The sequence below is a fragment of the Listeria costaricensis genome (assembly GCF_900183385.1).
Classification (GTDB): domain Bacteria; phylum Bacillota; class Bacilli; order Lactobacillales; family Listeriaceae; genus Listeria; species Listeria costaricensis.
In genome coordinates, this window is the sequence record NZ_FXUT01000001.1 from 402996 (window position 1) to 518338 (window position 115343).

Annotated in this window: 118 protein-coding genes and 1 tRNA gene (2 of these 119 cut by a window edge); 20 read left to right on the forward strand and 99 right to left on the reverse strand. The window is 43.6% G+C overall.

Annotated features, from left to right (window positions below; genetic code table 11):
• From CS921_RS02000 to yneA, 6 genes are all read right to left on the reverse strand, one after another.
• A protein-coding gene (locus tag CS921_RS02000) for an ABC transporter ATP-binding protein (protein WP_099221360.1) crosses the window boundary here: on the reverse strand, window positions 1-435 show its 5' portion. 1326 nt of this gene lie to the left of the window's left edge; only the first 435 of its 1761 coding nucleotides appear in the window; it begins with the start codon at window positions 433-435; its stop codon lies beyond the left edge, outside the window.
• A 503-nt stretch (window positions 436-938) separates the two neighbouring features.
• Window positions 939-1178, reverse strand: a complete 240-nt coding sequence (locus CS921_RS02005; RefSeq protein ID WP_099221361.1) for a YneF family protein — start codon at window positions 1176-1178, stop codon at window positions 939-941.
• Between the two features lie 188 nt (window positions 1179-1366).
• Window positions 1367-3361, reverse strand: a complete 1995-nt coding sequence (gene tkt, locus CS921_RS02010; RefSeq protein ID WP_099221362.1) for a transketolase — start codon at window positions 3359-3361, stop codon at window positions 1367-1369.
• A gap of 150 nt (window positions 3362-3511) precedes the next feature.
• Window positions 3512-3739, reverse strand: coding sequence for a DUF896 domain-containing protein (locus CS921_RS02015; RefSeq protein ID WP_099221363.1), 228 nt, complete (start codon window positions 3737-3739; stop codon window positions 3512-3514).
• Between the two features lie 73 nt (window positions 3740-3812).
• Window positions 3813-4268: a large conductance mechanosensitive channel protein MscL gene (mscL, locus tag CS921_RS02020; RefSeq protein WP_099221364.1), complete on the reverse strand. Its 456-nt coding sequence runs from the start codon at window positions 4266-4268 to the stop codon at window positions 3813-3815.
• Between the two features lie 60 nt (window positions 4269-4328).
• Entirely contained in the window at window positions 4329-4658 is a 330-nt protein-coding gene (yneA, locus tag CS921_RS02025; RefSeq protein WP_099221365.1) for a cell division suppressor protein YneA, read from the reverse strand.
• A 159-nt stretch (window positions 4659-4817) separates the two neighbouring features.
• Here yneA and lexA point away from each other — a divergent pair, with 159 nt between their 5' ends.
• Both lexA and CS921_RS02035 read left to right on the forward strand, forming a co-directional pair.
• Entirely contained in the window at window positions 4818-5432 is a 615-nt protein-coding gene (lexA, locus tag CS921_RS02030; RefSeq protein WP_099221366.1) for a transcriptional repressor LexA, read from the forward strand.
• A 77-nt stretch (window positions 5433-5509) separates the two neighbouring features.
• The gene (locus CS921_RS02035; RefSeq protein ID WP_099221367.1) at window positions 5510-6052 is read left to right on the forward strand and encodes a GNAT family N-acetyltransferase; all 543 of its coding nucleotides are present in this window, start codon (window positions 5510-5512) and stop codon (window positions 6050-6052) included.
• Window positions 6053-6080: 28 nt separating this feature from the next.
• Here CS921_RS02035 and glnA read toward each other — a convergent pair whose 3' ends face one another.
• The 6 genes from glnA to CS921_RS02065 form a co-directional block, all read right to left on the reverse strand.
• Complete coding sequence (gene glnA, locus CS921_RS02040; protein ID WP_099221368.1) at window positions 6081-7415, reverse strand: type I glutamate--ammonia ligase; 1335 nt, start codon at window positions 7413-7415, stop codon at window positions 6081-6083.
• 53 nt (window positions 7416-7468) lie between these two features.
• Entirely contained in the window at window positions 7469-7837 is a 369-nt protein-coding gene (locus tag CS921_RS02045) for a MerR family transcriptional regulator (protein ID WP_099221369.1), read from the reverse strand.
• Between the two features lie 163 nt (window positions 7838-8000).
• Complete coding sequence (locus tag CS921_RS02050) at window positions 8001-9284, reverse strand: methionine gamma-lyase family protein (RefSeq protein WP_099221370.1); 1284 nt, start codon at window positions 9282-9284, stop codon at window positions 8001-8003.
• A gap of 67 nt (window positions 9285-9351) precedes the next feature.
• Window positions 9352-9579, reverse strand: coding sequence for an RNA chaperone Hfq (gene hfq, locus CS921_RS02055; RefSeq protein WP_099221371.1), 228 nt, complete (start codon window positions 9577-9579; stop codon window positions 9352-9354).
• A 103-nt stretch (window positions 9580-9682) separates the two neighbouring features.
• Window positions 9683-10615: a tRNA (adenosine(37)-N6)-dimethylallyltransferase MiaA gene (miaA, locus tag CS921_RS02060; RefSeq protein ID WP_099221372.1), complete on the reverse strand. Its 933-nt coding sequence runs from the start codon at window positions 10613-10615 to the stop codon at window positions 9683-9685.
• Window positions 10616-10780: 165 nt separating this feature from the next.
• A complete protein-coding gene (locus CS921_RS02065) occupies window positions 10781-12457 on the reverse strand; it encodes a glycerol-3-phosphate dehydrogenase/oxidase (RefSeq protein WP_099221373.1) in 1677 nt (558 codons plus the stop codon).
• 391 nt (window positions 12458-12848) lie between these two features.
• Here CS921_RS02065 and CS921_RS02070 point away from each other — a divergent pair, with 391 nt between their 5' ends.
• On the forward strand, window positions 12849-14744 hold the full coding sequence (locus CS921_RS02070; RefSeq protein ID WP_099221374.1) for an acyltransferase family protein: 1896 nt from the start codon (window positions 12849-12851) through the stop codon (window positions 14742-14744).
• 56 nt (window positions 14745-14800) lie between these two features.
• Here the strand turns inward: CS921_RS02070 and CS921_RS02075 are convergent, their stop codons facing one another.
• From CS921_RS02075 to CS921_RS02095, 5 genes are all read right to left on the reverse strand, one after another.
• Complete coding sequence (locus CS921_RS02075) at window positions 14801-15265, reverse strand: S-ribosylhomocysteine lyase (RefSeq protein ID WP_099221375.1); 465 nt, start codon at window positions 15263-15265, stop codon at window positions 14801-14803.
• 81 nt (window positions 15266-15346) lie between these two features.
• Entirely contained in the window at window positions 15347-17809 is a 2463-nt protein-coding gene (gene parC / locus CS921_RS02080) for a DNA topoisomerase IV subunit A (protein WP_099221376.1), read from the reverse strand.
• Window positions 17806-19770, reverse strand: coding sequence for a DNA topoisomerase IV subunit B (gene parE, locus CS921_RS02085; protein ID WP_099221377.1), 1965 nt, complete (start codon window positions 19768-19770; stop codon window positions 17806-17808). Before parE ends, parC begins: the two co-directional genes overlap by 4 nt.
• A 608-nt stretch (window positions 19771-20378) precedes the next feature.
• Window positions 20379-20792, reverse strand: coding sequence for a CoA-binding protein (locus tag CS921_RS02090; protein ID WP_099221378.1), 414 nt, complete (start codon window positions 20790-20792; stop codon window positions 20379-20381).
• 4 nt (window positions 20793-20796) lie between these two features.
• Window positions 20797-22092 (reverse strand): purine/pyrimidine permease, encoded by a 1296-nt coding sequence (locus tag CS921_RS02095; protein ID WP_099221379.1) that lies wholly within the window; start codon window positions 22090-22092, stop codon window positions 20797-20799.
• 151 nt (window positions 22093-22243) lie between these two features.
• Here CS921_RS02095 and plsY point away from each other — a divergent pair, with 151 nt between their 5' ends.
• Window positions 22244-22840, forward strand: coding sequence for a glycerol-3-phosphate 1-O-acyltransferase PlsY (plsY, locus tag CS921_RS02100; RefSeq protein WP_099221380.1), 597 nt, complete (start codon window positions 22244-22246; stop codon window positions 22838-22840).
• A gap of 40 nt (window positions 22841-22880) precedes the next feature.
• On the opposite strand, the gene CS921_RS02105 is transcribed toward plsY, so the two are convergent.
• From CS921_RS02105 to CS921_RS02195, 19 genes are all read right to left on the reverse strand, one after another.
• Window positions 22881-23753, reverse strand: coding sequence for an aldose 1-epimerase family protein (locus CS921_RS02105; protein WP_099221381.1), 873 nt, complete (start codon window positions 23751-23753; stop codon window positions 22881-22883).
• Window positions 23734-24066 (reverse strand): hypothetical protein, encoded by a 333-nt coding sequence (locus CS921_RS02110; RefSeq protein ID WP_099221382.1) that lies wholly within the window; start codon window positions 24064-24066, stop codon window positions 23734-23736. Before CS921_RS02110 ends, CS921_RS02105 begins: the two co-directional genes overlap by 20 nt.
• Window positions 24066-24497 (reverse strand): acyl-CoA thioesterase, encoded by a 432-nt coding sequence (locus CS921_RS02115; protein ID WP_099221383.1) that lies wholly within the window; start codon window positions 24495-24497, stop codon window positions 24066-24068. Before CS921_RS02115 ends, CS921_RS02110 begins: the two co-directional genes overlap by 1 nt.
• A 129-nt stretch (window positions 24498-24626) precedes the next feature.
• Window positions 24627-25406, reverse strand: a complete 780-nt coding sequence (codY, locus tag CS921_RS02120) for a GTP-sensing pleiotropic transcriptional regulator CodY (protein ID WP_099221384.1) — start codon at window positions 25404-25406, stop codon at window positions 24627-24629.
• Window positions 25407-25425: 19 nt separating this feature from the next.
• On the reverse strand, window positions 25426-26814 hold the full coding sequence (hslU, locus tag CS921_RS02125; RefSeq protein WP_099221512.1) for an ATP-dependent protease ATPase subunit HslU: 1389 nt from the start codon (window positions 26812-26814) through the stop codon (window positions 25426-25428).
• Between the two features lie 35 nt (window positions 26815-26849).
• Window positions 26850-27389, reverse strand: a complete 540-nt coding sequence (gene hslV / locus CS921_RS02130; RefSeq protein ID WP_099221385.1) for an ATP-dependent protease subunit HslV — start codon at window positions 27387-27389, stop codon at window positions 26850-26852.
• A 24-nt stretch (window positions 27390-27413) separates the two neighbouring features.
• Window positions 27414-28340, reverse strand: coding sequence for a tyrosine recombinase XerC (gene xerC / locus CS921_RS02135; RefSeq protein WP_420843731.1), 927 nt, complete (start codon window positions 28338-28340; stop codon window positions 27414-27416).
• 254 nt (window positions 28341-28594) lie between these two features.
• On the reverse strand, window positions 28595-29899 hold the full coding sequence (gene trmFO / locus CS921_RS02140) for an FADH(2)-oxidizing methylenetetrahydrofolate--tRNA-(uracil(54)-C(5))-methyltransferase TrmFO (RefSeq protein ID WP_099221387.1): 1305 nt from the start codon (window positions 29897-29899) through the stop codon (window positions 28595-28597).
• A 64-nt stretch (window positions 29900-29963) separates the two neighbouring features.
• A complete protein-coding gene (topA, locus tag CS921_RS02145; protein ID WP_099221388.1) occupies window positions 29964-32042 on the reverse strand; it encodes a type I DNA topoisomerase in 2079 nt (692 codons plus the stop codon).
• Window positions 32043-32293: 251 nt separating this feature from the next.
• Window positions 32294-33109 (reverse strand): DNA-processing protein DprA, encoded by an 816-nt coding sequence (gene dprA, locus CS921_RS02150; protein WP_162921662.1) that lies wholly within the window; start codon window positions 33107-33109, stop codon window positions 32294-32296.
• 133 nt (window positions 33110-33242) lie between these two features.
• Window positions 33243-34013 (reverse strand): ribonuclease HII, encoded by a 771-nt coding sequence (locus CS921_RS02155; protein ID WP_099221390.1) that lies wholly within the window; start codon window positions 34011-34013, stop codon window positions 33243-33245.
• A complete protein-coding gene (ylqF, locus tag CS921_RS02160; RefSeq protein ID WP_099221391.1) occupies window positions 33988-34875 on the reverse strand; it encodes a ribosome biogenesis GTPase YlqF in 888 nt (295 codons plus the stop codon). Before ylqF ends, CS921_RS02155 begins: the two co-directional genes overlap by 26 nt.
• Before the next feature lie 12 nt (window positions 34876-34887).
• Window positions 34888-35427 (reverse strand): type I signal peptidase SipZ, encoded by a 540-nt coding sequence (gene sipZ, locus CS921_RS02165; protein ID WP_099221392.1) that lies wholly within the window; start codon window positions 35425-35427, stop codon window positions 34888-34890.
• Window positions 35428-35520: 93 nt separating this feature from the next.
• A complete protein-coding gene (gene sipY, locus CS921_RS02170) occupies window positions 35521-36081 on the reverse strand; it encodes a type I signal peptidase SipY (protein WP_099221393.1) in 561 nt (186 codons plus the stop codon).
• Between the two features lie 108 nt (window positions 36082-36189).
• Entirely contained in the window at window positions 36190-36747 is a 558-nt protein-coding gene (gene sipX, locus CS921_RS02175; protein ID WP_420843732.1) for a type I signal peptidase SipX, read from the reverse strand.
• Between the two features lie 104 nt (window positions 36748-36851).
• Window positions 36852-37217 carry a GntR family transcriptional regulator gene (locus CS921_RS02180; RefSeq protein WP_205527750.1) on the reverse strand — a complete coding sequence of 122 codons (366 nt, stop codon included), beginning with the start codon at window positions 37215-37217 and terminating at the stop codon, window positions 36852-36854.
• Window positions 37218-37329: 112 nt separating this feature from the next.
• The gene (clpX, locus tag CS921_RS02185) at window positions 37330-38592 is read right to left on the reverse strand and encodes an ATP-dependent protease ATP-binding subunit ClpX (RefSeq protein WP_099221394.1); all 1263 of its coding nucleotides are present in this window, start codon (window positions 38590-38592) and stop codon (window positions 37330-37332) included.
• 166 nt (window positions 38593-38758) lie between these two features.
• Window positions 38759-40045 carry a trigger factor gene (tig, locus tag CS921_RS02190; protein WP_099221395.1) on the reverse strand — a complete coding sequence of 429 codons (1287 nt, stop codon included), beginning with the start codon at window positions 40043-40045 and terminating at the stop codon, window positions 38759-38761.
• A 114-nt stretch (window positions 40046-40159) separates the two neighbouring features.
• A complete protein-coding gene (locus CS921_RS02195) occupies window positions 40160-41095 on the reverse strand; it encodes a hypothetical protein (protein WP_099221396.1) in 936 nt (311 codons plus the stop codon).
• 379 nt (window positions 41096-41474) lie between these two features.
• Between CS921_RS02195 and CS921_RS02200 the strand changes: the two genes are divergently transcribed.
• Genes CS921_RS02200 through CS921_RS02215 form a run of 4 tightly spaced genes read left to right on the forward strand, consistent with a single transcriptional unit; the run spans window position 41475 to window position 44889 of the window.
• Entirely contained in the window at window positions 41475-41693 is a 219-nt protein-coding gene (locus CS921_RS02200) for a helix-turn-helix transcriptional regulator (RefSeq protein ID WP_099221397.1), read from the forward strand.
• A 32-nt stretch (window positions 41694-41725) separates the two neighbouring features.
• Window positions 41726-43048, forward strand: a complete 1323-nt coding sequence (locus CS921_RS02205; RefSeq protein ID WP_099221398.1) for an SNF2-related protein — start codon at window positions 41726-41728, stop codon at window positions 43046-43048.
• On the forward strand, window positions 43030-44346 hold the full coding sequence (locus CS921_RS02210; protein WP_099221399.1) for a DUF3440 domain-containing protein: 1317 nt from the start codon (window positions 43030-43032) through the stop codon (window positions 44344-44346). Before CS921_RS02205 ends, CS921_RS02210 begins: the two co-directional genes overlap by 19 nt.
• Window positions 44347-44355: 9 nt before the next feature.
• The gene (locus tag CS921_RS02215) at window positions 44356-44889 is read left to right on the forward strand and encodes an IbrB-like domain-containing protein (RefSeq protein ID WP_099221400.1); all 534 of its coding nucleotides are present in this window, start codon (window positions 44356-44358) and stop codon (window positions 44887-44889) included.
• A gap of 408 nt (window positions 44890-45297) precedes the next feature.
• Here CS921_RS02215 and CS921_RS02220 read toward each other — a convergent pair whose 3' ends face one another.
• Entirely contained in the window at window positions 45298-45519 is a 222-nt protein-coding gene (locus CS921_RS02220) for a helix-turn-helix domain-containing protein (protein ID WP_099221401.1), read from the reverse strand.
• 241 nt (window positions 45520-45760) lie between these two features.
• Here CS921_RS02220 and CS921_RS02225 point away from each other — a divergent pair, with 241 nt between their 5' ends.
• The 5 genes from CS921_RS02225 to CS921_RS02245 all read left to right on the forward strand — a co-directional run bounded on the left by CS921_RS02225 (window position 45761) and on the right by CS921_RS02245 (window position 50104).
• Window positions 45761-46165, forward strand: a complete 405-nt coding sequence (locus CS921_RS02225; protein ID WP_099221402.1) for a helix-turn-helix domain-containing protein — start codon at window positions 45761-45763, stop codon at window positions 46163-46165.
• A 9-nt stretch (window positions 46166-46174) separates the two neighbouring features.
• Window positions 46175-46597 (forward strand): helix-turn-helix domain-containing protein, encoded by a 423-nt coding sequence (locus CS921_RS02230; RefSeq protein ID WP_099221403.1) that lies wholly within the window; start codon window positions 46175-46177, stop codon window positions 46595-46597.
• A 123-nt stretch (window positions 46598-46720) separates the two neighbouring features.
• Window positions 46721-47905, forward strand: coding sequence for a PrsW family glutamic-type intramembrane protease (locus CS921_RS02235; RefSeq protein ID WP_099221404.1), 1185 nt, complete (start codon window positions 46721-46723; stop codon window positions 47903-47905).
• A 125-nt stretch (window positions 47906-48030) separates the two neighbouring features.
• Window positions 48031-48864: a glutamate 5-kinase gene (gene proB / locus CS921_RS02240; protein ID WP_099221405.1), complete on the forward strand. Its 834-nt coding sequence runs from the start codon at window positions 48031-48033 to the stop codon at window positions 48862-48864.
• Window positions 48857-50104, forward strand: a complete 1248-nt coding sequence (locus CS921_RS02245) for a glutamate-5-semialdehyde dehydrogenase (protein ID WP_099221406.1) — start codon at window positions 48857-48859, stop codon at window positions 50102-50104. Before proB ends, CS921_RS02245 begins: the two co-directional genes overlap by 8 nt.
• Before the next feature lie 60 nt (window positions 50105-50164).
• Here the strand turns inward: CS921_RS02245 and CS921_RS02250 are convergent, their stop codons facing one another.
• On the reverse strand, window positions 50165-51082 hold the full coding sequence (locus CS921_RS02250; protein WP_099221407.1) for an alpha/beta hydrolase: 918 nt from the start codon (window positions 51080-51082) through the stop codon (window positions 50165-50167).
• A gap of 189 nt (window positions 51083-51271) precedes the next feature.
• Between CS921_RS02250 and CS921_RS02255 the strand changes: the two genes are divergently transcribed.
• Complete coding sequence (locus tag CS921_RS02255; protein ID WP_099221408.1) at window positions 51272-51736, forward strand: hypothetical protein; 465 nt, start codon at window positions 51272-51274, stop codon at window positions 51734-51736.
• Between the two features lie 58 nt (window positions 51737-51794).
• Here the strand turns inward: CS921_RS02255 and CS921_RS02260 are convergent, their stop codons facing one another.
• Complete coding sequence (locus tag CS921_RS02260) at window positions 51795-52268, reverse strand: NUDIX hydrolase (RefSeq protein WP_099221409.1); 474 nt, start codon at window positions 52266-52268, stop codon at window positions 51795-51797.
• A 116-nt stretch (window positions 52269-52384) separates the two neighbouring features.
• Between CS921_RS02260 and CS921_RS15490 the strand changes: the two genes are divergently transcribed.
• From CS921_RS15490 to CS921_RS02270, 3 genes are all read left to right on the forward strand, one after another.
• The gene (locus CS921_RS15490; protein WP_162921663.1) at window positions 52385-52525 is read left to right on the forward strand and encodes a hypothetical protein; all 141 of its coding nucleotides are present in this window, start codon (window positions 52385-52387) and stop codon (window positions 52523-52525) included.
• A 311-nt stretch (window positions 52526-52836) separates the two neighbouring features.
• Window positions 52837-53685 (forward strand): YitT family protein, encoded by an 849-nt coding sequence (locus CS921_RS02265; RefSeq protein WP_099221410.1) that lies wholly within the window; start codon window positions 52837-52839, stop codon window positions 53683-53685.
• Between the two features lie 77 nt (window positions 53686-53762).
• Entirely contained in the window at window positions 53763-53963 is a 201-nt protein-coding gene (locus CS921_RS02270; RefSeq protein WP_099221411.1) for a hypothetical protein, read from the forward strand.
• A gap of 275 nt (window positions 53964-54238) precedes the next feature.
• Here the strand turns inward: CS921_RS02270 and CS921_RS02275 are convergent, their stop codons facing one another.
• The 10 genes from CS921_RS02275 to racE all read right to left on the reverse strand — a co-directional run bounded on the left by CS921_RS02275 (window position 54239) and on the right by racE (window position 61979).
• On the reverse strand, window positions 54239-55069 hold the full coding sequence (locus CS921_RS02275) for a sialate O-acetylesterase (RefSeq protein WP_099221412.1): 831 nt from the start codon (window positions 55067-55069) through the stop codon (window positions 54239-54241).
• A gap of 233 nt (window positions 55070-55302) precedes the next feature.
• Complete coding sequence (locus CS921_RS02280; protein ID WP_099221413.1) at window positions 55303-55782, reverse strand: NUDIX hydrolase; 480 nt, start codon at window positions 55780-55782, stop codon at window positions 55303-55305.
• A gap of 15 nt (window positions 55783-55797) precedes the next feature.
• The gene (locus CS921_RS02285) at window positions 55798-56031 is read right to left on the reverse strand and encodes a hypothetical protein (protein WP_099221414.1); all 234 of its coding nucleotides are present in this window, start codon (window positions 56029-56031) and stop codon (window positions 55798-55800) included.
• Between the two features lie 125 nt (window positions 56032-56156).
• Window positions 56157-57440, reverse strand: a complete 1284-nt coding sequence (locus CS921_RS02290; protein WP_162921664.1) for a Y-family DNA polymerase — start codon at window positions 57438-57440, stop codon at window positions 56157-56159.
• Between the two features lie 177 nt (window positions 57441-57617).
• Entirely contained in the window at window positions 57618-58448 is an 831-nt protein-coding gene (locus tag CS921_RS02295) for a hypothetical protein (protein WP_162921665.1), read from the reverse strand.
• A 633-nt stretch (window positions 58449-59081) separates the two neighbouring features.
• Window positions 59082-59155 (reverse strand) — tRNA-Arg (locus CS921_RS02300).
• 92 nt (window positions 59156-59247) lie between these two features.
• Window positions 59248-59769, reverse strand: a complete 522-nt coding sequence (locus tag CS921_RS02305; RefSeq protein WP_099221417.1) for a metallophosphoesterase — start codon at window positions 59767-59769, stop codon at window positions 59248-59250.
• Between the two features lie 41 nt (window positions 59770-59810).
• A complete protein-coding gene (locus CS921_RS02310; protein ID WP_099221418.1) occupies window positions 59811-60422 on the reverse strand; it encodes an XTP/dITP diphosphatase in 612 nt (203 codons plus the stop codon).
• A 1-nt stretch (window position 60423) separates the two neighbouring features.
• A complete protein-coding gene (gene rph, locus CS921_RS02315; protein ID WP_099221419.1) occupies window positions 60424-61173 on the reverse strand; it encodes a ribonuclease PH in 750 nt (249 codons plus the stop codon).
• On the reverse strand, window positions 61173-61979 hold the full coding sequence (gene racE / locus CS921_RS02320; RefSeq protein WP_099221420.1) for a glutamate racemase: 807 nt from the start codon (window positions 61977-61979) through the stop codon (window positions 61173-61175). Before racE ends, rph begins: the two co-directional genes overlap by 1 nt.
• Before the next feature lie 183 nt (window positions 61980-62162).
• Between racE and CS921_RS02325 the strand changes: the two genes are divergently transcribed.
• Window positions 62163-62642, forward strand: coding sequence for a YslB family protein (locus CS921_RS02325; RefSeq protein ID WP_099221421.1), 480 nt, complete (start codon window positions 62163-62165; stop codon window positions 62640-62642).
• Window positions 62643-62698: 56 nt separating this feature from the next.
• Here the strand turns inward: CS921_RS02325 and CS921_RS02330 are convergent, their stop codons facing one another.
• From CS921_RS02330 to zapA, 7 genes are all read right to left on the reverse strand, one after another.
• Window positions 62699-63913, reverse strand: a complete 1215-nt coding sequence (locus tag CS921_RS02330) for an aspartate kinase (protein ID WP_099221422.1) — start codon at window positions 63911-63913, stop codon at window positions 62699-62701.
• Between the two features lie 2 nt (window positions 63914-63915).
• Entirely contained in the window at window positions 63916-65730 is a 1815-nt protein-coding gene (gene uvrC, locus CS921_RS02335) for an excinuclease ABC subunit UvrC (RefSeq protein WP_099221423.1), read from the reverse strand.
• A gap of 141 nt (window positions 65731-65871) precedes the next feature.
• Window positions 65872-66186 carry a thioredoxin gene (gene trxA / locus CS921_RS02340; RefSeq protein WP_240422284.1) on the reverse strand — a complete coding sequence of 105 codons (315 nt, stop codon included), beginning with the start codon at window positions 66184-66186 and terminating at the stop codon, window positions 65872-65874.
• Between the two features lie 81 nt (window positions 66187-66267).
• On the reverse strand, window positions 66268-68622 hold the full coding sequence (locus CS921_RS02345; protein WP_099221425.1) for an endonuclease MutS2: 2355 nt from the start codon (window positions 68620-68622) through the stop codon (window positions 66268-66270).
• 10 nt (window positions 68623-68632) lie between these two features.
• Window positions 68633-70345, reverse strand: coding sequence for a DNA polymerase/3'-5' exonuclease PolX (gene polX / locus CS921_RS02350; RefSeq protein WP_099221426.1), 1713 nt, complete (start codon window positions 70343-70345; stop codon window positions 68633-68635).
• A 57-nt stretch (window positions 70346-70402) separates the two neighbouring features.
• On the reverse strand, window positions 70403-70945 hold the full coding sequence (locus tag CS921_RS02355; protein WP_099221427.1) for a CvpA family protein: 543 nt from the start codon (window positions 70943-70945) through the stop codon (window positions 70403-70405).
• Window positions 70942-71232, reverse strand: coding sequence for a cell division protein ZapA (gene zapA / locus CS921_RS02360; protein ID WP_099221428.1), 291 nt, complete (start codon window positions 71230-71232; stop codon window positions 70942-70944). Before zapA ends, CS921_RS02355 begins: the two co-directional genes overlap by 4 nt.
• A gap of 166 nt (window positions 71233-71398) precedes the next feature.
• Between zapA and rnhC the strand changes: the two genes are divergently transcribed.
• Entirely contained in the window at window positions 71399-72331 is a 933-nt protein-coding gene (gene rnhC / locus CS921_RS02365) for a ribonuclease HIII (RefSeq protein ID WP_099221429.1), read from the forward strand.
• A gap of 81 nt (window positions 72332-72412) precedes the next feature.
• Here rnhC and CS921_RS02370 read toward each other — a convergent pair whose 3' ends face one another.
• From CS921_RS02370 to CS921_RS02430, 13 genes are all read right to left on the reverse strand, one after another.
• Window positions 72413-73123: a hypothetical protein gene (locus CS921_RS02370; protein ID WP_099221430.1), complete on the reverse strand. Its 711-nt coding sequence runs from the start codon at window positions 73121-73123 to the stop codon at window positions 72413-72415.
• Window positions 73124-73137: 14 nt separating this feature from the next.
• Window positions 73138-73812: a uracil-DNA glycosylase gene (locus tag CS921_RS02375; RefSeq protein WP_099221431.1), complete on the reverse strand. Its 675-nt coding sequence runs from the start codon at window positions 73810-73812 to the stop codon at window positions 73138-73140.
• A 139-nt stretch (window positions 73813-73951) separates the two neighbouring features.
• Window positions 73952-77176, reverse strand: a complete 3225-nt coding sequence (locus tag CS921_RS02380) for an MMPL family transporter (RefSeq protein ID WP_099221432.1) — start codon at window positions 77174-77176, stop codon at window positions 73952-73954.
• Between the two features lies 1 nt (window position 77177).
• Window positions 77178-77630 carry a MarR family winged helix-turn-helix transcriptional regulator gene (locus tag CS921_RS02385; RefSeq protein ID WP_099221433.1) on the reverse strand — a complete coding sequence of 151 codons (453 nt, stop codon included), beginning with the start codon at window positions 77628-77630 and terminating at the stop codon, window positions 77178-77180.
• A gap of 112 nt (window positions 77631-77742) precedes the next feature.
• Window positions 77743-78294, reverse strand: coding sequence for an ECF transporter S component (locus CS921_RS02390; protein WP_099221434.1), 552 nt, complete (start codon window positions 78292-78294; stop codon window positions 77743-77745).
• On the reverse strand, window positions 78284-78676 hold the full coding sequence (locus CS921_RS02395) for a DUF4430 domain-containing protein (protein ID WP_099221435.1): 393 nt from the start codon (window positions 78674-78676) through the stop codon (window positions 78284-78286). The genes CS921_RS02390 and CS921_RS02395 overlap by 11 nt, the downstream gene beginning before the upstream one ends.
• Before the next feature lie 126 nt (window positions 78677-78802).
• Entirely contained in the window at window positions 78803-82237 is a 3435-nt protein-coding gene (locus CS921_RS02400) for an FtsX-like permease family protein (RefSeq protein WP_205527751.1), read from the reverse strand.
• 13 nt (window positions 82238-82250) lie between these two features.
• Complete coding sequence (locus CS921_RS02405; RefSeq protein ID WP_099221437.1) at window positions 82251-82952, reverse strand: ABC transporter ATP-binding protein; 702 nt, start codon at window positions 82950-82952, stop codon at window positions 82251-82253.
• A 127-nt stretch (window positions 82953-83079) separates the two neighbouring features.
• Window positions 83080-85488 carry a phenylalanine--tRNA ligase subunit beta gene (gene pheT / locus CS921_RS02410; protein ID WP_099221438.1) on the reverse strand — a complete coding sequence of 803 codons (2409 nt, stop codon included), beginning with the start codon at window positions 85486-85488 and terminating at the stop codon, window positions 83080-83082.
• 1 nt (window position 85489) lies between these two features.
• Window positions 85490-86542, reverse strand: coding sequence for a phenylalanine--tRNA ligase subunit alpha (gene pheS / locus CS921_RS02415; RefSeq protein ID WP_099221439.1), 1053 nt, complete (start codon window positions 86540-86542; stop codon window positions 85490-85492).
• A gap of 354 nt (window positions 86543-86896) precedes the next feature.
• Complete coding sequence (locus CS921_RS15620; RefSeq protein WP_205527752.1) at window positions 86897-87049, reverse strand: hypothetical protein; 153 nt, start codon at window positions 87047-87049, stop codon at window positions 86897-86899.
• The gene (locus CS921_RS02420) at window positions 87050-87412 is read right to left on the reverse strand and encodes a hypothetical protein (protein ID WP_099221440.1); all 363 of its coding nucleotides are present in this window, start codon (window positions 87410-87412) and stop codon (window positions 87050-87052) included.
• A gap of 622 nt (window positions 87413-88034) precedes the next feature.
• The gene (locus CS921_RS02430; RefSeq protein WP_099221442.1) at window positions 88035-88367 is read right to left on the reverse strand and encodes a winged helix-turn-helix transcriptional regulator; all 333 of its coding nucleotides are present in this window, start codon (window positions 88365-88367) and stop codon (window positions 88035-88037) included.
• Between the two features lie 151 nt (window positions 88368-88518).
• Here CS921_RS02430 and CS921_RS02435 point away from each other — a divergent pair, with 151 nt between their 5' ends.
• Window positions 88519-88872, forward strand: a complete 354-nt coding sequence (locus CS921_RS02435) for a DUF6054 family protein (RefSeq protein WP_099221443.1) — start codon at window positions 88519-88521, stop codon at window positions 88870-88872.
• 95 nt (window positions 88873-88967) lie between these two features.
• On the opposite strand, the gene CS921_RS02440 is transcribed toward CS921_RS02435, so the two are convergent.
• From CS921_RS02440 to prdA, 30 genes are all read right to left on the reverse strand, one after another.
• Window positions 88968-89738, reverse strand: a complete 771-nt coding sequence (locus tag CS921_RS02440; RefSeq protein ID WP_099221444.1) for a TrmH family RNA methyltransferase — start codon at window positions 89736-89738, stop codon at window positions 88968-88970.
• Between the two features lie 79 nt (window positions 89739-89817).
• On the reverse strand, window positions 89818-90786 hold the full coding sequence (locus CS921_RS02445; RefSeq protein ID WP_099221445.1) for an NAD-dependent epimerase/dehydratase family protein: 969 nt from the start codon (window positions 90784-90786) through the stop codon (window positions 89818-89820).
• Window positions 90787-91005: 219 nt separating this feature from the next.
• A complete protein-coding gene (locus tag CS921_RS02450) occupies window positions 91006-92088 on the reverse strand; it encodes a M42 family metallopeptidase (RefSeq protein WP_099221446.1) in 1083 nt (360 codons plus the stop codon).
• A 145-nt stretch (window positions 92089-92233) separates the two neighbouring features.
• Window positions 92234-93244, reverse strand: a complete 1011-nt coding sequence (locus tag CS921_RS02455) for a glucosaminidase domain-containing protein (protein ID WP_099221447.1) — start codon at window positions 93242-93244, stop codon at window positions 92234-92236.
• A 259-nt stretch (window positions 93245-93503) separates the two neighbouring features.
• Complete coding sequence (locus CS921_RS02460) at window positions 93504-94370, reverse strand: glucosaminidase domain-containing protein (protein ID WP_476738459.1); 867 nt, start codon at window positions 94368-94370, stop codon at window positions 93504-93506.
• Between the two features lie 181 nt (window positions 94371-94551).
• Entirely contained in the window at window positions 94552-95190 is a 639-nt protein-coding gene (locus CS921_RS02465) for an NAD(P)-dependent oxidoreductase (protein ID WP_099221449.1), read from the reverse strand.
• Between the two features lie 66 nt (window positions 95191-95256).
• A complete protein-coding gene (locus CS921_RS02470) occupies window positions 95257-95682 on the reverse strand; it encodes an Rrf2 family transcriptional regulator (protein ID WP_099221450.1) in 426 nt (141 codons plus the stop codon).
• Window positions 95683-95772: 90 nt separating this feature from the next.
• The gene (locus CS921_RS02475; protein ID WP_099221451.1) at window positions 95773-96774 is read right to left on the reverse strand and encodes a glycosyltransferase family 2 protein; all 1002 of its coding nucleotides are present in this window, start codon (window positions 96772-96774) and stop codon (window positions 95773-95775) included.
• A 12-nt stretch (window positions 96775-96786) separates the two neighbouring features.
• Window positions 96787-97770, reverse strand: a complete 984-nt coding sequence (locus tag CS921_RS02480; RefSeq protein ID WP_099221452.1) for a glycosyltransferase family 2 protein — start codon at window positions 97768-97770, stop codon at window positions 96787-96789.
• A gap of 114 nt (window positions 97771-97884) precedes the next feature.
• Window positions 97885-99063, reverse strand: a complete 1179-nt coding sequence (locus CS921_RS02485) for an RtcB family protein (RefSeq protein ID WP_099221453.1) — start codon at window positions 99061-99063, stop codon at window positions 97885-97887.
• Between the two features lie 232 nt (window positions 99064-99295).
• Window positions 99296-99928 carry a GyrI-like domain-containing protein gene (locus CS921_RS02490; RefSeq protein ID WP_099221454.1) on the reverse strand — a complete coding sequence of 211 codons (633 nt, stop codon included), beginning with the start codon at window positions 99926-99928 and terminating at the stop codon, window positions 99296-99298.
• A 96-nt stretch (window positions 99929-100024) separates the two neighbouring features.
• Entirely contained in the window at window positions 100025-100243 is a 219-nt protein-coding gene (locus tag CS921_RS02495; protein WP_099221455.1) for a hypothetical protein, read from the reverse strand.
• 88 nt (window positions 100244-100331) lie between these two features.
• Window positions 100332-100802, reverse strand: a complete 471-nt coding sequence (locus CS921_RS02500) for a threonine/serine exporter family protein (protein ID WP_099221456.1) — start codon at window positions 100800-100802, stop codon at window positions 100332-100334.
• Window positions 100803-100814: 12 nt separating this feature from the next.
• Entirely contained in the window at window positions 100815-101612 is a 798-nt protein-coding gene (locus CS921_RS02505) for a threonine/serine exporter family protein (RefSeq protein WP_240422285.1), read from the reverse strand.
• A 110-nt stretch (window positions 101613-101722) separates the two neighbouring features.
• Complete coding sequence (locus tag CS921_RS02510) at window positions 101723-102283, reverse strand: helix-turn-helix domain-containing protein (protein WP_099221457.1); 561 nt, start codon at window positions 102281-102283, stop codon at window positions 101723-101725.
• A 130-nt stretch (window positions 102284-102413) separates the two neighbouring features.
• Window positions 102414-103016 (reverse strand): hypothetical protein, encoded by a 603-nt coding sequence (locus CS921_RS02515; protein WP_099221458.1) that lies wholly within the window; start codon window positions 103014-103016, stop codon window positions 102414-102416.
• 1 nt (window position 103017) lies between these two features.
• On the reverse strand, window positions 103018-104412 hold the full coding sequence (selA, locus tag CS921_RS02520) for an L-seryl-tRNA(Sec) selenium transferase (protein ID WP_099221459.1): 1395 nt from the start codon (window positions 104410-104412) through the stop codon (window positions 103018-103020).
• On the reverse strand, window positions 104409-105578 hold the full coding sequence (locus tag CS921_RS02525) for an aminotransferase class V-fold PLP-dependent enzyme (RefSeq protein ID WP_099221460.1): 1170 nt from the start codon (window positions 105576-105578) through the stop codon (window positions 104409-104411). The genes selA and CS921_RS02525 overlap by 4 nt, the downstream gene beginning before the upstream one ends.
• A gap of 12 nt (window positions 105579-105590) precedes the next feature.
• A complete protein-coding gene (selB, locus tag CS921_RS02530; protein WP_099221461.1) occupies window positions 105591-107471 on the reverse strand; it encodes a selenocysteine-specific translation elongation factor in 1881 nt (626 codons plus the stop codon).
• 13 nt (window positions 107472-107484) lie between these two features.
• Window positions 107485-107721 (reverse strand): putative Se/S carrier protein, encoded by a 237-nt coding sequence (locus CS921_RS02535; RefSeq protein WP_099221462.1) that lies wholly within the window; start codon window positions 107719-107721, stop codon window positions 107485-107487.
• Between the two features lie 12 nt (window positions 107722-107733).
• Complete coding sequence (gene yedF / locus CS921_RS02540) at window positions 107734-108327, reverse strand: sulfurtransferase-like selenium metabolism protein YedF (RefSeq protein WP_099221463.1); 594 nt, start codon at window positions 108325-108327, stop codon at window positions 107734-107736.
• A gap of 13 nt (window positions 108328-108340) precedes the next feature.
• Window positions 108341-109357, reverse strand: a complete 1017-nt coding sequence (gene selD / locus CS921_RS02545; protein WP_162921666.1) for a selenide, water dikinase SelD — start codon at window positions 109355-109357, stop codon at window positions 108341-108343.
• Between the two features lie 225 nt (window positions 109358-109582).
• Window positions 109583-110473 (reverse strand): sulfite exporter TauE/SafE family protein, encoded by an 891-nt coding sequence (locus tag CS921_RS02550; RefSeq protein WP_099221464.1) that lies wholly within the window; start codon window positions 110471-110473, stop codon window positions 109583-109585.
• A 38-nt stretch (window positions 110474-110511) separates the two neighbouring features.
• Window positions 110512-111531: a proline racemase family protein gene (locus CS921_RS02555; RefSeq protein WP_099221465.1), complete on the reverse strand. Its 1020-nt coding sequence runs from the start codon at window positions 111529-111531 to the stop codon at window positions 110512-110514.
• Window positions 111532-111563: 32 nt separating this feature from the next.
• Window positions 111564-112040 carry a glycine/sarcosine/betaine reductase component B subunit gene (locus CS921_RS02560; RefSeq protein WP_099221466.1) on the reverse strand — a complete coding sequence of 159 codons (477 nt, stop codon included), beginning with the start codon at window positions 112038-112040 and terminating at the stop codon, window positions 111564-111566.
• Window positions 112041-112139: 99 nt separating this feature from the next.
• Entirely contained in the window at window positions 112140-112880 is a 741-nt protein-coding gene (gene prdD, locus CS921_RS02565) for a proline reductase cluster protein PrdD (RefSeq protein WP_099221467.1), read from the reverse strand.
• 20 nt (window positions 112881-112900) lie between these two features.
• Complete coding sequence (locus CS921_RS15930) at window positions 112901-113146, reverse strand: hypothetical protein (protein ID WP_205527753.1); 246 nt, start codon at window positions 113144-113146, stop codon at window positions 112901-112903.
• 27 nt (window positions 113147-113173) lie between these two features.
• Window positions 113174-113626, reverse strand: coding sequence for a glycine/sarcosine/betaine reductase selenoprotein B family protein (locus CS921_RS15935; RefSeq protein WP_205527754.1), 453 nt, complete (start codon window positions 113624-113626; stop codon window positions 113174-113176).
• A complete protein-coding gene (locus CS921_RS02575; RefSeq protein ID WP_099221469.1) occupies window positions 113627-113929 on the reverse strand; it encodes a CBO2463/CBO2479 domain-containing protein in 303 nt (100 codons plus the stop codon). It abuts the gene before it with no gap.
• 22 nt (window positions 113930-113951) lie between these two features.
• Window positions 113952-115343, reverse strand: the 3' portion of a protein-coding gene (prdA, locus tag CS921_RS02580; protein WP_099221470.1) for a D-proline reductase (dithiol) proprotein PrdA. 513 nt of this gene lie beyond the right edge of the window; 1392 of the gene's 1905 nt are visible here — the last part of the coding sequence; the start codon falls outside the window, past its right edge; the stop codon is at window positions 113952-113954.

Consider the following 115343-nt stretch of genomic DNA (forward strand, 5'->3'; position numbering starts at 1 on the left):
CCCTGTCAAAAAGGAATCCGCCAGAGTCAAAATCCCAATCCCTGCCACCTGCTGAATCGCCGTAATATCATTTGTCGCATGCGCCATCAGGTCCCCAGTCCGGTAGCGCTGAAAGAAAAATGGCGACATCTTGGTAAAATGTTCAAATAACCGCAGTCTAAGTTTTCGTTGCAGTTTATTATCCGAACCAAAAATCATCATCCGCCACACATAGCGTCCCAAGTATGTGACAATCGCTACTCCGACTAAAAGCAGCATCCACTCAATCAGCTTCGTTTTCGTGAGTGTATCACTAGAAATCGCATCCACAACTTTCCCGATATAAAGCGGCGGAATAAGTTGCAGTAAGGCAATCAAAAACAAAATCGATACACCAAATAAATAATAGATTTTCTGTTCTTTAAAAAACCAACCAAGTGATCTAAAAATTTTCAATCCGAAATCCCCTCCCTTTTTTAAATTTAGGCAACAAAAAATAATGGTCCCATAACTGGTCCATTATTGCTAACACGTCTATTTGTCACCATTCGATTGCATACAAAACCTTGAACTAAAAGGGAGCTCCGTTAAAAAATGCCAACACCTTTATTCCTGGAGATACATGAAGATGCAAATACATGGACAGAAAGCAATAATGTTATTTGATTATCTTTTTCGCTTCGTACAATGGCTGTTTTCATCATTCATTACCTCCTTTTCTCGTTTTATGCAACGATATCATTTTACCTGATAAGGAAAATTATTACAACTGATAATTAGAAATTAATTAAAATTTTTTAATTTGTTATTTTTCCGACATTTAAGCAGTCCATATAAAAACGCCTTTTCAGCTGGTTTTACCACAACTGAAAAGACGTTATTTATGAATGGAAGCCACTAACTACAGGTTTCCTGAATTTCTTTGAACAACTTTTTAGACTGCCTAGTGAAGCACAATCTTATTTTTTCTTTTTGTTTTTTATTTCTTTTTCTTGTTGTTTACCCATTGCGCTCATCATTTGATTGATTTTTTTCTGAGAAGGCTTCATGCCCATTTGCGCCATCATCATTTGCAACATTTGCTCGTTGATTGGCGGATTATTTTTCAGATAACTCATCATGTAGCGTCTCGCAATGAAAAAACCAGCAGCCAGCCCAGCAACTAAGCAAATCAGACCGACAAGAATGTAAATCCACATATTAACTTTCTCCTCCTTGAACGAATATACCTCTTTTATTGTACTTGATTTAAGTTGAACAAACAATAACTTTTTTCATTTCCCTTTTAAGTCCTTGTTTTTCAAATGACAACCGTTTCATTATAGCATTATTTTTTAATTTTAGCCAAAAGAAAAAGCGGAAGTGAAGACACCTCCGCTCGAAAATTTTAAAGGGATTGAACTGTTTCAACGACATTTTCTACAGTGAAACCATAGTTCTTGATAATCGTCTCACCCGGCGCCGAAGCACCAAAACGATCGATTCCAATAATTTTGCCATCAAGTCCTACATAGCGATCCCAACCAAATGAAGCGGCCATTTCGATTGCCACCCGTTTTCTAACAGCATTTGGCAATACACTTTCTTTATAAGCAGCCGATTGTTTTTCAAATAAATCAAACGAAGGAACACTTACAACGGAAGCATCTGTCCCCGCTTTTTTCAATTCCGTTTGCGCTTGAACGGCCAAATTCACTTCTGAACCGCTAGCAAGAAGAATGACATCTGGCGTTGATTTTTCAGAAGGCGATACCACATAGGCGCCTTTTGCCACACCTTGTTCAGCAAGTTCAGCAGATTTCGGTAATGTCGGTAATCCTTGACGTGTCAATACCAGTGCATGTGGTGTATCAGTAGATGCAATCGCCAATTTCCAAGCAGCCGTTACTTCATTCCCATCTGCTGGTCGAATAACTGACAAACCTGGCATTGCACGCAGAGAAGCCAACTGTTCAACTGGTTCATGCGTCGGACCATCTTCCCCTACCGCGATACTATCGTGAGTTAAGACATATGTGACAGGCAAATGCTGAATCGCCGAAAGTCGAATCGCCGCCCGCAAGTAATCAGAGAAAACAAAGAACGTTCCGCCATAAACTTTTAATCCACCATGAAGAGCCATACCGTTAAGCGCTGCACCCATAGCAAATTCGCGCACACCAAACCAAATATTGCGCTCTGCTGGCGTTTCTTTCGTAAATTCGCCATCTGTTTTGATATTCGTATTATTTGAACCAGCTAAATCTGCCGAACCACCGAATAATTGAGGCAATTTAGCAGCCAGTGCATTGATTGTCTCACCGCTAGACGCTCGACTCGCTAACGCTTGATCATCGCCATAAACTGGCAACTCGTCCGCCCAACCATTCGGCAGCTCATCCGCCAAACTATCCGTTAACTGCTTAGCCAGTTCTGGATACTTCGCTTGGTATTCCTCAAAGAGTTCATTCCAAAGAGCCTCTTTTTTAGCTCCACGAGTTTGAATCGTTTCTTTAAAGCGATCATAAACTTCTTGAGGGACAAAGAACGGCTCCTCATATTCCCAACCGTATGCAGCTTTTGCCGCCTTGATTCCTTCATCACCAAGCGGAGCACCATGAACTTTGCTAGTGCCAGCGTTTGGCGCACCAAAACCAATAACAGTTTTTACTTCAATCATTGTTGGTTGTGAGGTATTTTGTTTTGCTTTTTCGATTGCTGCCAAAATTTCTGCCGTATCATTTCCATCTTTCACTAATAGATGTTCCCATCCGTAACTTTCAAATCGCGCTTTGACATCTTCAGAGAAAGATTTGTCTAAATCACCATCTAGAGAAATATCATTGGAATCATATAAAAGGATCAAACGCCCCAATTGTTGATGTCCAGCCAGGGAAGCTGCTTCAGAAGCAACACCTTCCATCAAATCACCATCGCCACATAGAGCATATGTATAATGGTCCACAATGTTAAAGTCCTCTTTATTGTACATGCCTTCTAAATGACGTTCAGCCATTGCCATCCCAACAGCCATCGCAATCCCTTGCCCAAGAGGCCCTGTTGTTGCATCTACTCCATCAGTATGACGATATTCTGGGTGGCCAGGCGTTTTGCTATCCCATTGTCTGAAATTTTTCAATTCCTCCATACTTAAATCAAAACCACTTAAATGAAGCAAACTATATAGAAGCATTGATCCATGTCCCGCTGATAGAACAAAACGATCACGATTGAACCAATTAGAATGCGCTGGATTGGTATTTAAAACCTTCGACCACAAGGTATAAGCCATTGGAGCAGCCCCCATCGGCAAACCTGGATGACCGGAATTTGCTTTTTGGATTGCATCCATCGATAGTGTCCGAATCGAATTAATTGCTAACTGATCTGTGTTATCAAACAAATGAAACATCCTCTCTTTATTATGATTATTACTACCCTTATCTTAAGCCTTCTGATCAAAATATACAACAAAAAACGCAAAAATGATCATTATTTTTGCGCGTTTGTTCATTTTTGCGCGTTTGGTTATAGAAACTACTATTACCTTCGCTTACTGATGCTTTTTGCGGGCACGTTTAATTTTATCCGGTGTTACATCTCGTCCATTCGGATCCAAAATTGTTGTCCGTTCAATCGTATTTTTCATATGGGAGCGAAATGACTTCAAATATTCTTTACGAAGTTTTTCTTGTTCGATCTTTTCATCAGCACTCAAAGTCCCCGCTTTTTTCTTTCTTGATAATTCATTAATTCGATCAATTTTTTCTTTTTCCAGCATCATCGTTCACCCTTTGTCTAGATTTCTTTATAAAAGAAGAAAGTATCTATCTCGATACTTTCTAATTATACCATTAACTTTGACTGATGACCTCTTCAGCTGGTAAATCTGATGTACAGTGAGGACATTTCGTTGCTTTTTCTGGGACTGAAGATTGACAATACGGACATGTTTTAGTTGGAGCTGCTTTTTGTTCCAAATTAAGGACGTATCGACTGACAAGTTTAACAATTAAAAATATAGCAAAAGCAATAATCAAAAAGCTAATGATGTTATTGATAAAAAGACCATAATTAATGGTTGGTGCCCCTGCATCTTGTGCTGCTTTTAATGTACTATAAGACTTCCCATCCAGACTTAAAAAGAGATTACTGAAATCAACATTCCCAATTAGCATCCCAAGCGGCGGCATAATAATATCATCCACCAGCGAATTCACGATTGTCGTAAATGCACCCCCGATAATAATCCCAATGGCCATGCTCAACGCGTTCCCTTTTGCAATAAACGTTTTAAAATCTTTTAACATTTACATCATCCCTTCTTGAAATAGTTTACCTAATTCAAGAAAGAAAATAAAGCATATTGTTTATTGATCGGCCAACTGCAAATCCGTCTGTTTGTTCACTTGTTTTTCTTTAACAGGAATAATCAAAGAATCTCCTGCTTTTATTTGTCCGTCAGCTAAATGATTCTCTTTCTCCACCCATTGGACAAATTCCTCCTGATTCATATGGCTTTCATCTGAGTAGTCTGCTGCAAGCGCCCAAACTGAGTCCCCTTCACTGACATCAATCTTTGAGTAATTATCCGTATCTGTCCCTGCTAAAAATAACATCAAAATAATTCCCATTGCTACACAACCAACTAATACAATCACCGTTGCATAATGTTTATCCCAAATCGCTTTTAAAGACATCTTTATCCCTCCAAAAGAATGTATGTTCGCTTTTTATTCATTATAGAACACTCGTTCGTTTATGTCAACAAAAAAACGAACTCTTGTTTGCATTTTTATTTACTATTTGATATACTGAATTTATTAAAGAAGTATGATTATTTTTGACGGGGTGAAACCATGAAATTGTCGAAGCGGCAACAAGATATTTATGAATTTATTAAATCAGAAGTGAAAGCAAAAGGATATCCGCCTTCTGTTCGCGAAATTGGAGAAGCAGTCGGACTTGCTTCTAGTTCCACTGTTCATGGACATCTTGCACGCCTTGAAGGAAAAGGACTCATTCGAAGAGACCCGACGAAACCGCGTGCAATTGAAATTTTAGGACTTGAAAATGAACCGCCTACCCCAAGTGTTGTATCAGTGCCGATTATCGGAAAAGTAACGGCTGGCCTGCCTATTGAAGCAATTGAAAACATTGATGACTATTTTCCACTTCCTGAGTATCTCGCTGCTGGCGAAAAAGATATTTTCATGCTGGAAATTGATGGAGAAAGTATGATCAATGCCGGCATCTTAGATGGTGATAAGGTCATTGTTCGTAAACAAAGCAATGCAAACAATGGTGAGATTGTTGTTGCAATGACGGATGACAATGAGGCTACATGCAAGCGTTTCTACAAGGAAAGCGATCATTTCCGGTTACAGCCTGAGAATGATTCGATGGAACCGATCATCTTGAACAATGTTTCTGTTCTTGGAAAAGTGATTGGCCTATTCCGAGATATTCATTAATTTTTAACTCACGACAAAAAACCGAATGCGTCAAACATTCGGTTTTTTTATGTCCTATTAGAAAGGAGCTCCAACAAATGCTAACAACAGAACGACTTTTATTACGCCCTTTTGTTTATCAAGACAAAAAATCCTTCGCCCGATTGAATCAAAACCCTGAAACCATGCGTTACTTTCCAAAACCTCTAACGGAAGTGGAATCAAATCTTTTTTTATCTTCAATTATCGAGGAATATCAAATACTTCCCATAGGCCTTTTAGCCGTCATTCATCAGGAAAGCGGTCATTTTATTGGCTTTATCGGTCTGCATCAAGCTTCCTTTGAGAGCACATTTACCCCCTGCATCGAAATCGCCTGGCGCTTCGACGCTCCGTATTGGCATCAAGGCTACGCGACTGAAGCAGGAGCTGCCATCATTGAATTCGCGCGAGAATCTACTGAGATACAAGAGGTTTTTAGCTTTACCGCAAGAATTAACGAACCCTCCATTCGATTAATGAAACGACTAAATATGCAATTTCAACAAGTTTTTGATCATCCAAAAATTTCGTCAGATTCTCCTTTATGCCAACATGTTTTGTATAAGATAAACACATCCTCCTCTAAAAAAAGCCCTTGAACACTAATCGTTCAAGGGCTTTCTTTTTTTAATAGATTTCCAAATATTGATCGCGTTCCCACGGATGGACCGCTGTTCTGAACATATCACATTCAATCGCTTTCGCTTCCAAGAAATGCTCGAAAATATGCTCTCCTAGGCCATCACGAATCACATCATCTTTTTCAAGCTCGACAAGTGCATGACCAAGGCTTTCCGGCAGATCATAAATACCATGTTCATGGCGCTCCTGTTCATCCATACCATAAATATTGCGGTCAACTGGGGCTGGAGGTGTCAATTCATTTTTGATTCCGTCAAGGCCGGCTTTTAGCAGAACAGCCATTGCCAGATAAGGATTCGCTGATGGATCTACACTACGAAGCTCAAGTCGTGTGCTAAGCCCGCGAGAACTTGGAACACGTACAAGTGGGCTCCGATTTTTACCGCTCCAAGCAATGTAACATGGCGCTTCATATCCAGGAACCAAACGTTTATAGGAGTTGATCGTCGGATTGGTAACCGCTGTATAAGCTCGTGCATGTTTCAGCATCCCAGCAAGGAATTTATATGCCGTATCACTTAATTGCTGTTCCCCTTTTTCATCAAAGAAAGCATTTCCTTCTTCTGTAAATAGGGACATATTAAAGTGCATTCCTGAACCATTTACACCAAATAGCGGTTTCGGCATGAACGTTGCGTGTAGACCATGTTTCCGGGCAATCGTCTTCACAACCAGTTTGAATGTTTGGATATTATCACAAGCTGTAATCGCATCTTCATACTTGAAATCAATTTCATGCTGTCCGGGAGCAACTTCATGGTGACTTGCTTCTATTTCAAAGCCCATTTCTTCCAGCTCAAGCACGATATCACGACGACAGTTTTCGCCTAGGTCTGTTGGTGCGAGGTCAAAATAACCACCAGAATCATTCAATTCTAACGTCGGTTTACGATTTTCATCCAGTTTGAAGAGGAAGAATTCAGGTTCTGGTCCCAAGTTAAAATCCGTAAAGCCAAGCTCTTCCATTTCTTGAAGCACACGTTTTAAATTGGCACGAGGATCCCCTAAAAATGGCGTCATATCAGGATTATAAATATCACAAATCATCCGTGCTACCTTGCCTTTTTCTGCTGTCCAAGGGAAAACTACCCAAGTGTCCAGATCCGGGAATAGGTACATATCAGACTCTTCAATCCGAACAAAACCTTCAATCGAAGAACCGTCAAACATAATTTTGTTATCGAGTGCTTTCTTCAATTGACTGATTGGGATTTCAACATTCTTGATGATCCCCAAAATATCCGTGAATTGCAACCGGATAAATTTCACATTTTGTTCATCTGCGAAGCGAAAAATATCTTCTTTTGTATAATTTGCCATCTTAACTCCTCCTAAATAATGATTATATCAACTTCAAAAAGTAAATACCTTGATTATAGCCGCGGCAACTGTCCTTTTGCGGTGTGGTCTCTTTTCACAAACCTGCCCGCTTGTTCCATTTCACTACGGAGAATCTTGCGCACATCATCATCTGTTAATGGAACCTTTTGTTCTTTTTCTTGCATCTGATACATTTTCTTAATTCCCGCAATATTCAGACCATCATTTAAATAGTCTTTGATTTCAAGCAATGTATCGATGTCCTGCAATGAGTACAAACGATGATTACCTTGATTACGTGCAGGATGGATTAAACCTTGATCTTCATAGTAACGAATTTGTCTTGCTGTCAAATCTGTTAACTTCATAACGGGGCCAATTGGGAAAAGAGGCATCGATCGACGAATTTCTTTTTCACTCACGGCATTTCCCCCTCATCATTTTTTTATGATAGTTGCATTATAATGTACGTAAGTTCTTTTGTCAAATTTATGTAAGATAATCTAACATCACATAAAAACCCTTATATATCAATGCTTTTAGCAACAAAAAAGCGAGTCTCATTGACCCGCCTAAAAAATTTTTTCATTTTTTTCGCAATTCTATGTTAGTGGAAGATTTAATCAATCCTTTTTCAAATAGAGCTTGTAGCGCCTGTGAGATGGCAATCTTCACATGTTCATATGTTAAACCGCCTTGGACATAAAGCTCATACGGCGGACGGATTGGGCCATCTGCAGTCAATTCCAAACTCGCTCCCTGAATAAATGTGCCTGCTGCCATAATGACGTCATCCTCATAGCCCGGCATATAGTTACCGATTGGCAGTACGTGCGCATTTACTGGTGAAGCCGCTTGAATGGCCTGGGCAAAGGCAACCATTTTCTCTTCATCTTCAAACGAAACACTTTGGATCAAATCGGTTCGCACTGCTTGCCAGCTTGGATTGGTTTTTACACCAATTTGTTCCAACATAGCTGCCGTGAATCTTGCCCCCTTTACGGCCTGAGCAACCACATGTGGCGCCAAGAAGAAACCTTGATACATTTCAAGAAGACTATACAAGCTGGCACCGGCTTCAAGACCAATACCCGGTGTAGTCAAACGATATCCGCATTTTTCTACAAGCTCTGCCTTTCCAGCAATATAACCGCCAATTTTAGCCAATCCACCACCTGGATTTTTAATCAGCGAACCAGCAATGATGTCCGCCCCTATTTCAATCGGTTCTTTGCGTTCAACAAATTCCCCGTAACAGTTATCCACAAATACCGTTACATCTGGCCGAATATTCTTTACAAAGCGGATCATTTCTTCTATTTGCTGAATGGTAAATGAATCTCGACTTGCATAGCCTTTTGAACGTTGAATACCAACGACCTTCGTATGCTCGTTTAGTGCTTGCTTTACTTGTTCAAAATCAACGGCTCCATTTTCACAAAGTGGTACAGCTTGATAACCTATTTGGAATTCACGTAGCGATCCATGGCCAGTTCCCCGAATCCCAACAATTTCTTCCAATGTATCATATGGCGCCCCCGTCATGTAGAGCAGCTCATCTCCCGGGCGAAGCAAGCCGAAAAGAACGGTTGATATGGCGTGTGTACCTGAGATGAGTTGCGGGCGAACAATCGCTTTTTCCGCCTTGAAAACAGATGCATAAACCCGTTCTAAATTATCCCGACCTTCATCATCATAGCCATAGCCTGTAGACAGTTGAAAATGAAAATCAGCTACTTTATTTTCTTTAAAAGCCTGCAGAACCTTCGCCTGATTCTCTTCGGCAATTTGATCTGTCTCCGCATTTAACGGGGCGATCCAAGTCTCTGCTTGTTTCCGCATATTTTGTAATTGTTGTGTGATATCCATGAAATATCCTCTCACTTCTATGTTTATTTACAAGGAAAAAGACAGGTTCCCCTGCCTTTTTACGTTTTTATTCTTGATTTAATGTGACATTTTTTTGTGGGGAGAATGTAGAGATCGCATGTTTGAAAACGAGCTGTTGTTTGCCGTCTACATCCAAGAGAACCGTAAAGCTGTCAAAGCTTACTACACGACCTCTAAGCTGAAAACCATTTGTTAAAAAAACGGTAGCGAGAATTTTTTCTTTTCGTAATTGATTTAAATATTGATCTTGTAAAGCTTGTCCACCTTGTTTCATTTTTCCTCTCTCCTATCTCTCTTTCCGTGTTCACTCTTAAAAAATCGGAGTATTCAACTGCAGGAATCATCCGCATGGTTACAAATACCCTCTAATACACGAACTAAAACCGCCAATCCGGATTATCTTCTAAAAAGGCTCGAATCAAATGGTCTGCTTTTTGAAGTAGCGCTTCATCCGCAGCATCCAGCCAGTGAACGGTCATCCTATTGCGAAACCATGTTAATTGGCGTTTCGCAAAATGACGCGAATTTTGCTGAATTGCGGCAATCACTTCTTCTTTCGTCTCATTTCCTTCAAAATAAGGAATCCACTCCTTGTAGCCGATTCCCTTGCTTGCTTGCGACTGTGGGATTCCCTGTTCGTATAGACGAAATGCTTCCTGTTCAAGACCATTTGCGAGCATTTGCTGCACACGGCTGTTGATTCGTTCGTATAGCTGCCCCCGCTCCATATCTAGCGCAATAAAACAAGGTGCATAAGTTGCTTTTAACTGCTTATGTACCTGAAAATCGCTAAACGGCTGCTTGGTTTCATGAATAACTTCAAGCGCTCGGATAACACGCTGTTTATTATTCGCATGGATTTCAGATGCACTTTTTGGATCTTTTTCTTTTAGCATTTGCCAAAGTTCTTCATTCGAATATTCGGCCAGTTTCTGTCGATAAGCTTCGTTCTTACCTGTTTGGCCAAATTCATAATCATAAAAAACTGACTGAATATAAAGACCTGTACCGCCAGCAATAATTGGCAGATGTCCTTTTTGCCAGATTGTCTCAATGGCCTGCTCTGTCAAATGTTTAAAGTCAGCAGCTGTAAATGCCGTATCTGGCGACGCAACATCAATCAGATGATGCGGAACCTCTTCCATTTCTTCTGGAGTGATTTTGGCTGTCCCAATATCAAGCCCCTGGTAAACTTGCATAGAATCGCCGCTGATGACCTCTCCTTGCCACTTTTTAGCCAGTTTGACACTTAGCGCTGTTTTACCAACAGCAGTGGGCCCGAGGATGACAATCACTGGAATTTTACCCAATAAAAAAGCCCTCCTTTTTGCCTACTAATAAGGTATCATAAATGAGCAAGAATGAAAATAGCTATTTAACAATTTTAAAAAAAGTTTAGTGGAATAAAGTCGGATTGGTGTCATTTTCAAAAAAATTCGCCAGACAAAATTTATCTGGCGAATCTATCAAGTCCTTTATTTTCCGTGCCAATCAGCCGGCTCCCGAGCGTCATCAATTTGCGTCTGCAGTTCAGTCTCCATCTGTTCTCTTGTAGCAGGATCCCAGTGGAACAGTCGATCCATCTCGTCTACAACTGCTTTCTGCCATTCGAGCAAATACGGCATATCGAAGAGCAGATAGCCTGTTCTTCTCAGCAGAAAATCAACTGGGTGGATGGCTGATTCATGGTAAACAGCATAATGAAGTTCCGCATACAAACTGCTCGGAAGTTCATGCCCGCCTTTTTCTTTGTGTTCCTGCGCGTAGGTAAACAGTTGATCAATATTGGAGCCGTAGCGTTTAACAATCACTCTCGCTTCTTCTATTGTCCAACCAAATCGATTGACAGCGTCCTTGGTTTTCTTCTCGATAAATGGCGAAAGTTGGGCCGATCCGCCAATGTCCCCACCGGAAATCGGCAAATGTCGCGTTTGAACAGGTTTATATTTTTGCCCTGTTTCCTTGCTAAGTGTTTTGGTGACATCATCCAGTAGCTTTTCTGCCATTTTGCGATAACCTGTTAACTTACCTCCTGCCATGGTGATCAAACCGCTTTCAGAAAACCAGACTTCATCCTTTCGCGATATCTCTGAAGGGTCTTTCCCTTCCTCATAAATAAGCGGCCGAACCCCTGCCCAACTGGATTCAATATCTTTTTCCGTAATATGGACATCTGGGAACATGTAGTTGATTGCTTTAATTACATATTGATGGTCCACTTCCAGCGCTTTCGGATTGATAGGTGATTCCTCATAAAAAGTATCTGTCGTACCAACATAGACCTTTTTATCGCGCGGTATTGCAAAGACCATCCGACCATCTGGCGTATCAAAATAGACTGCCTGCTCCATTGGGAAACGTGATTTATCAATGACTAAATGAATCCCTTTGGTAAGCCGCAAATGTTTATTATTTTGTGTATGATCCAATTTCCGAACTTTATCCACCCATGGACCTGCCGCATTGATGACTCGGCGTCCGCGGATATCGTAGACTTTGTCGGTAATTCGATCCGTCACGGTGACCCCTTCTACTTTTTTAGCCTCTGTATATAGGAAGTTTTCTGCACGCGTATAATTAATCACATCCGCACCTAACTCAACTGCTTTTTTTAGCACTTCAATCGTCAACCGCGCATCATCTGTCCGATATTCCACATAGTAACCGGAACCTTTTAAACCGTCTTTTTTCACAAAAGGATTTTTAGCCAGTGTTTCTTGTGGAGTTAAAATCTTGCGCCGTTCATTTTTTTTGACACCTGCAAGATAATCATACAGACGGATCCCCATGCTAGCTGTAAATTTCCCCATATTGCCACCTTTATGAAACGGCAGCATCATCCATTCCGGTGTTGTGACATGCGGTCCGTTTTCATAAACGATTGCTCGCTCTTTTCCAAGTTCGGCTACTTCCTTTACTTCAAATTGCTGTAAATAACGTAATCCGCCGTGGACAAGCTTCGTGGAACGGCTACTTGTTCCGCTGGCAAAATCGCCCATTTCAACCAGTGCGACCTCTAGTCCCCTTGAAACGGCATCAAGTGCGATTCCTGCACCTGTAATCCCACCACCAATAATAACCAGATCATAGGTGTGTTCCTGCATTTTTTGTTTGATTGTTTCCCGGTCGAATGCTGAAAATAATTGTACCATCTTTCTTTTGCCCCCTTCATTTAACGTCTGATTTCTCTCACACGGCACTTTTCCACTTTTTTAGAAAGTTAAAACGCAGCCACGCAAAAAAAGAGACCCTAAAAAAGCGATTTCTCGCCCATTAGAGTCTCTCCATCTCTCAGACAAATTGATTAACTTACATTCATTATAAAAGAAGCATCTTTCTTTGCCTATTTTTTTGCTTGTTCATTGTTGAATTTTGCCCTGTAAATTATCTCACATTGTATTTTCGACATTTTTACATGTGACCATTGACTCAAATTATCTGTTCGCCCTCTTTCTTAGTTACAGTCAAGCCATTCTGTGATATGATGAGATATATGTTTTAGGGAAATTCTAGAGATACATAGAAAGTTTAGGAGATGTTATTTTGAAACGAACGGCTCGTTACAGCAGAAAGTACGTTCCGAGTATTGATGGACTTAGAGCGCTGGCCGTTTTAGCTGTGATTGCCTATCATTTGAATTATTCATGGGCAAAGGGCGGCTTCATCGGTGTTGATATATTTTTCGTGTTATCAGGTTATTTAATTACAAATATCTTACTTACTCAGTGGGATAAAGAGAATACAATACATTTAAAAGAGTTTTGGCTGAGACGTTTTCGACGGCTCGTTCCAGCCGCATTTGTGATGATTATTGCGGTAGTCATTTTCGCCGTATTATTCAACCGCAGTTTATTGCCGACTCTTCGCGGCGATGCCTTTGCCTCATTCTTCTACATGAGCAATTGGTGGTTTATTTTCCACAATGTTTCTTATTTCGATTCATTTGGAATGCCCTCCCCTTTAAAAAACCTGTGGTCTCTTGCTATTGAAGAACAATTTTACCTGATTTGGCCATTGTTTTTATATCTGTTTTTACGTTATATTAAGAATCCAAAATTACTTCTGCAAATCGTCATTATCGTCGGTGTGTTATCCGCCATTTTGATGGGTGTTTTATATACGCCTGGCGCTGATCCCAGCCGCGTCTACTATGGAACAGATACTCGTTTATTCGATCTTTTGGCAGGCTGTGCACTTGCATTCGTCTGGCCATTTACTCGACTAAGCCCGCAAGTTCCACGAAAAAGCAGGCAGACGCTTAATATTGCAGGAACTTTGAGTGTGGTTACATTTTTTGCACTTGTTTACTTGTTAAATGAATATCAGTCATTTCTTTACCGCGGCGGCCTTCTTTTTGTTGCACTGCTTGGTGTTGTGATGATTGCAACGATTGCCCACCCGTCGTGCTATCTTAGCCGCATCTTCAGCTTCCGGCCGTTACGCTGGATAGGGACTCGCTCCTACGGCATTTATTTGTGGCATTACCCTATCATTACATTAACAACTCCAGTAACGGAAATTGGCCATCCAAGTCTGATTCGGTCTGTTTTGCAAGTAGCCGCAACGTTCATCATTGCCGAACTATCCTATCGCTTCTTGGAAACACCGATTCGCAAAAAAGGATTTATAGCTTTTGTAAAAGGATTCAAGCACCGCACCTACCCTGTCATCAAGAATAAGCCTGTTGGAAAATGGGCGGCAATTAGCGGACTCGCATTGTTACTTCTCATTTTCTCACTGGGTATGAGTGGCATCCTTCCCGTCAAAACAAATGCTGAAAATACAGTAACGCAGGTGAAAAGTGAACCTGATAAACCATCGCAAAAAGAAACGGATCCGCCTAAGCAGGCACCTGACGAACAGCCATCAAGCGATGATCCGCCTCCACAAAACAGTGATGGGAGCAACGATGATCAACAAAGTCAAACGCCTCCAGCAGATGATGCCGGACAGGATCAGATTCTTTATCAGCAGACGCTGGCTATCGGAGACTCTATTATGATTGATATTGAGCCTTACTTAAGAGATGCAGTGCCAAATGTGACGATTGATGGAAAGATCGGCCGCCAATTAGTGGATGCGATCAGCCTAGCTCCTAGCTACCAGCAATTCAACACATCAAGCAGCGCTGTGGTTCTCGAACTCGGAACAAACGGCCCATTCTCTGAACAACAACTCGATACACTTTTGGATGACTTTGATCAGGCACATATCTTCTTAGTCAACACACGTGTCCCGCGCGGTTGGGAATCTGAAGTGAACGAATCGATCAACGAGCAAAGTGATCGCCCGAATGTGACGGTAGTCGATTGGTACTCACTCGCCATCAATCATAGCAACTACTTTGGCAGTGATGGAGTTCATTTAACCAAGACTGGTTCAGAGGCTTACGTCAATTTACTCGTGGATAGCATGAAAAAAAATCCACCGCCAAAATAAAAAAATCCAGCTAACCTACTTTAAAGGGGAGCTGGATTTTTTCTGTTATGAATCGTTTAAGCAAAAATGGTCGACCACTCGGCTCGTTTTGCTAAGAATTCCTCTGCTAGTGCTTGTGCGCCTTCTAAACTATGGCTTGCGGCCCAGCCACACTGCACCTCATTGCATGCTGGCACTTCTGTCGCTATCAGCACATCCTGCAATGTTTGCTCAATAATTTTCAGCACGTCTTCATAATCATCATGATTGATCAGGGATAAATAAAAACCCGTCTGGCATCCCATAGGACTGATGTCTACGATTTTATCTGTATGATTACGCGACAGTTCTGCCATCAAGTGCTCAAGCGAGTGAAGCGCTGGCATTTCCATGTGTGCCTGATTGGGTTGTTTAAATCGGACATCATATTTATAAATTTCATCTCCATGAATCCCGATTTTTTTGCCGGCTAGTCGTACATATGGGGCCTTCACTTTCGTATGATCAAGATTGAAACTTTCTACATTCATTTTTTTCGTCAATCTAATCCCTCCTCTTTCACTGTGTTTTATTGTAACATATCCAAAGAGAAAACAGCTAGTCTGCTCGACTAGCTGCCCCTTTTATTCAGCCTCTGCTGCATCATCAGCATCAGTAATTTTTTTCTCTTCAATCCACATGCTCACTGGGCTGCCTTCCATGCTTTCATCAAGCACAAAGGAACCATTGGAATAGCGGTCCGTTAAATGGAGATTGGCCACTTCCAAGTCAACCAGTTGTTCTTTATTTGTTTGGATCAGTAATTTGTCTTCTTGATGGACAAGTTTTAAATCAACAAAACGATGTGGATTATTTTTTAATTCACGCAACATGATCAAGCCACGTTTTGCTCTTGAAATCGGTTCAAATTCGCTTAGTTTCATCTGCTTAAGCGAACCTCGATGCGTGATAAGGACCATTGTTCGTTTGTCATCTGGTTCAATCACTGCGCCGCCAATCACTTCATCGTCAGCTTTCAAATTGATTGCCTTGACGCCGGCTGCACGTGCTCCGGAATCTGGCACTTCATTCACATGATAACGAAGACCGTAACCTTGCTTCGTCGCTAAAAAGACGTCTTCATTGCCGTCAATCTGAGCCGCGAAAATCAGTTCATCTTCCTCTTTAAGTTTGATCGCCATCATCGCTTTTGAATAGCGTTGCGGTTGATAATGCGTGATTTTGGATGTTTTGATCATTCCCTGACGCGTCATAAACAAGAACATTTTGCTCTCATCAAATTTTTGCACGCCACATACTGCCACAATTTCTTCGCCCGGCTCGATTTCCGTTGCCAAGTGGCTGATATGATCGCCAAGGTTTTTCCAGCGAATATCTGGCAATTCATGCACTGGCCGGTAAATGAAATTCCCCCGGTTTGTAAAAAGTATGACAACATCCATAGTGTTCATCTTTTGGATAAACATTGGATGATCCAATTCTTTCATGGCCAGCTCTTCTCCGCTAGACGCGCTGTACGATCTGACGCTCGTCCGTTTGGCATAGCCTTCTTTTGTCACAGAAACAATCACATCTTCTGAAGCAACGAGCACCTCTGTATCAATTTTGATTTCAGCAATTTCTGCTTGGATTTCTGTTAGGCGGGGTGTTTTATAGGCCTTTTTCACATCATTTAATTCATTCTTAATGACGCGGCGAAGCTCTTTTTCGTCCCCCAATACTTTTTCCAGAAAATCAATTTGTTCATTTAGTTCTGCGGCTTCTTTTTGGAGCTCCGTCACATCGGTATTTGTCAAACGATATAGCTGCAATGAAACGATGGCCTCTGCTTGTTTCTCACTGAAATCATAGGTCGTTTGCAGATTCAGTTTGGCATCACGCTTGTCTTTTGAACTGCGGATCAATTGAATCACTTCATCCAAAATGGACAGAGCCTTCATCAAACCTTCTAAAATATGTTGCCGCGCTTTTGCTTTGCGAATCTCAAATTCGGAACGTTTGGTGACTACTTCAATCTGATGACTGATATACGCATCGAGAAGTGGGAGCAGCCCCATCAGTTCAGGGCGGCGATTGTGGATCGCGACCATATTAAAATTATAGCTGACTTGCAAATCCGTATTTTTGAAAAGATAATTCAATACGCCTGTCGCATTGGCATCTTTTTTCAGTTCAACAGCAATGCGCAGTCCAGTACGATCCGTTTCATCACGTACTTCTGAAATCCCTTCGATTTTCTTTTCAATACGCAGCTCGTCCATGCGCTTGACAAGATTGGCTTTATTGACTTCGTAAGGAATCTCTGTAATCGTAATCTGCTGTCTGCCGCCTCGAATATCTTCAATCTCAGTTTTAGAACGAACCACGACGCGACCTTTGCCCGTTTGATAGGCTTTATGAATGCCATCCGCGCCTTGAATGATACCGCCAGTTGGGAAATCGGGGCCTTTGACGATGGCCATGATATCTTCTAGTGTACAGTCAGGGCGATCAAGCCGTTTAATGGTAGCATCAATGATCTCTGTTAGATTATGGGGCGGAATATCTGTCGCATAACCTGCCGAGATCCCAGTGGAGCCATTAACCAGTAAATTAGGAAATCTGGCCGGAAGGACGGTCGGTTCACTTGCCGTGTCATCAAAGTTTGGCACGAAATCGACCGTTTCTTTTTCAATATCACGTAAAAGTTCTGCACTAATCGCTGAAAGTCTTGCTTCCGTATACCGCATGGCAGCTGGCGGATCACCGTCCACACTCCCATTATTGCCGTGCATTTCGATCAGGTAACTGCGAACCTTCCAGTCCTGACTCATCCGAACCATCGCTTCATATACAGAAGAGTCTCCGTGCGGATGGTAGTTCCCGATTACGTTGCCGACCGTTTTAGCAGACTTACGAAAACCTTTTTCATGTGTATTGCCTTCTTCATTCATGGCAAATAGAATACGACGCTGTACCGGCTTCAAACCGTCGCGTGCATCCGGAAGTGCCCGTTCCTGAATAATATACTTACTGTAACGGCCAAAGCGGTCACCCATTACTTCTTCGAGTGCGAGGTCTTGAATATGTTCATCTTGTGTACTCAATCTTCATTCACCTCAACTGTCATCATGTTTTCATTTTCCAGAATGCTTTGATCCTCTTCCAGTGTAAACTCAACATGGCTCTCAATCCACTTACGTCTAGGTTCTACTTTATCCCCCATCAGTGTAGCCACTCGTCGCTCTGCCCGCGCCACATCATCAATCCGCACACGAATTAGTGTCCGCGTTTCTGGATTCATTGTCGTTTCCCAAAGCTGGTCAGCATTCATTTCACCAAGACCTTTATAGCGCTGGATAATATAGCCGCGTCCTACTTTTTTAATGCAGGCATCCAGCTCATCATCTGTCCATGCGTATTCAATAATTTCTTTTTTGCCCGAGCCTTTACTGACTTTGTAAAGCGGTGGCAGTGCAATAAATACCTTGCCTGCTTCAACGAGTGGCTTCATATAGCGATAGAAAAAGGTCAAAAGCAAGACTTGAATATGCGCGCCATCGGTATCGGCATCGGTCATGATCACGATTTTGTCATAGTTGCAATCCGCTACATCAAATTCAGGTCCTACCCCTGCGCCGACAGTGTGGATAATCGTGCTTATTTCTTCATTTTTAAGGATATCCTGTAATTTTGCTTTTTCAGTATTGATTACTTTACCGCGCAATGGCAAAATCGCCTGGAACTTACGATCACGGCCTTGCTTGGCAGAACCACCTGCTGAATCCCCTTCGACTAAATAGAGTTCATTTTTATTCGGATTGCGTGATTGAGCTGGAGTTAGTTTCCCGGATAGAATGGTTTCGGAGCGTTTCCGTTTCTTTCCGTTACGGGTTTCTTCTCGTGCTTTCCGTGCTGCTTCCCGTGCTTCCCGTGCTTTAATCGCTTTTTTGACAAGGAGAGCGCTAGTATCTGGATTTTCAGCTAAAAAGTAGGCCAAATGCTCCGCAACAACGGCGTCTACTGCCTGTCGTGCTTCGGCTGTTCCGAGTTTTTCTTTGGTCTGTCCTTCAAATTGAAGCAGATTTTCCGGCACTCGGATGGACAAAACAGCTGAAAGGCCTTCGCGAATATCACTGCCTTCCAAATTCTTGTCTTTTTCTTTCAGCATGCCCACACGTTTTGCGTAATCATTAAATACGCGTGTCATGGCTGCTTTCATACCGGACTCATGTGTACCCGCGCCTCGTGTACGAACATTATTAACGAAGCTGAGAATATTTTCGGAATAGCCATCATTGAATTGGAAGGCCATCTCGATTTCAATAGTCCCGCTTTCACCTTCAAAATCAACGACTGGGTGGAGGACGTCTTTTCCTTCATTGATATATTCTACAAAGTTTTTGACACCTTCCTCAAAATGAAAGGCTTCTCCCATACCAACTCGTTCATCAATCAGCTCGATTCGCATTCCTTTAAGTAAAAAGGCTGACTCACGCAGACGTTCAGATAATGTTTCATAATTATAAGAGGTCGTTGGGAAAATTTTCGGATCTGGCTTGAAGCGGATTGTTGTCCCTCTCAATTTACTCTTACCGATTTTCCGAAGTGTGCCGTCTGGTTTGCCGCCATTTACAAAATTCTGCTCATAAATCGCGCCATCACGATGAATCGTCACTTTCAACCATTCGGAGAGTGCATTGACAACGGATGACCCAACGCCATGCAACCCACCACTTGTTTTATAGCCGCCGCTTTGACCAAATTTACCACCGGCATGAAGAACTGTCAGAATAACCTCGACGGTTGGTTTGCCCGTTTTATGCATCCCAACTGGCATGCCACGACCTTTATCTTCTACACTGACACTTCCGTCATCATGAAGCGTCACTTTAATTTCATTTCCGAATCCCGCGAGTGCTTCATCCACGGAATTATCGACAATTTCATATACTAAATGATGCAGTCCGCGTACATCTGTTGAACCAATATACATGGCTGGACGCTTCCGAACTGCCTCTAAACCTTCTAGTACCTGAATGGAATCATCATTATACTCGTTTACCATTCATTTTAATCTCCTTTCATCCCTGAGCCTAGCCCCCTCATTTTAAGAGCTACCACTAAAGAATAGCAAATTGTTGCTAATTTAGCAAAACGAAACTGCAAAACACGAACATACTTTCTTATTATATCAAATAATCAGCCAGAATGTAAGGGCAAGAAGCGGATATGCTCGCTTTTCCTCTCTTCACTGGGACATTCTGTTTCTCGCTGTTTGCGGGAGTGTGGATGCTATGTTACTTTGATCCATATGTATATTGCGCTGAGATTTGCTTTCTGCTCTTAGCTGGTGTAGTTTGTGGATTTGATGCTTGCTTGGATTATCTGCATCTTGGCGCTGTATTTCGTTTTTGTTCGTAATCTGGGCGGCGGCTCTGCGGATTACATGCTTTGCTCGTAACTTGGGCGCGGCCTTGCAGATTACATGCTCGGCTCCACTCGCATGTATATTGGCGCTGTATCTCGCTTTGCTCGTAACCTGGACGCGGCCTTGCGGATTACATGCTCGGCTTCGCTCGCATGTATATTGGCGCTGTATCTCGCTTTGCTCGTAACAGCGCCAACAAAAAACAGGCTCCCATATAGAACCTGTTTCGAAAATTCGAAAACCAGTTAAACCAATTCTTGATAAGCAACTTTGATGCAACGATCCATAATGACTGGATAATTCTTTTCGTTCAAATACTGTGCCGCTTTTTCATTCACAAGTCCAAGCTGCGCCCAAAAGACGTCTGCATCTATTTGAACAAAATCTTCTGCGACTTCTGGCAAAAATTCAGAACGTCTGAACACATTCACAATATCTACGTGTTCCTTGATATCAGTCAGTTGTTTTACTGCCTTTTCACCCAAAATTTCATCGGCATGTGGATTGACGGGAATTATTCGGTAACCCGCTTCCTGCATCACTTTTGCCACTTGATAGCTGGTGCGCTCAGGTTTGTCACTCAGACCCACAACTGCTATCGTTTTTGCGTTCTTTAATATCGCCCGCTGTTCACTTAAGCTAGGATTTTGAAAAGTCATCTTCTCACTCCTTCGTATTTTGCTTCCGTTTGCGAAAAATAAAATACTGCTCTATCAGAATACCAATAACACTGCCAACAATCAAGCCGTTATTTAAAACAGCTAAAATTGCCGCCGGTAAATCACTGAGTGCATTGGCAGGTAGAAACATAATCCCAACGCCTGTAAGGAGCGCTATCCCAATCGTCAAGTAACGTTCATCTTCCAAAACCGTAATTTTTTTCAGCTCCTTCAACGCCATAACCAGCATATTCGCAAACAGCACAAACGTCACCGCATAACCAACAGCAGCCGGAATCGTTGCCATCACCGCCATCACTGGTGGAAAAAAAGCAATCAATGCGGTCAAGGTACAGCCGAATAAAAATGGTCGTCTGCTTTTCTCGCCTGTTTGCGCCACAAAGCCAGCTGCACCGCTAATTGGCACCGGTCCAATCGCACTAAACAAGCCGCCTAACAATTGGTTGATCCCCGAAACAAAGCCGCCCTGCCGGTAACGCTTGGGGTCACTCGGCTGCCCTGGAAACAAAATATTTTCCATCAATCGCACCGAGGCAACGAGATTTGTGATCAGCAAGAATGTAATAAAGAAAGCTGTGGTTAAACTGCCCCAATCAAATGCCGGAATGCCAAATGCAAAAATTTCCGGTAAAGAAAAAATATGTTCCTGCGCAACGGGTGCCGTACTTTTTCCGCAAATGATAAAAAGTCCCCAACCTAAAATCAGTGCAAAAATAACCGAATACTGCCGCAGCCAGAGTACCTTCGTTCGCCCAAAACTAAATGTGAGTACAATCACAGCTAAGCTTAGCAGTGCGACTACTGGATCCATTTTCGGATGCGCTTCTGTAATCCCAAGCATTCCCTTTAAAAATGAGCCGCTCATCTGCAAAACCAGCAACAGCAAATAAATAAACGTCACAGTTGGCGTGAAAAGGCGAGCCAGTTTTTCAATGATTCCAAAAAACGCCAGCAGGATAAATAAAACGCCACTGAAAAGCATTCCAAACGACAAAGCCTCCAGCGCCTCAATATTTGTACTGTATAAGACACCAACAAAACCTGCATACAAGGTGAAAACACTCCACCATAAGCCCGCCGGTCCCTCGTGAATCGGCAATTTATGCCCGATTATTCCTTGTAAAAAGCCGGCAATCCCCAGTACAAAAATCGTTCGCTGCATAAAAAGTGCCGTTTCCGCTGGGCTAAGATGATATAAATCACTAATCGCAATCGGTGCCGCAATCGCAGCAGCAATCATAAAAATCATCCACTGAAAGCCAGCTGTTACTCCCTTCATCTTACTCCCCCTTTTCAACTATACGCTCCAACTATTCATTGTAGTCTCGACTAGCCATTTAGTAAAGCCATTTTGAAAAAAATCCGCCTTTTTGTACAGATTTGTGCTATAATGCTAAAGAATAAGGTTTCGAAAAAAGGGGTATCAAAGCATGTCGATTTCATTTTTATTACTCATCGGGCTCGCCTATTTGATCGGTTCCATCCCATCAGGTTTGTGGGTCGGGAAAATTTTCTATAAGAAGGATATTCGTGATTATGGTAGCGGAAATCTCGGGGCCACTAATTCGTTTCGTGTTCTCGGCATCAAAGCCGGTAGCGTGGTCACCGTTATGGATATTCTCAAAGGAACAGTCTCTACCTTACTGCCCTACTTTTTTGGCTTCGAGCTGGGGCATCATTACTGGTTGCTAACCGGGGTCGCGGCAATCATCGGTCACAGTTTCCCGATTTTCGCCGGATTCAAGGGCGGAAAGGCTGTTGCAACAAGTGCAGGTGTTATCTTGGCCTATGCACCGCTCCTTTTCGTTATTGCCATTCTGGTTTTCCTTTTAACACTGAAAATCAGCAAGTACGTTTCACTCAGTTCAATGGTCGCTGCAGTTGCCGCCTTCATTTGTTCACTCTTTATGAATGACTGGATTCTCGTTCTTCTGATTACTTGCTTAGCCCTCTTTATTATTTGGCGTCATCGCACCAACATCGCACGCATTCGAAACGGGGAAGAGCCTAAAATTAAATGGATGTAAAAAAAAGCTTATGCGAACTGAATTCGCATAAGCTCTTTTTTTATCCCACCGTAATGCTGTACTCAGAATGAAAAATCGCTTCCGGCTCCAACTGTTCAATACCTGCTTTATCTCGCAGTTCGACAGGTGCACCGGCACTATCTGCAATTCCAAACCACGGCTCAATGCATAAAAACGGAGTACCTTCTCCAGCCGTCCAAATTCCAACAAACGGAAATGCTGGAAAACTCACTTTAACAAAATGCGCATGTGCCTCAGAACGAATTGCTACCTCATTTTGGTTTAAGCCCTCAAAAATGAGCGCATCATTGGCAAACAAGTCATAGGTAAGCGGCAACTGTTGCACCTTTTCATCTGCTATTTTTTTAACGGCGCCACTTCTGTAAGGTCCCTCTAATACAAGCGTCTCAAGTGCCTCTTTTGTCCCAAAGTCTAAATAATAGTCTTCAAATCGGGTTCCGTCTACAAGCGGCACGTTAAATGCTGGATGTGCACCAACAGAAAAATAAATGCGTTTATCATCTGTGTTCTCAACATGATATTCCACATGAACCGTATCATCAGCTAGCGTATAGCTGACTTGCAGGCGAAATGAGAATGGATATACTGCCTTTGATTGCTGATCTGCCTGCAGTTCAAATACTACACGCGTCGTTTCCTCTTCCACCACTTGAAAAGTACGATCGCGCGCAAAACCGTGTTGCGGCAAATGGAAGGCTTCCCCGTCCACATAGTAAGTATCCTCCACCAAGCGGCCGACTGTCGGGAATAAAATGGGTGCATGGCGGCCCCAAAATGCTTTATCTGCATGCCATAAATAGTCAAGACCTGTTTTTTTATGATAGATTCTGGTCAATTCCGCCCCTTCTGCTTTCATTTCTACCACTAACTGTTCATTTTCTAGTTTTATCATCCTGGTCTCCTTCTAAGTGAAAACGGTGTAACTGTTCCATTTCCCCTTCTTTTATCAAAATCATTCGCTGGATCTCACCAAAAAGATCATAATGCGGCAATCCCTCGTGATTATAATCAATATAGGCTTCAGGCAAACCGTATTGTTTCCCCCACGCCTTTAGCTTAGCTAGATCGCTGCTGGCAGCCTTCGTCACCGTGTTGGCATCTGGAAAGCGAGCGTCCAACCAGTAATGCGTAATGAGCGCGATCTCTCCCCGCGCAGCTTTTTCTTTAAATGCTTCTAATTCCGCCCTTTTTACCCCAAACGCCATCAGTTTTCCTCATCAGTCAACGCTGATAGATACTTTTGATGCCATTCTTTAAATACACGACGCAAGGCAATCGGTTGAAAAGTCTCTTTCTTCACACAAACATGTTTGGTTGATCCTGTCACAGCAATTTCACCTGTTTCCGCATAGCGAATCTCATAACCATAAGTCACTCGAATGCCGTCATAAGCTTCCAGCCAGGTCTTAACGATCGCCGTCTGCCCATAACGAAGCGGTTTCCCATAATGAATCTGTACATCTAGAACTGGGGACAGATAGCCAGCTGCTTCCATATCGAAATAGCGCAGCCCCAGCGTCTCGATAAAGCGAGTTCGGCCTATTTCCATCCAAACAAGATAATTGGTATGGTAAACGACCCCCATCTGATCTGTTTCCGCATAACGGACTTCGATTTCCGTTTCATTTGTAATCATATCTTCCCCTCCAAATTCAACAAGTTCTTTTCTATTTTAGCAAATATCTGCGAAAAATAGAACCAGGGCGCATAAAAAGACCCCCATACTTTTACAAAGCAGGAGGTCCAAATCTTCTAAAAATCGAACTTAGTTATTTTTCAATTTTTCAAGCTCTACAAGGAATTTATCGTTCAAGACACGGATAAAGGTTCCTTTCATACCAAGCGAACGGGAATCAATGACACCGGCACTTTCAAGTTTACGAAGCGCATTAACGATAACTGAACGCGTAATTCCTACACGGTCTGCAATTTTAGATGCAACAAGCAAGCCTTCTTTACCATTTAGTTCATCAAAAATATGTTCGATTGCTTCAAGTTCACTGTAAGAAAGCGAGCTGATTGCCATTTGTACAACCGCACGGCTTCTTGCTTCTTCTTCAATTTCTTCAGCTTTCTCATGAAGAATTTCCATACCAACAACTGTACTACCATATTCAGCTAGTAATAGATCATCATCATTGAAACGATTTTCTAAACGGGAAAGGATCAGCGTGCCAAGGCGTTCCCCACCACCAACGATTGGGACGATTGTTGTTAAACCTTTTGTAAATAAGTCGCTGTTTTCAATTGGAAAAGCTGTATATTGACTTGATACTTCCAAGTTAGGAGAAGTTTCATTGACATTAAATAAGCTTTGTGTATATTCTTCAGGGAATTGGCATTCTGTCAGCATTTGTTTCATACGTTCGTTTTCAATCGGCAAAATTTCCGAATAGCCCAAAAGTTTTCCTTTACGGCTGACGATATACGTATTGGCTTCAATCACATCACTCAATGTGTCTGCCATTTCTTTGAAGTTCACTGTTTTCCCTGCCGCATTTTGTAGCATGGAATTGATTTTTCTTGTTTTTTCTAATAAGCTCATTATTAGATCCTCCTAAAGTTTATAAAATAAATTGGGTTAAATCTTTATTTTTCATGATTCCTTGCAGTTTTTCATTGACATATCCTTCCGTCACTGTCACTGATTCCAAATTGATGTCCGGTGCCTCAAACAAAAGGTCCTCCAGCAATTTTTCAAGAATCGTATGCAGGCGTCTGGCCCCAATGTTGTCAGAATCCTGATTGACTTGGAACGCAATTTGTGCCAACCGCTCGACCGCTTCCTTCGTGAAAATCAGTTCAATTCCTTCCGTTTGCAGAAGTGCTTTGTACTGTTTAATCAGCGCATTGTCCGGCTCTGTTAGAATCTTGATAAAATCTTCCTCAGAAAGCTTATCCAGTTCGATGCGAATTGGGAAACGGCCTTGAAGTTCAGGAATCAAGTCTGACGGTTTGGAAATATGAAAGGCGCCCGCTGCAATGAATAAAATATACTCTGTACTAACCGAGCCATATTTTGTTGCGACCTGTGAGCCCTCAACAATTGGCAGAATGTCACGCTGCACGCCTTCACGTGATACCTGCGCATTCCCGCCACCTTCCTTACTGGCAATTTTATCGATTTCATCAATAAAAATGATCCCCGTCTGTTCAGCACGTCTGATTCCCTCTGAAGCCACTTCGTCATTATCAATCAATTTCGACGCTTCATCTTCAAAGAGAATTTTTTTCGCTTCTCGAACGGTTACTTTACGCTTTTTCTTACGGGCAGGAAATAGATTGCTAAAAGCATCTTGCATGCCAGCCATTTGATCCATCCCGCTTCCACGCATTAAATCAAACATTTGATTCTGCTGCTCCGTGACTTCGACGGTGACCATTTCCTGATCTAGCTCGCCGTTTTGCAACTGCCATTCGATTTTGCCGCGCTTCGTTTGCAGTTCCTGATCAGCCGGCTCTTCTTCTTCCTGTTGTGCGTTATTCCCACCGCTAAATAGCGCTTCAAATGGGTTTTGACTGGTTTGTTGTTTCTTCTTCTGACTTGGAGCAAGCAACTTTACAAGCCGTTTTTCTGCGTTTTTCTCCGCTTTGACACGTACAAGCTGCATTTTTTCTTCTTTGACAAGTCTGACAGAAACTTCCACTAAGTCACGCACCATTGATTCGACATCACGGCCGACATAGCCCACTTCCGTAAATTTAGTTGCTTCGACTTTAGTAAATGGTGCTTTGACGATTTTGGCGATTCTTCTTGCAATCTCCGTTTTCCCGACACCCGTAGGTCCAATCATCAAGATGTTTTTCGGAATAACTTCGTCTCGAATCGTTTCATCCATCAAAGTCCGGCGGTAACGATTGCGTAATGCCACAGCAACAGACTTCTTCGCGCCGGTTTGACCTACGATGTACTGATCAAGTCTTTCAACAATCTGTCTTGGTGTTAAATTCATCGTTCCGGATCCAGTACTCAATTACAACACTCCTTTTAGAGTTCTTCCACTATGATGTGGTCATTTGTAAATACACAAATTTCTGATGCGATCTCTAAAGCATGTCGAGCAATCTCTTTTGCTTCCATGTGGTCGCCATTATGCCGTTTAAGGGCACGTCCTGCCGCCAGCGCATAATTCCCGCCGGAACCAATCGCAAGAATGCCATCATCCGGCTCGATTACCTCACCAGTCCCCGACACTAGCAGAATGGTTTCACTATCCATAACAATCAACATGGCTTCAAGTTTTCTCAGCACATTATCACTACGCCACTGTTGGGCAAGTTCAACGGCCGCTCTTTCTAAATTCCCATTGTATTCATTCAATTTACCTTCAAATTTTTCAAAAAGGGTGAAAGCATCTGCTACAGAACCGGCAAATCCTGCAATGACCTTATCATGAAACAAACGTCTGACTTTCCGTGCCGTATGCTTCATAATGACCGATTCACCAAGTGTGACCTGTCCATCGCCTGCCATTGCCGCTTTACCGTTATGTTGGACAGCAAAAATCGTTGTTGCATGCATTTCCATTTTATTCCCGCCTCCTACTACTCATTATGCTCGAGGGTGATGCTTCATGTAGGTCGCTTTTAGATGTTCTTTTGTGACATGCGTATAGATCTGTGTAGATGATAAGCTAGCATGCCCCAAAAGCTCCTGCACTGTCCGCATATCAGCCCCATTATTCAATAAATCTGTTGCAAATGTATGTCGCAGCATATGCGGATGAATTTTGCGTGTCAAAGCTGCTTCATCGATAATTTTTGTTAAACAATAGCGGATTCCTCTCGTCGTAAGCGGATCGCCATAATGATTTACAAGCAACACATCGTGCTCTTTGTGATGCGCTGCCATCAGCTTCTTGCGCCCCCCGCCCAAGTAAACTGTGATTGCATCTTCCAAAAATGCACCATAAGGAACATAGCGCTCTTTGTTCCCTTTTCCCCTGATTAAAATCGCTTGATAGGTTTTATCTATATCAGATAGAAGGACACCTGCACACTCTGAAACACGAATCCCCGTCCCATATAGCAATTCCAGCATGACACGATTCCGAAGTGTAAGCGCTTCATCATCCCGATAAACCACCTGAAACAAAGCTTCCATTTCTTCTGAGTAGAAAAATTTCGGAAGCCTTAGCTGATTTTTCGCATGTGAAACGGAAGTAAAAGGATTCGTTGAAACGAGATTTTCACGCAGCATAAACGTATAAAAGCTTCTGAGACTCGACAATTTCCGAGCAACAGATGTTCGTGCATACTTTTCCTTTTTCAGCTCAGTCAGGTATAAACGCACATCCATAAAGGTGACAGCCCGAAAGCCGGCGATTGCCTGTTGATTTAAAAAAGTTTGAAAATCCAGAATATCTTGTTTATAAGCGAGTGCAGTATTTGCAGAATAATTACGTTCATTAATCAAATAATCCATAAACGCTTGCTCTGCTCTTTTATCTTCTTCCAAGATTACACACCTCTCAAACATTATCATGGTACCACAATTAATCCCGAGTTGCAAACAATTTACGCATTTTTCGCAACATTTCCAATTAATCTTGAAAGTCGTTCAATTCACTATATTTAAAGAAAATCAGGCTTTCTTTAAATTAGTCTAGACCAATTGATAGAAAAATCACCAACTGTTCGCACTTTCACGAAGGTTTGCACCGCTCTGCACCATTTCAGTCAAATGTTAAAGAGGCTGAGTCGCAATGCTCAGCCTCACCTATTATAGTAGTTTTATACGTGTTCTGCAAGTATTTTTATAACATTTAATGCTCTTTCAGCTAATTTCTCATTTCTTTCTTGTTTTGCACGAATTCTTTCAGGTAATTCGGGGAAAAGTCCGAAATTAACATTCATCGGTTGAAAGTTTTTTGCTGCAGTACTTGTAATATAACGGGCCATGCTACCAATCGCGCTTTCTTCTGGGAAAACGACTGGCGTTTCACCGTTTATATAACGAGCCGCATTGATTCCAGCAGCAAGCCCGCTAGCCGCAGATTCTACATACCCTTCCACACCTGTCATTTGTCCAGCAAAAAACAGTGCCGGATTTTCTTTCAATTGATAGGTCGATGACATGACTTTCGGTGAATTAATAAAGGTATTGCGATGCATCACGCCATAGCGAACAATCTCAGCATTTTCAAGTCCCGGTATCATTTGAAAAACACGTTTTTGCTCGCCCCATTTGAGATGCGTCTGAAAGCCGACCATATTAAATAGTGTGCCAGCAGCATCATCTTGACGCAATTGCAAGACAGCATACGGTCGTTTGCCAGTTTTAGGATCTTCTAACCCCACCGGTTTAAGCGGACCAAATAACATCGTTTTAATGCCGCGCTTCGCCATGACTTCAATGGGCATGCATCCTTCAAAGAAGATCTCTTTTTCAAAGCTTTTTCGTTCCGCCGTCTCAGCTGTAATCAATGCCTCATAAAAAGCGGTAAATTCTTCCTCTGTCATGGGGCAATTCAGATAAGCCGCTTCTCCTTTGTCATAACGCGATTTCAAGTAAACCTTATCCATATTGATGCTGTCTTTTTCGATAATTGGCGCTGCCGCATCATAGAAATAGAGATGCTCTTCACCCGTTAATTGGCGAATTTCTTCTGCTAAACTTTCACTTGTTAGGGGACCTGTGGCAATGATTGTCGTCCCTTCAGGTATCTTTGTCACTTCTTCCGTATGTACAGTCACTAGTGGATGATTTTTGACTTGCTCCGTCACATATCCAGAGAATTCGTGTCGATCAACTGCAAGTGCTCCACCAGCAGGGACGGAGGCTCGATCTGCCGCCTGAATGATGAGCGAATCGAGTATCCGCATCTCTTCTTTGATGACGCCGACTGCATTGGTTAGGCCATTCGCACGCAAGGAATTGGTACAAACTAGCTCTGCAAATTTATCGGTATGATGCGCAGGAGTTTGCTTTACTGGACGCATTTCATACAGATCAACTTGAATTCCCCGTTTAGCTAATTGCCAAGCAGCTTCTGAGCCTGCAAGTCCGGCACCTATTACATTGACTTTCTTTTCCATTTTCCATTCCCCCAAATCTGATGAAAGGGACATTGGTCGGTTCCCCAATGTCCCCCGAATTCGTTTATTTTTGCGTTTCTTCCTTGTAATCACAACTTGTACACTGAATTTGAATACCTTTTTTAAGTTTTTTCTCCACCAGCGCATGTTTGCCGCATTTTGGACAAGGCCGCTCTACAGGTTTATCCCAAGAAACATAGTCGCACTCAGGATAACGATCGCAACCATAGAATATCCGTTTTTTCTTGCTTTTTCTTTCAATCACATGACCTTTGCCACATTTTGGACAAGTCACCCCAATTTCTTTGACAATTGGTTTTGTGTTACGGCAGTCAGGGAAGCGGCTGCAAGCCAAAAACTTGCCATACTTGCCCATCTTGATAACCATTGGCGCCCCACAAAGATCACAATCAATCCCAGCTGGTTCATCCTTGATCTCAATTTTTTCCATTTCCTCATCTGCCCGTTTGACATTCGGTTCAAACCCTTTATAGAATTCATCAATAACCTGAATCCAGTCCATTTTCCCATGTTCGATCTCGTCCAGTTCCGATTCCATATTCGCTGTGAATTCTACGTTTAGAATTTCAGGGAAATATTCCTCGATTAACTCGTTGACGATTTCTCCCAGCTCAGTAGGTTCAAAACGTTTGTTATTCAGCGATACATAGTTTCGCCGCTGAATGGTATCAAGTGTCGGCGCATAAGTGGATGGTCGTCCTACACCGATTTCTTCGAGCGTTTTAACCAGTCTGGCTTCCGTATAGCGTGGTGGCGGCTGCGTAAAATGTTGACGCTGTTCAAGCGATTCCGATTTAACCTTGTCGCCTTTTTCCAGCTCTGGTAAAATATTTTCTTTTTCTTCTTTATTATCATCGCTGCTTTCAACGTAGACTTTCATAAAACCAGCAAATTTGATTTTCGATCCATTCGCCCGGAAAATTACCCCATTATTGTTCAAATCCACACGCATCGTGTCAAGAACAGCCGGCGTCATTTGACTTGCAATAAATCGTTCCCAAATCAGTTTGTAAAGTCGCAACTGATCACGACTCAAATATTCTTTCATTTCTTGTGGGCTGCGCATCACGCTTGTCGGACGAATCGCTTCATGGGCATCTTGTGCACCCTTTTGATTCTTATCCGTTCTTTTTTTAGTACGCGCAAACTCACTACCATATTGGTCAACAATGTATTGATGCGCTTCTTGCGTGGCGGTATCTGAAATCCGCGTTGAATCTGTACGCATATAGGTAATCAAACCAACCGTACCCTGTCTACCTAGTGTTATCCCTTCATAAAGCTGTTGAGCCAGCATCATGGTTTTTCTTGTACGGAAGTTAAGTTTCCGCGCGGCTTCTTGTTGTAAGCTGGAAGTTGTAAAAGGAGCAGCCGGATTACGGAGACGTTCTTTCTTCGTCACGTTTATGACTTCATAATCCTTCCCTTTTAAACGAGCCATGACTTGTTGAACATCTTCTACAGTGGATAATTTTTGCTTCTTGCCATCATATCCATAAAAAGCAGCCTGAAAAGCTTTCCGTCCTTTTTTAAAGTTTCCATCAATCGTCCAATATTCTTCTGGTTTGAAGGCTTTGATCTCTCTTTCACGATCAATAATCAGACGAAGTGCAACCGATTGAACACGACCAGCACTCAAGCCCTTTTTAACCTTTTTCCACAAGATTGGACTGATGTTATAGCCGACAAGACGGTCTAAAACACGCCGAGCCTGCTGTGCATCAACGAGATCCATATCAATTTTCCGCGGTGACTTAAATGATTCTTTAACGGCATCTTTCGTAATCTCATTAAAGACAACGCGCAAATCATCTGTTTGGTCAAGATCCAAGCTGTGCGCCAAGTGCCAAGCAATCGCTTCCCCTTCACGATCCGGGTCAGCTGCGAGATAAACTTTTTTAGCTTTTTTGGCCGCTTGTTTCAATTCTTTTAAAACAGGGCCTTTCCCACGAATTGTAATATATTTTGGATCATAATTATGTTCAAAATCAATACCCATCTGGCTTTTCGGCAAGTCCCGTACATGCCCCATCGAAGCCTTAACTTTATATTTTTTTCCTAGATATTTTTCAATTGTTTTTGCTTTTGCAGGTGATTCCACAATAACTAAATAGTCTGCCATTCAAAATTTCCTCCCTAATATGGGTCAACTAAACGGGCTAAATAGAACGTGCTACTTTCTGCCTCGTTTTCTCATTTCGCATTAGTAGTAATTCAGTAGTAAATAATAGCCTTTAAAAAAAGGTTTGTCAATCCTGAATATCAAAATTATACGAAATCAATGTTGAGAGTGAAATAGATTCTTTAGCAAACTTATCTTAAAAAATGAGGAATTGCAAGAAAAACCCCTTACACAAAAACAAAAAACATCACTCAACCAATTTCTTCTATTATATGTTCACTATTAAAAATCAGTTTCGCCCCTTCTTGAATCAACCTATGACAGCCTCTTCCTTCTTGATCAAAAATTCGTCCTGGAACGGCAAATACTTCTCGATTTTGTTCAAGTGCACAATAAGCCGTAATTAAAGAACCACTTCGTTCACGCGCCGCTACAACTACCGTCCCTTTTGAAATACCACTGATCAACCGGTTTCGATCTGGAAAGTGCCATTTCCTTGGACGAGTGTGGAAAGTATACTCGCTTAAAACCAATCCTTTTTCCGCAATTTCTTGAAAAAGCGCGCGATTCTCTGTTGGATAGATGTGTCCAAACCCCGCTCCCAAAATAGCAATTGTTGTTAGCCCCGCTTGACTCGCAGCTTGATGAGCACATGTATCAACGCCTTTTGCCAAGCCACTGACAATCGCCCAATTAGTTTGACGAAGACCGCGAATTAAAAAATGTGTCGCTTCCCGTCCGTAATTATTTGCAAATCTCGGTCCCACAAAACTGATTGCTTTTTTCAATAGTGCAGATCGGTCTCCGCGATAAAATAATAGTGGTGGTGCATACGGAATTTCTTTCAGCAGGGCCGGATAGTCATCATCCAAATAAAAAATAAATGCCTGATCCTCATCAGCAGGCTCACTAAATAAATTATCAGTAGCTTGCAGAAAACGTCCTTTAAAAGCATTTTCTGTATAAGAAAAAATTTGTTCTTTACATGCAATCTGCCAAATTTCCGCTCTTTTTCGTGCTGAAAGGTGTAGCAGCTTTCGCCAAGTCTCTTTTTGCTGTAAATCCATACGATCCCCTCCTGAATCCCATTGTAGAACGATTTGAGCCATTCGTAAAATCGCTAAAATTGATTTTTCACCATCAAAAAAAGAAGCTTTCCTGTAGAAAACTTCCTTTTAATCAATTTACAGTGATTATCATCTACTCAAAACGCAACATTGCCTCTTTTACAGGTGAAAAGCTTTTTCGATGAATGGGTGTAATTCCCAATTTTTCCAAGCCTTGTAAATGTTTTTGCGTACCGTAACCCATATTATGTTCAAAATCATACCCAGGGTACTCAGTAGCATATTGCTTCATCATCCGATCTCGCGTCACTTTTGCAATAATTGAAGCGGCAGCAATCGAAATACTCAAACTGTCTCCCTTGATGAGAGACGTTTCATTGTCCATATAGCCGAGCGGCATCGCATCAATCAAAAGATGATCCGGCTCGACCGCTAAATTTTCAATGGCATCCTTCATTGCAAGCTTGGTCGCCTCATAAATATTCACCTGATCAATGATATCATGCGAAATAATGCCTATGCCTACACCAATCGCCGCTTCTGTGATTTCATCAAAAAGTTGGTCTCGTTTCGCTTCACTCAACTGTTTGGAATCATTGACACCTATCAGCTGGGCATCTGGCGGTAAAATAACCGCCGCCGCGACTACAGGTCCAGCTAGTGGCCCTCGTCCTACTTCATCAATCCCCGCAATGTACTGGGCGCCATTTTGATAGGCCGTTCGTTCGTAGCGACACATCAGCTCATACTTTTCCAGCAGCAAAGCTTCCTTTTTCAGTCGTTTGTCCGTCTGTTCAACAAGTTTTTGCACACCTTTACGAGAATCACTGAAAAAGACGGTCAGTTCATCTGGATGGGTTACACGTGCGAGCTCGCGTTTAATCGTCTCGATGGTCTTCGTCATTCGCCTGCTCCTCGATTTCTTCTGGAATATCAAAGCTGATTCTACCCATTTTCTGTTGTCGAATTTCTTTAACCACCGCTTCTGCTGCACGCCCATAATCCGGCTCGTGATAACGGTCCATCAGATGGCGTTTCTCAGCAATAAGACGTAGCAATTCTGTCGTATCATCTAACGACTGCTCTAAACCCAGCCAAGTAGCTAGTTCCCGCGGATAGTGCTGATACAGGAACGCCAACCCGAAAGCCGCAATATCTTCCATTTGCAGAAGATCGTCTTTAATTGCCCCCGTGAGTGCCAGCTTATAGCCAACACTTTGGTCCTCGAATTTCGGCCACAAAATTCCTGGTGTATCCAAAAGTTCCAAGCTTTTCCCAACTTTTATCCATTGCTGAGCCTTTGTTACACCCGGTTTATTCCCCGTTTTCGCAATATTTTTCTTCGCCAATCGATTGATCAACGTGGATTTCCCAACATTGGGAATGCCTAGAATCATCGCTCGAATCGCCCGGGGCTTCATTCCTTTTGCCCGAAGTCTTTCAAATTTTTCTGCCATAACTTCTTGAGCTGCACGTTCAATGGCATGCATATTTTTCCCTTGCCATGAATTAACCGCCACTGCCGGAAGACCTTGCGCACGATAGAATTCAATCCACTTTTTCGTCACCGCTTCATCAGCCATGTCAGCTTTATTCAGAATGATGATTCGTTTTTTCTGATGAATGATCTCCCCTAACATTGGATTTGCGGAAGATTGCGGAATTCGCGCATCTACCAATTCAAAAATCACATCTACTAATTTTAATTTTTCGGTGACTTGTCGGCGAGCTTTCGCCATATGTCCCGGAAACCATTGTATAGTCATACTTTTTACCTCTTACTCAATTATTTTTGCATCACTTAGCGGCCAGTAGCAAATCGACGTTGTTCCTACAATATCCTCTTTTGGAATCGGACCGATGATTCTGCTGTCACGGCTTGCCCGGCGATTATCGCCCATGACAAAGTAAGTGTCAGCTGGAACTTTCCCGCCATCAAGTTGTTCCACTGTGCTGTAATTATCCGTCAAGTTTCCTTCTGTTACCTTTTTCTTATACTCATCTAGATAAGGTTCATCATACTTCTTATCGTTTATATACAGCTCATCATTTTTATACTCGATTTTATCTCCTGGAAGTCCAATCACACGCTTGATATACTCATTTTTTCCATCGCGAAAGACCACCACATCAAAACGATCCACTTGACCGAATTTATTGATAATGACGCGATCACCATCTTGCAGCGTTGGCATCATGGAAACACCGTCAACAATGATTGGCACAAATAAGTAAAAACGAATCACGGTAGCTAATAAAACGGCTACGACTAGCGCCCAAATCCAGGCCCAAAGTCGTTTTAAATTTTTCTCTTTCAACGATTGCACCGCCTATTTTGAAATTCTCCCTATTATTATAACGAAAAAGCGGCCTGAATAATAGAGGAATCCGTGAAAATTCACGGATTCCTGTTAATTGTCATCCGAAAAGCTGATGACCACTCCATCGACATCACTTTCATCAATGAAGCCAAATATTCGACTATCAGTACTGTTTTCTCGATTATCTCCTAAAACAAAAAGTTTTCCTTCCGGCACAGTGACTTGCCCGGTAATATCTTCCAAGGTAAAATCACCATCCCCTGAACCCGGTTGCGAATAAGTCTTCATTCCATCCGCTAAATAAGTTTCGTCATGGCGTTTCCCATTGACATAAAGTTCCCCATTTTTAAAAGCAATTTCATCTCCTGGGAGCCCGATCACACGTTTAATAAAATAACTGCCATCTGTGTTGCCTAGTTCCTCCGGTGCATCAAAAACAATTTTGTCATAACGGTCTGGCTTTGTTACTTTTTCAATGAAAAGTCGCTGTCCGTCATGATAGGTTGGCATCATCGATTCCCCGTCCACTTTCACTGGCGCAAAAATAAATGCTCTTACAAGTAGCGCAATGAGAAGTGCTGAAACGATGACCAAAACCCAGCTGAAAAATTGTTGTTTCTTCGTTTTTGGTTTTTCTTTTTTCTTTGCCATGCCTTACTTCCTCTCATACTGAAAAATTTCAGCGTATTAAAACAAAGAAAGACCCGATCCGAATCGACAGGGTCATTTCTGATAACTAATTTTAGTTTACCACTGATTTTATTTTTGTAAAGAATCACCAAACGAAATCACTTTTCCAAGCACGTTTTCCTCATCAATAAAACCAATATAGCGACTATCTTTACTGATTCGCCGATTATCCCCAAGGACGAATAATTTCCCATCAGGCACTTTGCTGACACCGCCGCATGCCGGCAATTCGCTCAGCGTAAAGTCTTCCGTTAATTGACCGCCAGACAGATTTTCCTTCTCACTATCAAGATAAGGTTCATCATATTTTTTACCATTGATATATAGTTGGTCATCTTTGTATTCAATCGTATCTCCCGGAAGCCCGATCACGCGTTTGATATATTCTGCATTTTCTTCATCAGGTGCTGGAAAAACAATAATGTCAAACCGATCAGGTGATGAGACTTTATTAATAAATAAATGTTCTCCATCATGAAGGGTCGGTTCCATCGAATCTCCGTAGACCGTCACAGGCGAAATAAGAAAATATCGAATTGCAAAAGCAATGACCAGTGCAACGATAATCACTTTTGCCCAGCCCCATACAGCTTTCATCACGGAACCCTTCTTTTCTTCATTGACCATAGCCCAATTCCTCTCTCGCAATTAATAGTTAAAATTATAGCATGAGATGATTCATAAGTCTTACAAAACGTCTCATTTATAGGATCCTTCTAAGGGGGAAATTCCTATCTGTTTTCTTCCCGCTGCAAAGCTTCTGTAAATAGCATCATGAGTTCCGCATCCTTATATCCTTTTAATTTCCCGCTACAAATCACCTCTTGTAAAGCACTGACTAGTTGCTCTTTCCGCTCATTTTTCAATTTCGGTACATCTAGCGCACAAACAAAACTCCCCTTGCCAGCAATCGTTTCAATATACCCCATGAGCGCCAAATCAGCGTAAACTCGTTTGACCGTAATCGTACTAACATCACGCTGTTCAGCCATCGCACGAATAGACGGTAGTTTTTCCCCTTCTCTATAAGCTTGACTTTCGATTTGATGGATTAGCCATTCTTCCATCTGCTCATAGATTGGGCTCTCTTTTTTCAAATCCTTATTCACCCGCCTTGCGTATATGTCGTATATACACAATATACACATGAACATCCTTTTATGCAAGTAAAAAAGCGAAACCGCAGTGGGTTTCGCTTTATAAAATCAGTTATGCAGATGTTTTAATTGGAATAATGGAGCCATCCTGCAATTTCAGTTGCGGCTCATCTTCCCCAGTTACTGCCGCTTTTGTAATGATACATTGCTCAATATCATCACGTGACGGAATTTCAAACATCACATCCAGCATAATACTTTCAATGATGGATCGTAAGCCACGCGCACCCGTTTTACGATGGATTGCTTCCTTCGCAATAGCCGTTAACGCATCTGGCTCAAATTCAAGCGTCACATTGTCCAGCTCCAGCATTTTTTGGTACTGTTTGACTAGCGCGTTTTTCGGTTCTGTTAAAATCGAAACGAGCGCATCTTCATCCAGCTGTTCCAAAGTGGCAATGACAGGTAGACGACCGATAAATTCTGGAATCAAACCGAATTTCAGCAAATCTTCAGGAACTACCTTAGAAAGATAGGTTTCGTCATCATTCAGCGCCGCATTTTCCGCTCCAAAGCCGATGACTTTTTCACCCATTCGATTTTTCACGATTTGTTCGATGCCATCAAAAGCGCCGCCCACAATGAACAAGACATTGCTTGTGTCGATTTGGATGAATTCCTGATGCGGATGTTTCCGACCCCCTTGAGGCGGAACACTTGCCACAGTTCCTTCCAAAATTTTCAGAAGCGCTTGCTGAACCCCTTCGCCTGATACATCTCTTGTAATGGATGGATTTTCAGACTTGCGCGCCACTTTATCGATTTCATCAATGTAGATAATCCCCTTTTCGGCTTTTTCTACATCATAATCTGCCGCTTGGATCAATTTAAGAAGAATGTTTTCTACATCTTCCCCAACATATCCAGCTTCTGTAAGTGAAGTCGCATCGGCAATGGCAAATGGCACATTCAAAATTCGTGCGAGCGTTTGAGCGAGCAACGTTTTACCGCTACCAGTTGGGCCGATTAAACAGATATTACTCTTCGAGAGTTCAACATCCTCTTCGTTTTTCGCTTCGTTAGAATTAATTCGTTTATAGTGATTGTAAACGGCCACCGAAAGCGCCTTTTTCGCACGTTCCTGTCCAATTACATAATCGCTTAAGATGTGACGAATCTCTTGCGGCTTCGGTACATCTTCAAAGTCCACAAATTCAGACACATTCAATTCTTCTTCAATGATTTCATTGCAAAGTTCAATGCACTCGTCGCAAATATAGACGCCAGGGCCCGCTACAAGCTTGCGCACTTGATCTTGCGTTTTCCCGCAAAAGGAGCATTTTAACTGGCCTTTTTCGTCATTAAATTTGAACAAATCCTTTCACCCCTTCGCTTAAGGTACTTAGTATGACACAAAATATCATGTGTGTTTATAATATCACTAGTTTACAGGAAATGAAAGTAAGGCGCTCTTAGCAAGAAAGGACATGAGATTCGCTCATGTCCTTCGCCTCATACATTCATTCCGTTAACTGTTATGCTTATTTTTCAACAGCACTTTCAACAAGCAAGTCAATTGCTTGACGGATTTTAAGATCTGCTTTTAATTCGCTTAAATCGCCTAGGGCTTTGCGAACTGCATCTTTTTCCATTCCGTATTTTTCAGCTAGTTCGGAAACTTCTCCATCAATCGCTTCTTCAGTAGGTTCAATTTTCTCTGCATCTGCAATTGCTTCAAGAACAAGATTCATTTTAACGCGTTTTTCAGCATCTTTTTCAAATTGATCGTGCATACCTTCAGCAGTTTGACCGGTGAATTGATAATATAATTCAGGTGTCAGACCTTGTGCTTGAAGATCTTGTGCAAAATGACTCATCAAATGATCTGCTTCATGATGAATCATTGCGTGTGGAATGTCAACTTCAGCATTCTCAACCGCTTTTTGAATGACTTCATCTTGTTTAGCTTGGCTAGCTGTATCTTCTTTTGCTTCTTTCAAGCGTTTTGTGACTTTTTCTTTTAATTCAGCCACAGTTTCCACTTCAGAATCAATATCTTTTGCTAATTCGTCATCTAGCTCAGGCACTTCTTTTGTTTTGATTTCATGTACATTCACTTTGAAAACAACAGCTTGTCCAGCTAGATCTTCTGCATGATATTCTTCTGGGAAAGTTAATTCTAGTTCTTTTTCTTCGCCAGCTTTTACCCCTTCTAGTTTTTCTTCAAAACCTGGGATAAATTGACCAGAACCTAGTTCAAGTGAATAGTTTTCAGCTTTTCCGCCTTCGAATGGTTCACCATCTTTGAAACCTTCGAAATCAAGTACGACAGTGTCGCCTTTTTCAGCCGCTTCGCCATCTTCTTTGACAACTAAATCAGCTTGACGTTCTTGCATGGATTTTAATTCTGCTTCTACTTCTTCATCTTTTAGTTCTGCGTCTTGCTTCGCTACTTCAAGGCCTTTGTAGTCGCCAAGTTTTACTTCTGGTTTAACAGTTACTTCAGCCGTCAACACCCAGTTTTCACCGGATTCCATTGATTCGATATTAACTTGTGGTGTGTCAACTGGATCAATACCCGCTTCTTCTACTGCTTGCGGATATACTTCTGGAAGTAAAATATCTAGAGCATCTTGATAAAGCGCTTCTTCGCCAAAACGTTGATTGAAGATTTGGCGCGGAACTTTTCCTTTACGGAATCCTGGTACATTTAATGTTTTGCGCACTTTTTTAAAAGCACGATCCATACCTGATTTGATTTGCTCTTGCGTAATTTCAAAGGTAAGGGTTCCGACGTTACCTTCCTGTTTTTCCCATTTTACTGACATGGTTTAATTCCCTCCATTATCTATTAAGTTCAAAATAAAAATGTTCTCATGACAAGTTTCAGCCATACTAACTTATAATACCATAAAGAACGACACATTGAAAACAAGAAATTATCAGATCAAAAACTTTTGCTGATATTTTTCGATCTTTTCAATGAAACGAACACATTCCTCGATTTGTTCATCTACTGGCTGTTCTTCTTGGTAAAAACTCATAGCCCAATCAATATAGGCATTGGCCCAATTTTCCGCAGTATTCTCGGGGTAGCTGAATGGATAAAGTAAAAACAAATGATGCTGAAAAGTGGCCAACAATTGTTCCAACAAACTCGGATTATCACTTTCTAGTTTCTCATGCAACGCTAAGATGACTTCATCCGCATGTTTTTGTTCTTTTTCAAAACAAAGCTGTGCAGGGTTAAAAGTCTTCACATAAGCGCCTTTTTCAACTGACAATTCCTGATCCACCTGCTGTTCTTGAAACAATTCAAAAATAACCGTTTTGACATAAGGCGAAATTTGTTCTTCCATCAAATAACCCTTAAGCGGCTCAAGATAACGCGAAAAATCACCTATACTAATTTGCTGTAAAAATGAAAGTTGTTCGCTCGCCGACCACTCTGGAAAATTTTGAATGTCACGCGCTGGCTGATATTTTCTAGGGAAGAAAACAAGATTGTCAGGTTTTTCTTCCGCCGCTGCTCGGCTGTCATCCTTTGGTTCATTTTCCATAAAATGTTTAACGAGTGTAAAATACGTGTCCATTTCATCCGTTTGCATATAGCTCACGGACAATTCCCCCAAAATTTCCTTGACGTAGCCATTCATCGTCAGAAAGTGATACCCTACATCCTTTGCCTTTTGATAATCTCCCAACTGATTCAAAAACTGCAACAGAATATGGACAATACGTCGATCACAAGGCTCTGTTTCATAAAGATTCATTAGATAATTCATAGCTTCATTTTGTTCAGAAAAAGTCAGCGATGATAGTCCTTCATTCAGAAAGCGCTTGATGATCTCAGGAAAATAACTATCCTTTTCGCTCATAAGATAATACTCCTTTAACAGATAAGTTTTCTGTTTCTTTACCCTTGCTCACCGTCTTTCAATCTTAAAAATGACACTTTTAAAAGTCTGATATATTCTATTTGATTTGATGCTGAATGTCAAGTGGGCTATCCCCTTTTTCCGCTGATGCCTGTAAGCTTTAATTGCAATTGTGATTTTTTTAACAAACGAATTTTACGGACGTAATTTACACCTGTTTTTACCCCGCTTTATTCATAAGGTTCTCTCTCTATCTCGTACAAAATCTTTTACTATATGCGCTATAGTGTATATAATGAAAATAACTAAAAGCTGTTTTTGAACTCCAGATTCGCATATAAAGTTTCACCAGATAACCATTTGCGAAAGGAGTGTCACGATGCACCCTCTGGACCATTATTTAAAAGAAAAAGGGAGTAATCGCAACCGTCTTGCTACACGATGCGGCCTTTCTCCTTCCAATCTTTCAAGTTATATTCGTCGCAATACTAAAGTGGAAAATATTCCAGCAAAAGTTATTTTTGCTTTAGCAAGAGAAACAGGCGAATCGATGGATCATGTTTATATGGCTATGTTGGAATTTCAAAACAGTTATTAAAGAATGTTTTAAAAAAAGAGGAAGTGTCTGACATGCAATTTAAAACACCTCTATTGCCTCACCAAATAAAAGCAGTAGAAAAAATTGGTCCGCTAAGGGTTGGTGGCCTGCTAATGGATATGGGAACTGGGAAAACCCGAACAATTTTTGAAATTTACATGCAAAAACATTTAGCAGGAAAAGTGGATCGAATCCTTTATGTTTGCCCTTTTTCCGTCAAAGAAACGATTGAAAAGGAATTTACCAAGCATTTTAAAAAGGTTCCTCCCCATACGATCATTGGCTATGAAACGATCAGCAACAGCAACGGAGCCTACATGGATCTTTTGGAAGAGCTAGATGAGCGGACCTTTTTTATTTTAGACGAAAGCCACTATATTAAGAATTTTTCTGCCAAGCGAACAACACGGATTATTGAACTTGGTAAAAAAGTTTCCTACCGCTTTATCATGACGGGCACGGCAATCACGAAACATGTGGAAGATTTGTTCGCCCAATTTTTCTTCTTAGATAAGCGAATTCTCGGCTATCAGTCCTTTTATGATTTTGCAGATAATCATTTAGAATACAGTATTTATAATCCAAATGTTGTCGTGAAATCTCTGAATCTTCCCTATCTTACAGCCAAAATCCAACCCTACATATATCAGGTAAAAAAAAGCGACTGTCTTTTACTTCCAGACCAATCAAATCTCCAGTATGAGTACGATTTCACTTCCGAAAGCCAAATGAACTATTTCGAACGAAAAGCAGATTTCTTAGGCAAATTAGAACGCTTCGAAAAAGTCCGCGGCACCGATATTTTCCAAATGTTTACAGAGTTACAGAAAATTGCAGATACCGATCATAATAAATTAATGCTCGTCAAAAAATGCGCTGAGGAGCTGGATGGACTTAAAATCATTTATTTTAAATTTATCGACAGCCTTAATAAATTCAAAGAGCTATCTCTTTTGGATACATTTGAATATAGCGGTCAGGTCAGCTATGAAGACAGACAGTTGAACCTAGCCAAGTGGCAGGTCAGCGCTAATGGAACATTGCTTTTAACCTATCAAAGCGGCTCTCATTCTTTGAATTTGCAAGATGCTAAAAATGTACTTTTTGCCAATAAAACCTTTAACTTTGCCCTGCGCCATCAAGCAGAAGACCGTATTCACCGGATTGGCCAAGACAACGCTTGTCAATATCTCGATTTTACTAACGACCAGGTAATTGAACTTTATATCGATAAATCCATTGCCAAGAAAGAAAATCTAGTTAAAAAATTTACTGAAGAAGTTAAGAAGGTGAAGGAAAATACTAACGCTGATATTCGAGAGGAGCTGCGCAAACTATGGGACAGCCATGTATAACACAAAACGTCTACGAGGCGGCAAACGAACGGCTTGAAGTTGTTTTTTCAGAGTTTGATAATATCATTGTTTCTTTTTCTGGCGGGAAAGATAGCGGTGTGATGCTACACCTCGTACTTGATTTTATGAAAAAGCGCCATATTCAGAAAAAGGTCAGCGTTTACCACCTTGATTATGAAGGCCAGTACACAGCCACAACAGATTATGTGAGCAAAATCTTTCAAGAAAATATTGATTTAATTGAGCCCTATTGGTGTTGTCTGCCAGTTGCGGCTCAATCTGCCGTCTCTATGTATGAAGATCACTGGGTTCCTTGGGAGACCGAAAAAAAAGAGCTCTGGGTGCGTGAGATGCCAGATTTTGATTTTATTATTAATGAAAAGAATGCCCCTTTTGATTTTGATTTTCATGGAATTTGGGACTATGAATTCAATCGTCGTTTTCTACGCTGGCATCATCGCCAAAAACAAGCGTCTAAAACGATTTTGCTTATCGGCATTCGGGAACAAGAATCGCTGAATCGTTATGCGGCTATTCATAAAAAAGAAAGCATGTACGAGAACTATCGCTTTACAACGAAGATTTTTCCTGATATTTATCACGGATACCCCATTCATGACTGGCTGGTTGAAGATGTTTGGACCGCCAACGCCAAATTTTCCTGGCCCTATAACGAAATTTATGATTTATATCATTTAGCCGGCGTTCCCCTTCGCAATATGCGCGTTGCCAGTCCCTTTAATGATTCTGCAACTGAATCCTTAAAACTCTACCGGGTGATTGAACCAGCAATGTGGTCCAAACTTGTCGGCCGTGTCAACGGAGCCAACTTCACTTCGATTTACGGTGGAACCTCCGCAATGGCATGGAAGGATATTAAACTGCCCAAAAATCACACGTGGAAAAGTTATTTGGAGTTTTTGCTGACCACCCTGCCAGCAGAGACACGCAATCGCTATTTAAAAAAATTCAAAACGAGTATTCATTACTGGACAGATCGAGGTGGCGCCTTAAAAGTTTCAACGGTGGAAGAATTGAAAAGGCTCCATTTAGACATTGAATTTCTCGGAAAGCCTAAGAGCAAGCGAAACTATACAAATGAAATGGAGGTCGTTCGTTTTGCTGATTATCCAGATGATCTAACCATCAAGGATTTCGCTAGTGTCCCAACGTATAAACGAATGTGTATTACGATTCTCAAAAATGATTATGCTTGTAAATATATGGGATTTGGTCAAACAAAATTAGAACTCGAAAAGAGAAAACGAGCCTTAGCAAAATACAATGACATATTATGAGGTGATGGAATGAATTACTTAAGCCCGGTCTACAACGTGCAACCCATTCATTATTCAAAAATCCAAGCAAATCACTACAATCCAAATCAGGTGGCACCGCCTGAACTCAAGCTACTGGAAAAATCTATCTGGGAAGATGGCTACACGCAACCAATTGTTTGTTATCAATTGGATGAATCCTCTAAAGAATCTACACTATATGAAATTGTGGATGGTTTTCATCGCTATACAGTTATGAAAAAATCCAAGCGCATTCGTGAACGGGAAAACGGAATGCTGCCAGTCGTAACCTTACAAAAAGACCTTTCCAATCGGATAGCCTCGACAATTCGCCACAATCGTGCTCGCGGTTCGCATGACATTCAACTGATGACAGAAATCGTCGCAGAGTTAACGGATTCGGGGATGAGTGACCAGTGGATCATGAAAAATATTGGCATGGAGCCTGATGAACTTTTACGCCTTAAACAAATCAGTGGACTTGCTTCCCTTTTTACAGAAAATGAATTCAGCGTGGTTAATCAGCGAAATCATTTAACCTGACAAGGCGGAGTATTTTGAAAGCCCCTTTACAAAACAATAAGCGGTTACAAATTTCTTTTGATAGCATATGCGTTTTTTAAACTTTACATAAAAGCTTAGCCTATACAACAAGGTTAAGCTTTTTATTTAGCCTTTAGGGCTCATTACAAGCGTCGCAAATTTCATTCCTTTATCTTAAAAATCAAATGTAAGCAGACTTTTCACTTAAATGAGAGGTTTCCTGCATATTTCAGCTTATTTTCCCGGCTGAAATAATGGTCGCTTTAACACTTATTGGGTAGTATAATAGAACTAGAAGCGTGGATTCTTTGACCTCTTATTGGGTGTCATTCATTTTGAGCCTAAATTAAACAAACCACCCTTTCAACAAAAGGATGGTTTTACATCAAATTATATTTATTTTCTACTTTAATTTTCTTCGTAGAATTCCTTTAAATCACACATTAAGATTTCACTCAATATGACGGCGTTTCGATAAGATAATCTTACCGTTCCTTTTTCAATGTTAGAATAGCCGCTCGTATACTTGTAGCCCATCTTTCTAGCAATAAATGCTTGTGTAATTCCACGTTTTTTTCGAAGTTCACGAATCCTGTCTACATTGATGTTTTTTGTCTTGTCCTGTTCCATCACCGCTCCTCCAAATTACACAAATTGTGTTAGTAGGTATATTATATCAATCGATAAGTAGCCAGCCAATGTAGATAACTGTGGGATTTCAGCTAATTATAGCCGTTTTGTGTAATTTTATGTATAATTAATGTATAATAATAGTTGGGATGAAATTTTTTTATTTTAATATTCGCTCAACCCGCCTTTTTCATACTTTTTTACAGTCATTTCATTCACAAAAATACAAAGGAGAGTAAATATGGTAAAATTTCATGAAAAACTTATTTTTCTTAGAGAAAAACAGGGCTGGACAAAAGTCGAGACTGCTCGTCGTCTTGGTCTTAAAACCTCTTCAACATATGGAAATTGGGAGTATGGGATTCGCGAGCCTGATTTAGAGACCGTCACGCAAATTGCCCACCTTTTTGATGTAACGATCGACTACTTACTTGGTGAAGATCAACCTGCGCCAGAATCCGTTCCGCAAAATGAAGCCACAGATATCAAGTATCAGTTGGAAAAAGTCTGTGAGGATATTCAGTTAATGGAAGATCCCTTGTTTGGCGGCATGGTTTTATCTGATCCTGCAGCACTTTATTTGGTGGACAGTATTCGTTTTACCAGTCAACAAGCGGAGCGTATCAATTTATCTCGAGAAAAGTGAGGATGGAACATGACTAAAATTAATGAACGACTTGAAACTTTACGAAACAGCCGCGGTTGGACAAAAGCAGAAACTGCCCGGCGACTGGAATTAAAGGCCCCTTCTACTTATGGAAACTGGGAATATGGGATTCGTGAACCGGATCTTGTCATGCTGCAAAAACTGGCAGAGCTGTTTGAAGTGAGTGTTGATTTTCTTTTAAATGGTGATGAGGCCCCTCAAAAGCCTGTCAGCTCTCCAGATTTTCAAGCAGATTTGAAATATCGGTTGGAAAAAATTTGTGAAACGATTCAGAATCAGTCAGATGCCAATTTTGGTGGAAATATCCTGACAGATTTTGCTGCAGAGTATTTGGTTGATAATTTACGTTTTGTCAGTCGCCAAGCAGAAAAAATAAATATTAAGCAAAATTATACTAATGAAGAAAAATAATGCGAGATTAGATGATTAACATTTGAAATTCGTTCTTTTTTTAGGTAATCTAGACAATGAAGTTTATCTTTCATTAATGGTGGAATATGAACTTTAATAATAAAATAAAGGGAGGATAACCTTATGTCAAATTGGTTTTATCAAGAGAATAACCAAGAACTAGGGCCTTACACGGATCAAGAGATGGTTGTTCTTTATCGCAAAGGTCGGGTGCATGATCAGACGCTCGTGCAGCTCGAGAAGCATGCGGACTGGATACCTTTTGCCCAAACACCCCTCTATCGTCATGTAAGCCATCATGAGTCGCAATCGCTTCACACGGATCCATTGACGGGAGAAAAAGTGACGAATGAGATTCATGTAAAGGATTTGTTTTCCGGCGTATTTAAAAAGCACCATAAAGAAGAAGGCGATCTTGTTTTCATCGCTGGAACAAAGTGGACTACGCCTAAAGAAGCGGATATTTCTGCGGCATGGCCTCGTCCTTGGGTATTCTCACGTGTCTTCATCGTCCTTGCCATTACTTATTTCTTGTTGCTAGCTTGTACATATATTTTCGGCAACGCCAATACGATTCCTGGTCTTATGGTTATTGGTTCCTTCGCTGTTCCGTTTTCTGTTTTAATCTTTTTCTTTGAGGCGAATGTCCCGCGGAATATTAGTGTATTTGATGTCGTAAAAATGTTTTTCATTGGTGGAGTTGCTGCACTTGTTGCCACATTGATTCTTTATGATATTATTCCAGTTGGTAAGTTAAATTATTTTAATGCTTTCCTAGTTGGGATCATTGAAGAAACAGGAAAAATGGTTATTGTGGCATTGTTTATTAAATCGCTTAATTCAAAATATGTGCTTAACGGACTTTTGATTGGGGCTGCTGTTGGAGCTGGATTCGCCGCTTTTGAATCCCTTGGCTATGCTTTCAACTACAGTGTAGATGCCGCTTTCCTATTTAAAAACACACATATTGCTGGCGATACCATGCTTCAAATCATTTTCAGCCGTGGTTGGCAGTCGATTGGTGGCCATGTGGTCTGGGCAGCGATTTCTGGGGCGGCAATTGTGATCGCTAAAGGAGACGCTAAACTAGGCATGCAACACTTCTTTACAGCGAAATTTTGGCGGTTGTTCATCATTCCTATTCTGCTCCACTTTGTTTGGGATTGCCCGTTCAACCCACTTCCACAAATTGCCTTCAAACAAATCGTTTTGATTGTCATTGTGTGGATCGTGATTATCATGCTGATCAGTACTGGTCTGAGACAAGTTTCACGCATCAGCAAAGAAAAACGCGCACAGGTTTCTTAAACATTTAACACCCGGTAGCTTTTTTACCGGGTGTTTTTCTGTCTTATTTTAACGCAAAAGCCTTTAAAAATTTGAATTTTCGTGTAAAATGGAAGTATTACTATTTGAAGAAGGGACCATCCATTATGCGCAAAGATTTAAAAAACTGTAAACGGATTGTTGTCAAGGTTGGGACAAGCACTTTGATGTACCCGAATGGCAATATTAATCTCCGAACAATTGAAAAGCTGGCTCAAGTACTAGCAGAGCTGCGCAATGAAGGACGGGAAGTCGTTTTGGTTTCTTCTGGTGCTATCGGGGTTGGCTGCCGCAAGCTTCGGATTGACAAACGTCCGACTACTATTCCAGAACAACAGGCCATTGCGGCTGTCGGTCAAAACGAGCTGATGCATATCTACAGCAAATTTTTTGGTGAATACGGCTATCCTGTTGGCCAAGTACTTTTGACGCGTGATGTGATCGATTACCCCACTAGCCGCAAAAATGTAATGAATACGCTGGAGACGCTCATCCAACAAGGTATCATCCCGATTGTAAATGAAAATGATACCGTAGCTGTTGAAGAGATCGAGCATATTACAAAATTCGGGGATAATGATCGATTATCGGCGATTGTTGCTAAATTAGTCGATGCCTCTTTACTGATCATGCTGTCAGATATCAATGGTTTTTATGAAAGCGATCCTAGTATCAATCCGTTAGCCGAGATGTTTGATGAAATTCATGCCATCACGCCTGAAATCGAACAATTAGCTGGTGGAAAGGGCTCAGAATTTGGCACAGGCGGCATGCTGACAAAGCTTGCAGCTGCAGACTACTGCCTTCGTTCAGAACGAATGATGCTTTTGACAAATGGGCAAGATCCGGCAGTTATTTTTGATATATTAAACGGGCAGCGTATTGGCACCCTTTTCGCTGCCGAATTTCAAAAAGAAATGGAGGATATCCGAAATGTCTGAACTTGAACAAAAAGGCAGTGCGGCTAAAGCTGCCAGTAGAGCACTTGCTACGCGTACCGCCCAGGAGAAAAATGCGGCACTTTTATATTTGGCTGATCAACTTGAAGATCATGCTCAACTTCTTCTAGCGGCTAATGAAAAAGATCTTGCTGCTGCAAAAGAAAAAGGGACCGCTGAAACCATGCTCGATCGATTGCGGCTAACTGAAAGTCGAATTATAGAGATAGCAAATGGGACACGCCAAGTTGCGGCACTAAAAGACCCTGTCGGTGAAGTAACCCAAATGTGGCAAAATGAAGACAATTTGACCATTGGTAAAAAACGGGTCCCTCTTGGCGCAATTGGCATCATCTATGAATCACGTCCAAATGTGACGGTTGATGCTGCAGCTCTTTGTTTTAAAGCTGGAAATTCGGTGCTGCTAAGAGGCGGCAGTGAAGCGTTTCATTCAAACCAAGCTTTGGTGAAAGTCATCCAAGCAGCACTTGTCCACCAAGGCTTCCCCGCTTCTGCTGTCCAACTTGTCGAGGATACTTCTCGGGAAACGGCTCGAAAAATGATGAAACTCAATCAGTATCTCGATGTGTTAATTCCACGCGGCGGCGCAAAATTGATTCAAACGGTTGTTCAGGAGGCCACTGTCCCTGTCATTGAAACTGGTACGGGCAACTGCCATATTTACGTAGATGAAGCGGCAGATCTTGAGATGGCTGCTCGCATCCTTGTCAATGCCAAATGTTCCCGCCCTTCGGTTTGCAATGCCGCTGAAACTCTGCTCGTCCATGAGAAAGTGGCCGCTCGTTTCTTGCCGATGGTCGAACAGGCGCTGGCTGATTTTCACGTGGAACTGCGTGCAGAGCCTCAAGCCGCCACAATTTTATCTACCTATGTGGCGGCATCGGAGGAAGATTTCTATACGGAATTCCTTGATTACATCTTGGCGGTGAAAGTTGTGGCTTCGCTTGATGAAGCCACTTCCCACATTAACCAATACGGCACAGGACATTCCGAAGCGATTATTACGAACGATTATTTTGCTTCGCAGCAATTCCAAAATGAAGTGGATGCCGCGGCAGTTTATGTGAACGCTTCGACTCGTTTCACAGATGGCTTTGCGTTTGGCTTTGGCGCTGAGATTGGCATTAGCACACAAAAACTGCATGCTCGCGGACCAATGGGACTAACAGAACTTACTTCAAGCAAATATATTATTCTGGGGCAAGGTCAGATTCGCGAATAACTATTAAAAAACGCTAGAGCAGCATCGTCTTTACGGCGCGTGGTGCTCCAGCGTTTTTTCTTATTTCGTTAGCTGTTGATCAAACCAGTTGATAATATCTTGAAAAACTTCTTGGCGGCAAGTTTCATTAATCAGCTCGTGGCGCCCGCCTTCATAAATTTTATACGTAACATCTTCCACTCCTGCTTCTGCAAGCCTTACTGCAAGTTTAGGCACGTCTTTACCAAAGTGCCCCACCGGATCATCACTGCCCGTAAGTAGTAAAATGGGTAAATCTGCTGGGATTTTTTTCATGTCTTTTTTATTTTGTGCATGTGAGATTGATTCAAATAAATTATCAAAAAATCCTGTAGTTCCAATGATGGGACCGCAAAACGGATCTTTTTCGTAACGCAGATAGGTTTCTGGATCTCTGGATAGCCAACTAAAACGATGCTGATCGGCAAACGAATGGTTGAACCCCCAAAATGCCAGTTTATTCAAATGTTTATTACGGTGGAAGGGATTTTTTCTGACACCTCTTCCGGAAAGTGACTGTCCCACAGCTAGAAGAAGCGCCGGCTGCAAACCGCTTCCAGCAAGAACAATGCCATCAAGCGGATATTTGGTCATGTAGTAACGCATCACAAAACTTCCCATACTGTGTGCAAAAATAAAATGTGGTAGATTAGGGTATTGTGCTTCAATGTAGTCCCATAATTCATGCTGATCTTCAACTAAATCGTGAAAACCTACTTCTGGCTCTAAATGGCCAAGCTCCTCCTCATTTCTGGCAGTTTGTCCAAAACCGCGATGATCGTCGGCTAAAACGACAAAACCTGCCTCATTCAAAGCTTCTGCAAAAGTTTGATATCTTGCTCCATGCTCGGCCATGCCGTGCACAATCTGAACAACTCCTTTTGGGGAAGCCACCTGATCCCAAATATGTACATGTAACGCCAATTCATCTCGCATTTGGATTTTCTTCTGCTTGTACATTCACCCATCCTCCTCTACTGCTTTTATTATACCAAGCGGAAAGTTTGGAATCACGCACTTACTATCGGGACTTTTGATTAGCCAGTTAAAAAAATACAGTCCTATTCTCATATTTTTTAGATCCTTTACGTTTTATATTGTTCAATATATCACAATATGTTAGAATAACCACATAAGGAGATGGTTGACATGAAGCAAAGTTTGGCTCATTTACAAATGTATGATTATTTACTTAAGAAATATCGAAACAAAGATGTCTTTCCTGACACAAAAATGGTCGTTGAAATAGATGGCAAGCTGTGGACAGGCGACTTTCTTCATTTAGACGATTGTCATATTATCGAAATCGACTGGGATGATACAAGCTACACACGCGTTGAACGAACCAAGGATGCCATTAATCCAGAATTTGATCAAAAAGTGCAGGCCTCCAATGTCAATGTCAGTGAAAATCGAATCGACGCAAAAATTAATCGCTTAAAAAATATTGAAATTTTGTATCAAGAGATTCAGCAATTTGTTCATCAGATCGACAGTGAGGAAACTTCTTTAAAAGCCTGTCTTTATGACGCATATTGTTTGGATACTCGTGTTAAATTGCCGTTCCTTGATCTTCAAGGAAAATCATTACGACTCGTTTCTTTGACCGTTTAAGTTATTTTCGCCGATGCTCTCTTCCGAGCGCATCGGCTTTTTTGTACTATAAAAAGCTCTATTCTACTTGTTCGAGCGCTTTAAAAGATGGTTGCTCAGCGCATTGAAGAAGCTCGATTAATTTCTCTTTTAAAATAGCGGGCTCCACTTTGAGTGTTTGCAGGGTTGCATAATCAATCCACTCAAAGTGAAGCGCATGTATATCTTGTTCTTCTTGTGGGTAGTGCTCGATCGTTGTAAAATTCGGCTTTGCATAGAGGTCCTCTCCTTCCATTAAATCAACCTGATAGTAGAACTCAATCGCATCATAGATGGTTTCACCTATGCTAAAATAGTTTTCAATTAAGAATAAAAGATCTCCGATTTTGACGAGTTTCCCTAATTCCTCTTTCATTTCACGTAAAAGAGCTTCCCGTGTGGTTTCTCTTTCAACGCCACCGCCAGGCACTGTGTAGTAGTCATTCTCTTCCGAACGATGAAGAAGAATTTTTCCTTGATATTTAATAATTGCACAAGCTCTTGTATGTTTCATTTTGTTCCTCCTTCAATTTGTGATTTTTTCAGTTTTACCAAGTGGTCTTCCCGCCATTTTACTCATAATTATGTTACACTAGATATATATACGAGGACTTTCAAGGAGGAGATTGCATGTTTCGAGTGCTATTAATTTTAACAGCGATTGTTTTCCCTGCTTTTTTAATCGCCATCATTGTTTATCAGGTTTATAAAAAGAAAACAACTACCTATATGCCATTAAAAAATGAATTTTCCTATTGGATGAAATCATAAACAGAAAGGAGGCAGTCTACATGAAAAAAGCGGAGAGCGAAAAACCACTCGTGATAAAAATCGTTATTGCTGTTTTATTAGGATTATTTTTACTTAATTTAATGCCGTTTCTAGCGATCTTTTCGTGATTTTTTTAACTGATGCATTGCCTTTTTTCTTTTTATATGTTATATTTTCGATAATTCGTATTAATTTTTTATGGTGAGACAGTTGAAGAAAAGAACTTCAATGCTTTTTTATAAAAAAGACTCCAACTTCCTTTTTGGTTGTTGGAATTTTTTTGTCTCAAAATAGGTGAAAGGAGTTTTTGCATGACAAATAAAGAATGGGGATTTAATTTTCTCAAAATTGTTGGAGGAGCATTGATATTCTCGCTTGCAGTGAATGTTTTTGCGATTCCGAATGATCTTGGCGAAGGTGGTGTGACGGGCCTTACCATGCTGCTCTATTATTTATTTGCCTGGTCCCCAGCGCTGACTACACTGTTATTTAATGGTGTGCTGCTGATTATCGGCTATAAATTTTTAGATCGGCTGACGATTATTCTGACCATCGTTGCTGTAAGCTTCACGTCTATCTTCCTCCAGTTGACAAAATCGCTAGCTTTTCATACGGATCAAACCATTATTGCTGCTATCTCTGCTGGCGCTCTTATGGGACTCGGCATGGGACTGATTATGCAAGGCGGCGGCACGACTGCTGGAAGTGCCATTTTAGCTAAAATCGCCAACAAGTATCTGGGATGGAATACAAGCTACGCCCTTCTCTTCTTTGATCTTATCGTGGTGATTCCTTCCGTCGTTGTAATCGGCTTCCAGAATATGCTTTTTACGATTGTATCACTTTATATTTCTACCAAAGTACTTGATTTTATTTTGGAAGGTTATAATCCGAAAAAGTCTGTTACAATCATCTCTGAAAAATATGAAGAAATCGCGCGTGACATTGATCTTTACTTGAGCAGAGGGATTACGCTTCTTCATGGACAAGGTTATTATTTGAAGCAAGACAAGAAAATCCTTTATATCGTCGTTAGCAAACAGCAGCTTCTAACGCTTACTCGGATTGTCAATCAGCACGATAAAAAGGCCTTTTTTATTATCAATGATGTTCAAAGTGTGGTTGGAGAAGGCTTTACAAAACAAATCAGTAGTGAGTAAGACTGCTACTATTCCTTGTTGCTCAAAAGTATGCTACAATTAATCAAGAAATCATGGTAGTATGTGAGGCGTAGCAAATGAAACGACAAAAACCTTCTAATTTACTTCTGCTGTTTGTTGGCTTCTTTTTCCTTATGCTAGCGCTCATCAATATGGGCATCTCCTATTTTTGGGACTTTAGTGATAGTGAAAATCAAGTGGTCGGTATTCTCCTATTGATATTCAGCATTAGTATTTTTACAGCTCGCCACTTTTTTGTAAAAAAGGGAAGTAAATAAACCAATGGATCAAGTAGCAGGTTGCGGATACACTGCTTCGGTTTCCCTTAGTTAAAGAAATACGCCGCTTTATTAGTCTACTTTTCTAATAAAGCGGTGTATTTTTTCGTATCCTTTCTTTTGTCCTCATTCATAGTCACTTTATGAATGGGGATTTTTTCTGCCATTACATCATAATGGTGCTGGTAGTTCACGTGGTACGGACTGTTTTTTATTGATCTGACTCTAAAAAAACCCGTATGCTTTCCACTTGGTTAAGCCCCTTATAAACTTACCTAGTTGAAAAATTCCATTACTTCTTCTAAAGATATTTTCCCTAACGTAAATTGCTCTAATCTCATGTATCTTTTTTCTGCAATGGTATGCTCTTTTTCAAAACATGCCTGTACAGCCTCTGTCTCATTTTCTAATGGCTTGTTCACATTGGCTTTTGTCTGATAGGCCTCAAAATATCTTATTCCGAATCTTCTTTGAGACTCCGCATTGATATGAATGCCGTCTGGATTTGAATACAATTCTTCTCCGGTTACAAAATAACAATTATCATTATCTTCTGCATATCTAAGCAATTCCTGATTGACTAGCTCATGCTCTACACAGCTCAACCCAAAGGCAGCTTTTCCTAAATAATCCCCCAAACCGCCAACAATAAACGGGACTTCAAAAACGCCTAATTCTTTTCTGAATGAATTGACGATTGTATGAAGTTTTTGATAATAATTTTTATATAGTCCGCTATGGCTATCACTTTCTCCTTGATGCCATAAGATTGCGATCAATTCACTATTTTCCATTGCAAATTTCGCCTCACTAACTGCATGACGAAATAAAGCTCCATCAACTTGCCACTCATCAATAGAACTACCGCCTTCTGCACAAGGAATCAATCCAATTGGCTCATTCTTATTTGTCTGGCACCAGGCTTGTGCAAATGATGCTGCTGGACCAACACCAGCAACTGCTCTATCAAAGTGAATCGGTTCGGCCATCATCTGCCATCTGCCATTTCTTAGCATAAAAATATTTTCGTTATAGACGGGGGTAACTTCATGCAAAAAACCACGTCCTGCCATGTTTGATTGTCCTATAAGTAAAACTGATTTCATTGTTAGTCTCCTCAAATGCTAATTTATTCTTTTTTATAGCTCATTATATCACAAGTAGGATACGTCGGCTTTTCTCCACCGCGTTTAAACTAGTGGATTATTGCATCATATAGAAGAATGCATGCTTTTTCAAATGGCCTCTTCTTATATTTTGCGTGTAAAGGTTATTTCTTCCTATCTTTTTGTTTTAGGGAAACTTCTGAATAGCTCACTGCCGATAAAATATGACAGATTCATCCGTGTTTATTTTTTGATTCGATTTTGACTAGTTTCTGCTGTTCATAGTAGCACCTCACATAGATGGGTTCTGCTGATTTTAAAATATGCGTGACTAAGTAGGGGAGATTATCCACGACCCCTGTGTTTGACTGATCCAAAATCCATTTTAATGATTTAAAATCAAGAATCCCTTCTCTTGTTGCAAGCGGAAGACTGTATGTTGGTTTTTGGTGTAATTCCGCTAAAAAAAGATGCAATATGCCTGACTGTTGATTTTCTTCTATCCATTCCATTTTTCCAGACGGGCAAATATCATACGCCGAATCCCGAATTCCTGTTTCTTCCTCGATCTCTCTTATCGCGCACGAAAGAGGGGTCTCCTCATTTTCAAGCTTCCCACCAACACCGTTCCAGTTGCCCATCCACGGTGCTTTATTGCGATTCAATAATAAAATTTCCTGCTGATGTTTAAGAAAACATAATGTGTATTGCATGTTGCCACTCCTTCATCATTGAATAAATAGTACGTATGTCCAGTATAGGCACTCTACAATCGACATGCCTATCGTCAGGAAGCTCATCCATTTTGTCGTACGGACATAGAGACGCAGCTGCTTTGTATGAATGTCCTTGACTGTATACAGCGCCATGATAGCTAATATAAAATGGAATAGCGGGATAAATACGGAAATAAAAGCCATTCCAAGGCCAGCAGTCGCACGTTTTCGTTCACTTTCGCGCATGATGATCCTTCCTTTTCGTCGTATTCTCCCTTTTTCCCCTCACATGACCTGTGAACGGTTCTTTATTATAAACGCTTCACAAGACTCCCTCTTATTGTAACGAAAGACAGAATCGGATTCAATCTTCACCCTCTGTGACCAGCAACAATTTGAGCACGCTGAATGGCTGTCGCTGCTTCTGTATAGCTGACTGCTCGCATAATGGAACTCTTTCCAAAGCGATGGCGAATCTCGTCTACTGTCTGATCCAATCTTTGATGATTTAAAAGCTTGTGCCCGTTTTCAAAAAGGTTCATTTGCATAAATGTATCGGGACGGATTCCACCGATTGAAACGTTCACACTTCGAATGGCCTCCCCTTGATAGTAGCGATCAAATAAAAGCGAAAAGGCGTAAATCAGCTTGCTGGTTACATTGGTGGGCTCGCTGATTTTCATTCTTCTGGAAAAGCCGGTGGAAACTACATGTCGGCTGTTGCCTAATGAAAGATGGATGATATCTCCAATTGCCCGCTGTTCACGCAAACGACCAGCAACATCTTCCACCATTTCCAAAATAATCACCCGTACCTCTTCCTTTTCATGATAGTCTCGAAAAAGAATCTGATTCTTACTGTAGGATTTTTCAAGTGGTGGCGCCGTCTCGCCAATGCGCGTATAATCAATGCCGTTCGCATGGTAGTAGAGCTGCTCACCAAGTATGCCAAATTCTTTTTTTAAAATATCTATATCTGCATGTGCCAGACTTTTAATCGAATAGTAGCCATGCTTCTCAAGTCGTAAAGCTGTACGCCTGCCGATTCCCCAAAAGTCGGTCAGCCGCTGGATTTGCCAGACTGTTTGCGGGACATGCTCGTAATCCCAATACGCAATACCAGTTGGGCTCCTTTTAGCGGCATTATCCATGGCTAATTTGGCCAACAGTGGATTGTCACCAATCCCTATCGAGCAGTGCAACTGGTAGCGTTTCAGGATTGTCCCCTTGATTGTTTGGGCGATTTCGATTGCGTCCCCCATCAAGGCGATACTTCCTGTGATGTCTAAAAAGGATTCGTCGATGGAATAAGGCTGAATGTAACGCGCTTCGGTGTACTGCTCAAATAATTCATTGATCCTTTTATTCATGCTTAAATATAATGACATATGCGGCTCGACAATTTTGACGCTGCCATCACGAGGCACATCAAATAAACGATTGGCTGTTGAGATCCCATATGCTTCTTTAACAGCTGGACTGGCGGCAAGAATAACCCCTCCCGGCCTGTTCAAATCACTTACTACAACGAGTTTAGTGGTTAATGGGTCAAGGCCACGGAGGGCACACTCCACAGAAGCGAAAAAACTCTTGATGTCCACAGCGAGAACTGCTCGTTTTGGTAATTGCGCTAAATCAAACTTTAGCAACGGCATCATAATCGCCTCCTCTTACCCATTATACGAACATAAGTTCTCTTTTTCAAGTGTTTATTTTTGTTTCTTTTTTTGAAGAAAAGCGAGCTGCTCGTTTATATGGCTAAAAGGTATGAAAAAGCCCCTGAAAGAAGGAGAAATTCTCGTCCAGAGACTAAAAAATTAAATTTCATGTTTTCAATTATTTTCAAGAAAGCAAACCAGCTCCGCCTCATTCAGCAGGAAAGTTGTTGGCTCTCTTACATCACTTGTTTGAGCAGCTAGAAAAGGCCCGATTCTTTTAAAAGCGTGAATTTGCGAAAAAAACAACTTTTCTTGTTCGTCATAGATTGGAGGGTAGCCTTTAAAGCACAACTCTCCCTTTACTTCCATTGCCAAAGGATCCAATAAAAAGTAACATTCGCCCATGTTTTGTATAATCGCTAAATCCTTCTTCAAATAAATGACTTCATAATCTGGAATGCAGGCATCGTCTTTATTTTCCTGAAACGACTGCTTGGCGATCAGCTCAAGCTCCGGATATGAAAATGCCGCAAAGGTTCGCTCATCATTTTCAAGTGTCAATAGGTTTTGTCCATCTGGTGTAATGGCTGGCATGATATACGACTGGTTGGGGAATGCTTCTTTTGTATGAATAGTCCCGCATTCAAAACATAGCTCCAGTACACAAATCCCATCCTGTCCCGCGCCAAGCTCCAGCATCATGGCTTCTGAATGTTGAATGTCCATCAGGCTGAGATAACTATCGTAGAGAACATCTTCTATTTCTATGCAGGCGGAAATTTCACCATCCACACTATCAATCACAGCAATCCGCAACCATTCTTTCGATAATTTTGCCACGCCCCAAATGTGCTGACCGTCCTTTGAATAAAAAATCGTCTCAAAGTTTTCCTCCGTTTTCCAAATAAACGATCCTTGTAAATCGCAAACAGCTAGACCGCCTGCGCTTAATAATGTGGCTACCTGATTTTTATTTGGGTGAAAAGAAATTGCCCTGCTATCCAAACGAGATTCTAAATGAAGGACGCCCGTTTTATGCAATTCTAGTGCAGGACCGATCTGTTAAAGTTCCCGTACTTTGTTATATAGAAAGGTTTTACTGGTGGAATTGTTTCTAGAGATATACTGATAGTCGACCAGATATGCTTTTTGAATGTTTAATTGGATCATGTTTGAACAGCTCCTATGGGTAATTCATTAGTATTTTGTCCATCCAGAATGTTTAACTCAGCACCTCTACTTCACTGGATGGATTGATACTTTATTTTCATCCTTTCAAAAAAGGCTCTTCCTCCTCTATTTACCGCTCGACAATTCCATGTGCAAATACTAGATTAAAGGTAGAAGGTGGTGGCCGTATGCTAATGAAAAGGAAGTTCATTTTTGGAATTTGTTATCTGCTAGTTGTGCTTATTTTAAATTTTATTTTTGATCTAGGCGCTTTCATCAATATGCTATTCTTCATTTTCTTTATATGTATCATTTTTCTTTTTGCCTTAAGAAAGACGATCACCAAATAAATACATGGCTGAAATTTATAGTCTATTCTGAAGCAAGTGTGTAATTTTCTTTCTGATTTTTTGATACAAAAAAATACCAAGGCTATTAAAATCCTTGGTATCTCTTGGTTTTCACTAACGTCCTGAGAGGGATTCGAACCCCCGACCGACGGCTTAGAAGGCCGTTGCTCTATCCAGCTGAGCTATCAGGACAGGTAGGCTTGTTTTTCACAGCCAAGTACCATTTTATGTTTATTTACGCGTTTTGTCAATGCTTTTCTGAAAACAATTGGCAATTTTATCCATCAGGCTTTTATAAGCGGGAAGGTTTGGGTTAAATCTGTCAATTCCTCGTCGTTGTCATCCATAAAGCGCACACGAACGCCCTCCTGAACGGTTTCGATCAACGCATATGTTTTGATGCGGATTCGGCCGCGAGGAAGTGAGATGCTGCCTGGATTCAAAATGACTGTATCGTCAATCATATCAGCGCCCAATTCGTGGGAGTGCCCGAAAAAGGCAAAATCAGCGCCCAATTCCCGCGCCCGGTAACGCAAATTCATCAGCGTCATCTTGATGTTGTATAAATGACCATGGGTGACAAAAATCCGATACCCTGCTACATCTAAGACTAAATCATTCGGAAAGTCAGAGCCAAAGTCGCAGTTTCCTCTAACAGTCTGGAAACCTACCATTGCCGGATCATCTTTTTCAAGCTCAGAATCGCCGCAGTGGATCATCGCATCTACTTTTCCTTCATATTTTTCCTTTAAATGAAGCAAACAGTCACTTTCATGATGGCTGTCGCTAACTACTAATAATTTCATTGATAAGTCGTCCTCCCCATGTGCTACTGAGATATATTCTCTCACTTTTCCCCAATTTTTGCCAGTAGTTTTTCGATATTTTTTGCTAACTCTTTTAGTGCATTCGCCCGGTGGCTGATTTTATTCTTTTCTTCTGGTGAAAGATTCGCCATCGTTGTGCCGTATTCTGGCAAATAAAAGAGCGGGTCATAACCAAAACCGTTACTGCCGGACGGGGCTGCTGCAATCACGCCCTTCACTTCCCCTGTATAAAAATCGGTTTGCCCGGTTGGACTGCTGACAGCAAGCGTACAGTGGAACTTCGCCGTGCGTTCCTTTTCTGCAACATTTTGCAGGTCATTTAAGAGCTTTTCATTATTTTTAGCATCATTATGCGCCTCACCTGCATAACGGGCTGAATAGATGCCTGGTGCGCCATCAAGTGCATCCACCATCAAGCCGGAATCATCTGCAATGACGACTTCCCCGATTTGTTTGGCAACAGTTTCTGCTTTTAAAGCAGCGTTTTCGGCAAAAGTCGTGCCGGTTTCTTCAATTTCGCCAATTTCAGGAAAATCAGCTAGCGTTTTGATGGCCACGCCATATGGTGCCAGCATTTCTTCAAATTCTTTTGCTTTGCCGGGATTGGCTGTTGCAATGACTAATTGTTTCATTTTATTTCGCCCCTTTGATTGCTTCAGTGATTGCTTCACCGATTATTTCTTCTTGTATGGCAGTCAGCTGACGGATGCCGATTCGACCAAGGCGCAGCAGTTCTGTCAATTCATCATCGGAAAAAGTCGCCTCTTCCCCGGTTCCTTGTAGCTCGACAAATTGGCCGCTGCCAGTCATGATAATATTCATATCGACATTTGCAGCACTGTCTTCTACATAGTTTAAATCCAAGACTGCCTGTCCGTCTTCTAAAAGGCCAACACTTGTGGCTGCTAAAAAGTCACGGATTGGGAATTTTTTGAAAGGATCTTTTTCGTGGAGTTTCCAAATGGCCAGTGCCATCGCGACAAATGCCCCTGTAATCGAAGCCGTACGCGTTCCGCCATCTGCTTGGATCACGTCACAGTCAAGCCAAATAGTCCGCTCGCCAAGCGCATCTAAATCAACGACCGCACGCAGGGCACGACCAATCAGACGCTGTATTTCCATTGTCCGGCCGGTTACTTTTCCTTTTGAAGATTCTCGGATGTTCCGGCTTTCAGTCGCACGCGGCAGCATGGCATACTCTGCTGAAATCCAGCCTTTTCCTTGTCCACGCATAAATGGCGGGACTTTTTCCTCTACGGTGGCAGCACAGATGACTTTGGTATTTCCAGTTGCAATCAGGACTGAGCCTTCGGGATGCAGTAAATAGTCTTTATCGATTGTAATCTCACGGAGCTGTTCTTCTTTTCGTCCATCAAATCTCATTATTTTCCCTCTCCTAATTCAATATGTTCGATTTCCATTTCTGGCATCGACAGCCAGTCTGCAGCAATACTACGGAAAATCGGTACGGAACCAGTTGTGAAAAAGCGGTGCTGAACGGACTCTTCTGTAGCATCTAGCAGATTATGATAATCAAGCAGCGCACTGACCTCACTGGCCGTTTCCTCACCGGAATTAATAACGGCCACGCCTTCGCCCATAAAGTTTTCAATTAGTGGTTTTAAAAGCGGATAGTGGGTGCAGCCGAGGATTAACGTGTCGATCTTCGTACTTTTAAGCGGCAGCAGTGATTCTGCGACTACTTTTTTGGCAATTGCACTTTTATATTCGCCGGACTCTACGATTGAAACAAATTTGGGGCAGGCTAAGGAATCCACTTCCACATGTCGATTGAGTGTTTTTAGCGCGGCGGGATACGCCATACTTTGCACCGTACCGATCGTACCGAGAATACCAATTTTATTGTTACGGGATGCTTTCAGTGCGGCACGAGAACCTGGCTGAATAACCCCAATAACCGGAATATCCAGTTTCGCACGAATGTCTTTTAGCGCGGCGGCTGTTGCTGTATTGCAGGCAATAACCAGCATTTTAATATTACGTTCCACAAGAAAATTGGTCATTTCCCAAGTAAATTTATGCACTTCTTCTCTATCACGCGGACCATAGGGGCAGCGTGCAGTATCTCCTAAATAATAAATCTGTTCGTGAGGCAGTTGCTTGAGTACTTCCTTAACGACGGTCAAACCACCCACGCCAGAATCAATAAATCCGATTGCTCGTTTCACGTTCTCGCCTCATTTTCTTAAGATAAGCCTTTTTAAACTATACGTTTCCATTTTCTTATTTTTTGCGGGATTTAGCAAGTATTTTTTGTCATTTCCCGTTTTCCTCTAAAATCAAGGAAGATTCTGCTTTTATTTTACAGGGAAAACTGGTTATAATAGAGAAAGGAAAGTGGGGTTACATAGATGACTGAACCAAACCAAGAACAAGAAGAAACAAAGCCTGTAGTGGAGGCAAATTCGGCTTCTTTTAGTAGTTTCGGCTACGGACTTTTACGTGATTATCTGCTGCCGGAAATACTCGGCGATGAGACACCACATATTTTATACTGGGCGGGCAAAGATTTGGCCAGAAAATTCCCGCTTGATACCTATCAAGCCATCGAACAATTCTTTATCCAAGCTTCCTTTGGCGAACTTTCGACGGTGAAAGAAAAGAAAGATGAGCTGAGACTGCTTCTTTCGGGTGAAGAAGTTGCACGTCGTTTTGATGCTCAAGAAACACCTAGTTTCAAGCTTGAAGCGGGCTTTTTGGCGGAGCAGCTGCAAAATCAGCGCCGACTTTATACGGAAGCCTATGATGAGATTAATCAACGTAAAAAAGAAGCCACTTTGATTATCAAATGGGATCGAAAAGAATCGATCGACAATGAGGATAGTTACTAAAAAACAGCGTCTCTTGCGAAAACCAGACTAACTGGGAGTCCGCAAGAGACGCTGTTTTATTTTTCTAATTCAAAGGTATCATGCAGGATTTGTGCCGCCTCGACCATTTTGCGGTCAGGTACAACGGTCGACACTTTAATTTCCGACGTGCTGATCATCTTGATTGGAATATTCTGCTCGGTCAGTGCTTCAAACATGCGTGCGGCAACACCCGGGTTGGAAACCATTCCTGAACCGACAATCGACACTTTCGCAAGTTGCTGTTCAGATTCCAGCTTACTAAAGCCGGTTTCTTCTTTGCTTGCTTCAAGAACAGCCAATGTTTCAAGCAGGTCGCCCGTTTTAATGGTGAATGACAGATTGCCGTGGCCTAGTCCTGTGATGCCTTGAATGATAATATCGACATCAATATTTTTTTCAGCAAGTGCTGTGAAAACTTTGGCCATGCGCATATCTTCTTTTTTCTCCCAATGAATTGTTACGCGGGTCATTTGATCTTCAAAAGCGATTCCTCGCACTACTTTTGTATTCTCCACCGTCATTTCCTCCTCAATCATGGTTCCAATTTCCGTGCCGTGGCTTTCGCGGACTTCCAGCGGGATGCGGAAGTTTTTCGCATATTCAACGGAGCGCGGATGAAGAACACCTGCGCCTAAATGAGCCAGCTCCAGCATTTCATCATAGGTGAGCTGGGTCAACTTGACGGCTTGCGGTACATAACGCGGGTCTGTTGTATAAACGCCGTCAACATCGGTGCAGATGGAACACTTGGTGGCATTCAGTGCCGCTGCAAGGGCTACGGCTGTTGTATCACTTCCGCCACGTCCAAGTGTTGTAATCTCGCCTTCCCCTGTGATTCCCTGAAAGCCTGCCACAATGACAATTTCGTCTTTTTCAAGATGATTTTTGATTCGGTCCGTGTCAATGTCCATAATGCGCGCATTGCTGTGCACCGCTTCTGTCTCAATGCCCGCCTGCCAACCGGTGAATGATGTGGCTGGTACGCCTTGTGCTTTCAGTGCCATGGCTAGAAGAGAAATCGTCACTTGCTCGCCGGTCGACAGCAGCATGTCCATTTCGCGCTTATCAGGCTGGTCTGTGATTTCGCTGGCCATTTGGACGAGTTTATCCGTTGATTTGCCCATTGCTGAGACAACAACAATGACATGATTGCCGGCCGCCTGCTCGCGAATCGCCTGTTCGGCCGTTTTTTGGATTTTTTGGATGGTACTGACGGAGGTGCCGCCAAATTTAAGAACAACTAGCCCCATTTTTATTCCTTGCCTCCCTGTTCCTTGTCTTTCTTTTCTATTTCCTGCACTTTTTGGTAAACTGCTTCGGCCACATTTTGCGGGATGCCGCTATTTTTCAGCTCATCGATACTTGCGGCCTTGATTTTTTTCATCGAGCCAAAATGCTGCAGAATTTTTTTCTTGCGGCCTGGCCCAACGCCGGGAATATCATCCAGAATCGACTGGAAGCCGGTCTTGCTGCGCAGCTGACGGTGAAAAGTGATGGCAAAACGGTGAACCTCATCTTGAATCCGCTGCAGCAGGTAAAATTCCTGGCTATTCCGTTCGAGTGGAACAATTTCGAGCGGGTCCCCGAATAGAAGCTGACTGGTTCGGTGTTTATCGTCCTTGGCGAGTCCTGCTACGGGGATATCAAGACCTAGCTCATTGATCAGCACGTCTTTGGCACTGTCGATCTGGCCTTTCCCACCGTCAATCAAAATCAGATCCGGCAGTGGCAGATTCTCTTTTAGGACACGCCAGTAGCGGCGGCGTACAACCTCGCGCATGGTGGCATAATCATCTGGTCCATCAACGGTTTTGATTTTATATTTGCGATAATCGTTTTTGCTCGGCTTGCCGTCTAAAAAGGTGACCATGGCCGATACGGGATCCGTGCCGTAAATGTTCGAGTTATCAAATGCTTCAATGCGCGTCGGTGTCGGGATGCCCATTTGTTCGCCCAATTTTTCAACGGCTCCGACTGTTCGTTCTTCGTTTCGCTCGAGCAGCATGAATTTTTCATTCAGGGCGATCTTGGCGTTTTTATAGGCCAGCTTGACGAGGTCCTTTTTATTGCCGCGCTTTGGCACGATGATCTTGGTTTCGGGAAGCAGCGCAGAAATCGCCTCCTCGTCAACATCATCTGGCAGAAAAATCTCTTTTGGCGCGATATGGTTTGCTTTTTGGTAAAATTGGCCGATAAAAGTCAAAAAGTCTTCTTCGGCATCATTATAAAATGGAAATTGCGAGACGTCCCGCTCGATGAGTTTGCCTTGACGGATAAAGAAAACCTGGACGCACATCCAGCCTTTGTCGATGGCGTAACCAAAAACGTCGCGGTCGATAAAATCATTCATGGACATCTTTTGTTTTTCCATGGTGGTTTCGATGGCTGTAATTTGGTCGCGAAATTCGGCTGCTTTTTCAAATTCCATCGCTTCGGCTGCTTGCGCCATTTTTTTCGTCAGGTCCTGTTTGACATTTTTATAACCGCCATTCAGGAATTGTACGATTTCATCTGACATTTTACGGTAAACTTCTTGGTCTACTTCAAAAACACAGGGTGCCAAGCATTGCCCGAGATGATAATACAGACAGACCTTGTTGGGTAAAGTGGTACATTTTCGCAGTGGATAAAGGCGGTCCAAGATTTTCTTGACTTCATTCGCCGCGTAGACATTCGGATATGGGCCGAAGTACTTGCCTTTATCTTTTTTGACCTGCCGAGTAATGATCAGGCGCGGGTGACGCTCATTCGTGATTTTGATGAACGGATAGGTTTTGTCGTCTTTCAGGCGAATGTTAAAGCGCGGATCGTGTTTTTTGATGAGATTGATTTCAAGCAGGAGTGCTTCGACATCAGAGGAAGTCACGATATATTCAAAATCGACAATTTCCTGCACAAGGCGCGCTGTTTTAGTATCGTGACTGCCGGTAAAATAAGACCGGACGCGATTTTTAAGTACTTTTGCCTTGCCGACATAGATGATTGTCCCTTGTTTATCTTTCATCAGGTAACAACCCGGTTGATCTGGCAGTAAGGCTAATTTATTTTGAAGATGGCTGGACACCACTTAATCATCAACTCCATTAATCGGAAACTTATGTTCGTTTTTTTATTGAAAGAAAAGACACGTTCTTTGCAGGCCGTGCCGGTAAAAAAAGAACATCACTTCTCAAGCGATGTCCTCATTTTATCATATTTTATACAGGGTTTACATATATTTGTCGATGATTTCATCCAATTCTTCTTTTGGACGGTAGCCAATCACCGTGTCGACTACTTCCCCATCTTTTTTGATTAAAAGTGTCGGGATGCTCATAACGCCGAACTGGCTAGGCACTTGTTGATTTTCATCCACGTCCATTTTGACGATTTTTAATTTATCTCCACGTTCTGCATCAATTTCTTCGAGAACAGGCGCAACCATCCGGCACGGTCCGCACCACGTTGCCCAGAAATCAGTCAAAACGAGTCCTTGATTCGTTTCTTGTTCGAATGTAGCATCGGTAATTTCTTGGATTGCCACTTTCATCAACTCCTTCTTCATGTTACTTTCAGTATAGCACCGCGAACAAAACGGGGCTATTCTTTTGCTCATAGCCGCACTTTACTTGAGTTCTGCGATGGTGATGCCATTGCCGCCTTCTGCTGCTGAGCCAAATCGGTAGCTTTTTACGAGTCGATGGTTTTTCAGATATTCGGTGACGCCTGTCCGAAGCGCCCCAGTTCCTTTGCCGTGAATGATCGCGACTTGCGGATATCCGGCGAGCAAAGCTTCATCGAGATATTTGTCCAATTCGACAAGGGCATCTTCATATCTCACACCGCGCAGATCCAGTTCGGCTTTGACTGGTTCCGTATTGCCGCGAACATTGGTAATAATGCGCTGTTTCTTCGGTTTTTCCGGCTCGATATATGCCAGATCATTCTCTTTGATTTTCATTTTGATAATGCCAATCTGCACATTCCACTCTTTAGCGTTCACACGGTCAAGCAGGTCCCCTTTTTGGCCTAGTGACAGCACGCGAACATGGTCGCCCGGTTCAAAGTTGTGTACTTTTTGTTTGGGTGCCTCGACTTTTTTGCTGAGCGTTTTGGGTTTGGCACGTCCCAGCCGAGTTTTGGCATCGATTAGTTCATGTTCCTTGATTCCGGCTGCACCGTGAAGCTGCATCATTCGGAGTTCATGGATGATCTCTTCGGCTTCTTGTTCCGCTTGCTCGACAATGCCGGCTGCTTTCTGATTGGCTTTTTCAATGAGCTGCTCTTTTTGATGATAGTATTGAATGATTTCTTTTTGTAAATCTTTTAATAATTTTTCTGCTTCACGCGTCGTTTCGGCGGCATCCTGATAAGCTTGTTCTGCCAGATTGCGCTTTTCTTCGAGGCTGGAAATCATGTCGTTCAAATCGGCACTTTCTGTATCTACGAGCGAACGGGCGGAGGCGATAACGGTTTCCTCCAATCCTAGCCGTTTGGAAATCTCAAATGCATTACTGCGACCTGGAATACCGATCAATAGCTTATAGGTGGGGCTCAGCGTTTCTACGTTAAATTCAACGGAGGCATTTGTTACACCGGCACGATTATAGCCGTATGCTTTTAGTTCAGGATAGTGCGTGGTGGCCACTACGGAGGCGTCTTTTGCCAGTGCCGCATCTAATATCGCAATCGCCAGTGCTGCGCCTTCCTGTGGATCTGTTCCGGCTCCCAACTCATCAAATAAAATCAGCGAGCGATTGTTCATTTTCTTCATGATGGCTACGATATTTGTCATGTGAGAAGAGAATGTACTTAGGCTTTGTTCAATCGATTGTTCGTCGCCAATATCGGCAAAAACTTCCTCGAATACGGCCACTTCTGAATCTTCGGCAGCAGGGATTTGCAGGCCGGCTTGAGCCATCAGCGTCAAGAGTCCTAGTGTTTTTAGCGTGATCGTTTTCCCGCCTGTGTTGGGGCCGGTAATGACGATCGCTTGGTAGCCATCGCCGAGTAGGATATCATTTTTGACGACTTTCTGCGCATCTAAAAGCGGATGTCTGGCACCAAAAAGCTTGACCACTCCGGCTTGATTCAAATGCGGTGTGACGGCTTTCATTTGTTGGCCAAATCGCGCTTTTGCCAAAATAAAATCAAAGCGGCCCAAGCAGTAAGTATTATGATGGATTTCCTGGGTGATTTCGGCCAGTTCAGCTGAAAGTTCGGCCAGAATCCGCTCGATTTCCTGGTTTTCTTTTGCTTGGAGTTCACGGCGCTCATTGTTGAGATCCACGACACTTTGCGGCTCAATAAAGAGGGTTTGGCCGGAAGCTGACTGGTCATGAACGATCCCACCATAATGGCCTTTGTACTCCTGCTTGACCGGCAGCACATAACGGTCATTTCGAATCGTGATAACCGTGTCGCTCAGCATGGTGGCGGCATTTCTGTCGCGGAGCAGGCTTTCTAATTTTTCCCGGACGCGCCCTTCCGTTCGACTCAAGGTTTGGCGGATGCCGCGTAATGTGTCGCTGGCTGTATCCAGAACGTAGCCTGCTTCATCCACGGAAAGCGCAATTCGGTCCTCCATGTCGCGCATTACGAGAAGTTCACTGCTTAGTGCATATAGTAGCGGCAACTCTACGCCCTGATCTTCCAAATCTGCCAGAAAATTCTTCATGGCACGGCTGACGCGCAGATTGCTGCCGATTTGGTGGATTTCGAGTCCGTTCAGATTGCCACCAATTTCAAGTCGTTTCAGGTGCGGGGCAACATCGTACAGTCCGGTGATTGGGGCACTGCCGCGCAGACGGATGACTTTGGCACCTTCTTCGGTCTCACGCTGATTTTTTTGAACGAGCGTAAAATCAGCACTTGGGCGAAGCTGCTGAATGGTTTCTCTCCCAAGTACAGATGTGGCAAATTCTTTTAATTGTTGCTTGATTTTATCAAATTCGAGTAGTTGCTCGACGCGTTTTTCCATTTTACATTCCTCATTTATTTAAGATAAATTGACGAAACGCTTCTTTCGTCATCGTATTTAAAATTTGTGGTGGGCTAAGCCATGCTTTTCTGGCTGCCCGGACACCTAAGTTCATAAAGTCAAGATGTTTGGTATCATGTGCATCTGTATTGATGGCGATTTTGACACCTGCTTCTGCGGCCAGCAGTAAATGTTCTCGGTTCAAATCGAGCCGCTGCGGATTGGCATTCAGTTCCAGTGCCGTATTCGTCGCTTTTGCCAGCTTGATGAGCGCTGGCACATTCACACGGTATGGCGGGCGATTGACAATAATTCGGCCTGTCGGATGTGCGATTAGTCGAACATATGGGCTTTCGCAAGCGGTTTTAAGTCGTGCCATGATTTCTGCTTCTGTTTGCCCGAAGCCGGAATGGATCGAGGCGATGACAAAATCCAACTCTTGCAAGAAATCGGCTTCAAAGTCCAAGCGGGCATCTGTCAAAATATCCATTTCTACGCCGGAATAGACATCAATTTCCGGGTATTCCGCACTGATTTTCCGAATCTCCTCTTGTTGATTCCGCAATCGTTTTTCATCTAAGCCATTCGCAACACGCAAAAACTTGCCATGATCGGTGATAACCATATAGTCGTACTGCTTGGCAATGCAGGCTTCGATCATTTCCCGAATCGAATAAGCGCCATCCGACCAGGTGGTGTGCATGTGCAGGTCTCCGCGAATATCTGCTTGCTGTAAAAGCGGTGGTGCAGTTTTAATGCGGTCGATTTCCGTTCCGTCGATTCGGAGTTCTGGCGGGATGAACGGCAGATTATAATGCGCGAAAAAGGCCTCTTCACTGGCAAATGTCTTTCGCTTGCCGGACTCATTTTCCACGCCATATTCACTGATTTTTTCCTTGTTTTCCTTCGCCAGTTGCCGCATCCGAATGTTATGCTCCTTCGAGCCCGTAAAGTGATGCAGCGTTGTTGGAAAACTGGCCGGTTCGACTAGCCGGAAATCCACCGAAATCTGAATATCTAGTGCCAGTTCAAGTGATACTTTTGTGTCGCCAGCACCGATGACTTCTGTTTGAAACGGAATGGCTTCCAATGCCGCGCGTACTTTTTCTGGCTGATCCGTCGAGATGACATAGTCCATGTCCTTGACCGTTTCACTCAGACGTCGCAAACTGCCTGCTTGCTGATATTGCTTGATTTCGGGAATCTGCTCCAAATAGGCCTCCACTTGTCGAGCGGCTTTCAGGACTTCATAAATTGGATAGCCGTCCGGGCGTTCGCCAAGTGACTTGACACCTTCGACGATTTTCTCGCTGGATTTTTTGCCAAATCCTTTGAGTGCTTCAATTTTCCCTGCCTCAGCGGCGGCTAGCAAGGTCGAGCGGTCTGTTACCCCCAGTTCCTGATAGAGACGGGCCAGCTTTTTACCGCCCAGCCCGGGTACTTTGAGGAGCGGGACAAGGCCTGCTGGGACCTCTTCTTTCAAGGCTAGCAGTTCAGGAGAGCTACCAGTTTCAAGAAACGTTTGAATGATCTGCCCGGTTGTTTTACCAATCCCTGAGAGCGCGGTGATATCTCCCATTTCCGTCAGACTGCGCTGATCGGTCTCGATACTTTGTGCCGCTTTTCTGAAGGCTGCTATTTTAAAGGGATTCTCTCCTTTTAATTCCATATAAATCGCAATTTCTTCCAATAATCGGATAATTTCTTTTTTACTTTGAATCATTTTCTCACCCCATACGCAGAAACAGACCAGACGCTTTTCACCTGGCCTGTACGTTTTTTATTTTGGTAAAAACCCGGTCATCCATTCAAAAAACTGCTTGGATAAGATCGGTGTATTCTCTAGTATCCACTGAGCGACACTTGAGCTCTGAATCAGGTCGCGTGTCCAGTCGGCCGGATAAATGGCGCCGATATAAAGAATCAAAAAGATAAATAAGTAGACTTGAATGACACCGAGCGCGCCGCCGATTAGTCCATTGATCTGCCGCAAAATCGGAATCCGTGTGGCACCGCCGATCAAAGAAGCGAGCATGTGAATCACGATGATGGCTACAATGAAAATCAAGAGGAAAGCGAGCGCATTGTAATACGCCTCTTCCGTGCGTAAAAGTTTAAATAGATGGTACATGTCATTCGTTTTATCCACGGTCGGATAAGGAATGAACGTGAGATGTGGCGCGAGCATCTGATAGTATTGCTGCGCGATAAAAAAGGACAGCACGTAGCCGAGCGTGATGATCAGCTGGCGGAGAATGCCGTTTCTATAGCCGCCAAACAGGCCGCAGACAAGTAAAAATATGATGATGACATTTAAAATCATGAATCTCTTCCTTTATACTTTGCTAATTCTTCTTCTAAGTCTTTCATTTTCTGTTCAAGCAGAAGATAATCATGGGTTGCATTGACTGCTGTTAAAACCGCTAATCTTCCACTATCGAGTGCTCTATTTTGTTCACTGATTTCATGCATTTTCTCATCGACCAAACGGGCAACTTTTCGTAAGTGATCAAGAGGCTCCGTCCCTACAATTGTATATTCACGTCCATAAATTGTGGTTGTAATCCGGTTTCTCTGGTTCTCAGTCACAAGCTTACAACTCCTTCCCATGAAAAATGACTGCTCTTGTACCTCATCTTATCACGAAAAGTCAGGAATGGAAAGGGGCAACCCCTCGTCTCTCTAAGAATTCAGTCTAGGGTCGCAGAAAGGTTTCTCAAGGTTTGCTCATTCATGATACAATGGAATCGAGTGAATTTTGAAAGGAAGATGACCTATCGCAAACACGGTGATCAATTCGACTACCAGTGAAATCAATCAAATAAAGGCTCATTATGCGCCGTTCTCCCAGCCAAAACTGCCACCGGGAGCCATTTTCGCAGCCAAGGCCCCCCGTTTTACAGTGACTGCCTATAAGTCCGGTAAAGTGATGTTCCAAGGCGCTGACGGAGAAAAAGAAGCCGCGAAATGGCAAGGAACCGCAACCGCTTTGTCCCCTTCCCGTTCTGCCAAAAAGCCGGTGACGCGTAACCTGCCCGCCGGTTTCAGCGATTGGAATGTGCTTGGTTCGGATGAAGTCGGGACTGGTGACTTTTTTGGCCCTATTACGGTTTGTGCCTCCTATGTGACGCGTGACCAGATGCCTCTTTTAAAGGCGCTCGGCGTTAAGGATTCCAAAGCGATGAAGGATCCTGAAATCTGCGCCATCGCCAAAGAGATCATCCCGATCATCCCGCACAGTGTGCTCATTTGCCCCAATCCCAAGTACAATGAGGTGATCCGGCGTGGCATGAATCAGGGACAGATCAAAGCGCTGCTACATAATCGGGCGTTGGGCAATGTACTCAAACGGATCGCACCGGAAAGACCTCAGGCCATTCTGATCGACCAGTTTGCCGAGAAAAATACGTATTACCGCTATCTCGCCCATGAGACTGAAATTGTTCGCGAGGATGTCTTTTTTGCGACCAAGGCGGAGGGCTTGCATTTGTCTGTTGCGGCCAGTTCGATTATTGCCCGCTATAAATTTGTCGAAGCATTCAGCGCGATGGAGCGGGAACTGGGTCGACCGCTCACCAAAGGAGCCGGTGCCAAGGTTGATCAGACTGCCGCCCAGATTATTCGTGCGTTCGGTCCGGAAAAGCTGGCCCAATACACCAAGCAACATTTTGCCAATACAGAAAAAGCCATGAAACTCGCACAAAAATAAACGAAAAGCCGACAGAAAGGCATGACCGGAAAACCGCCCGATCGATTGGGGCATTTTTCCGCATCCTTCTGTCGGCTTTTTTCATAAATTGCCGGAAATCCAGATTTCTTCTCCTAATTGCAACATGTTTTTAATTCGCTTTTCCACTTCATTTAAGAAAGCCGCGCTTGATGGATTTGTCTTTTTCAAACGCTGCCACTCTCTCAAAACCACTGGCCATTCCTGCTTAGTAACAGGGTTCATTCCAGTCGGATCAAAGGTTTCAAACCCTTCCTCCTGCCGCGGATAAAGTAACTTCAGCCCTTGATAAAGAATGACGAAATCTTCCTCATACACCCACAGGCACGTTGCTGCAGAAGCTTGGATATTTATACCTTCCTGATAGGGCTCAAAAAAGTAGCCGATCGGCCCATCTGCTGCAAAATGAAATTGTTCGATCGTCGTACGGTTTTTCTGCTCAGTGATCCGAAGTGGACTTGCTGGCCGCTTCAAGCATTCTTCCAGCTCACAAACGAGCCGTTCAAATTGACGTTTTCGACGACAATCAGGAAACCGGTCATAAAAGGTAAACAAGATTTCCTCGTCCAGCTCAAAAATAAAAATTTCAGCAAGCTGATTCTGTTGCCACGTCTCAAATACAGCCTGATTTTTAGCCGCAAACCACTGCTGATCTATTTGATAGGAAAAATATTGCCCTCTCCCAAACTGTTTTTTCAAAAAAGTTTCAACAGCCATTTGCTTTTCTAGCGCGGTCAAATTAGGAGGAGATTGTAACTTTATTTGATATTTCATTTTTCGCCTCTGTTCTACAAATTAGGTATTTGCCAATTGATTGTCGGTCTGCCATTTTCCAGTAAAAAGGCATTTGTTCTTGAAAATGGTCGCGAGCCAAGGAAACCGTAATTGGCGGAGTAAGGACTTGGATGGGATGATGTGAACACGGCATGGCGCGAATTTTTTAATAAGGCTTGCTTTTGTTTCGCGTTATTGCCCCATAGCAAAAAGACAATCGGCTCTTCTTTTTGATCGAGCAGCTCGATAATATGGTCAGTCAACTGTTCCCAGCCTTTGCCGCGATGCGAATTGGCTTGTCCGGCACGCACCGTCAGCACAGTGTTGAGCAAAAGAACACCTTGATCTGCCCATGGTTTTAAATAGCCATTATTTGGCATCGTACAGGTTAAGTCCGTGCATAATTCCTGATAGATATTTTGCAGAGACGGTGGAGTTTGAACGCCCGCTTGAACCGAAAAAGACAGACCATGCGCCTGACCCGGTCCATGATAGGGATCCTGCCCGAGAATGACCACTTTTACATCTTGATAAGCCGTGTATTTCAGTGCGTTGAAAATATCATACATATCCGGATAAACACGTTTCGTTCCGTATTCATACTTCAAAAATTCACGCAGTCTCAAATAATAATCCTTTTTGAATTCCTGTTCCAGAAGATCATCCCAATCATTGCCGATTTGTATCATCTGTTAAGCGCCTCCTAAAGCTTCCCGTTGTATTTTTCTTCTATCATAGCACAAAAAATCTGGAAGCGTAAAAGCTTTCCAATTCGCAAGACAAAATAAAAACTCAGCGCCGGCAAAAGCCAGACACTGAGCGATAAAATTATTGATCTTCTTTTTTGCCGTGCGTAATATCCTGCTGATAATCCCCTTTTCGGGTCACAAACGGCCACCAGTTGCCGCGTCCGAATAGTTTGACCATAACTGGTACAAAGAGCGGCAAAATGATAAAGGCGTAAAGCACCAGACCGATTAGCACGACTGTGGCAATTTCTAGCAGTGACAGTACGCCAGCTGGCATCATCGCAGCAAAGGTTCCGCCAAGGATGATAACGGCTGAGAAAATGACGCCGCCCATTTTCTTCATGGAGAGCAGCATGCGTTCTTTCACGCTCATTCCGACGTACTCGTTGAAGCGGCTCATCAGGAAGATCGAATAGTCGATCCCGAGTGCAATCAAGACGACAAATCCGAAGAATGGCGTTGCCCATGTCAGTCCGCTGTAGTCGCCGATTCTTGTAAAGATGATCTCGGCATACCCAAGTGCCGCCAGATAGGTCAGCATTAAGGAAGCGATCAGATAAATTGGCATAACGAGTGAGCGAAGTAGTATGACAAGAGTGATAAAGACGCTCACCAGAACGAATACCACGACTAAATGATAGTCGGCAGTCGACATGTCGCGCGTATCATAGTTCATACTGGTCATGCCGCCAATGCCAATATTGGCATTTTCAAGCTTGGTTCCCTTCAAGCTGGCATCCAGTTGATCATTGATATCATCAATCGCATTCATTGCCTCATTGGAATACGGATTGGCTTTTAGGACAACATTGATCGTTGTCATTTTGCCGTCATCCGAAATATATTGATCGAGGACTTTTTGATAGTCTTCATTTTGTAGCAATTCGTCCGGCACATAGATACCAGAATCACTATATGGCTGCTTGCTCCACGCATCAATCAGATCGGTGGCTGTGCCAAGACCAGATTCAACTTGACCTAGACCATCCGCGCCACTCTTAAGACCGGTTGTTAGTTGCCCGATCTGTCCGCTGAAGCTTTCAAATCCGCTGGCAAGTTCACCCTGTCCGGCCGCAATTTGATCTAGTGCCAGTTCGATCTGTGGCATTTGACTAATCGCCTGATCCTGACCGTCTGCCGCTTGGTTTAGGCCAGTTTCGAGCTGATCCAGACCGGTTTCCAGTTGACCGAGTGCGTCGTTAAATTGGCTGAGGCCGGATGAGATTTGGCTCGACTGATCATTCAGTTGTTTCATAGCTGAAGAAAGCGAGCTGATGCCCGTGTTTAATTGATCAATTTGTGTTTTGGCTGCCTGCATCTGCTGGCCAACCTGCGTTTCAAGCTGTGTTTTCAAATCAGATCCTGCTGTTTGCAGTTTTTGCAGATCGCCCGCCAATTTTTGGAAAGCCGGGTCTTGTTGCATTTCTGGATGTGCCGCCACAAAAGCATTGACGGAGTTTTCGATTTGCGCAATCGTATTTTCAAATGCAGATGTATCGATTGCCGGTGTTTCTTGGTTGCTGAAGGCATCTAGACTATTTGCGATGCTTTCCAAATTCTGTTGAACGGTCACATAGCCACTTTGCAGCTGCGCTTCACCGTCTTGCAGTTTTTGTAGTTCACTTCTTGCAGTTGTGACACCTGCTTTTAGTTCACCGGCTCCGCTTGCACCGCTTTTAATGCCATCTGAAATCTGAGTCAAGCCTTGTTGCAAGGCGGATACACCTTGTTTAGTCTGGTCGGTTCCGCTTTGCAGGGCATCTACGCCTGAAACCGCTTCGCCAAGCATCGGCTCTGCCGCTTCAAGTTGCTGGCCGGCTTCATCAAGCCCGTCTTTCACCTGCGAAATTCCGTCGCCTGCTTCACCCATACCAGCGCCTAATGCGTCGGCTTGTTTTTTGACATAAATATCATCGACCCGTGTGCCAACTGGTCGGCTGGCACTCATGACCATATCCACACTTTTCAGATTGGCCAAATCATCAGAGACTTGCTCGATCAAAGCAATATATTCACTGGTGCGCATATCTTCATCATTTTCAAGATAGATTTGAGTCGGCGCTACCTGTCCAGCACCAAAGCTGTCAGAGACGATCTCAAAGCCTTTTTTCGATGGATATTTGTCGCTGATCTCATCCAGTGAGTTAAAACTTTCCTCACCCGTATGCAAAACAATCGGCGGAATGATCACAATGGCCACAATCAAAAGAGCGACAAATGGACGGGCAAAGGAAAGATTTCCTGCAAAGCCCCATAACTTGTTTTCCTTATGTTCGATCGATTTGCTCATTGGCCAGAACAAATGCCGTCCGAGGATTGACATAAAGAATGGCACGACGGAATAAATCGCAAGGAGCAGCACAACGATTCCGACACCCACTGCCACAGCCGAACGATAAAGATCAAACTGGACGAAATAAAGCGTCGTAAAGGCGACAAGTACGGCAATCCCGCTGTAAATGACGGTTTTTCCGGCCGTTCGGTAGGTAACCGAAACCGCTTCACGTATATCAAGCCCTCGCCCGACTTCTTCTTTAAATCGACTCATGAGCAAGATACAGTAGTCGGTCCCAATCCCGAACATAATCACGACCATAAATATCTGCGTATAGGTCGAAACTGGAAACCCGAGATTGTTCACAAGGAATGCCACAATATCCTGTGCAATGATATATGAAATACCCACTGTCAAAAGTGGAATAAATGGTGCAATCGCTGAACGGAAAACCAAGAATAGGACGACAAGGATAAAGACAACTGTAATCCCTTCAGTTTTGTGTAGACCGTCTTCAGAACCTTGAATTACGTCTTCATTGATCAGCGCATTCCCCGTTAGGTAACTGTCAACACCTTTGATCTGCATTTTTTTATCCAAATCATTACGAATATCGTCGACAGGTGTATCGCCCGCATCTACAGTTAGCGCTGCGATCACGGTTTTCCCATCTTTTGAGATAAATTTATCTTTTAATTCCGGTTGATTAAAACCATCAAGAACTTCTGTTACATGAAGGTCCTCTTTGTCTTTTTCGATGGATGCCAAGCTTTTCTCAATCGCATCCATGTCTTTCGTCGTTAATTTATGATCTGCATTGTAAACGGCTATATATTGTTCACCTTTATTATCAGGATCATGTTCTTTTTGCATTTCTGTTGCGACAGAAGATGGATAACCATCCGGCAATTTGAGTTCGCCGTTTTCTCGAACCAGATCAGCCATATTTGGCGCTGTAAGTGTCAAAACGACTGCTAGCGCTATCCATAGAATGACGATCGGCCATCTGAACCGCATCACTTTTTTCATATTAAGCTTCCCCCCGCTTTTTTGCTACGACCATTTGCGTAATCAATTGATAAAGTCGTAAAAATTCCGTACTTTCTTCTTCACCTAGGATTGCTACCCAGTCCAAAATCAGTTCCTTCATATCCTGCCCACATTTAAGGGTAAAATCCTTCCCTGCCTGCGTAATTTTAATCAAAATTTCTCGTTTGTCAGCTGAGTTTTTTTCACGTGTAATCCATTTTTTCTCTTCCAAACGTTTGATTTTGGTGGTCATAGCACTTTTATTTACGTTCATCATGCAAGCAATATCCGTGGCACTCATTGCATCTTGACGGGTAAGTTCGCGTAAAAGAAAAAACTGCTCAATCGACACTTCACGGTCACGTTTTCGAACACGATCGCTGATTTCCTTGATCGCAAATACATAGGTAGTCTGATAACTGTCAATAAATTCATCGATCCATTTTTCTTCCATTCATTCACCTCCCATACAACATTGTCTATTGTATACCCCCTGTACTAATTTGTAAACCCGAAAAGGACAAAAAACTAAAAAAAGTAAGACGGGCTTTTTCTACGATGCCATCTTACTTCTGTCTGCTATATTGAATGAATGCCTTATCTAAAAGTGGGATTAAAATAGGGGCCAAAATCAGATAAAAAAGAAAATTGCCGCTTGCATGGAGGGTGTCAAACCCCAGTCCGGCCAAATAATAGACCCCAAAATAATCGCCGCCATAAAGCGGTGCCTGCATTACGGCTTGAATAAACCCATAAAGGTAGCCGCAAAATGCTGCATAAAGGGCCATGACGATCAGTGGAATCTGGGCAAAGCGCGGTCGGATCAGCCAGGCGGTGATGCCAACAATGACCGCATAGCCGAGAATCTGACCAATTGTCCAGAAACCAAAGCCGAGTAGCAAATTAGATACCAGCATGACCAGTGTCGCATGGATCAGGCCATATCGTCCTCCGAGAAGCAGCGTCACGATCAGAACGAGGCTCGTAACAGGTTGCACATTGGGAATAAAAGCAAACACCAGTCGTCCCGCAACCGTCAGAGCCACCAGTATAGCCATGAGTGTGATACTCTTGCTAGTTGTAATAGGCACGCGACTGTACTGATTCTTAATTTCCATGCAGGTCCCAACTTATCTGGTCGCCATCTTTTGGCTGTACGTCTTTCGCCCCTTTGGTAGACATCTCGCCGTTAATTTCAAATAGCCAGTATTCGCCGGCACTTGCATTCTGCGAGACCCCGTCAATCGAGGTAATAAAACCCTCTTCATCTTCTATGTCAAAATTTTCCTTCATGATTGTATAAAGGCTCATGCCCTGATCTGCTTTAATTTTTTTAGTGGCAAGTTGCTCCGCTCCCTGATTCTTTGTGATGTCAATCTGAATTTTAACAGGTGTAGATTCAACTTCTTTTTCCTTATCTGGATGACTGCTGCACGCGGCGAGCAGGATGAGTCCAAATAGCCCTATTAGCAAGCTTGCTCTCTGTAATCCCCTTTTCACGCCCAAACTCCTTTCGCTTGTCCTTTCTTTTGTACATGTTCGATGACTTATGTTTAGCGTAACATAGAATCTGTTTTTTGGGCATAAAAAAGCAATCTCCTTTGTTGGTGGGAGATTGCTTTTCTATTATTCTACTGATTTTAATGCCTCGATCATGTCGATCCGTTTTAGTCGCACATGCATGACCAGCATGACGATCGTAGCAAAGACGAATGTCAGAATGGCCGCATACAAGTAGCTGACTGGATAAATACCCGGACTGAACATCATGTTGTCAACTTCTGCTGTCGTGATAACGAATCGGTGCAGGAAGAAGCCGAGGACAAACCCGACTAAAATGCCGAGGAACGTCAAAATGATATTTTCCCGATAGACGTACATCGTGACTTCTTTTGGATAGAAGCCGAGTACCTTGATCGTCGAAAGTTCTCGTATTCGTTCTGACACATTGATGTTGGTCAAATTGTAGAGCACGATAAAGGCCAGAATCGCTGCTGAAATTACTAGTACGAGCATGACAACATTCAAGCTGCTCAGACTCTCATTCAGCATGTCACTGATCGAATTGGAGAATGTGACGGACAGAACGCTGCTATTTTTTGTCAGCTGTTCGGCGAAATGGTCCTGCCACTTGCTCGACGTATTATCAAAATTGAGCAGATCCGTATTATAGGACGGCTTTTCGTGGAAGACTTTTTGATAGTAATCTTTCGACATGAATAGATAGTGCCCGGCATAGTTTTCAGCGATCGCAGAAATTTTGACTTGATAGGTGTCATTACTTGCATCTTTGATCGTGATCGTATCGCCCGGTTTTAGATCGTACAGTTTGGCGAGTTTTTCCGTGACGACTGCGCCATTATCTCCCAGCTGTTCCTTCTCCCCAGTTTTACGATTATGAAGGGAAATGAAATCTGAAAAATGTTTGGTCGATTCAGGAACGGCGACTGATACTTGCTGTGTATTCTCGCCTTCTTTCTTTGTATCGAAGGAAGCAAGCGACATTTGCAAGCGTTCTGTAATGTTCGGATCCTGCATCAATTTTTCATAATCCTGCTTGGGCGATTTTGTTGCGTTCACATCTTTTGCTACCATGGCGTCGTATTTCATGACATTTCCATATTGCAGTTTGGCAATGTCACTGATGGAATCACGCAAGCCAAAACCGGTTAGAATCAGTGCCGTACAGCCAGCCACCCCAAGAACGGTCATGAGCATCCGCTGTTTGTACCGGAAAATATTCCGTGCGGTCACTTTGTAGGTGAAGCTCATTCGTTTCCAGATGAAAGGCATTCTTTCCAGCAAAATCCGTTTCCCGTTTTTCGGTGCTTTTGGACGCATCAATGTGGCCGCATTGGCTCGAAGTTCGGCCCGACACGCAACATAGGCGGTCAAAGTCGTACAAATCAGCGCCACAATTAGCGAAATGATGCTAAAGCTGAGGTAATAAGACACATCGACCGGTGGCAAGCTGTACATCGTGTTGTTATAGGCATTGTAAATGATTTGCGGGAAGAGCAAATGCCCGATAAAAATCCCGCCAATCGTTCCGAGGACACTCGCTGTCGTGCCATATACAAGGAATTTCAGCATGATGTCCCGGTTATCATAGCCAAGCGCTTTCAGTGTCCCAATTTGTGTCCGTTGCTCTTCTACCATCCGCGTCATTGTCGTCAAGCAGACAAGTCCTGCGATCAAAAAGAAGAAAACGGGGAATACGGTGGACATCGAATTCAGCCGATCGGCATTTTCTTTGAATTCCGAGTAGCCCGGATTATTCGACCGGTCCAGCACATAGTATTTCGGTTTCTCAAGTTGGTCAAGCTGTTCCTGCGCTTCCGTAAGCTGTTTCTCACCATCGGCTATTTTTGTTTCACTTTCCGCTTTGGTATCAGCGAATTTAGCGGCATTTTCATCATATGCCTGTTGGCTTTCTTCTAGCTTGGCATAAGCCGTGTCGAGCTCTGCCTGACCGTTTTTTTGAGCAGTCGCCAGTTCTGCTTTCCCTGTTGCAAGTTGAGCCATACCATCCGTATAGGCTTTTTCGCCCGACTGGTATTTCGCTTCCGCTTGTGTCAGTTCGGTTTCTTTTTGCGCAAGCTCGTTACTGGCTGCATCTAGTTCCGCTTTTTTAGCGTTGAATTCATTTTGCGCGGTTTGATATTGCGCATTCAAACTAGCCGCCGTTTGACTTGCTTTTGTCTGCATTTCTGCGAGGCTCGCCTGTGATACCTGTCCTGCGAAAAGAGCATCTAGTGCGGCTGTTCCGCCGCTCGACTGACTGGCTATTTGATACAACTCGGTCTTAAATGCCGGTGAAACATGGATTTCTCCATCTTGATAGCGGAAGTCCTCTGATTGATTCGCATCGACCACGATGGTTGGATAGCTGCTCAACTGGCTGAGAAAATTGGCATAGGTCTGTGCCCCGCTAACGGCTGTTCCAAGGGCCGAAAGTTGTGATTCTGCCTCTGAAAGGGCCGACTCGCCGTCTGCCAGTTGTTGTTTGGCATCATCCAGCTGTGTTCGACCGCTTTCTAGTGCTGGTTTCGCCTGATCAAGCTCAGTTTTGGCGCTGGCAAGCTGCGATTCTGCCTGGTCTAGTTCCGCCTGACCGTCTGCTATTTTTTGATCAAAGGTTTTCTTGCCGCTTTCATAGTCGGCCCAGCCTTGATCCAGCTGACTTTTGGCATCATTCAATTGCTTTTCGCCATCTGCCAGTTGCTTCTTCGCATCATTTAATTTAGCTTCATTTTCCGTGATTTCCTGTTCGCCGTCCTGCTTGATTTCATCCAACCTTTTTTCCGGCTGATCTTTTAGGGCTGCATCAATTGCTTTCTTATCTTCTTTTACTGTATCTTCGTATTCATCGGAATAGCTTTCTAAATCAGATGTATTTTTAAATAGAATATTCGCGACGGTATAGACATCCATATCGAAATCTTTTTCCGGCACGACTGCAATGGCATCCGTCTGTCCTTTTCCGACAGTACTTGTACCGCGCTCTTCCTGCTCGATATACTGCGGACTGGAAACGAATCCGACCACTTTAAATGTGTTATTTTTAAGTGTATCTTCTGGCGCATCACCATTCTTATCGACAAAGCTGACCGTGTCGCCAATTTTGAACTTCTCATGCATCTCTTTTGTGTCATCCAGCGCAATTTCGCCTGATTTTTTCGGCAGACGTCCACTTTTCACCACAAATTGATTGACACGGTTGCCGTCTTTCGTATCGTAGGAATACAGCTTGAAGGCTAGTGGATCACCTTTTAAGAGAAGATCTGCTGTATAGCCCGGCTCCACCGTCTCAACCTGGTCTGCTTGGCGCAGTTCTTCCAGATCACTATCATCAATGCCATAATTTGACTGAACGGTATAGTCAGCCAAGTGGTTAGCCTTGTAATAATGATCCGCTGTTTTAAGCATGTCGGGTCCGGTAGCTTTAATGCCGATAAAAAAGGCGACTCCGAGTAAAATTAGTGCAAAGATCGAGAAAAAGCGACTCTTTGATTTCCAAATTTCCTTGGTAATATCTTTCCACAATGCTTTTTTCTTCAAAATGACGGCCTCCTTACCATTCGATCACATCAATCGAAACAGGATGGTCATTTTCTTTGATGGAACGGACCTTCGCATTATTGATCTCAATCACACGGTCCGCAATGGGCGTGATCGCCGCGTTATGGGTAATGACAATGACGGTGGTGCCGGTATTTCGGCAAGTATCCTGCAACAGTTTTAAAACGGCTTTCCCGGTTTCATAGTCAAGTGCCCCAGTCGGTTCATCACAAAGCAGCAATTTCGGCGCTTTTGCTAGTGCGCGCGCGATGGCGACCCGCTGTTGTTCCCCGCCGGAAAGCTGCGCCGGAAAATTATCCAGCCGATGCCCTAATCCTACTTCCTTTAGTACCTCTTCTGCATCTAGTGCATTTGGTGAAACTTGTGCCGCTAATTCAACATTTTCTTTCGCAGTCAAGTTTGGCACAAGATTGTAAAATTGAAAAACGAAACCGACATCTGTTCGCCGATAACCGGTCAATTGTTTGGCGTTGAATTGCGCGATATCTGCTCCGTCAACGATCACCTTGCCCTCGTCGCAGCTATCCATGCCGCCTAGAATATTGAGCACCGTGGATTTTCCTGCCCCGGAAGGCCCGACAATGACCACGAACTCTCCTTTGCCAATGCTGAAATCGATGCCGTCATTCGCCGTGACAATACTTTCTCCCATCTGATAACGTTTATACACTTTCTTTAACTCTACGTATGCCAATAGCAGCCCTCATTTTCTTGCTTGTAATTTTGTTTTTGACAAAAGCATATGTTCATTATAGCACTAATTATTCAGACATGTCAGCGCAAAAAAACAGCCGGCAAAATTATCTGCCGACTGTTCGTTTTTAACGGATGACCGCACCGAAAGCTTCCTGTAGGGCGTTTGTCACCTGCTCTGTTTGGGCACTAACCTCTTCTTCTACAAGCGTCCGTTCTGGATCTTGATAGGTTAAAGAGTAGGCCATGGATTTTTTATTTTCGCCAAGTGAATCTCCTTGGAAAATATCAAATAATTTCACGTCCTGTAAAAGTTTGCCGCCGTTTTCGCGAATCACTGTTAGAATGGCCTGATGCGCCACGTCTTCCCCAACAACAAACGCAATGTCACGTGTCACTGCTGGATAACGAGGGATCGCCTGATACAAGATCGCTGTTTTTTCCGCTTCAAGCAATGCGGCAAAATTCAGTTCAAAGACATAGGTTTCATGCAGATCATAGGCTTTTTCTGTTGCTGGATGAAGGGCGCCTAAATAGCCGATTTCTTTTTCATCTAGATAAAGGGCTGCCGTGCGTCCCGGATGAAGGTCCGCTTTTTGAGCCGGTTTAAAAGTGACAGGGCTTGTGATGCCGAGCTTTTGAACCAGGCCTTCCACGATGCCTTTCAAGATGAAGAAATCAACGGGTTTAGTCGCTTTTTGCCAGTCCGTTTCGGCCCATTCACCTGTGATCAGTCCTGCTAAATGTTCTTCCTCTTCTGGAAGAGCATCGCCTGTTGTCGCATAGAAAACACTGCCTAGTTCGTAAAGATGAACGTTTTGATTCTTCCGCGCCACATTATACCGCGCTGAATGCAGCAAGCCTGGTACGATGCTTTGACGCAAATGACTGTGTTCCTCGCTCATTGGCATGGCCAGCTTGACTGCACCTGCTTCTTTCAGCGCCAAATGCCCTGCTTCTTTTTCGGAAACGAGTGAATATGTGAGTGCTTGCGTAAGACCGGCCCCTTCTAAATAACGGCGAGTCAGGCGGCGAGCAGTTTGACTAGGTGTCAGTCCTCCTGTTGAAGCAGTGGCTGGCAGGGTTGCCGGAATGTTATCGTACCCATAGATCCGTGCAATTTCTTCCAATAAATCTGCTTCAATCGTAATGTCCCATCTGCGGGAAGGCACTGTAACCGTGAAAACTTCCCCTTCCACTTGCAGCTCAAAGCCTAACCGCGCAAAAATCTGCTCAATATCAGCCACTTCCAAATTGGTCCCCAGCAGGCGATTGATGCGTCCGAGTTCCGTTGAAATCACTTGGCTACCAGTTTCACGATTGTCCGCTTCGACCACACCGCTGATCAGGGTACCGCCGCTCAGTTCAGCAATGAGTGCAGCTCCGTGCGCCAATGCTTTTTCCACTTTGAACGCATCGCTACCTTTGTCATAACGAATGCTGGCTTCTGTCCGCAGTCCCAGTTCACGAGAAGTTTTCCCAATCGATCCAGCGCTGAAAATGGCCCCTTCCAGAAGGACAGCTGTCGTCGCGTCGGTTACTTCCGTTGACGCGCCGCCCATTACACCGGCAATCGCGATCGGCTCTGTGCCATCTGTAATCAAAGCAGCTCCGCTCGGCAGGTCGCGTTTTTGATCATCAAGTGTCGTCAATGTTTCGCCTTCTTTTGCCAAGCGAACGACGATTTCTTTCGATGAAATCTTCTCATAGTCAAACGAATGAAGCGGTTGACCGTAAAGCAAATTGATATAGTTTGTCACGTCGACCACATTGTTATGCGGACGGATGCCAGCTTTCATTAAACGCGTCTGCAGCCAAAGCGGTGATTCCTGAATGGTGATGCCTTCGATTAATTTGACCGCATAGTAAGGGGCAGCTTCTGTTGCCTCAACTTTAACGGCTACGCGTCCTTCAATACTGCCGCTTTCGGGTACATCCGGCTGTTCGACCGGTGCAAAAGTCTGGCCAGTAATCGCTCCGACTTCATGGGCAACACCGATCATGCTGAGCGCATCCGCACGGTTTGGTGTGATCGCCATATCTAAAATGGCATCATAGAGTCCCAGCAGTCGAATCGCATCCGCACCAACTGTTGCTTCTTCCGGCAATACAAAAATCCCGTCTTGATAGGCTTTCGGAACAACTTTTCCTTCAAAGCCTAGTTCCTGAAGTGAACAGATCATCCCTTCGGACACTTCGCCACGCAGCTTGGCCCGTTTAATTTTGAAACCACCAGGAAGCCGCGCCCCCACTTTCGCCACGATGACTTTTTGACCGGCACGAACATTGGGTGCCCCGCAGATGATTTGAATCGGTTCTTCTTCATCTGTTTGAACTGTCGTTTTATTTAATTTATCCGCACTTGGATGTTTTTCACACGTCAAAACTTCCCCTACGACGATTTTTTTCAAAGAAGCATCTAAATGTTCGACGCCTTCGATTTCAATGCCTGTCCGCGTGATTGCTTCTGCTAAATTTTCCGCATCTAAATCGAGTGTTGGGAAAAATTCTTTGACCCAGTCATAAGATACTAACATATTAGCGCCCCTCCGTTTCTTGAGCGGCAAACTGTTCGGCAAACCGCAAGTCATTGGTATAAAGATGGCGAATGTCGTCCACTCCGTATTTCAGCATGGCGATCCGCTCAGGCCCCATCCCAAAAGCAAAACCGCTGTATTTCTTCGAGTCAATGCCACTCATTTCAAGAACATTCGGGTGTACCATGCCGGAACCAAGGATTTCGATCCAGCCAGTTCCTTTGCAGACCCGACAACCACTACCGCCGCATTTGAAGCAGGAAATGTCCATTTCGACAGATGGTTCTGTGAACGGGAAGAAGCTTGGACGCAACCGAATTTCACGATCATCGCCAAACATTTTTTTCGCTAAAACCGTCAGTGTCCCTTTTAGATCGCTAAATGTAATATTTTCGCCCACGACCAGCCCTTCGATTTGTGTGAACTGGTGTGAATGGGTCGCGTCATCATTATCGCGGCGGTAAACTTTCCCCGGACAGATAATTTTGATCGGCCCATTTTTAAAGTCATGCTTCTCCATGGTACGTGCTTGAACCGGTGATGTTTGGGTGCGCAGCAATGTATTTTCTGTAATGTAAAAGCTGTCCTGCATATCCCGTGCTGGATGACCTTTCGGCAAATTGAGTGCCTCAAAGTTATAATAATCCAACTCGACTTCCGGACCTTCTGCGACGCGGTAACCCATTCCGATAAACAAATCCTCGAGTTCCTCAATGACTTGCGTAAGAAGATGCGGCGCCCCAGTGCCCACTTTTGTTCCCGGAAGTGTCACATCGATCGTTTCTTCTTGGAGTTGCGCCACGATTGCCGCTTCCTCAAGGCGAACCTGAGCCGCTTCAATTTGTTCAGCAAGTGCCGTTCTGACCTCATTGGCACGAGCCCCGACAAGCGGTTTTTCCTCGGCAGAAAGCTTGCCCATTTGTTTCATAATTTCCGTCATCGGCCCTTTTTTACCTAAATATTTGACGCGCAGGTCGTTCAAGCTTTTTAAGTCTGTCACTTGCGTTAGCGCCTGCTCGGCTTCTTTTTGCAAAGCATTTAATTGTTCTAACATTTCCTCCACTCCTTTACGATTTTAGACAAAATAAAAAACCTCCATCCACAAAAGGGACGAGGTTAATTCGCGGTACCACCCTTATAAAAGCAGACGAACTGCTTTCACTTCATTCGGATAACGATCAATGGTATTTGACCGATCTGCCTTTTGAAATCATCTCCCGGCAGCGACTCGTGGAGCTGAAATGTTCACAAAATCATCCTGTAAGGCAGCTTCCAGTCCATGACCGCCTCTCCCTAGACTTCAAACTTTGCTACTTGTCTCCGTCATTGTCTTTTACATTTTTAAATTGTCGATTGGTTCCATTATAGTATGGATTTGGGGAGTTTGCAAGCCCATTATGTGATAGAATCAGCCGCTATCCCTATCACCTGACAAGCCGATAAGAACGGTCAATACGCTGCAAATAACCACGAAGCCATTTATAAGCACAAATAAGCTAGTCAAAAGGACAAATTTTCGATTTTTCAAGCTATCCATTCCTTTCGCTCCCAATGAATTCACCTATTCCTCCTTTTTCACCACTTTCACGATGTACTGCCAATCAATTCCTGCCGGCGAGCTTTCTACCATCACATATCTAGGTGTCAAAAAAATCGTCACGTCATCCCCTTTTTTGACTTCTGATGGGGCAAGCTGCTCATTCTCCTCATTAAAAAATACGTCTAGCGTTCGATAAAGATTTACTTTTCCACCCGGATCTGCTGGATTTTTCGTATCTTTGAAATCATTTACCTGAAGATAATTTCCCGGTACAACTTCTTCAATCACACCAGTGAAAACAGCTTCCTCTGCTTTTTCTTTTATTTCATCATTCGCACATCCTGTTAGCAAAATACTCAGCAGCAAAACAAGTATCTTCTTCATTTCTTTAAACTCCATTTCTAAAATTTGTTCCCTAAAAACGCCCTAGAAACCATAAAGCCCACATGCAAATTAAAAAGAGATTTGTAAAGATGGAACCGTAAACAATCGTTAGCGTTCCTTTATAAAAGACGCGCACAAGCGATTCTTTGATTGAATAAATCATGAGACTCATCGAAATAAAAAGCAAACTTCCCGTTAAAAGCATACTTGCCACATAATCCCGATTGGCTAGGGAATCGTAGTAAAATAATAGGGCGAAATTGAGGATATTTAAAAAGACTAGAAAGATATTTATATACCGCTCTCTCATGTTTTTCCACCTACTTTTTCTTTTTCCTCATAAGCATACTATAAAATACCTTCGGAAAACTAAAAAAGTAATGAAATGTCCATTTCCTGTCATAAATAGCCAAAATCGGCACAATTCACCCAATAATTGCATGGTATTTTGATGATTGTTTAGATCATGCAACCCAAAAAAGCTCCTCGCTAAAACGGGAAGCTTCATATACAATACCAGTTCCACATATACCCAAACTGCCTCTATCTTGTGATCATGTCAATCAATGAATGCCACGGCACAAACAAAGCCAAGCGGTAATCGCCTGGCTTTTCTCAAATTCTATACTGCTGTTTCTTCTAATTTTATCCATTTATCTGCCCAGCACTGGACTTGTATCATGACTTCCTGAAGGTCTTTGCCTTTTTCGGTCAGCTCGTATTCGATCCGTACAGGGGTTTCGGGATAAACTTGACGGATGACAATGTCTAGTTCTTCCAGTTCTTTTAAACGTTCCGCTAGCACGCGATCACTCATTTGAGGAATCTCGCTGGCTACTTGCTTAAATCGCTTTGGACCTGTTAGAAGTACATTGATGATTAAACCCGTCCATCTTTTGCCAAGAAGTTGAAATGCAGACTCAAACTTCGGACATACTTTGTGTTCTTCAGCCATATTTCTCACCTCACAAGTATTGTACCACAAACTTTAAGCAAAAGTAACTAATTTATCTTAAATAACTTATAAATTGTAAGTAGGATTTCCATTTGAAAAATCCATTCGGCGGGATTAAAATAGAGATAAAGAAATAAAGGAGTGATTCATCATGCCAAGTTATCGATATGTTGTGAAAAGCTCTGTAGAAGAAACCATGGATATGATCAAATTATCGCAAGCCAAGAGCAATCCGATTTTTGAGGAACTCCGCATCGTGATGGGTGAACATAAGATTGCCACACTGGCTTACGAGAAATACTATATGCGCAACTCGAACCGCGCAGCCTTGTTTGTCACCATCCACGATTTTTATGATCAAGCCGAGGTAACGGTGATTTCGACTGGCAGCTCGGATGGCTTTCTTTTTAACTTCGACTGGGGGGCAGCACATGATTATATTGCTTCGGTCAAAAAAGTCCTTCGCCCCGTTTTAATCAGCGAAACTGAAATCAAATATGAGTAAATGTTCAAAGCCCTGCTAAATGAACCGTCCTCCAATGTTAGACTTTTTAGAACTAACTTTTCGGGATTGGTTCAATCGGCAGGGCTTTTATTTGTTCAAATTTTCTCGTATTTTGCTAAGCCGTACATTAGAATTCCCGCTGCTACGCCTACATTCAGTGATTCACTCGCTCCGTAAATTGGAATATAAACCCCAGCTGTTACTTTGCGGATCAGCTCGGGATCAATGCCTTGCCCTTCATTCCCAACCATCAAGGCAAGCGTGGTTTGTTTTGGCAGCTCTTCAAATGAGCGAGCTTCTTGATCCAAAATGGCCCCGTATACAGGCACATCCTCTTCCTTTAGTTGTTCCACCCATTCGTGCAGATTGCCTGAAAGAACCGGCAAATGAAAATGACTTCCCTGAGCTGAACGGATCACTTTTGGGTTATATAAGTCAGCGGACCCTGCTCCAAGAACGACTGCATCATACCCAGCCGCATCTGCCGTCCGAATCAGCGTCCCAATATTGCCCGGATCCTGCACACGATCGACCAGAAGCAATTTCTTGCCGTTCAGCATCATGATACTCGGCTCCGTCATCTTCACAACGGCAAAGATTCCCTGCTCCGATTTGGTCTCACTGATGAAATGGGCGACTTCGCGTGAAATCCGTGTGATTTTGGTAGCCTGGTCAAATGGCGCTTCTTGTAAATCAATTTCTGGGAGAGCCAATAGTTCTTGCACCAAGCCGTCTTGTTTTAGCGCCTCTTCGACTAGATGAAAGCCTTCGATAAGATAGGTGCCTGTTGCCTCGCGTTCTTTCTTCATTTGTAATTTGCGCAATTGCTTGATCCGCTCGTTTTTGGTTGATTGGATGATTTCCACGGTTTAGTTCCTCACTTTGTAATATTTTTGTAATAAAAATCATTTTTATTTGATTGTTCTTCTCACTAAGTAAAAAGACCTACATTAATTCTCTAAATGTAGCATGAATAGCGGCTTCAAGCTGGGTTCTGGACTGCCTGAAAGAAAAACCGGCATCCGCCTCGATCTGCAGCGCACGTTTTCGCAATTCCAGCCCATGGACAGGATGAATGCCTGCTTCAATGGCTGCTTTTCGGTTCTCCGCAAGTTGAGCAGCCGCCTGTGCGTAAAGCTGATCCTCATCTGCAGCCACTAATTGGAAGTCTAGATTGGCAGCTTGTTTGACTATATTATAGAAGGAATAGGACTCAATAAAGTCATTTGGCAGCGTGACAGCACCTCTTGACGCGCTTTGAAAAACCAGTTCGTTAAAAGCTGCTTGAAAATTTTCAGTTGTCAGTAGACCGATACCACTGGAACTGGCGCCTCCTTGAAAATAATAGACCGTTTCTTTCGCACGCAATCGCGCCACAACTCTTGACCACGGCGAACGGCATTTCCCTTCTGTTGGTCCGATCAAATAAGGCAGCCGCATCACCAACACGTCAAAATCAGATGACTGCTCTGCCATTGTTCGCGCTTCTTGCTGCAGGCTGGCGTAAATGAACGGATGCAGGTCGGCTAAATGCCATTCAGGATACTTTTCGGCAAACGTGTTGAAAAATGAGCTCATGATGACCACTTGCCTGACGCCTGCCTGTTTCGCCAAATGTGTCAAACGTTCAGCGGCAGTGACATTCACGCGGAAAAAGAATTCCTGTGCTGGCTTAGGAGGGGCAACATGCGGACCCGCGCCCATCGCAAACACAAAGATTTCCGTATGGCTGAGCAGTCGGGTGATTTCTGCATCGCTCCATAGACTCAGATCGCCAAAAAGATGCACCTGCTCGTCATATGTCTCCGGCAGTGGCGGCTTGGCAATGACTTGGACACTTTTTCCGGCGGCTTGACAGACTTTAAGCACTTGCTGCCCAATCAGCCCCGCTCCTGCAATCAATACCTCTGCCATATCTTAAAGCCCTCCTTCTGTTCAAAAATGCTCTCCCCATTATTTTAGAGGGATTACAGCCGAAAAGCAAGCCGCCCTATTTTCGTTGCAAGGGCAAAATTAAAAGAGAAGCTAAAAAGCAAGCAAAACCATTTTAAGAAATGGCTCTAAAACTTGACTTTAGCTTCTCATATTTTATTTCTCTCGCTGAAACTTCTTTATGTCCTAGCAGACTTACGCTTATTCGCCTGCTTTGATCTTGGCTACCGTTTCCTTATCTAACCGTTTTACTACTTCTGTAATCAATTGTACGGCATACTCGAAATCGTCCCGGTGAAGAATGGACGAATGCGAATGGATATAACGTGTCGCGATCGTGATTGGCAAAGATGGTACCCCGTCACCAGAAAGGTGCATGGATCCTGCATCTGTACCGCCATTCGGTATGGCCTCGAATTGATAAGGTATGCCTAGCTCATCTGCTACATCTGTGACAAAGTTACGCAGGCCTGGATGGCTGACCATGGAAGCATCATAAATGACGATTTGCGGTCCCTTACCCATTTTGCTTTGCGCTTCTGTAGCTGAAATCCCTGGTGTATCTCCAGCAATGCCAACATCTACAGCAAAACCAATATCCGGATTGACAAAATGAGCCGCTGTCTTAGAACCACGAAGGCCCACTTCTTCCTGCACGGCACCCACCCCGTAAACCGTATTCGGATGGTTTTCTTTTTGAAGGTTTTTCAATACTTCGATAGCGATTGCAAGGCCAATTCGATTATCCCATGCTTTTGCAAGCAGATACTTTTCATTATGCATCACAGTGAAATCAAATGCGGGCACAATCATATCGCCTGGTCGAACGCCTGCCTGTTCTGCTTCTTCTTTGTCTGCCACACCAATATCAATAAACATGTCTTTGATGGCAATTGATTTTTGGCGTTCTGCGGCGGTCATAATATGTGGCGGCTTAGAACCAATCACACCCGTAATCTCATCGCCTTTACGCGTCACAATGGTGACTTTTTGCGAGAGCATCACATGGGGAACCCAGCCTCCAACCGTTTGGAATTTGATAAAGCCTTTGTCATCAATTTGTGAAACCATAAAGCCGACCTCATCAAGATGGCCTGTAATCATCACTTTAGGTCCCTCTGCATCGCCGACTTTTTTCGCAACGGAACTTCCTAGTCCATCTTGTGCGATTTCATCTGCAAACGGTTTGATATACGCATCAAAAGTTTGACGAACTGCTCGTTCATTTCCCGCGATGCCTTTTGCGTCTGTTAAATCTTTTAGCATTTTTAATGTTTCATCCATTCCTTTACTCCTCCTTACATGCTTAAAAACCTCTACATTTAGTAGTATAGCAGAAAAGTCAGAAAAAGCACGAATAGATGCTAAAAACAGAAGACTGCAAAGCAAGCACTTTTCGCAATCTTCTGTCTCATAATCTGAAATCTATTTATAATGATACAATTAAACTGATCGAAATGGGTTTATTCATACGCGCATCTGTCGTGTGATGTTCGCCAATCACATACGGATGCTTGAAGCTGTCCTGTCCCACCGCCATTTGACCTATGGCTGGTTTGGGATTGGTTGCACTCGTTGTTGTTGTGAATGGATGCGTTTCATCGATTTGGTAGAGCTGTTTAACGGCGCTCTTATGCACCCAGCCAGTCAAACCGGTTTCAAGCTGAATCTGATACCATTTTTCTGTTGAACCGCTCACTCCTGCCATAGCCGTGATGGCCAGTTTGTCACCCTTGGCATCTGAAAGTTCAGCCTTTTCATAAGCACCAGTGGTTCCAGCAGGCTCACTCCATATTTGAATGGGCGCATCCTCTATGACTTCCCCAACGGCATGTCGTACAGATTGATGAATTTTTTCATTTTGAGGCATATCAAAACGCGCCAGATCAAAATTATCAATCAGCTCGATCAATTTGGCTGCATAATAAGGGTCGGAGGAATAGCCTGTTTGTCCAAGTGCCTCAGCAGCTTTGTGATAATCTTTTTCGCCAAGAATCCCTGCATAGAGATTTTTATTCCAAGTGGGTCCTTCTATAAATAACTGGGCATGATCGCTGAGGGATTCATACCAGCTGGGATAGGCACGAAAATCAGCAGACGTTTCAAACCAGCCGTCTCCACTATGCTCTCTGGTCGTCATATGAATTGATTGTCCTTGATAATTCCCTTTAATCCCAAAAAGATTATGCCCTTTGGTTGCAAGCTCGCTTTTTCCCCAATCGGATTCTAAAATCGCTTGAGAAATCGTAATGCTGGCAAGAATACCATTTTCCTGCTCTACTTTTTGTGCGTGAGGCGCAATTTCATTAATAAACGATGCTTGTTCTGAAGTTAGGCTGGTTGTTTCAGCTGCTCTTACATTGACAGGAACAAAGATGATGGAGATTGAAAAACCGAATAGCCCCACTTTAATCAAGTGCTTCTTCGCAAGTTGCCACATAATGAGTTTTGCACATCCTTTTACTTTGAGAGTTTCATGTTTTAATCAAAACACGTGTTCTTTCAGCAACCATTTCATTCTATCAAAACTTTCCCGTAATCTATATTACATTTATGTATCGATTGTAACGAAATGTGCGTAAGTATTGGATTTTCTAGGCAAACTCAGGACTGATTTTTTTCTGAAAAAGCATGAAAAAAAGAACGAAACATGTCTTTTTACCTAATAATAAGACAAAGATTTCGTTCTTTTTATGTGCTTATTGGCGGACAATCTGATCACTTTTGACCCAGCCAATGGTTTTTCCATCGACAGCAAATTGATACCAAGTGGCGTCAGTTGTTTTTGCTTCGGCGATTAATTGTAGATCATCGCGCGCATAATAGCTGATTTTTTCCACTTTTTGTGCCCCAACCAATCCATAAGGCTCCGACCAGACGGTTTCATTTGCGCCATCTTTCACTTCTCCATAAGCAGAGATCTTCCTTGTAGAAAGCAGCTTTTCGTCAATTTTATCATAGATGGCCAAATCGTATTGCTCAATCAGATCTATGAGCTTATAGGCATAATCTGGATCCGTGGCATAGCCGGCTGTTACAAGGGCCTGTGCCGCTTCTTCATATCCGGACGCTTCAATGACGGGTTTATACTTATCTTTATCCCAAGAAGTGCCATTGATAAAAAGCTCGGCATGATCATCAAGTGATGCATTCCAGTCATCGTACTTGCGAAAATCAGCCTGTATTTCGATCCATTTGCCGTCTACATATTCTTTTGTTTTCATATTGACTTTCGGCACATCCCCGCTTGCCTTCACGCCAAACAAATTATTCGCTTCTTGTGCAAGATCACTTTCGCCCCAATCTGATTCCAGAATGGCTTGTGCAAGTGTAATACTTGTTAAAATTCCTTCCTCTTGCTGGATCTCCTGTGCATGCTTGGAAAGCTGATTAATAAAATTCTCTTCTTTGGACTTAAAAGCTGGCTCAGGAGCGGTTGCAATTAGATAGGCTTCACGAATAAATGCTGCGATTATTCCAAGCGAAATCAGTAAAACGAGTATGCCTGAAATCGCGAGAATACGCTTTTTCCGCTGCTGTTTCGTCAGTCTTCTCTTTTTTTTCAGTACGGGTCACGCCTTTCTCTCTTTGTTTCCCTTTCAACTAGCATACGTCACTTTAACCGGAAATGCAATCCGTCGCCGCCTTTTTATCCAATTAAAAGAGATGACCCAAATAGCCATCTCCCCAACTATAGAACAAAGTTTGAAAATATTTGGTCTGTCGTTTTTATTGATACGTGAAAAATTATTGACTGACAACGGAAAAACGTGCTCGAATATGTTCTCCTTTTTCAGCTTCATCTATCATCGCGATCGCATAGTCGGCATAGCTGATTTCACTTTGACCGGCAGCATTTACACGTAGTTGATTGCCGCCTGTCTGATAAGTCCCTGTCCGTTCTCCTTCATAGTTAAAGAATGCAGCGGGGCTTAAGTAGGTCCAGTTTAGTTGCTGATTTTGTCGCAATGTGTCGAATGCTTTGCCCATATTAGAGGCGGTTGGAAGAAAGGCTGCTGGAAAATCAGGCGTGTCCATCACACGAATCGTCTCCTCTTGATCAACATACAGACTGCCTGCTCCACCAACGATTAAGAGGCGCACCTCAGGATGACCTTCTAATAGGGTTGTCAAATGAGCGAGTGACGCCACATGCAGTTCTTCTTTTCCAGCGGGTGCGTTAAAGGCATCAATGACGATATCCTGTCCGATTAGATCGCTTTCTTCTAGGTCAAAAAGATCTTTCTCCATCACTTTGGCGGTAGTCTCGCCTAATTTTGCCCGGTTGCGGACAATGGCTGTTACTTCGTGATTTCCACGTGCCAATGCTTCTTCTAAAATTAAATGACCTGCTTTTCCTGTTGCACCTATAATGGCGATTTTCATGGTTTTCCCTCCTTGTTCGTAACAGAATTAGTTACAAATGATTGATTTTTTTACAAGGCACGAAATTCATGCCTTGCTCTTTTTTAGAATGTCTGCTGCAACATCTGCAATGCTGACAGCTGCTAACTCTTCTTCCATCTTGCGTGTGGCTGCTTGGAAAATTTCGTCGAGCGAATCCTGAATGTTGGCTCCGACTAGGCAAGCCGGATTGGGATGCTGGTGCAGATCAAAAAGTGCGGTATCGGCACTGACAGCTCGATAAACTTCCAACAGCGTGATGCTATCTGCTTCTTTAAGCAAGCGTGTCTCTGTGATGCCAGGCGCTGAATAGATTAGTCCCGCTTTTTTTAGCTGACTCATAATCCGCCGAATCACAACCGGATTGGTTCCGACACTGCCGGCGATGAACTCTGAGGTTAGCGGCTTTTCACGATTCATATCAATCAGTACCAGCGTGTGGACAGCGACACTAAAGCGAGTTGAAATGGCCATTTCTTGTCACTCCTTTGTAACCATTATAGTTACATTAGTATTTTTTGTCAACCCAAAAAAAGACAGACTCGACGGGGAGCCTGCCTGAAATCAGTGTAATTTTTTTATCGCCTTGCCGATGAAATAACAGTAGCTGTGCCATTTGAAAGCAAGTTCATTCCTTTGGAGCAGGCTCTGATACATGGCTTGTTTTCTTTTAGATAAAGCATGGATTTCGTCTGCATCCATGGCCGCTTCCATGTAACGGATGACTTCCTGCTGAATTTCTGAGCGATCCGGCTCTTTTGCGGAAAACAGCCACTCGATTAAAGAAAATAAATCGATTTCCAGAAACTTCACTTGCTTGTGTTCCTGTAGACTGCGGCTTGCTGGCACCTCTTGAAAAACCTGGTCGACAAGTCGGAGGGCATGGAGGCGATCGATCGCGAGTTTTGGCCGGTTGCGTTGCTGGGTGATGGATTTGCCGCTTGAACGAGCACGCCAAAGATAGCCAACCTCTGGTAAAACGTGGATTTGTTCGGCTTTGATCAGCGCGGTAAGAGCCACCGGAATATCCTCATAGGTACGGCCTATCTCAAAGTGCAGGTCATTGGCCTCCCAAAATGTGCGTTTGAATAATTTGTTCCAAACGGTCGTGTCATAAAGCAGCTCGGGTGTCTCTTCCAGTGTGGTTCCCCGTTTTTCTTGTTTCATATAACGTTGATGCAGGACGGACGGGTAGCGGCCTTTTGTATTTAAACGGTCGACACCAATGGTGATCACATCGGCTGGGCCGTTTTCAAGTGATGCCATCATGTGCTGATACATGCTGTCCAAAACCACATCGTCACTGTCGAGAAAACCAATATAGTCGCCTGTTGATGCGGCTACACCGCGATTTCTGGCGGCTGATAAACCGGCATTTTCCTGTGTGATCAGTTGGAATGGAAATTTCGTCTCCAACAGCGCCAGTTTTTCAGCGGTTCGATCGGTGGAGCCGTCATTGACAACGATGACTTCTTTTTCCGAATACTTTTCCGCAAAGACGGACTGAATGCACGCCTCGATATATTCCTCTACATTATAAGCAGGGATAATGATACTAATTTTCATTTTTAAAACTCCTTAAAAACCGGTTTTCTTTCTGCGTGCTTCAAATGGCACTTTCCACAGCCAGTCGCCAATCAGTAAATGTCCATTCAAATAGAAGCGAACGGCCCATTTTTTCAGTTTGGCTGTGAGACCCGTCCCGGCCTGATAATCTGCTTGCCGCCAGTTTGGAAACGACTGATCCATCTCCTGTTTGATTTTTTTCAACAGCGCTTTTCGTTCCTTCTTTGATGTTAGGTAAATAATTTTGCGTAAAATCGTCCGGTAGACTAAATGCTCCAAATATAAACGTTCCAATTCTGTTTCATTATTTTTCAAAAGGCCTAATTTCTCAAGCTCGGTTTTCACATTTTCAAGCATGGGAATGACGTCCAAAAAGCGCGCGCCATCCTGTTGGTTGGTTTGGGAATCTTTGCGGTCTACGATATAGAAATAAAGCGCCTCGCTAATTTTGACAGGGCGTGATGCTCTTAGTGCTACGACTGGCACAATGCCCAAATCTTCAAACCAATAACCTGTCGGAAAACGCAGACCTGTCCACAAATCCGCCCGGTAAAATTTATTCCAAGGAACTGTTCCGGCATCTGTTAAAAAATAACCGCTATTCCGCGGAATATATTGCTGATCGCCTTGTTCGTTTAGGTTATAAGAAGTAAAAATAACCAGATCCGCCTGTTCTCGTTCGACGTGCTGCAGACAAGTGGCGACCAGTTCCGGCGCGATATAGTCGTCGCTGTCAACCATGATTACATAGTCGCCGGTCATCAGGTCAAGTCCTTTATTTCGGGCGCTGGCCTGACCGCCATTCGGCTGCTCGATATAGCGAATTCGCGGGTCCGCATAGGCTGCAAGAATTTTTTGCGGATCGCCTGGTGAGCCGTCATTGATGAGCAGGATCTCCAAATGTGGATACGTCTGGTTCAAAATGGAGTCTAGACAGCGTTTTAAATATTTTTCTGTCTGGTAAATGGGGACAATCACACTTACTAACGGGTTCATTTCTTTTTCCTCCGAAGACTTTCTCACTCTCTAGAATACTGGTTTCACACGGGTTTGTCTAGCCATTCCCTTTTTTCAAGCAAAAGAGAGCAGGTGTAAAACCCGCTCCCTCTATCAGCCTTTAAAATTGTAAACGGGACGAATGATCTCTTCAATCGTCATGGTTTCGTGAATTTCTTCCATTAGTAGTTTCGCCGGTTTATAAGCAGCTGGTGCCTCGTCCAGTGTTTTTTTGGATACTGAGGTGGTATAAATCCCCTTCATCGCCCGCTGATAGCCCTCCAAACTGATGGCCTGCTTGGCTTTCGAGCGGCTGAGCAAGCGACCTGCACCATGCGGGGCCGAATAGTTCCATTCTGGATTGCCTTTTCCGACACCAAGGATGCTGCCATCCCGCATATTCAGCGGTACGATCAGCCGTTCACCCTGCTGGGCAGAAGTCGCCCCTTTCCGAACCATGCCTGTATCTAAATCAATAAAATTATGCACACAGTCGAACGTTTCAACCACATTCTTCTCCCATTTCATTGCTTTCAAGATTATAGCCGCCATGGTCGCACGGTTTTGGGCAGCAAATTGCTGAGCCAGTGACATGTCATGCAGATAGGCCTGCAGTGGTTCATTTTCTAAATAGGAGGCCTCATATGGTAGCTTGTTTTCTTCACGGAGCTGTCCGAGTTTAGCGGCCCGCTCCATGTTTCCTTTCTTTCTGGCGGATCGTTCGGCTTCTTTTAGTTCTTTTCGCAGCAGGTCGAGTTTTTCATAAGCGACTTCTTGGTGGAATTCAGCCACGTCTTTGCCCAAAATCCGGCTGCCGCTGTGAATGACCAGATAGAGTGCCTGCTTGCCTTCTGCCACTTCGATAAAATGGTTGCCCGATCCAAGCGTACCAAGGCTTCTTGCTGCCCAGTCGCGGCGAATGTCCGCATAAAAATGCTCCGTGGTCATGGTGGCAATCGGTTTCATAAAGGTGTCATGGCCGCTTGGAATCCGCTCCCTGATGATCCGGTCTAATTTGTCAAATGGGGTTTTCAACTTTGCCTTGCTTAGCTTGGTCACATGGATGCCACAGCCAATATCAACGCCGACAAGGCTTGGGACGACCTTATCTGACTTTGAAATGGTGGTTCCGATTACACAGCCTTTGCCGCTATGCGTGTCTGGCATAATGCGAATCGTGCTGTCCTTTAAAAAGGCATAGTTCGTCAGCGCCATGATTTGCCCGATCGTACTGTCATCCAGCTGGTCGGTAAAAACTTTGGCTTCATTGTATTTTCCTTGAATGGTTAACATGTAATCCCTCTCTTTTCCGTTCTATCCTAGGTGTATTAGAGACAAAAAAACCGCAGCCAAGAACATCTTGACTACGGGCTAACCATTTATCTTTTTCCGTCCAAAAGAAGCGGAAGATGTTGGTTGCAATCAGTTGTCAAAACTTGGCCTATTCGTTTGTTTTGTCTCGTGTCATTTTTTCCCAACATCATTTCCACCTCTTTTCGTTTCAAGTGCTTCTATTTTAGCATACTTATTCCGCGCTGGCAAAGCTTTCTTTTACCTGAACGCGCAAGACTGTTTTCAATTTGTCCAGTGCGGTTTTACGAGGATCGCTCAAATAGATTTCTTTATGATCTTTTGAAAGTCGCACGTAGCCTTCCCGCTCAGCAAAATCTGCCATTTTTTCAAAGCTTGCTGGTTCCGAATCATAGCTGCCGACATGTAGGATTTGGATGACGGCCCCTTCCGTTCGTTCTTCAAGTTTGACCGCCTCAAGCAGGGCAGGCTCTACCTTTTTAGCAGCCAGTCGTTTTGCTTCTTCAAAAACAGCCGACGTTACAAAATCCGGTTGGCGAATCATAATCGTATAGGTGAATTGAGATTTATCAAGTGGCTTTTCATCTCGCTGCTTGGTACTCCACTCGCCTTCAAGCGGATAGACGGTATATTCAAAATAGCCGGGTGGCGTCAGTCCTTTTTTCGGCATCATCCGAATAGCATATGAGAGTGCATAAAGCGCGCCGGTTTTTTCAGTAAACGCCTCGCCGTTTGGATCGCCTTCTCCTTTGATGGTGAGATACTTAAGTGTTGGTACCTCTAAAAATACAGGTTGTTGGCTCGGTAAATACAAATTCTTCTCTTGTTTCCGCCATTCATATTTCACACATATTCCCTCCCTAAATCTTCCGTTCGCTCTTCTTTATATATACGCTGAATCGTCTCCCGCGTCAAATTTTCCCCATAAAAAAACAGCAAGTGGTTACCTGCTGCGCGTTTTACGACCTTTTAACATATGCATACTGACAGCCACACAGAATGTACCTAGCGCCATCGGAATAAGCGGATTCGTGTCTCCCATTGTTGGAAGCTGAATATTAGCCGGAACTGTTTCACTTGCAGGTGTTTCTGCTGCCAGCGTATGTACCGGAATAAAGAAACAGAGACTCGCAATGAAACAAATCAGCAGAACTTTTTTCATGCTGCGCACCTTCTTCAATCTTGATTTTCTTTATTTTAACGCGCGAATCCGAAAAAAAGCTGAGGTTTACATGAGAGCTTGATTAAAATCATTTTGTTTCGATTTTTTGCCGGTTGAACGTTTTACTGAAAAGCTGTTTGACTAAAAGAAAGAGCATGTTTCCAATCGTGATTCCGCAAGCAAGCGCAACGGCAGAGGAGATCACATCGAAAAAACTAGCAGCCGCAGCCACCTTGTCCCCCGTAAAAAGCTCTTTAAAAACTTCATAGAAAGTAATCCCCGGAACGACTGGCACAAGACCGGGAATAAAGAAGACGGTCGATGGATATTTTCGCCAATAACTATAGAAGTAACTGAGCGTGCTTAAAATCAACGAACAGACAAAACTTGTGACAAAAACATTGTAGCCATGCGTACTAAGCAGCCAGTAGCCGATCCATCCGGAAGCCCCGACAATCCCTCCGGCCACCACTGTCTCTTTCGGAATCCGACATAATATCCCAAAAGAAATCGAGGCGAGAAAACTAAAAATAAAATGATAGATTAAATCGAACAGCATCCTCCCGACCTCCTAAACATGGAATAATAAAAAGACTAGTGCCACACCGCACCCGAGCGCCGCTGCAATAAATAAACTTTCAAATAGGCGAATGATCCCAGACAAATAGTGCCGGCTCATGAGATCTCGAATGGCATTGGTCACACCAATTCCCGGCACGAGCGGAATAACTGTCCCGATCATCGTCATATTAATATCCTGACCAATAAAATGAAACAGCACAAAGCCTGCGAAACAGCCGATAAAAGTAGACACAAATTCGAGAATGAACGGATAGTCGGCAATGCTGGATAATTTTTGAAAAAGGTAGTAGGCCAGAACGCCAGCCGTCATGCTACTCGGCAAATCTTCCAGGTGACCGCCAAAAATCAATACGATGGACCCACTGAGAAGTGCGGTAAAGAAAAGCTGTTTCCACATTGGATAGCGCTCTTCTTTTTGGGCGAGCTCCTGTAATTTTGATTCCATTTCCTCAAGCGTCAGCAAGTCGGCCTGATAATCCCGCGAAATTTGATTGACAGCTACGATTTTTTCCAAGTTGTAGCCTCTTGTATCGATACGCAAAAAACTGCTGTCCTCCAGGTTGGTTTTCACAAATACACCCGTAAGTGTCACATAGGTATAATAGCTTTTCCTTTGATCTGTCCCTAAACTTTTACGAATCACCCGTTCCATCGTATCCTCCACACGCGAAATCTCCGCACCGTTTTCCAGCAGCAGCTTGCCTGTAAGTAGGGCCGTTTGGATAATAAAGGCATGATCTTTGCCCGCCATCTTCTTCACCTTCGCCTTTCCTGCATTCTTCTTCATTATACTTCCAGCCTGACAAAATGAAAACCTCTTTTCTGTTCAGACCAATCGCCATAAACAAAAAAGAGGTGAAAAAGTATAAATGGACTTCTCATCCATGTGGACGGTATTCAAATTGCCTCTGCTTCTGACTCTCGCTGATGGACGAGTAACAACTTGACGGTTTGTGCCGTATCATTTCGAATGCCCTTTAAAGAAGCTGCCTCAAAATGGGCGGTGTCACCGGGTGTAAGTAGATAAACCTGATAATCAAGCTCAATATTCGGCGCCCCTGCTAGCACATAAAGGAACACTTCGCCTGTTAATTTTTGCAGAATAACTTGCTCACCGGATTGATGCGGAAAAATTTCTAAAATTCGAGGTATCATCCATTTTTCTCCTTCGTCTGCCGAAAGATTACGGATGATTTTTTCATGATCTGCATGCAAAACGGCTTGCTCATGCGTCTTCAGAATATGTTTGCCCGATGGATGCTTATTTTCAAAAAAATACTGAATATCTCTATCTAAAAAGCCCGCCATTTTGATGAGCGCTTCGACGGAAACGGTTCGCATGCCTCTTTCAAACTGTGACAGATATCCGGCAGACAGATCTACCTGATCGCCAAGCTCTTTGAGTGTCAGCTTCTTTTCGATGCGTGCCGCTTTGACTTTTTGACCAATTTCATACATGCTTTATCCTCCTTCTTTCTTATGAACCTCTCTAACAGGCTTACTAACAAGACTTATTATAGCAATCCTCGCGCCTGTTTGACAAATACAGAAAGCGACAGTTCAGCTTCTTTTCTGCTGAATTGTCGCTTTAGAACCGATAGACTTTGTCATATCGCCAATCTGTGCTGTGCTCACCTTGAAGAGGCTGTTCGTAAAGAGTAAATCCGGCTTCCTGATGATGAAATTTCTCCCCGATTCGCCAATTTGTGTACCAGTTGGTAAACCGGTTAGGCCATTTTTCAGGCGTAAATGGTAACTCTTCCTCCAACTCAAACCGAAGCTTTGGTAGCTCCTCGCCGATGATTGTCTGTTGATAAAAGCCGTCAAAGGATGGCCCAAAGATCTCCTGTAGCTTTTCTTTGCGCCAAGCTGGAAATAAGGAGGCATTTTTTGCCAGCTCGTCTGTTAGCACATGAAACTTATTGAGGTGATAAACACGACGCATTTCCTCCAAAGATAGTAGCGAACCTGTTTTCAAAATCACGGCGGCCTCTGCTAAAAGTTGCTGATTGCGCCCGATTACATGAAGAAAATAAACGGCAAATTCGTCTTCATGAATTTGAAAATAGTCGTCTGCGGCATACTTGCAAATGCCCGTTTCAGCCGTTTTTTGCAGTACCGCCAAAAGATCCACTTGTCGATTGGTCGAAACCTGTTGATATTTGACTTCCACTGTCTGAAGAATTTCCATCTTAGTCCTCCTTCCCTGTCAGAATCTGCCGAATCGATTGGGCGATTAGTAGGATTTCCTCTTTTTCAACCGTTCGCATATCAAAAAGTAGCTCATCCTGCTGAACACGCACGATAATCGGAATTTCGAGTTTCCGAAGGGCGACTTCCAAATTTTGAACACCAAAAGCCTGCGGTCGAACTGCCACAACAAAGGTAGGAAGCTTAACATCCGGCATTGAGCCGCCGCCAATTTGCGCGATACTTTCTTTGACTTCACTATGAAGCTCCGCCAAGCCAGCCAATTCGTCTTTTAAATAAGAAGCTTTTTCCTGAAGTGCTTCAACCGGTGTCGATAGCATCCGATAAAAAGGTAGCTTTTCACTGATTTCCTGTTCATCCAAATAAAGTCGAAGCGTTCCCTCTAGCGCCGCAATCGTCATCTTGTCGACACGTAGCGCACGGGTCAGCTGATTCTTTTTAAGCGCATCAATGAACGTTTTTTTGCCCACGATTACGCCTGCCTGTGGGCCACCCAAAAGCTTGTCCCCGCTGAATGTCACAATATCCGCTCCCGCCGCCAGAGCCTCCTGGACAGTTTCTTCATGCTGAATGCCATATTTTTCCAGGTTTACCAAAATTCCGCTCCCCATATCATAAAAAAGCGGCACTTGACATTCATCTGCTAACGGGCGTAGTTGCTGGATCGAAACGCTTTCTGTAAACCCCTCAATATGAAAATTACTGGTATGCACTTTTAGAAAGGCACTCGTTTTTTCCGGATCAAACGCTTGTTCATAGTCGGCTAAGTGCGTCTTATTCGTTGTCCCGACTTCCCTGAGCACTGCACCGCCCAGCTGCATGATTTCCGGAATACGAAAGGAACCGCCAATTTCGACCAGTTCCCCGCGCGAGACGATCACCTCTTTTTGGCGGCAAAAGGTCGCAAGTAGCAGCAGGACTGCCGCTGCATTGTTATTGACGATCAGCGCACTTTCTGCTCCGGTCAGTTTGGTCAGTAGTTTTTCGAGATGCTGGTAACGCGAACCCCGTCTACCGCTTTCAAGATCATATTCCACGTTGGTAAACTCAAAGGCCGCATCATAGAGCTGCTCCTGCACGGCCAAGCTCAATTTCGCCCGCCCTAAGTTGGTATGCAGAATTGTCCCTGTCGCATTGATCACTTTTCGACAACTGGCCGAATAATCTTTTTGAAGTAAAGCCGAGGCCGCCGCACAAAGAGCTGTAGTGGTTGCCGGCTCCTTTTCTATCTGCTGCATCTGCTGTTCGCGTTCTTTTTTGACGGCAAAGCGCAACGCATCTGTCACGAGTTCTCGTGGAAATTCTTGCAGCAAACGGGCAGCTTCCGGCGTATGTAAAAGTGTATGAATAGCCGGAACCTGAATTTTCTGCTTCATTCTGCTTCCTCCTTTGTTCTTTTTTGTGCAAGCTGGCGAACCGCACCTACCGCCTGCTCGATTTCTTCCGGTGTGGTAAAACTGGAAAAGCTGAAACGGACCATTCCCTGCTGCTCGGTTCCATAATGCCGGTGGATCAGTGGGGCACAGTGCAGTCCCCCTCGACAAGCAATCCCATATTCTGCCATCAACTGGCAAGCGACCTCATTGGAATCCAGACTGCCAATATTCAGACTGACAAGACTGGGTGCTGCGGCTTTATCATACCCATAGAAATGAACACCTGGTTCGTCTGCTAGCGCCTGATAAAACTTTCCGGCGGCTTGTTTGGCCCTTTTTCCAGCTTGAGGATGTGTCTCTAAATAGGCCAGACCAGCTCCCAGCCCGATAATACTAGGCGTGCTGAGTGTCCCGGCTTCCAAATGTTCCGGAAGTTGCGACGGCATCGTTTCCGCTTGCGAAAAGACACCCGTTCCACCATCCAAAAGCGGCTCAATCTGGCTTGCAAGAGATTCACGCAGCACAAGTCCACCGCTTCCCTGTGGCCCATATAGCGATTTATGCCCGGTAAAAATCAGCGCATCCATCTTCATCTGCCCCATGTCGATCGGCTCGATACCTGCTGTTTGGGCGACATCGACAAAAAATGCCAGCTCATAGGCGGTACAAAGCGCGCCCAGCGTCTGCAAGTCATTCCGACATCCTGTCACATTGGAGGCATGGCTTGTAACAATTGCTCGCGTCACACCAGGACGAATGGCAGCCCGAAACTGTTCGACCGATGCCCTGCCAGTTTCAGAGTCGAGCGGCAAAATGGTCAGCTCCACACCCTGCTGCTGCAAATGATAGAGCGGTCGCAAAATCGCATTGTGTTCCATTTCAGTGGTGATGATATGGTCCCCCGGCCGCAAAAAACCTTTCAGCAAAATGTTGGCAGCTTCCGTCGCATTTTTCGTAAAAACGGTCTCCATTTCCTCGTCATCCGCTGAAAAATAAGCTTTGACAGCCTCGCGCACCGCCGTGACTGCATGGAGTCCCCGCAAACTGGCCGCATGTCCCGCCCTTGTCGGATTGCCGATCGTTTGCCCAGCAATCGCTTCAAACACTGCTTCGGCCACTTCTTTCGGCTTGACAAGTGTCGTTGAGGCATTGTCCAAATAGATCATCTCGTTCTCCTTTCAGCCAAGCACACGATAATTTTCCACCCGCTTGGTTATCCCTTCCTTGTCGAGCGTTTCTAAAATTAGCATCGCATAGCGGCGACTCGACCCGGTTAGATCGCGAAAATCAGCCAGCGTCATTTTGCCATGTGCGGCGATACATGTCTGACTGATGGTGATCGCTTTTTCATAATAGTCGCGCGCAATAACAAATTCGTGATCCAGCCTGACAAGACTGCTACCCGTCAAATAGGCAACCATTTCAAGCAGATTCTCCTGCCCAGCCGTCAATTCTTCGACACTTCTAGGTGTAAAACCGTCCTGCATTAGAGCCGCTTCGATTTGCTGCCGTTCTTTTTCCTGATAAGGGTTCAATTTGATTTCATATGAAGCTGACTGGATTTGATCGCGTTCCATCCGAAGCTTGCCAGACTCAGCCAGCCACGCCAAGCACGCTTCCAATTGCTTGATCGGAATTTCAATCCCCGCTTTTTCAAAGAGTTCCGCTTTCGGCATCCCATAACGAAGCCGGTAGCGTTTATGATAGCGCATCAGTATCTCTTCCAATCGATCACTTAATTGCGCAAACCGCTCGAACGTCGTGTATTTATCGCCAATTTTCACGAGTGCCTGAGTCGCTTCTAGCTCCTGCAAATAAGGTTTCGTTTCCTCAGGCGTTTTGCCAATGTACTGACTGATGGCCGCTTCTTCTGAAAATACTTCGCGCCGCTTATTCAAAAAGGCCGCAATCACCACAACGGTACTGCTGCTCGCTTGCGTTTCGAGTGCAGTCACGACGTCCTCATGAAAACGTTTGTGTTTAGCAGGATGGGGATCGATCACCCGGCCACCACCAAGCGTATACATCGGTGAATAGTTACGAATAATAAACGCATCGTTCTTCTTGACGGCCACCTGTTCTTCCAATCTGAGCTGCACGAAGCCGGTTTCTCCCGGGGCGATTTCTTCTTGACCGATCGGAACGGCCCGCGCCATGACTTCACTCGTACCGATATAAAGACGAACCCGATCCCACAAAACCAGACTTTCCGGTGCATTTTGAAGCAAATTTAGCTCCACATCCAGCATCCAGCTGACCTCGAGCTGATCAGATGGCGCCAGTGTGCAGCCGCGTTTCAATTCTGCCGCTTTCACACCTGTGATGTTTAAAGCCGTCCGCATTCCTGCGCTTGTTTGTGAAACATTTTCTTCATGGATCTGAATATTTCTAACCTTGACTTTCTGACAAGCCGGATACAGCATTAGTTCCTCGCCGGTATGGATTTCGCCCTGCAAAAGTGTGCCCGTGACAACCGTACCAAAGCCTTTGACCGTAAAAGCCCGATCAATTGGCATGTAAGGAAATAGGGCGGTATTCTGCTCTGGCAATTCCGTTGTCAACTGGTCGATTTTTTCAACAAGCGGCTCCAAGCCAATCCGTTCAACCGCGTCCACAAATAATAGCGGTGCCGTTTCCAAAAAGCCACTCGCCAGCTGTTCACGAATATCAAGCTCCACCAGTTCCCGCATTTCCTCGTCAACCAGCCCACATTTTGTAACCACAATAATAAAATTTTCCACGCCAAGCAGTTCTAAAATGGCGGCATGTTCTTTCGTCTGCGGCATGACCCCCTCCTGCGCATCAATCACGAGCAGAACGAGCTCCACCCCCTGTGCTCCGGCCAGCATATTTTTCATAAAGCGTTCATGCCCGGGCACATCCACAATTCCAGCCATTCGACCACTTGGGAGTTCAAAATAGGCAAACCCCAGATCAATCGAGAGCCCCCGTTTTTTTTCTTCCTTTGTCGTATCTGTTTCCATTCCGGTCAGCGCGCGAATTAGCGTCGTCTTGCCATGATCGACATGCCCGGCGGTTCCGATCACGATTCTTTTCATCGATTAACTCCTTTCAATCTTCCAGCTGCCGGTACTCGCTCTCTGTTTTCAGGTAGACAACCCCGGAAAATTTCTCGGCGAGATGAGAGACAGCTGGTTGATCTTCTGTTTCTGCAAGAAGTGCCAATCCGCAACTGGCTGAAATTTTGACCGGCAGCGGTATCAAGCGACTATCTGCAAACTGTTTTTGAAAAGCCGTTTCAGCTTTTAACGCAAATTTTGTAGAAGGAAAGCTGATCAGAAATGTCATTTTCCTTCACCTCTACGGTTCAATAACCGGATACTGCTGCATCAGCTCTACAATCCGGTACATATTGGTAATTTCACCCACTGCCAGTTCCTCAGTTAGCCCATAAAAATCCAGACAGATGCCACAGGTCGCAATCCAAGTGCCGGCAGCAGCCATTTTTTGCAAATCTTGCAGACTCTTTGACCGAGCAGTTGTCAAAAATGCCCCGCGATTATAAAAAAGTATTGCCGTCGGGAATGCCTCTTGCTCACTACAAGCAAAGAGAAAATTCCGCAAAAGTGTCTCGCCCAATTCCGTGTCGCCACTGCCCATCTGGTCACTTCCAATCACCACGATTTTAGGCAGCAGTACCTCTTCTGTTTCAACCGGTGCAACTTCATTTGCTGCATCGCCTTCTGTCCGGGCAATCGTCACCTGATAATGCCGCTCAGCCACTTTTTTAGTTTGTGCCGAGAGCCCGAGCTGTTCAGCCATTTTCGTCAGATTTTGTGTCGCGATTTCATTGTCCACTTCTACGCATAATGTTTCTGTCGTTTCCTTTAAAGCCTTGCGTGTTTGAATGACAGGCAGCGGACAGGCTTTTCCCATCGCATCAATCATTTTCATCTCGTCTTCCTCCTTATCGAATCGTGATCGAGTGAGCCGCTTTTTCCGTAAAGCGCCCAATTATCTGGGCGGTCAAGCCTTGCTGCTGCAGTTTTAGACACAGCTGTTCGGCATCCGTTTTTGGCAAAGCGATGAGCAATCCGCCCGATGTTTGCGGGTCAAATAGCACTTCCTCCAAGGCAAAATCAGCTTCCTGAAAATCGACCACTTCTTGCAGATGATTCCGATTTCGCTGACCGCCCGCTGTCCCGAGAAAATGCGCCGCCGCTTCTTTAGCACCGGACAAAATCGGAATATTGGCAGCGGTCAGCTCCACACTTTGCTCCTCAGCGATCATCTCACTTAAATGTCCCAGCAGCCCAAAACCCGTTACATCCGTCATCGCATGCACGTGGAAATCACGCGCCGCTTCTGAGGCTGCTTTATTCAACGTTTCCATCGAATTAAGCGCTGCGGCAAAATCAGCCTCCTCCACCTCGCCCACACTGTAGCCAGTTGTGATCAAGCCTGTCCCAAGTGGCTTCGTCAAAACGAGCCGATCATCAAGCTCAGCCCCTCGATTTGTCAAAATGGCTGCCGGATGGATCGTGCCGCTGACTGAAAGCCCATATTTGATTTTCGGATCATGGATCGAGTGCCCCCCTGCCAAAATCACACCCGCCTCAAGCAATATATCCATCCCGCCTTTTAATATTGCTTCAAGTGGGTCTAACGGCTGCTCTTCCGGATAGCACACCAAATTGAGTGCTGTGATCGGCTGGCCACCCATGGCATAGACATCGCTCAGTGCATTACAAGCCGCAATCCGTCCGAAATGATAGGGATCGGCCACCATTGCAGGAAAAAAGTCGACCGTTTGAATCAAAGCCAGCTCCTCCGTTAAACGAATCACCGCCGCATCATCCGCATGGTCAAACCCAACCAGTAGCTGGTCACTTTTCGGCTGTTGGATATTTTTCAAAAGCCCGGAAAGCACATCTACACCCATTTTGGCATTACAACCGCCACAAATAATCAAATCCTTGCTCATTTTTCAATCAGTTCCTTTCATCGCAACTTTTCACATGCCTCTTTATTTGACACTCACTTTGAGCTCTGACCCGCCCATAATGAAAAGTGTCGCTTGAAGAATGCCCCACAGAATACCGAAAACGGTCCTGCGCTCATTCTTCCCCATTGACTGCCATAAAATGCCCCCAGCTGTCAGTAGTTGTAAACAAAGGGAAACGGAACGCTCCGTCTCCCTTTTGATGTTTTATTCGGACACGGTTTTCGGATCCGTTTTGCGGAAACCAGAAATCAGCATGGTGATGGATGTGTAGACAACCACCGCAATAATGATCCAAGTAAGGACCGTCAAATCCATACTTTTCACAAACTGAACGGCCACGATGACCCCTAGGATCCCACCGATTGTCAAACCAATCACGCCCTTTTTGGAATACCGGTCATGTTTGATAAATTCAAGACTCGCAACAGGCATCAGCGCCGAGCAGGAAGTCATCATGATTGGGAATGCCACTAGCGGATTCAGTCCCAGCATGAAAACCATCGCCATACAAGGTGCATAAAGTCCCACACCTGCCGTCATCAAAGCGCCTAGGATAAAGTTGCCGACAATCGCCACAACAAGCAATCCGCCGCTAAGTCCCATCGCCTTGTTGCCTTTTCCTAACAAATCAAGAAGCTGCAACTGTTGAAGCGCCATCAGAACAGCCGTAATCGCCAGGGCAATCCCCATCGCCGCTTGAATTTTCTTTTCAGGCAGTTTGGAAACCGTCCGCGCCCCAATAAAAGAGCCGACCATTGCCGCAAGCACCATCGAAACAAGCGTAACCGGGTCTACTTCTACAACTGTAATAAAAAGAAAGGCCTCAACAATTACCGGAATCGCATGTCCGGCATTCAGTGTTCCCGGCAGCAGTTCGTCATTTTTTAGAAAACGGGTAATTTTAAAACCAAGTGTTGTCGTGGCAAACGAGCCGATTCCGAGCGCATCAAGAAAGTCTGTAATAAATCCGACAATCCCAGCCACCCAAACGTTTTCTTTTCCCCAATCGCCTCGATGGGCCACTAAATCCTTTATCAAATAAATCGCAAAAACTGTCCCAACTACTAAAAGTAAACCTAAAATCGCTGTAACCATTCTCCTCTTCCTTTCTGTAACTCATTTTCCAAAGGCTGTTATTTCAGGATAAAACCATTGACAAGAGGGTCTTCTGGGTCAAACAGAAATGAATTGAAACCTGTAATATAGGCAGAACCAGTCACTTCCGGTATGATCGCATTTAAGTCGCCAGCTTGGGTCTCTTTCACGACTCGGCCTTTGAATAAAGTGCCTAAAATACTTTCATAGACAAACGGTTCATCGATTTTAAGTTCTCCCTTCGCATAAAGGGTGGCCAGTTTTGCACTCGTTCCCGTACCGCACGGCGACCGGTCCACTTGACCTTCACCAAAGATCACCACATTTTTATAAGTCGCATCCGGATGCGTCGGCTCGTCATAGATTTCCACCAAGTCGACCGTTTGGATATGCGGCAATGTTGGGTGCTGAATGTCGACCTGCCGATTGATTTCAGCAAGTAGCTTCATCGCTTTTTCAGTCAGCTGCGAGGCATTTTCCGGTTTGATTTCAAGGCCCAACTCTTTCGCATGGATAATCGCAAAGAAGCTGCCACCAAAGGAAATGTCAAATGTCACATCGCCCACTTCCGGAACATGCAGGGAAACGCCTTCTTTATAAAGGAAACTTGGCACATTTTGGAAAGATACTTCCTTTACTTTATTGCCATCTTCATGAAGAAAAGCCGTTGCATGCACAAGCCCAGCTGCTGTATCAAGCACTACTTTCGCCGTGTCTGCCGTCTGATCATAGTCGACCATGCCCGTTTCGATTGCAGCAGTTACTGCAGCAATCGTATTATGACCGCACATGTTCAGATAGCCGCCACCGTCCATAAAAATGATGCCAAAATCAGCTTCCTTATGGGTTGGTGCGGTCAAAAAGGCGCCAAACATGTCATTATGCCCGCGCGGTTCGTGCATTAGCGCTTTTCTAAGTGAATCCTGATGATCAATCAAATATTGTCTTTTCTCAGCCATCGTATCCCCCGGAATATTCGGAATGCCTCCCGTAATAATACGCGCTGCTTCTCCTGCTGTATGAGAGTCAATCGCTGAGATCATTTTGGATAATTTCATTTTCTTACCTCCGATTTTTGAACGTTCAAATTTTAGGCGTTTCGCGAATCCTGCCTCATTTTCAACTTCAAAAACGCGAGTGCTTTTCTTGCATCTAGTGCATCTACATTGTTTTCACCAACGACTTCGGTTTCAATTCCCTCCGCCGATTTATTGATATCAACAACAAATTCTGTAAACGCATTTTCAACGACAAATTTTGCCTGCGTGCCGATAAATTTCAGCCCGACAACGGAGATTCCACGACTTCCAATCTCCTCCATCGCACCGGCAAAATCAACATCGGTATTGCCCCAGCCGTCCGCTGAAACTATAGCACCGCTCGCGCCCATACTTTCTACAAGCGCAGCCGCCCGATTGCCGACAAAATGCTTCATTTTATTGTCCTGAGGCGTTCCAGCTATGACAATCCCCGTCAGCTGAATATCTTTATCCTCATCTAAAACAGCTAACACTGGGTCGCGAAAATGATGTAAACTCGTCTCTTTTGTAGATGGTCCAACACCCATTTCAAGACTCCTCTCTGAATTTGATAAACTTCTCACAAACTTTCCCAACAACGAACCAGAGAAAGCATATTCGCCCCCTCTGATTCCTGCTGTTCCAAATCAAGTCAGCGAGCGCAAAGCTCCGTCCCGATATTCATTTGGCGATAAAACGACAGGCATATTGGCCAAATCAATATTCGAGAAACCGTCCTCGGCTCCGCTTGGTTCAGACGGAAAAAGCAAATTGTCATACATTGCGCCTTGACCGGCAACGAGTTTGACGAGCGCAACACGTTCTTTTCCATTCGGTTTCCGAGGTGGATCAGGAAATTCATGTCGCTCAGTTGCTTCTTTTCCATTTATCATTTTCAAAATGTCTCGAACAGGCTGGATAAATGCATCACTGGCCTGAAACATTGAAAATGCAAGACTTCGCGTAAAGACGGGTGCATCCTTCAAAAGAATATCGATATGAACGATAAAGTCATCTTCACCGGGTGTTCCGGCACGTCCGAAAATGATCTTTTCATCCAAGTATCCTTCCGATGAGCCAAATTCGTGCATCTGTCTGCCCGTTTGATCGCCCCCTGTTACAAGGACATAGACACCCGTTAGCGTGTGGGTGACACCATTTCCGCATTCACCGAGCACTTTCGTTGAGATCGGCACGATATCCATGATCGAATTGGTCTCAATATGACGCGCATCTGGCGGAATCACTTGAATGTCTACTTTTTCAAACACTTCGGGAAACAGATAGCCGTCCTTTGGTACAAGTGGAAAAATCAATTTCCCTTCTTCAATGGCTGCTTTTTTGCCCGTCTCTACTGACTGCATATGAAAACTTTTGATGGTTAGCATAGCAAAAACTCCTAACCGTTTTAGATGTGTGCAATATATTCATATGGAAGCGGAACGATTTTGCCAGCACTCGGAATGGCAACAAGCTGTTCCAATGTGTCTTTCAAAATCGCATGCTGCATCTCAATGTTATGTGGTTCCCCTGCATTGGCACCCATTGGCATAAGCGGTGCAACTGCACGAGGTGAACCGTTTTGGCGCACTACTGGAGGTAATGCTGCAATAAGGATGGTTGGAATACCGGCTTCTTCAATAGCTCTCTGCACGATCACGGCAGTTCTGTGGCATGTGCCTCAACCGGCGGTCAAAACGACCGCATCAACCTCCTCTTCCTTCAAGCGACGTGCGATTTCAGGACCCGTTTCTTCAGTGAAAACTTCCTGATTACCGCCACCTCCCATGAAGCCGAAATGCATCGGCGCAACATCTTTAATGATTCCTTCTGCCGCAAGTTCATTCAAGCGGTCAATCGGGAACATACAGTTAACATCTTTATTCACATCGGCATTATCATACCCACCATGCGAAACCATCAACTCGCTGCTAGGAGTTTCACGAGGAATCTCGCGGTATGACGTATCCCCCGCCAAGTTGAAGCGTTTATCGGACTTCAAGTGAACGCCCGCTGCCGTTGCAAGGGCAACACGCATTTCTTTCAATTCTTTGGTCACTGCGGTAAAGACAGGTTTCGGCGTGATCGGTACAAAAATTTCCGATTGCAAGCCTTCTGTGACTGTAAGTTTCATTTATTCTGCTCCTTTCTCACTCAGTCGGGCACGAATTTCGTCCCGGCGTTTTTTGGTTTCTTCGATCGCTTCCACATACTTATCATCCGGCTCTTCTGCAAGGACTTCCGGGTAGCTCATCATAAAGCCTACCTCTTGTCCAAGTGCCAGCTCATACTGACTGATCAGCATCCGCCGCGGAACCTTGAATGTTCCCAGCCGGCCTTTGATGTCAATCGTCACACTCGCATCCGTAATTTCAACGAGGATGCCTTCAAACATTCTTTCAGTGGATTGATATTTCAGCAGATCTTCTCTATTCATAATTCACCTTCACAAACGACGATCAAGCGTCTTCTTTTTCATAGATCTCCAGCCGTTTTTTACTCTTCGGCAGGACTTGCTCGTTATCAAGCAACTCAATCGTTTGCCCAGTCGCTTTTTCGATCACTTCGACGTTGCTTAGTTTGACGTTTGGATTCCACTTGCGTTCAGCCGCCTTCACTTCTCCGCCGCCAAGCGCTGTTTTCAGCATGGCAAGCGCACGAATTGCATCTTCTTCGCAAAGTGTATTGTTCGCAAGGATTTCATTTTCAATTCCCTGCTTCGATTTGTTGTTGTCGATCATATGCTTCATATATTTATTTCCAACAACAAGCGCACCCTGAACGGCAGAATAAGTGATTCCAACCACTTCCACATCCCGTTTCCCAATTTCTTCAATATGAGAAGCAAAGTCGATATGGTTGTTACCAAAGCCTTCCGTCGTCACGATCGCGCCATCGATATCCATGGCTTCAACCAGCATACCGAGACGTTTCGACACATAGAATTTTTCCGAATTGGCTTGCGGAGAGCCGACAAAGACAACGCCGACAAGGTCGATTTCTTCATCCTCCATCGCTCTTTTCACAAGCGGTTCCCGGAAATAATGACGCGAGCATTCCTTAGAAGCCGGTCCGATACATGTCAGCGCATGGATTCCGCCGTCAAGCACTTCTGTTGGTGCAAGCATAACTGGCAAGTTTCCAAGGTCGACGTTTGGTTTCGCGCCAAGTGTGCCGACTGGTTCAACTGGCATAATCAAATTATCATGCATCGCGCCTTGTCCCATGATTTCTTTGACAAGCAGGACGCGTTTATTGCCTTTACGGCGTTTTTGCACGATTTCTTCGGAGTTCGTACATGTCAGTCCTTCTGCTTCTTTTAGCGCCTTACGAATTTCTTCTGTAATTACATCGGCTGCTTTATGCGCTGCAAGAGGGCCACTTCTTTCCATGTTCGTTCCGGCTTTGATCGTAGCCTGAATTTTGATAAAAGTTTCCCCTTTATCCGGTGCACCTGGACGATTCCACATGATATTGCGGTCCAGCTCACCTTCCGAGGAACCAAATTCTCCGATCTGTACGCCGTTTTCATCCGTTCCGGTCAAGACGATGATGACGCCGTCCAAGACACGAGTAATGCCGTGGCCGATTTCACCTTCTTCTTTTGTCGCGATCGGTTGAACATCCATGATCGTTTCACTATAAACGTCATAATGATCCGGTGTAATAATTTCCATATTCATATCTACTACAAGCTCTTCATGATCGGCTGCTTCTTTCAGTAAAGCTTCCTTATCGCGCAGATAAAGCGTTGTGCCGCGGATTTCCGTCTGTTCGCCAAACGCCACTTCCTTGATTGCATAGTGGTTTTTGATCAGCTTGCGGACTTCTCTTTCTGCGCTTACCTCTTC

Bases quoted from the DNA above. Each gene is read 5' to 3' on its own strand.
- CS921_RS02005 (WP_099221361.1), bottom strand. From the start codon at position 1,178: ATGTGGATTTACATTCTTGTCGGTCTGATTTGCTTAGTTGCTGGGCTG.
- CS921_RS02015 (WP_099221363.1), bottom strand. From the start codon at position 3,739: ATGCTGGAAAAAGAAAAAATTGATCGAATTAATGAATTATCAAGAAAG.
- mscL (WP_099221364.1), bottom strand. From the start codon at position 4,268: ATGTTAAAAGATTTTAAAACGTTTATTGCAAAAGGGAACGCGTTGAGC.
- yneA (WP_099221365.1), bottom strand. From the start codon at position 4,658: ATGTCTTTAAAAGCGATTTGGGATAAACATTATGCAACGGTGATTGTA.
- lexA (WP_099221366.1), top strand. From the start codon at position 4,818: ATGAAATTGTCGAAGCGGCAACAAGATATTTATGAATTTATTAAATCA.
- CS921_RS02035 (WP_099221367.1), top strand. From the start codon at position 5,510: ATGCTAACAACAGAACGACTTTTATTACGCCCTTTTGTTTATCAAGAC.
- glnA (WP_099221368.1), bottom strand. From the start codon at position 7,415: ATGGCAAATTATACAAAAGAAGATATTTTTCGCTTCGCAGATGAACAA.
- CS921_RS02050 (WP_099221370.1), bottom strand. From the start codon at position 9,284: ATGGATATCACACAACAATTACAAAATATGCGGAAACAAGCAGAGACT.
- hfq (WP_099221371.1), bottom strand. From the start codon at position 9,579: ATGAAACAAGGTGGACAAGCTTTACAAGATCAATATTTAAATCAATTA.
- CS921_RS02065 (WP_099221373.1), bottom strand. From the start codon at position 12,457: ATGGTACAATTATTTTCAGCATTCGACCGGGAAACAATCAAACAAAAA.
- parE (WP_099221377.1), bottom strand. From the start codon at position 19,770: ATGGTAAACGAGTATAATGATGATTCCATTCAGGTACTAGAAGGTTTA.
- CS921_RS02090 (WP_099221378.1), bottom strand. From the start codon at position 20,792: ATGACTTTTCAAAATCCTAGCTTAAGTGAACAGCGGGCGATATTAAAG.
- CS921_RS02095 (WP_099221379.1), bottom strand. From the start codon at position 22,092: ATGAAGGGAGTAACAGCTGGCTTTCAGTGGATGATTTTTATGATTGCT.
- plsY (WP_099221380.1), top strand. From the start codon at position 22,244: ATGTCGATTTCATTTTTATTACTCATCGGGCTCGCCTATTTGATCGGT.
- CS921_RS02105 (WP_099221381.1), bottom strand. From the start codon at position 23,753: ATGATAAAACTAGAAAATGAACAGTTAGTGGTAGAAATGAAAGCAGAA.
- CS921_RS02110 (WP_099221382.1), bottom strand. From the start codon at position 24,066: ATGGCGTTTGGGGTAAAAAGGGCGGAATTAGAAGCATTTAAAGAAAAA.
- CS921_RS02115 (WP_099221383.1), bottom strand. From the start codon at position 24,497: ATGATTACAAATGAAACGGAAATCGAAGTCCGTTATGCGGAAACAGAT.
- codY (WP_099221384.1), bottom strand. From the start codon at position 25,406: ATGAGCTTATTAGAAAAAACAAGAAAAATCAATTCCATGCTACAAAAT.
- hslU (WP_099221512.1), bottom strand. From the start codon at position 26,814: ATGAATTTAACACCAAGACAGATTGTTGAAAGACTTGATCAGTACATC.
- hslV (WP_099221385.1), bottom strand. From the start codon at position 27,389: ATGGAAATGCATGCAACAACGATTTTTGCTGTCCAACATAACGGTAAA.
- xerC (WP_420843731.1), bottom strand. From the start codon at position 28,340: ATGTTTGAGAGGTGTGTAATCTTGGAAGAAGATAAAAGAGCAGAGCAA.
- trmFO (WP_099221387.1), bottom strand. From the start codon at position 29,899: ATGGAAAAGAAAGTCAATGTAATAGGTGCCGGACTTGCAGGCTCAGAA.
- topA (WP_099221388.1), bottom strand. From the start codon at position 32,042: ATGGCAGACTATTTAGTTATTGTGGAATCACCTGCAAAAGCAAAAACA.
- dprA (WP_162921662.1), bottom strand. From the start codon at position 33,109: ATGGATTTACAGCAAAAAGAGACTTGGCGAAAGCTGCTACACCTTTCA.
- CS921_RS02155 (WP_099221390.1), bottom strand. From the start codon at position 34,013: ATGACGAAGACCATCGAGACGATTAAACGCGAGCTCGCACGTGTAACC.
- ylqF (WP_099221391.1), bottom strand. From the start codon at position 34,875: ATGACTATACAATGGTTTCCGGGACATATGGCGAAAGCTCGCCGACAA.
- sipY (WP_099221393.1), bottom strand. From the start codon at position 36,081: ATGGCAAAGAAAAAAGAAAAACCAAAAACGAAGAAACAACAATTTTTC.
- sipX (WP_420843732.1), bottom strand. From the start codon at position 36,747: ATGGTCAATGAAGAAAAGAAGGGTTCCGTGATGAAAGCTGTATGGGGC.
- tig (WP_099221395.1), bottom strand. From the start codon at position 40,045: ATGTCAGTAAAATGGGAAAAACAGGAAGGTAACGTCGGAACCCTTACC.
- CS921_RS02195 (WP_099221396.1), bottom strand. From the start codon at position 41,095: ATGAGCGAAAAGGATAGTTATTTTCCTGAGATCATCAAGCGCTTTCTG.
- CS921_RS02200 (WP_099221397.1), top strand. From the start codon at position 41,475: ATGCACCCTCTGGACCATTATTTAAAAGAAAAAGGGAGTAATCGCAAC.
- CS921_RS02205 (WP_099221398.1), top strand. From the start codon at position 41,726: ATGCAATTTAAAACACCTCTATTGCCTCACCAAATAAAAGCAGTAGAA.
- CS921_RS02210 (WP_099221399.1), top strand. From the start codon at position 43,030: ATGGGACAGCCATGTATAACACAAAACGTCTACGAGGCGGCAAACGAA.
- CS921_RS02215 (WP_099221400.1), top strand. From the start codon at position 44,356: ATGAATTACTTAAGCCCGGTCTACAACGTGCAACCCATTCATTATTCA.
- CS921_RS02220 (WP_099221401.1), bottom strand. From the start codon at position 45,519: ATGGAACAGGACAAGACAAAAAACATCAATGTAGACAGGATTCGTGAA.
- CS921_RS02225 (WP_099221402.1), top strand. From the start codon at position 45,761: ATGGTAAAATTTCATGAAAAACTTATTTTTCTTAGAGAAAAACAGGGC.
- CS921_RS02230 (WP_099221403.1), top strand. From the start codon at position 46,175: ATGACTAAAATTAATGAACGACTTGAAACTTTACGAAACAGCCGCGGT.
- CS921_RS02235 (WP_099221404.1), top strand. From the start codon at position 46,721: ATGTCAAATTGGTTTTATCAAGAGAATAACCAAGAACTAGGGCCTTAC.
- proB (WP_099221405.1), top strand. From the start codon at position 48,031: ATGCGCAAAGATTTAAAAAACTGTAAACGGATTGTTGTCAAGGTTGGG.
- CS921_RS02245 (WP_099221406.1), top strand. From the start codon at position 48,857: ATGTCTGAACTTGAACAAAAAGGCAGTGCGGCTAAAGCTGCCAGTAGA.
- CS921_RS02250 (WP_099221407.1), bottom strand. From the start codon at position 51,082: ATGTACAAGCAGAAGAAAATCCAAATGCGAGATGAATTGGCGTTACAT.
- CS921_RS02255 (WP_099221408.1), top strand. From the start codon at position 51,272: ATGAAGCAAAGTTTGGCTCATTTACAAATGTATGATTATTTACTTAAG.
- CS921_RS02260 (WP_099221409.1), bottom strand. From the start codon at position 52,268: ATGAAACATACAAGAGCTTGTGCAATTATTAAATATCAAGGAAAAATT.
- CS921_RS15490 (WP_162921663.1), top strand. From the start codon at position 52,385: ATGTTTCGAGTGCTATTAATTTTAACAGCGATTGTTTTCCCTGCTTTT.
- CS921_RS02265 (WP_099221410.1), top strand. From the start codon at position 52,837: ATGACAAATAAAGAATGGGGATTTAATTTTCTCAAAATTGTTGGAGGA.
- CS921_RS02270 (WP_099221411.1), top strand. From the start codon at position 53,763: ATGAAACGACAAAAACCTTCTAATTTACTTCTGCTGTTTGTTGGCTTC.
- CS921_RS02275 (WP_099221412.1), bottom strand. From the start codon at position 55,069: ATGAAATCAGTTTTACTTATAGGACAATCAAACATGGCAGGACGTGGT.
- CS921_RS02280 (WP_099221413.1), bottom strand. From the start codon at position 55,782: ATGCAATACACATTATGTTTTCTTAAACATCAGCAGGAAATTTTATTA.
- CS921_RS02285 (WP_099221414.1), bottom strand. From the start codon at position 56,031: ATGCGCGAAAGTGAACGAAAACGTGCGACTGCTGGCCTTGGAATGGCT.
- CS921_RS02290 (WP_162921664.1), bottom strand. From the start codon at position 57,440: ATGCCGTTGCTAAAGTTTGATTTAGCGCAATTACCAAAACGAGCAGTT.
- CS921_RS02305 (WP_099221417.1), bottom strand. From the start codon at position 59,769: ATGAAATTATTAGTAGTTAGCGACAGCCATCATGAAAGTGACTGTTTG.
- CS921_RS02310 (WP_099221418.1), bottom strand. From the start codon at position 60,422: ATGAAACAATTAGTCATTGCAACAGCCAATCCCGGCAAAGCAAAAGAA.
- rph (WP_099221419.1), bottom strand. From the start codon at position 61,173: ATGAGATTTGATGGACGAAAAGAAGAACAGCTCCGTGAGATTACAATC.
- CS921_RS02325 (WP_099221421.1), top strand. From the start codon at position 62,163: ATGACTGAACCAAACCAAGAACAAGAAGAAACAAAGCCTGTAGTGGAG.
- CS921_RS02330 (WP_099221422.1), bottom strand. From the start codon at position 63,913: ATGGGGCTAGTTGTTCTTAAATTTGGCGGCACCTCCGTCAGTACCATC.
- CS921_RS02345 (WP_099221425.1), bottom strand. From the start codon at position 68,622: ATGGAAAAACGCGTCGAGCAACTACTCGAATTTGATAAAATCAAGCAA.
- polX (WP_099221426.1), bottom strand. From the start codon at position 70,345: ATGATTCAAAGTAAAAAAGAAATTATCCGATTATTGGAAGAAATTGCG.
- CS921_RS02355 (WP_099221427.1), bottom strand. From the start codon at position 70,945: ATGATTTTAAATGTCATCATCATATTTTTACTTGTCTGCGGCCTGTTT.
- zapA (WP_099221428.1), bottom strand. From the start codon at position 71,232: ATGGGAAGGAGTTGTAAGCTTGTGACTGAGAACCAGAGAAACCGGATT.
- CS921_RS02370 (WP_099221430.1), bottom strand. From the start codon at position 73,123: ATGAAATATCAAATAAAGTTACAATCTCCTCCTAATTTGACCGCGCTA.
- CS921_RS02375 (WP_099221431.1), bottom strand. From the start codon at position 73,812: ATGATACAAATCGGCAATGATTGGGATGATCTTCTGGAACAGGAATTC.
- CS921_RS02380 (WP_099221432.1), bottom strand. From the start codon at position 77,176: ATGAAAAAAGTGATGCGGTTCAGATGGCCGATCGTCATTCTATGGATA.
- CS921_RS02385 (WP_099221433.1), bottom strand. From the start codon at position 77,630: ATGGAAGAAAAATGGATCGATGAATTTATTGACAGTTATCAGACTACC.
- CS921_RS02390 (WP_099221434.1), bottom strand. From the start codon at position 78,294: ATGGAAATTAAGAATCAGTACAGTCGCGTGCCTATTACAACTAGCAAG.
- pheT (WP_099221438.1), bottom strand. From the start codon at position 85,488: ATGTTAGTATCTTATGACTGGGTCAAAGAATTTTTCCCAACACTCGAT.
- pheS (WP_099221439.1), bottom strand. From the start codon at position 86,542: ATGTTAGAACAATTAAATGCTTTGCAAAAAGAAGCCGAGCAGGCGCTA.
- CS921_RS02420 (WP_099221440.1), bottom strand. From the start codon at position 87,412: ATGAAGAAGATACTTGTTTTGCTGCTGAGTATTTTGCTAACAGGATGT.
- CS921_RS02430 (WP_099221442.1), bottom strand. From the start codon at position 88,367: ATGGCTGAAGAACACAAAGTATGTCCGAAGTTTGAGTCTGCATTTCAA.
- CS921_RS02435 (WP_099221443.1), top strand. From the start codon at position 88,519: ATGCCAAGTTATCGATATGTTGTGAAAAGCTCTGTAGAAGAAACCATG.
- CS921_RS02445 (WP_099221445.1), bottom strand. From the start codon at position 90,786: ATGGCAGAGGTATTGATTGCAGGAGCGGGGCTGATTGGGCAGCAAGTG.
- CS921_RS02450 (WP_099221446.1), bottom strand. From the start codon at position 92,088: ATGGATGAAACATTAAAAATGCTAAAAGATTTAACAGACGCAAAAGGC.
- CS921_RS02455 (WP_099221447.1), bottom strand. From the start codon at position 93,244: ATGTGGCAACTTGCGAAGAAGCACTTGATTAAAGTGGGGCTATTCGGT.
- CS921_RS02465 (WP_099221449.1), bottom strand. From the start codon at position 95,190: ATGAAAATCGCCATTATAGGTGCAACAGGAAAAGCAGGTCATTTAATT.
- CS921_RS02470 (WP_099221450.1), bottom strand. From the start codon at position 95,682: ATGGCCATTTCAACTCGCTTTAGTGTCGCTGTCCACACGCTGGTACTG.
- CS921_RS02475 (WP_099221451.1), bottom strand. From the start codon at position 96,774: ATGAAAATTAGTATCATTATCCCTGCTTATAATGTAGAGGAATATATC.
- CS921_RS02480 (WP_099221452.1), bottom strand. From the start codon at position 97,770: ATGAACCCGTTAGTAAGTGTGATTGTCCCCATTTACCAGACAGAAAAA.
- CS921_RS02485 (WP_099221453.1), bottom strand. From the start codon at position 99,063: ATGTTAACCATTCAAGGAAAATACAATGAAGCCAAAGTTTTTACCGAC.
- CS921_RS02495 (WP_099221455.1), bottom strand. From the start codon at position 100,243: ATGAAAAAAGTTCTGCTGATTTGTTTCATTGCGAGTCTCTGTTTCTTT.
- CS921_RS02500 (WP_099221456.1), bottom strand. From the start codon at position 100,802: ATGCTGTTCGATTTAATCTATCATTTTATTTTTAGTTTTCTCGCCTCG.
- CS921_RS02505 (WP_240422285.1), bottom strand. From the start codon at position 101,612: ATGAAGAAGAATGCAGGAAAGGCGAAGGTGAAGAAGATGGCGGGCAAA.
- CS921_RS02510 (WP_099221457.1), bottom strand. From the start codon at position 102,283: ATGTATGAAATTGGTCAAAAAGTCAAAGCGGCACGCATCGAAAAGAAG.
- CS921_RS02515 (WP_099221458.1), bottom strand. From the start codon at position 103,016: ATGGAAATTCTTCAGACAGTGGAAGTCAAATATCAACAGGTTTCGACC.
- selA (WP_099221459.1), bottom strand. From the start codon at position 104,412: ATGAAGCAGAAAATTCAGGTTCCGGCTATTCATACACTTTTACATACG.
- CS921_RS02525 (WP_099221460.1), bottom strand. From the start codon at position 105,578: ATGATCTATTTGGACAATGCCTCAACGACACTTGTCAAGCCGAAAGAA.
- selB (WP_099221461.1), bottom strand. From the start codon at position 107,471: ATGAAAAGAATCGTGATCGGAACCGCCGGGCATGTCGATCATGGCAAG.
- CS921_RS02535 (WP_099221462.1), bottom strand. From the start codon at position 107,721: ATGACATTTCTGATCAGCTTTCCTTCTACAAAATTTGCGTTAAAAGCT.
- yedF (WP_099221463.1), bottom strand. From the start codon at position 108,327: ATGAAAATGATTGATGCGATGGGAAAAGCCTGTCCGCTGCCTGTCATT.
- selD (WP_162921666.1), bottom strand. From the start codon at position 109,357: ATGAGCAAGGATTTGATTATTTGTGGCGGTTGTAATGCCAAAATGGGT.
- CS921_RS02550 (WP_099221464.1), bottom strand. From the start codon at position 110,473: ATGGTTACAGCGATTTTAGGTTTACTTTTAGTAGTTGGGACAGTTTTT.
- CS921_RS02555 (WP_099221465.1), bottom strand. From the start codon at position 111,531: ATGAAATTATCCAAAATGATCTCAGCGATTGACTCTCATACAGCAGGA.
- CS921_RS02560 (WP_099221466.1), bottom strand. From the start codon at position 112,040: ATGGGTGTTGGACCATCTACAAAAGAGACGAGTTTACATCATTTTCGC.
- prdD (WP_099221467.1), bottom strand. From the start codon at position 112,880: ATGCTAACCATCAAAAGTTTTCATATGCAGTCAGTAGAGACGGGCAAA.
- CS921_RS15935 (WP_205527754.1), bottom strand. From the start codon at position 113,626: ATGAAACTTACAGTCACAGAAGGCTTGCAATCGGAAATTTTTGTACCG.
- CS921_RS02575 (WP_099221469.1), bottom strand. From the start codon at position 113,929: ATGAATAGAGAAGATCTGCTGAAATATCAATCCACTGAAAGAATGTTT.